Annotated in this window: 103 protein-coding genes, 1 pseudogene and 1 riboswitch (2 of these 105 running past the window's edge); of the genes and pseudogenes, 69 read left to right on the top strand and 35 right to left on the bottom strand. The window is 52.8% G+C overall.

Annotated elements, in window-relative coordinates; translation table 11 throughout:
* The 6 genes from QMG16_RS07660 to QMG16_RS07635 form a co-directional block, all read right to left on the bottom strand.
* A protein-coding gene (locus tag QMG16_RS07660) for an RluA family pseudouridine synthase (protein ID WP_281793385.1) crosses the window boundary here: on the bottom strand, window positions 1–777 show its 5' portion. Its footprint begins 129 nt before the window's first position; the window shows 777 of its 906 coding nt (coding positions 1–777); the start codon lies at window positions 775–777; the stop codon falls past the left edge of the window.
* A 27-nt stretch (window positions 778–804) separates the two neighbouring features.
* Entirely contained in the window at window positions 805–1,461 is a 657-nt protein-coding gene (locus QMG16_RS07655) for an HAD family hydrolase (protein WP_281793384.1), read from the bottom strand.
* An 89-nt stretch (window positions 1,462–1,550) separates the two neighbouring features.
* Window positions 1,551–2,399 carry an ankyrin repeat domain-containing protein gene (locus QMG16_RS07650; protein ID WP_281793383.1) on the bottom strand — a complete coding sequence of 283 codons (849 nt, stop codon included), beginning with the start codon at window positions 2,397–2,399 and terminating at the stop codon, window positions 1,551–1,553.
* A gap of 89 nt (window positions 2,400–2,488) precedes the next feature.
* Window positions 2,489–3,136 (bottom strand): heme-binding protein, encoded by a 648-nt coding sequence (locus QMG16_RS07645; RefSeq protein WP_281793382.1) that lies wholly within the window; start codon window positions 3,134–3,136, stop codon window positions 2,489–2,491.
* A gap of 426 nt (window positions 3,137–3,562) precedes the next feature.
* Complete coding sequence (locus QMG16_RS07640) at window positions 3,563–4,285, bottom strand: YidH family protein (RefSeq protein WP_281793381.1); 723 nt, start codon at window positions 4,283–4,285, stop codon at window positions 3,563–3,565.
* A 76-nt stretch (window positions 4,286–4,361) separates the two neighbouring features.
* On the bottom strand, window positions 4,362–5,189 hold the full coding sequence (locus tag QMG16_RS07635; RefSeq protein ID WP_281793380.1) for a cytidylate kinase family protein: 828 nt from the start codon (window positions 5,187–5,189) through the stop codon (window positions 4,362–4,364).
* A 632-nt stretch (window positions 5,190–5,821) separates the two neighbouring features.
* Between QMG16_RS07635 and QMG16_RS07630 the strand changes: the two genes are divergently transcribed.
* The 9 genes from QMG16_RS07630 (at window position 5,822) to QMG16_RS07590 (ending at window position 16,693) form a co-directional block, all read left to right on the top strand.
* The gene (locus QMG16_RS07630) at window positions 5,822–7,522 is read left to right on the top strand and encodes a GspE/PulE/PilB domain-containing protein (RefSeq protein ID WP_281793379.1); all 1,701 of its coding nucleotides are present in this window, start codon (window positions 5,822–5,824) and stop codon (window positions 7,520–7,522) included.
* On the top strand, window positions 7,509–8,723 hold the full coding sequence (locus tag QMG16_RS07625) for a GspE/PulE/PilB domain-containing protein (RefSeq protein WP_281793378.1): 1,215 nt from the start codon (window positions 7,509–7,511) through the stop codon (window positions 8,721–8,723). The genes QMG16_RS07630 and QMG16_RS07625 overlap by 14 nt, the downstream gene beginning before the upstream one ends.
* Before the next feature lie 10 nt (window positions 8,724–8,733).
* A complete protein-coding gene (locus QMG16_RS07620; RefSeq protein WP_281793377.1) occupies window positions 8,734–10,155 on the top strand; it encodes an ATP-binding protein in 1,422 nt (473 codons plus the stop codon).
* Window positions 10,142–10,507, top strand: coding sequence for a response regulator (locus tag QMG16_RS07615; RefSeq protein ID WP_281793376.1), 366 nt, complete (start codon window positions 10,142–10,144; stop codon window positions 10,505–10,507). The genes QMG16_RS07620 and QMG16_RS07615 overlap by 14 nt, the downstream gene beginning before the upstream one ends.
* 780 nt (window positions 10,508–11,287) lie before the next feature.
* Window positions 11,288–11,899 (top strand): NAD(P)H:quinone oxidoreductase, encoded by a 612-nt coding sequence (gene wrbA, locus QMG16_RS07610; RefSeq protein ID WP_281793375.1) that lies wholly within the window; start codon window positions 11,288–11,290, stop codon window positions 11,897–11,899.
* Window positions 11,900–12,152: 253 nt separating this feature from the next.
* Window positions 12,153–12,329 (top strand): hypothetical protein, encoded by a 177-nt coding sequence (locus QMG16_RS07605; protein WP_281793374.1) that lies wholly within the window; start codon window positions 12,153–12,155, stop codon window positions 12,327–12,329.
* Window positions 12,330–12,556: 227 nt separating this feature from the next.
* A complete protein-coding gene (locus tag QMG16_RS07600; RefSeq protein ID WP_281793373.1) occupies window positions 12,557–13,804 on the top strand; it encodes an IS701 family transposase in 1,248 nt (415 codons plus the stop codon).
* A gap of 297 nt (window positions 13,805–14,101) precedes the next feature.
* A complete protein-coding gene (locus QMG16_RS07595) occupies window positions 14,102–14,932 on the top strand; it encodes a nitroreductase family protein (protein ID WP_281793372.1) in 831 nt (276 codons plus the stop codon).
* Between the two features lie 363 nt (window positions 14,933–15,295).
* On the top strand, window positions 15,296–16,693 hold the full coding sequence (locus tag QMG16_RS07590; RefSeq protein ID WP_281792283.1) for a hypothetical protein: 1,398 nt from the start codon (window positions 15,296–15,298) through the stop codon (window positions 16,691–16,693).
* Between the two features lie 102 nt (window positions 16,694–16,795).
* On the opposite strand, the gene QMG16_RS07585 is transcribed toward QMG16_RS07590, so the two are convergent.
* Window positions 16,796–17,143, bottom strand: a complete 348-nt coding sequence (locus QMG16_RS07585) for a response regulator (RefSeq protein WP_281793371.1) — start codon at window positions 17,141–17,143, stop codon at window positions 16,796–16,798.
* Between the two features lie 333 nt (window positions 17,144–17,476).
* Between QMG16_RS07585 and QMG16_RS07580 the strand changes: the two genes are divergently transcribed.
* Window positions 17,477–18,574, top strand: a complete 1,098-nt coding sequence (locus QMG16_RS07580) for a M42 family metallopeptidase (RefSeq protein WP_281793370.1) — start codon at window positions 17,477–17,479, stop codon at window positions 18,572–18,574.
* Between the two features lie 50 nt (window positions 18,575–18,624).
* On the opposite strand, the gene QMG16_RS07575 is transcribed toward QMG16_RS07580, so the two are convergent.
* Genes QMG16_RS07575 through QMG16_RS07565 form a run of 3 tightly spaced genes read right to left on the bottom strand, consistent with a single transcriptional unit; the run spans window position 18,625 to window position 21,227 of the window.
* Entirely contained in the window at window positions 18,625–19,050 is a 426-nt protein-coding gene (locus QMG16_RS07575) for a hypothetical protein (protein ID WP_281793369.1), read from the bottom strand.
* A 52-nt stretch (window positions 19,051–19,102) separates the two neighbouring features.
* Window positions 19,103–20,383, bottom strand: coding sequence for a radical SAM family protein (locus QMG16_RS07570; RefSeq protein WP_281793368.1), 1,281 nt, complete (start codon window positions 20,381–20,383; stop codon window positions 19,103–19,105).
* Window positions 20,373–21,227, bottom strand: coding sequence for a polysaccharide deacetylase family protein (locus QMG16_RS07565; RefSeq protein ID WP_281793367.1), 855 nt, complete (start codon window positions 21,225–21,227; stop codon window positions 20,373–20,375). The genes QMG16_RS07570 and QMG16_RS07565 overlap by 11 nt, the downstream gene beginning before the upstream one ends.
* A gap of 425 nt (window positions 21,228–21,652) precedes the next feature.
* Here QMG16_RS07565 and QMG16_RS07560 point away from each other — a divergent pair, with 425 nt between their 5' ends.
* The gene (locus QMG16_RS07560) at window positions 21,653–22,897 is read left to right on the top strand and encodes a THUMP domain-containing class I SAM-dependent RNA methyltransferase (protein ID WP_281793366.1); all 1,245 of its coding nucleotides are present in this window, start codon (window positions 21,653–21,655) and stop codon (window positions 22,895–22,897) included.
* A gap of 184 nt (window positions 22,898–23,081) precedes the next feature.
* On the opposite strand, the gene QMG16_RS07555 is transcribed toward QMG16_RS07560, so the two are convergent.
* Window positions 23,082–24,062, bottom strand: coding sequence for an aldo/keto reductase (locus tag QMG16_RS07555; protein WP_281793365.1), 981 nt, complete (start codon window positions 24,060–24,062; stop codon window positions 23,082–23,084).
* 291 nt (window positions 24,063–24,353) lie between these two features.
* Between QMG16_RS07555 and QMG16_RS07550 the strand changes: the two genes are divergently transcribed.
* A complete protein-coding gene (locus QMG16_RS07550; protein WP_281793364.1) occupies window positions 24,354–25,019 on the top strand; it encodes a zinc-ribbon domain-containing protein in 666 nt (221 codons plus the stop codon).
* A gap of 23 nt (window positions 25,020–25,042) precedes the next feature.
* Window positions 25,043–25,339 (top strand): hypothetical protein, encoded by a 297-nt coding sequence (locus tag QMG16_RS07545; protein ID WP_281793363.1) that lies wholly within the window; start codon window positions 25,043–25,045, stop codon window positions 25,337–25,339.
* A 17-nt stretch (window positions 25,340–25,356) separates the two neighbouring features.
* Here QMG16_RS07545 and QMG16_RS07540 read toward each other — a convergent pair whose 3' ends face one another.
* Window positions 25,357–26,493, bottom strand: coding sequence for an IS630 family transposase (locus QMG16_RS07540; protein ID WP_281792982.1), 1,137 nt, complete (start codon window positions 26,491–26,493; stop codon window positions 25,357–25,359).
* A gap of 334 nt (window positions 26,494–26,827) precedes the next feature.
* Here QMG16_RS07540 and QMG16_RS07535 point away from each other — a divergent pair, with 334 nt between their 5' ends.
* The gene (locus QMG16_RS07535; RefSeq protein ID WP_281793362.1) at window positions 26,828–27,346 is read left to right on the top strand and encodes a cob(I)yrinic acid a,c-diamide adenosyltransferase; all 519 of its coding nucleotides are present in this window, start codon (window positions 26,828–26,830) and stop codon (window positions 27,344–27,346) included.
* 128 nt (window positions 27,347–27,474) lie between these two features.
* Here QMG16_RS07535 and QMG16_RS07530 read toward each other — a convergent pair whose 3' ends face one another.
* Window positions 27,475–27,822 (bottom strand): hypothetical protein, encoded by a 348-nt coding sequence (locus QMG16_RS07530; protein ID WP_281793361.1) that lies wholly within the window; start codon window positions 27,820–27,822, stop codon window positions 27,475–27,477.
* Between the two features lie 200 nt (window positions 27,823–28,022).
* On the opposite strand from QMG16_RS07530, the pseudogene rpoZ reads away from it, so the two are divergent.
* From rpoZ to thiE, 13 genes and pseudogenes are all read left to right on the top strand, one after another.
* Window positions 28,023–28,313 (top strand): annotated as a pseudogene (gene rpoZ / locus QMG16_RS07525) (DNA-directed RNA polymerase subunit omega); the annotation flags it as partial.
* A 241-nt stretch (window positions 28,314–28,554) separates the two neighbouring features.
* Window positions 28,555–28,800 (top strand): hypothetical protein, encoded by a 246-nt coding sequence (locus QMG16_RS07520; protein ID WP_281793359.1) that lies wholly within the window; start codon window positions 28,555–28,557, stop codon window positions 28,798–28,800.
* Window positions 28,801–29,203: 403 nt separating this feature from the next.
* On the top strand, window positions 29,204–30,364 hold the full coding sequence (gene dnaJ / locus QMG16_RS07515; RefSeq protein WP_281793358.1) for a molecular chaperone DnaJ: 1,161 nt from the start codon (window positions 29,204–29,206) through the stop codon (window positions 30,362–30,364).
* Between the two features lie 27 nt (window positions 30,365–30,391).
* Window positions 30,392–30,613, top strand: a complete 222-nt coding sequence (locus QMG16_RS07510; protein ID WP_281793357.1) for a hypothetical protein — start codon at window positions 30,392–30,394, stop codon at window positions 30,611–30,613.
* Between the two features lie 62 nt (window positions 30,614–30,675).
* A complete protein-coding gene (locus QMG16_RS07505) occupies window positions 30,676–31,626 on the top strand; it encodes an ABC transporter ATP-binding protein (RefSeq protein ID WP_281793356.1) in 951 nt (316 codons plus the stop codon).
* The gene (locus QMG16_RS07500; protein ID WP_281793355.1) at window positions 31,623–32,393 is read left to right on the top strand and encodes an ABC transporter permease subunit; all 771 of its coding nucleotides are present in this window, start codon (window positions 31,623–31,625) and stop codon (window positions 32,391–32,393) included. The genes QMG16_RS07505 and QMG16_RS07500 overlap by 4 nt, the downstream gene beginning before the upstream one ends.
* A 134-nt stretch (window positions 32,394–32,527) precedes the next feature.
* On the top strand, window positions 32,528–33,973 hold the full coding sequence (locus QMG16_RS07495) for a GldG family protein (protein WP_281793354.1): 1,446 nt from the start codon (window positions 32,528–32,530) through the stop codon (window positions 33,971–33,973).
* Complete coding sequence (locus QMG16_RS07490; RefSeq protein ID WP_281793353.1) at window positions 33,970–35,337, top strand: DUF4340 domain-containing protein; 1,368 nt, start codon at window positions 33,970–33,972, stop codon at window positions 35,335–35,337. Before QMG16_RS07495 ends, QMG16_RS07490 begins: the two co-directional genes overlap by 4 nt.
* A 554-nt stretch (window positions 35,338–35,891) precedes the next feature.
* A riboswitch (TPP riboswitch) is annotated at window positions 35,892–35,986 on the top strand.
* A gap of 59 nt (window positions 35,987–36,045) precedes the next feature.
* Window positions 36,046–36,858: a HesA/MoeB/ThiF family protein gene (locus QMG16_RS07485; RefSeq protein ID WP_281793352.1), complete on the top strand. Its 813-nt coding sequence runs from the start codon at window positions 36,046–36,048 to the stop codon at window positions 36,856–36,858.
* On the top strand, window positions 36,851–37,621 hold the full coding sequence (locus tag QMG16_RS07480; protein ID WP_373878725.1) for a thiazole synthase: 771 nt from the start codon (window positions 36,851–36,853) through the stop codon (window positions 37,619–37,621). Before QMG16_RS07485 ends, QMG16_RS07480 begins: the two co-directional genes overlap by 8 nt.
* Window positions 37,622–37,628: 7 nt before the next feature.
* Window positions 37,629–38,744, top strand: a complete 1,116-nt coding sequence (gene thiH / locus QMG16_RS07475; RefSeq protein WP_281793350.1) for a 2-iminoacetate synthase ThiH — start codon at window positions 37,629–37,631, stop codon at window positions 38,742–38,744.
* Between the two features lie 141 nt (window positions 38,745–38,885).
* Window positions 38,886–39,146 (top strand): sulfur carrier protein ThiS, encoded by a 261-nt coding sequence (thiS, locus tag QMG16_RS07470; RefSeq protein WP_281793349.1) that lies wholly within the window; start codon window positions 38,886–38,888, stop codon window positions 39,144–39,146.
* Window positions 39,147–39,797, top strand: coding sequence for a thiamine phosphate synthase (gene thiE, locus QMG16_RS07465; RefSeq protein WP_281793348.1), 651 nt, complete (start codon window positions 39,147–39,149; stop codon window positions 39,795–39,797).
* Between the two features lie 67 nt (window positions 39,798–39,864).
* On the opposite strand, the gene QMG16_RS07460 is transcribed toward thiE, so the two are convergent.
* The 3 genes from QMG16_RS07460 to QMG16_RS07450 are packed head-to-tail and all read right to left on the bottom strand — an operon-like array spanning window position 39,865 to window position 41,935.
* Window positions 39,865–40,659 (bottom strand): energy-coupling factor transporter transmembrane component T family protein, encoded by a 795-nt coding sequence (locus QMG16_RS07460; protein WP_281793347.1) that lies wholly within the window; start codon window positions 40,657–40,659, stop codon window positions 39,865–39,867.
* Window positions 40,644–41,390, bottom strand: a complete 747-nt coding sequence (locus QMG16_RS07455) for an energy-coupling factor ABC transporter ATP-binding protein (RefSeq protein WP_281793346.1) — start codon at window positions 41,388–41,390, stop codon at window positions 40,644–40,646. The genes QMG16_RS07460 and QMG16_RS07455 overlap by 16 nt, the downstream gene beginning before the upstream one ends.
* Window positions 41,387–41,935 (bottom strand): biotin transporter BioY, encoded by a 549-nt coding sequence (locus QMG16_RS07450; RefSeq protein WP_281793345.1) that lies wholly within the window; start codon window positions 41,933–41,935, stop codon window positions 41,387–41,389. The genes QMG16_RS07455 and QMG16_RS07450 overlap by 4 nt, the downstream gene beginning before the upstream one ends.
* Window positions 41,936–42,237: 302 nt before the next feature.
* On the opposite strand from QMG16_RS07450, the gene QMG16_RS07445 reads away from it, so the two are divergent.
* On the top strand, window positions 42,238–42,648 hold the full coding sequence (locus QMG16_RS07445; protein WP_281793344.1) for an SNARE domain-containing protein: 411 nt from the start codon (window positions 42,238–42,240) through the stop codon (window positions 42,646–42,648).
* A 132-nt stretch (window positions 42,649–42,780) separates the two neighbouring features.
* On the opposite strand, the gene QMG16_RS07440 is transcribed toward QMG16_RS07445, so the two are convergent.
* On the bottom strand, window positions 42,781–44,520 hold the full coding sequence (locus QMG16_RS07440; RefSeq protein ID WP_281793343.1) for an FG-GAP-like repeat-containing protein: 1,740 nt from the start codon (window positions 44,518–44,520) through the stop codon (window positions 42,781–42,783).
* Between the two features lie 505 nt (window positions 44,521–45,025).
* Here QMG16_RS07440 and QMG16_RS07435 point away from each other — a divergent pair.
* Entirely contained in the window at window positions 45,026–45,169 is a 144-nt protein-coding gene (locus tag QMG16_RS07435; protein ID WP_281793342.1) for a hypothetical protein, read from the top strand.
* Window positions 45,170–45,256: 87 nt separating this feature from the next.
* The gene (locus QMG16_RS07430; RefSeq protein ID WP_281793341.1) at window positions 45,257–46,642 is read left to right on the top strand and encodes an alginate export family protein; all 1,386 of its coding nucleotides are present in this window, start codon (window positions 45,257–45,259) and stop codon (window positions 46,640–46,642) included.
* A 168-nt stretch (window positions 46,643–46,810) separates the two neighbouring features.
* Here the strand turns inward: QMG16_RS07430 and QMG16_RS07425 are convergent, their stop codons facing one another.
* Window positions 46,811–48,112 (bottom strand): IS4 family transposase, encoded by a 1,302-nt coding sequence (locus QMG16_RS07425; RefSeq protein WP_281793340.1) that lies wholly within the window; start codon window positions 48,110–48,112, stop codon window positions 46,811–46,813.
* Between the two features lie 582 nt (window positions 48,113–48,694).
* Between QMG16_RS07425 and QMG16_RS07420 the strand changes: the two genes are divergently transcribed.
* On the top strand, window positions 48,695–49,705 hold the full coding sequence (locus QMG16_RS07420; RefSeq protein ID WP_281793339.1) for a hypothetical protein: 1,011 nt from the start codon (window positions 48,695–48,697) through the stop codon (window positions 49,703–49,705).
* 96 nt (window positions 49,706–49,801) lie between these two features.
* Here QMG16_RS07420 and meaB read toward each other — a convergent pair whose 3' ends face one another.
* The 3 genes from meaB to QMG16_RS07405 all read right to left on the bottom strand — a co-directional run bounded on the left by meaB (window position 49,802) and on the right by QMG16_RS07405 (window position 53,192).
* Window positions 49,802–50,758, bottom strand: a complete 957-nt coding sequence (gene meaB, locus QMG16_RS07415; protein ID WP_281793338.1) for a methylmalonyl Co-A mutase-associated GTPase MeaB — start codon at window positions 50,756–50,758, stop codon at window positions 49,802–49,804.
* 133 nt (window positions 50,759–50,891) lie between these two features.
* Window positions 50,892–51,311, bottom strand: coding sequence for a cobalamin B12-binding domain-containing protein (locus QMG16_RS07410; RefSeq protein ID WP_281793337.1), 420 nt, complete (start codon window positions 51,309–51,311; stop codon window positions 50,892–50,894).
* 192 nt (window positions 51,312–51,503) lie between these two features.
* Complete coding sequence (locus QMG16_RS07405; RefSeq protein WP_373878724.1) at window positions 51,504–53,192, bottom strand: acyl-CoA mutase large subunit family protein; 1,689 nt, start codon at window positions 53,190–53,192, stop codon at window positions 51,504–51,506.
* Window positions 53,193–53,959: 767 nt separating this feature from the next.
* On the opposite strand from QMG16_RS07405, the gene QMG16_RS07400 reads away from it, so the two are divergent.
* Window positions 53,960–55,303, top strand: coding sequence for a restriction endonuclease subunit S domain-containing protein (locus tag QMG16_RS07400; RefSeq protein ID WP_281793335.1), 1,344 nt, complete (start codon window positions 53,960–53,962; stop codon window positions 55,301–55,303).
* Between the two features lie 183 nt (window positions 55,304–55,486).
* Here the strand turns inward: QMG16_RS07400 and QMG16_RS07395 are convergent, their stop codons facing one another.
* Entirely contained in the window at window positions 55,487–56,671 is a 1,185-nt protein-coding gene (locus QMG16_RS07395; protein WP_281793334.1) for a radical SAM protein, read from the bottom strand.
* 446 nt (window positions 56,672–57,117) lie between these two features.
* Between QMG16_RS07395 and QMG16_RS07390 the strand changes: the two genes are divergently transcribed.
* A complete protein-coding gene (locus tag QMG16_RS07390) occupies window positions 57,118–57,441 on the top strand; it encodes a recombinase family protein (RefSeq protein WP_281793333.1) in 324 nt (107 codons plus the stop codon).
* Between the two features lie 80 nt (window positions 57,442–57,521).
* Here the strand turns inward: QMG16_RS07390 and QMG16_RS07385 are convergent, their stop codons facing one another.
* Window positions 57,522–57,923 (bottom strand): Hsp20/alpha crystallin family protein, encoded by a 402-nt coding sequence (locus tag QMG16_RS07385; protein ID WP_281793332.1) that lies wholly within the window; start codon window positions 57,921–57,923, stop codon window positions 57,522–57,524.
* Window positions 57,924–58,001: 78 nt separating this feature from the next.
* Window positions 58,002–58,460: an Hsp20/alpha crystallin family protein gene (locus QMG16_RS07380; RefSeq protein ID WP_281793331.1), complete on the bottom strand. Its 459-nt coding sequence runs from the start codon at window positions 58,458–58,460 to the stop codon at window positions 58,002–58,004.
* A gap of 325 nt (window positions 58,461–58,785) precedes the next feature.
* Between QMG16_RS07380 and QMG16_RS07375 the strand changes: the two genes are divergently transcribed.
* From QMG16_RS07375 to QMG16_RS07355, 5 genes are all read left to right on the top strand, one after another.
* The gene (locus tag QMG16_RS07375; protein ID WP_281793330.1) at window positions 58,786–62,427 is read left to right on the top strand and encodes a UvrD-helicase domain-containing protein; all 3,642 of its coding nucleotides are present in this window, start codon (window positions 58,786–58,788) and stop codon (window positions 62,425–62,427) included.
* Window positions 62,428–62,442: 15 nt separating this feature from the next.
* On the top strand, window positions 62,443–63,870 hold the full coding sequence (locus tag QMG16_RS07370) for a cobyrinic acid a,c-diamide synthase CobB (RefSeq protein WP_281793329.1): 1,428 nt from the start codon (window positions 62,443–62,445) through the stop codon (window positions 63,868–63,870).
* Window positions 63,863–65,410, top strand: a complete 1,548-nt coding sequence (locus QMG16_RS07365; protein ID WP_281793328.1) for a cobyric acid synthase — start codon at window positions 63,863–63,865, stop codon at window positions 65,408–65,410. Before QMG16_RS07370 ends, QMG16_RS07365 begins: the two co-directional genes overlap by 8 nt.
* A gap of 103 nt (window positions 65,411–65,513) precedes the next feature.
* Window positions 65,514–66,476, top strand: a complete 963-nt coding sequence (gene cbiB, locus QMG16_RS07360) for an adenosylcobinamide-phosphate synthase CbiB (RefSeq protein ID WP_281793327.1) — start codon at window positions 65,514–65,516, stop codon at window positions 66,474–66,476.
* Window positions 66,477–66,765: 289 nt separating this feature from the next.
* Window positions 66,766–67,857 (top strand): pyridoxal phosphate-dependent aminotransferase, encoded by a 1,092-nt coding sequence (locus QMG16_RS07355; protein ID WP_281793326.1) that lies wholly within the window; start codon window positions 66,766–66,768, stop codon window positions 67,855–67,857.
* Here QMG16_RS07355 and QMG16_RS07350 read toward each other — a convergent pair.
* From QMG16_RS07350 to QMG16_RS07335, 4 genes are all read right to left on the bottom strand, one after another.
* Window positions 67,845–68,123: a cytoplasmic protein gene (locus tag QMG16_RS07350; RefSeq protein WP_281793325.1), complete on the bottom strand. Its 279-nt coding sequence runs from the start codon at window positions 68,121–68,123 to the stop codon at window positions 67,845–67,847. The genes QMG16_RS07355 and QMG16_RS07350 overlap by 13 nt on opposite strands.
* Window positions 68,124–68,299: 176 nt before the next feature.
* A complete protein-coding gene (locus QMG16_RS07345; RefSeq protein WP_281793324.1) occupies window positions 68,300–69,658 on the bottom strand; it encodes an inositol-3-phosphate synthase in 1,359 nt (452 codons plus the stop codon).
* A 92-nt stretch (window positions 69,659–69,750) separates the two neighbouring features.
* Window positions 69,751–70,308, bottom strand: coding sequence for a methylated-DNA--[protein]-cysteine S-methyltransferase (locus QMG16_RS07340; RefSeq protein WP_281793323.1), 558 nt, complete (start codon window positions 70,306–70,308; stop codon window positions 69,751–69,753).
* Window positions 70,301–70,954 (bottom strand): MBL fold metallo-hydrolase, encoded by a 654-nt coding sequence (locus QMG16_RS07335; RefSeq protein WP_281793322.1) that lies wholly within the window; start codon window positions 70,952–70,954, stop codon window positions 70,301–70,303. Before QMG16_RS07335 ends, QMG16_RS07340 begins: the two co-directional genes overlap by 8 nt.
* Before the next feature lie 221 nt (window positions 70,955–71,175).
* Here QMG16_RS07335 and QMG16_RS07330 point away from each other — a divergent pair, with 221 nt between their 5' ends.
* Window positions 71,176–72,003 carry a 50S ribosomal protein L11 methyltransferase gene (locus QMG16_RS07330; RefSeq protein ID WP_281793321.1) on the top strand — a complete coding sequence of 276 codons (828 nt, stop codon included), beginning with the start codon at window positions 71,176–71,178 and terminating at the stop codon, window positions 72,001–72,003.
* A gap of 44 nt (window positions 72,004–72,047) precedes the next feature.
* On the opposite strand, the gene QMG16_RS07325 is transcribed toward QMG16_RS07330, so the two are convergent.
* On the bottom strand, window positions 72,048–73,823 hold the full coding sequence (locus QMG16_RS07325; protein WP_281793320.1) for an SLC13 family permease: 1,776 nt from the start codon (window positions 73,821–73,823) through the stop codon (window positions 72,048–72,050).
* A gap of 663 nt (window positions 73,824–74,486) precedes the next feature.
* Between QMG16_RS07325 and QMG16_RS07320 the strand changes: the two genes are divergently transcribed.
* The 4 genes from QMG16_RS07320 to QMG16_RS07305 all read left to right on the top strand — a co-directional run bounded on the left by QMG16_RS07320 (window position 74,487) and on the right by QMG16_RS07305 (window position 77,694).
* The gene (locus QMG16_RS07320; protein WP_281793319.1) at window positions 74,487–75,452 is read left to right on the top strand and encodes an ABC transporter substrate-binding protein; all 966 of its coding nucleotides are present in this window, start codon (window positions 74,487–74,489) and stop codon (window positions 75,450–75,452) included.
* 22 nt (window positions 75,453–75,474) lie between these two features.
* The gene (locus tag QMG16_RS07315) at window positions 75,475–76,368 is read left to right on the top strand and encodes an ABC transporter permease (protein WP_281793318.1); all 894 of its coding nucleotides are present in this window, start codon (window positions 75,475–75,477) and stop codon (window positions 76,366–76,368) included.
* 36 nt (window positions 76,369–76,404) lie between these two features.
* On the top strand, window positions 76,405–77,199 hold the full coding sequence (locus tag QMG16_RS07310) for an ABC transporter ATP-binding protein (protein WP_281793317.1): 795 nt from the start codon (window positions 76,405–76,407) through the stop codon (window positions 77,197–77,199).
* Between the two features lie 177 nt (window positions 77,200–77,376).
* The gene (locus tag QMG16_RS07305) at window positions 77,377–77,694 is read left to right on the top strand and encodes a hypothetical protein (protein ID WP_281793316.1); all 318 of its coding nucleotides are present in this window, start codon (window positions 77,377–77,379) and stop codon (window positions 77,692–77,694) included.
* Window positions 77,695–77,794: 100 nt separating this feature from the next.
* Here the strand turns inward: QMG16_RS07305 and pyrF are convergent, their stop codons facing one another.
* On the bottom strand, window positions 77,795–78,523 hold the full coding sequence (gene pyrF, locus QMG16_RS07300; protein WP_281793315.1) for an orotidine-5'-phosphate decarboxylase: 729 nt from the start codon (window positions 78,521–78,523) through the stop codon (window positions 77,795–77,797).
* A 38-nt stretch (window positions 78,524–78,561) separates the two neighbouring features.
* Complete coding sequence (locus QMG16_RS07295; RefSeq protein WP_281797060.1) at window positions 78,562–78,906, bottom strand: PilZ domain-containing protein; 345 nt, start codon at window positions 78,904–78,906, stop codon at window positions 78,562–78,564.
* Window positions 78,907–79,898: 992 nt separating this feature from the next.
* Here QMG16_RS07295 and QMG16_RS07290 point away from each other — a divergent pair.
* The 3 genes from QMG16_RS07290 (at window position 79,899) to QMG16_RS07280 (ending at window position 85,085) form a co-directional block, all read left to right on the top strand.
* Window positions 79,899–81,032 (top strand): class II glutamine amidotransferase, encoded by a 1,134-nt coding sequence (locus QMG16_RS07290; protein WP_281793314.1) that lies wholly within the window; start codon window positions 79,899–79,901, stop codon window positions 81,030–81,032.
* Complete coding sequence (locus QMG16_RS07285) at window positions 80,996–82,657, top strand: glutamate synthase-related protein (RefSeq protein ID WP_281793313.1); 1,662 nt, start codon at window positions 80,996–80,998, stop codon at window positions 82,655–82,657. The genes QMG16_RS07290 and QMG16_RS07285 overlap by 37 nt, the downstream gene beginning before the upstream one ends.
* Window positions 82,658–82,748: 91 nt before the next feature.
* Entirely contained in the window at window positions 82,749–85,085 is a 2,337-nt protein-coding gene (locus tag QMG16_RS07280; protein ID WP_281793312.1) for an FAD-dependent oxidoreductase, read from the top strand.
* A gap of 293 nt (window positions 85,086–85,378) precedes the next feature.
* Here QMG16_RS07280 and QMG16_RS07275 read toward each other — a convergent pair whose 3' ends face one another.
* Both QMG16_RS07275 and QMG16_RS07270 read right to left on the bottom strand, forming a co-directional pair.
* Window positions 85,379–87,088: a L,D-transpeptidase family protein gene (locus QMG16_RS07275; protein ID WP_281793311.1), complete on the bottom strand. Its 1,710-nt coding sequence runs from the start codon at window positions 87,086–87,088 to the stop codon at window positions 85,379–85,381.
* Between the two features lie 559 nt (window positions 87,089–87,647).
* On the bottom strand, window positions 87,648–89,357 hold the full coding sequence (locus QMG16_RS07270; RefSeq protein ID WP_281793310.1) for an SH3 domain-containing protein: 1,710 nt from the start codon (window positions 89,355–89,357) through the stop codon (window positions 87,648–87,650).
* 367 nt (window positions 89,358–89,724) lie between these two features.
* Here QMG16_RS07270 and QMG16_RS07265 point away from each other — a divergent pair, with 367 nt between their 5' ends.
* The 8 genes from QMG16_RS07265 (at window position 89,725) to QMG16_RS07230 (ending at window position 98,108) form a co-directional block, all read left to right on the top strand.
* Window positions 89,725–90,324 (top strand): TetR/AcrR family transcriptional regulator, encoded by a 600-nt coding sequence (locus tag QMG16_RS07265; RefSeq protein ID WP_281793309.1) that lies wholly within the window; start codon window positions 89,725–89,727, stop codon window positions 90,322–90,324.
* A 44-nt stretch (window positions 90,325–90,368) separates the two neighbouring features.
* On the top strand, window positions 90,369–91,532 hold the full coding sequence (locus tag QMG16_RS07260) for an HlyD family secretion protein (RefSeq protein WP_281793308.1): 1,164 nt from the start codon (window positions 90,369–90,371) through the stop codon (window positions 91,530–91,532).
* Window positions 91,532–92,476: an ABC transporter ATP-binding protein gene (locus tag QMG16_RS07255; protein ID WP_281793307.1), complete on the top strand. Its 945-nt coding sequence runs from the start codon at window positions 91,532–91,534 to the stop codon at window positions 92,474–92,476. Before QMG16_RS07260 ends, QMG16_RS07255 begins: the two co-directional genes overlap by 1 nt.
* Window positions 92,460–93,446, top strand: coding sequence for an ABC transporter ATP-binding protein (locus QMG16_RS07250; protein ID WP_281793306.1), 987 nt, complete (start codon window positions 92,460–92,462; stop codon window positions 93,444–93,446). Before QMG16_RS07255 ends, QMG16_RS07250 begins: the two co-directional genes overlap by 17 nt.
* A complete protein-coding gene (locus QMG16_RS07245; RefSeq protein WP_281793305.1) occupies window positions 93,443–94,576 on the top strand; it encodes an ABC transporter permease in 1,134 nt (377 codons plus the stop codon). The genes QMG16_RS07250 and QMG16_RS07245 overlap by 4 nt, the downstream gene beginning before the upstream one ends.
* Window positions 94,577–94,578: 2 nt before the next feature.
* Complete coding sequence (locus QMG16_RS07240) at window positions 94,579–95,709, top strand: ABC transporter permease (RefSeq protein ID WP_281797058.1); 1,131 nt, start codon at window positions 94,579–94,581, stop codon at window positions 95,707–95,709.
* A 26-nt stretch (window positions 95,710–95,735) separates the two neighbouring features.
* Window positions 95,736–97,196: a TolC family protein gene (locus tag QMG16_RS07235; protein ID WP_281793304.1), complete on the top strand. Its 1,461-nt coding sequence runs from the start codon at window positions 95,736–95,738 to the stop codon at window positions 97,194–97,196.
* A gap of 246 nt (window positions 97,197–97,442) precedes the next feature.
* A complete protein-coding gene (locus QMG16_RS07230) occupies window positions 97,443–98,108 on the top strand; it encodes an alpha/beta hydrolase (protein WP_281793303.1) in 666 nt (221 codons plus the stop codon).
* Here the strand turns inward: QMG16_RS07230 and QMG16_RS07225 are convergent.
* Window positions 98,041–98,871, bottom strand: coding sequence for an alpha/beta fold hydrolase (locus tag QMG16_RS07225; protein WP_281793302.1), 831 nt, complete (start codon window positions 98,869–98,871; stop codon window positions 98,041–98,043). The two genes, QMG16_RS07230 and QMG16_RS07225, sit on opposite strands and share 68 nt — an antisense overlap.
* A 107-nt stretch (window positions 98,872–98,978) precedes the next feature.
* Window positions 98,979–99,878 carry a YitT family protein gene (locus tag QMG16_RS07220; protein WP_281793301.1) on the bottom strand — a complete coding sequence of 300 codons (900 nt, stop codon included), beginning with the start codon at window positions 99,876–99,878 and terminating at the stop codon, window positions 98,979–98,981.
* 539 nt (window positions 99,879–100,417) lie between these two features.
* Here QMG16_RS07220 and QMG16_RS07215 point away from each other — a divergent pair.
* The 15 genes from QMG16_RS07215 to QMG16_RS07145 form a co-directional block, all read left to right on the top strand.
* The gene (locus QMG16_RS07215; protein ID WP_281793300.1) at window positions 100,418–100,807 is read left to right on the top strand and encodes an Lcl C-terminal domain-containing protein; all 390 of its coding nucleotides are present in this window, start codon (window positions 100,418–100,420) and stop codon (window positions 100,805–100,807) included.
* Between the two features lie 43 nt (window positions 100,808–100,850).
* Entirely contained in the window at window positions 100,851–101,348 is a 498-nt protein-coding gene (locus QMG16_RS07210) for a tRNA (cytidine(34)-2'-O)-methyltransferase (RefSeq protein ID WP_281793299.1), read from the top strand.
* A gap of 424 nt (window positions 101,349–101,772) precedes the next feature.
* Window positions 101,773–102,249: a hypothetical protein gene (locus tag QMG16_RS07205; protein ID WP_281793298.1), complete on the top strand. Its 477-nt coding sequence runs from the start codon at window positions 101,773–101,775 to the stop codon at window positions 102,247–102,249.
* Window positions 102,246–102,752, top strand: a complete 507-nt coding sequence (gene rfaE2, locus QMG16_RS07200; RefSeq protein WP_281793297.1) for a D-glycero-beta-D-manno-heptose 1-phosphate adenylyltransferase — start codon at window positions 102,246–102,248, stop codon at window positions 102,750–102,752. Before QMG16_RS07205 ends, rfaE2 begins: the two co-directional genes overlap by 4 nt.
* Before the next feature lie 114 nt (window positions 102,753–102,866).
* Window positions 102,867–103,613 carry a YfgM family protein gene (locus QMG16_RS07195; protein WP_281793296.1) on the top strand — a complete coding sequence of 249 codons (747 nt, stop codon included), beginning with the start codon at window positions 102,867–102,869 and terminating at the stop codon, window positions 103,611–103,613.
* Between the two features lie 385 nt (window positions 103,614–103,998).
* On the top strand, window positions 103,999–105,300 hold the full coding sequence (locus QMG16_RS07190) for a phenylacetate--CoA ligase family protein (RefSeq protein WP_281793295.1): 1,302 nt from the start codon (window positions 103,999–104,001) through the stop codon (window positions 105,298–105,300).
* A gap of 25 nt (window positions 105,301–105,325) precedes the next feature.
* Entirely contained in the window at window positions 105,326–105,757 is a 432-nt protein-coding gene (locus QMG16_RS07185; RefSeq protein ID WP_281793294.1) for an ACT domain-containing protein, read from the top strand.
* Between the two features lie 176 nt (window positions 105,758–105,933).
* Entirely contained in the window at window positions 105,934–107,094 is a 1,161-nt protein-coding gene (locus QMG16_RS07180) for an ABC transporter substrate-binding protein (protein ID WP_281793293.1), read from the top strand.
* 175 nt (window positions 107,095–107,269) lie between these two features.
* On the top strand, window positions 107,270–108,145 hold the full coding sequence (locus QMG16_RS07175) for a branched-chain amino acid ABC transporter permease (RefSeq protein ID WP_373878723.1): 876 nt from the start codon (window positions 107,270–107,272) through the stop codon (window positions 108,143–108,145).
* A gap of 170 nt (window positions 108,146–108,315) precedes the next feature.
* A complete protein-coding gene (locus QMG16_RS07170; protein WP_281793290.1) occupies window positions 108,316–109,272 on the top strand; it encodes a branched-chain amino acid ABC transporter permease in 957 nt (318 codons plus the stop codon).
* Complete coding sequence (locus tag QMG16_RS07165) at window positions 109,220–110,014, top strand: ABC transporter ATP-binding protein (RefSeq protein WP_281793289.1); 795 nt, start codon at window positions 109,220–109,222, stop codon at window positions 110,012–110,014. Before QMG16_RS07170 ends, QMG16_RS07165 begins: the two co-directional genes overlap by 53 nt.
* Before the next feature lie 88 nt (window positions 110,015–110,102).
* Window positions 110,103–110,846, top strand: coding sequence for an ABC transporter ATP-binding protein (locus QMG16_RS07160; protein ID WP_281793288.1), 744 nt, complete (start codon window positions 110,103–110,105; stop codon window positions 110,844–110,846).
* Between the two features lie 3 nt (window positions 110,847–110,849).
* Window positions 110,850–112,133, top strand: a complete 1,284-nt coding sequence (locus QMG16_RS07155) for a phenylacetate--CoA ligase family protein (RefSeq protein ID WP_281793287.1) — start codon at window positions 110,850–110,852, stop codon at window positions 112,131–112,133.
* Between the two features lie 205 nt (window positions 112,134–112,338).
* Complete coding sequence (locus QMG16_RS07150) at window positions 112,339–114,723, top strand: DEAD/DEAH box helicase (RefSeq protein WP_281793286.1); 2,385 nt, start codon at window positions 112,339–112,341, stop codon at window positions 114,721–114,723.
* Window positions 114,720–115,343, top strand: the 5' portion of a protein-coding gene (locus QMG16_RS07145; RefSeq protein WP_281793285.1) for a hypothetical protein. The gene runs 456 nt beyond the window's last position; only the first 624 of its 1,080 coding nucleotides appear in the window; the start codon lies at window positions 114,720–114,722; the stop codon falls past the right edge of the window. The genes QMG16_RS07150 and QMG16_RS07145 overlap by 4 nt, the downstream gene beginning before the upstream one ends.

Below are 115,343 nucleotides of genomic sequence, written 5' to 3'. Positions count from 1 at the left end.
GGTTTGCGCTTCTTTGAAGAGGCCGCCGGAGGCGTAGAGGGGATCACCCACCAGTGGATGGCCGGCGGCGGCAAGGTGGATGCGGATTTGGTGCGGCCTTCCCGTCTCTATTCTGACTTCCAGGAGGGAGGATTCCTCTCGTGGTTCCAAAAGCTTTACCCGGCTGACTGCCCGCTTTCCGCTCATGCTGGCGGCATGCAGTGTGCCGAGTTTGGGGTGGGGAACGGGACCGATGGGAATATCGATGGTAAAGGTAAACTTTTTGGGGATTCCGGAGGCCAGGGCGCGGTAGATTTTAACGGCGTTCCTGGTGCGCCATGCGGCGGCGAGAAGGGATCGGGCCCGGACGGTTCGCGAAAAGAGGACCACTCCGGAAGTTCCGCGTCCCAGGCGGTGGACGGGCGTGGCTTCGGGGTAATGTTTGCGCACCTGCATCAGGAGGGTATGTTCGAGAAAGCCTCCTGCCGGGGCGGTGGGGAGTCCGTTGGGTTTGGCCACTGCAAGCAGATCCCTGTCCTCGTGAAGAACGGCAAATGAAAGGGGAACATCCGGTTCATCCCAGGGAGGCCGTTGCCATGTGAGCCACTGGCCGGGCTTGAGCAGGGAATCCGGGTGGGCTCGCATGCCGTCGAGAAAGACCTGACCGGCCTGAATCCTTTCGAGCCATTCCGCTTCCGAGGAATGGCGGTACCGCCGCGAGAGGTACGCGAGCGCGGTGGAGCCCTGTCCTGTGTCGCCGATCTGCTCGCGATATTCAAACCCTGCATTCAGAGCCATCCGGTTCGCTTCTTCTTCCGCACGGGATCAGTCCAGAAGTTTTAGGAGACTCATGGGGGTTTCGATGAGTGTCTCGGCACCCGAAGCCAGGAGTTCGTCGGCGCCGCGGAAGCCCCACAGCACGCCAATGGCCTGCATATGGGCCGCGACAGCCGTTTGCATGTCCGTGTTGGTGTCGCCGAGGTAGAGAAAATCGCCTGCCGGAATTTTCAGGTGATTTGCGATCTCCAGGGCTCCCGAGGGATCGGGTTTTCTCGGCACGGGAGGCCTTTCGCCAAATACCGGATCGAAGGTCCAGTGGGGCAGCAATTCCGCAACCATTTTCCTGGTGAATTCATCCGGCTTGTTGGACAGCACGGCGATCTTGATCCCGCGTTTTACCAGAGCATCCAGAAGCTGCGGGATGCCTTCGTAAGGTCGGGTCCTTTCCTTCCACCGGTTCCCATATTCCCATCGCATGGCGGCAAGGCATTCGGCAACGGTTGCCTCATCGTGCCTCTTGCCCTCCGGCAGCGCACGCCGGACGAGGTTCTCCATGCCGTCTCCAACAAAATACTTGTACGCTTCCACCCTGTGCGGCAAAAAGCCGGAGCGATCGAGCACATCGTTCATGCAATTTGCCAGATCTTCAAGGGTATTGAGCAGGGTGCCGTCCAGATCGAATATTACTGCCCTGTATTTCATGCAACACATCTTTTATGAAAAAGGTTTATTATGGCTCATGGCTCGTGGCGCATGGTTTATAGCTCGTGGCTCATGATGACATTTTTCATTCAATATCGATAACCTCTTGCGGAACGGGACGCCCCGGCATGCGTCAGAAGACTGTGAATCCTGTCGTGACTCAATGCCGAAGCATACCTGATGGCAGTGAGGTCGTTGAAATCCTTGGCGTTAATGTTGGCGCCGCAATTCACGAGGGAGTTTACAACGCCTATGTTGTTGTGAATAGCGGCAATGATGAGAGGGGTTCTCCCGAACTGGTCCCTGATCTCCATGTTTGCACCATTGGCAAGCAGGAGTTTCGCAATTCGATCATACCCGCCTTTGGCAGCATAGGTCAAAGCTGTCTGTCCTTCTTCATCCTGCTGGTCCAGATCGGCTCCCCTGGACACCAAAAGTTGAGCCATATCGTAATCACCGGTCAGCGTTGCAGCCATGAGAGCCGTTATCCCCTTCTTCTTCAATTTGGGGATTTGTCCGGAACTTTTCTCATTGACGTTGGCACCATAGGATATCAAGGTTTCCGCGATATTCGTGTGGCCGGACCACGAAGCCTGCATCAATGCCGTGACCCCGAAGACATCCACCAGGTTCAGGTCCGCACCTTTATCGATCAGGTATTCCAACGTGTCCTCGTGTCCGTTGAGAGCGGCATGCATGAGTGGTGTCATGTTTTCAGCGTCCCGTGCATTGACATCCGCTCCTTTGCAAATCAGGGTACCGACCAGGGAAGTATCACCCAAAGAAGCCGCCTGGATCAAGCCGTTATTGAGCTGTTCTCGTTTGACGGAACTCTTTTTTCTGGGCTCATTCTGACTTTGCGCCATTGCCGGCGACGTGGAAAGAAAAACAAAGCAACACATGACAAAAGCACCCAACAATCTTTTCCCCTGCCTCATCTCTTTTGACTCCTTTGAACTGTCTTCATCATTATCAGGGTTCCTTGGATTGAAGGTCCGGGCCAATGGAGTGAAGACCCTTCAATGTCTCACGGAGTTTTCCCTGCGGAAGCCGAACCGGCGACTCTGCAATCGACTTCCTCAAACCATCCCGCATCTGTTTTGATTAATGGTGCGCCTCTTCCCTCGGTCATGAGAGGAACGTGTACTTCAAATCTTTTGAGAAAGCGGGGGACATAGGGTGCACTCCAGAATACGGCGTAAGCTTCACCGGTTGCTATGTATTCAGGGTGTTTTTTCATCCATTGCTGCAGTTCCAGCCTGGCCTTGGTGAAATTCTCCCGCGAGTACTCTCCCCGTTTTCCCAAGGCAATGACCGTTCGCTTGGGCAGTTCGACAAGTTTGATTTTGCCTCGATCCGGCAGAATCCTCTCCTGATAGCGTTTCCCAAGAAAAAAGACCATCCGCGCCGGTTTCATGTGGCCTTCAACGGGAACGGTCATTTTGATGTCGTGCTCCTTGATGTAGGCGAAAAGAGTCTTGAAAAGCCTGTCACGATTCTTGAAAAAATCGCCTTCGGCGTCGGTGGCGACCAACGCTCTGGTGGCGGGAAGCGTTTTGACTTCTATGGCGCCCACTGCGGTTTTTTCAAATGCTGTCTCGTAGGAAAACGCATCCTGCTGAAGCGCCAAGACAAAGATCACGATAACGATCAAAAGCAGATGGAAGTTTTTCATTGTAAATTTCCTCGTTTGAATGGGCATCGGGCCGGACCGGTCATGGAACTCGAATTGCCGCAAAAGCCCAATGGAGCGCACGCAGGAGAATGAGACACGGCAAAAAGGCGAAACGCGGGCCGAAGCTTAGTTTTTGTTGATTCCGGTGCGTTTTCATGGCGAGAGTATATGATAAATGCCGGCCCATATGTCGGCCTCAAAAGCATTTCGGACGTTCAGTTGAAAAACTTGACATTTTATATGAAAAAAGGCTCATAGCTCATGATAATATCGCTTCTCAAGAGCGCTTCCCGCCTTCCCTGTCGCCTTGCATCGCATTGCCTTTTTTCATTCTTCGTTATGACCGCCCCGTCATGGGGGGTAATATCATTTTATACTGCGAACGGCTGCAAATTGAGAGGGCTGAGAGCGTAATGTCCTCTTTCCTCATTTTACCGTCACTGCCTCTTGTTCTGTAGCCGCTTGGCTTTCCAGTATCTTGACTGAACGGCTCGACCTCCAGTAACCGACAAGTCCGACAGACACCATCATCAGACTGCCTAGTGCAAGGGCTCCATCAAAAAAGGACCACCAGGAAAGACCAAAGAAACGAAAAAACGCTATGGCCAATGATAAGAAAGCCAGTCCGGTTCGTATAAGAGCGAGATCGGTGCGTCCGCGAGCCAGTTCCGTGCGCATATTGGAGAAGATGGTGCGTTTGCCGGCCAATTCGGTGCGCTTTTCGGAAAGCCGGCTGCGAAAACCGGCCATATGGGTTCGCTGGTCCGCAAGGTTGGTCCTGTTACGGGAGAAATCGGTCCGCAACACTGCCAGATCGGTACGTTGGCCGGCCAGGGTGGTTCTCTCTCTGGCAAAGTCCGTGCGAATGGTTGCCAGCTCGGTAGACCTTGTAGAAAGACGTGTTTGTTCGCGGACAAGAGCTGTCCTCTCTTGCGCCATGCCGGTTCGTTGCTGAGCCAGAGCATTTTCAGTATTCGCGTGTTCAAGGAGATCTGAAGTGGCTTCTGTTCTTTGCTTCCCGAGCTGATGGATTTTCTTCTCGATCTCTTTGCTTTGCTCTTGGATGGTCACAGAGTGTTCCAGTAACGACTGAATAGCATCCACTGCGGCTGTTAGCTCGTCGCGGAATTTACGCTCCTCCTCATCCATAACTTTTTAGCTCCTTCAGTTTGAGCGGAAACAATGCGAATTAGAACCTTGCGGCTCTTCACGGTTTAACACTCCCTCATGATTTCCCGTGTAAGATGCCGAATGTGGCCGCATAGCCGGGAGCGTATCTGATCTTTTCAACACCGGCTATCCCTGCAACAATTTCCGTCACCGTTGCGAGTTGCCTGTCCGCAAGGTAAGGACCGGAGAGATATACATCGGCACCCTCAACTTTTGCCCCGATTTCAAGATCGTAGGTCCGTGGATCCGTTACCAGGGCTGCCTCGACGGATGCAGCGAGAAAAAGCCTTTCCACCTCGGCCCTCGTTTCGGGAAGGGTCTGGAATTCTTTTTCCGATATGGCTCGATCCAAAATTCCACAGATCGCATCCAGGCTCATGTGTCCCAAGTTGATGTGCAGGTCGTAATATTTGGGATCACGAACGTCCCGGTAGTACATGAATCGCGCCCACCGCACACGCTCGTCGTCAGCCCTGGTGATGTAATCTCGAGCGGCCTTTTCATCGCAATCAAGACGCTTCATGGTCATTTTCACTCGAAGATCGAGAGGAGCATCGATGCGAACCTTTATGGAATGCTGTAGCGTCGGCAACAGGAAATGAGCCGAGTAACCATGATAGACCATGTTGTCCGCGAGAACTTCCTCCAGCAGGGCCTGTCGCATCAGAACCCAGTAGGGCCATCGCAATCTGCTGAACTGATCGTATGCCGAGATGGCGCCATCGAGCTGCTGCATCACGCGAGTTGCCAACTCGCCATGCCGATTTACTATTTTTGTCAGATCTTCATGAGAAACCTCGCGGATTCCCGTACGTCCAACGAGGCATTTCACCAATTGATAGACTCCGGACATGGTGCCGCGTGAAATGAATAGAATCGACATAAGTCAGCGCCCTTCCTAGAATTCCACCGCCTTCGCTGGTTCAAGCCGCTCCAGACTCACCTTTTAGAGCCTATCCGAAAACCCCCTGTAGACTTTGCGACACCCCCCTTGGTCCCCCCTCGAGGGGGGAATTGAAGGGGGGTGTCCGCTGCCGAGGAATGTTTTCGGATAGGCTCTCAGTGCCCGTCCGGAAATCCCTCGCACCGGCTCTCTTCCCAAAGGGGCGAGGGAGGTTTTCGGATAGTTTTTTATGGGGTAATGAGGATGTTCTACGCCAAAGCTGCGCACATTTCAATCGCTGAGGTCTTCGTTCCATCCTCTCTGCAGGTCCTCTCCGTTGCATGGATATTGTCAATATCGATCGAGGACGATTGTGTTTCAATATGGAATGCGAGTGAGCCAAAGGAGGACATGCGATTTCAAACTGAAACACTTTCCATTCCCATTTCAATCATAATGATCATATCCTTTCAAAGAAATCATGCAATTAAGAGTAGTTATCAATTTGGCGCAATATTTGCCTCTGGAGCCGGGCGAGACAAAAAAATACATAAAAGCATATATCGGCCATCAGATTTTCGTTCGCATCGTGACAATCTTGCTTCGATTACGTTGATTCTCTAGGATTAACTATGGCTTATGGCAGAATAACAGAGGGTGAGTTGACGGGAAAGCTCCAGGTCTTTCGGGTTGAAGATTCCATGTTCCAGAGGCTTGTCGACAGGGGGGTGCTCACCGGGGTAGAATTGGAGGAAATCTCAAGAATATCGCGCAGCCCCGCAGAACAGGTCGAAAGACTCTTGCTGACGAAGGGAATCCCGAAACATCACATCCTGCACTGTCTTTCCAGCCACTATCGTCTTCCTTTTATCGAATATGATGAAAAACTTACGGTTCCCGAAAACCTTTCAGCCCAGGTCGATTTCAATGAACTGAAGAAAAGACTGTGGTGCCCTCTTGGCGTTCGTGCAGGTACGGCTAAAGTCGTTATCTTCAATCCTGCCGAAAAATCTCTGTTGGAAGCAATCAAAAGAATCCTTCGGGTAGATACCCTGAAGTTAGTCGTAGCCCTTCCATCGGATATAATCCGGATACTGGAAAACAGTGGGGACATCAACCCGGGCTTTCCCGATTCTGCGGGGAGGACGCGCCTTGCAAAACTCCGCACCTGGCTTGCAAATGAGAGGGTGTTGCTCGCTCAGTATCGGACTACCCTGAGCAAAGGCCGGACTGGTCTTGCCTTCATACGTACCGGAGTTGCTTTCATATCGATTGGGCTGGTGCTGTTGAGAATCTTTGGTATCGGTTTCCTTACCATCCTGGAGGCGTTGCTCATTGTCGGAGGAGTGATAATGGCAGTCGATGGCGTTTACTGGTACCTCCCCGCCAGGAAAATAAATAAGAACCGCATCGATTACACCGGCACGGAACCGACATTTGGAACCACGATACTTCAGCTCGGCTATTCTGGTGAGACCCCAACATTCCGTCGGACTCCTCCCGTCGAGGGGGCCGAAAAACTTCGATCTTTATGGAATAGACTCTCTCCGGTCATGAAGCGCAGGTTTCTTGCCATCGACAGGACCGACCTGGCCGAAGAGCGGACCATCCTGGCAAATTACAGAACAAGAATGGCAAGAGCGAGAACCGGTCTCGCTTTCACCCGGACCGGCGTCTCTTTTATCGGACTGGGAATCGGCTTGTTCAGGCAGTTCCATGCCGGTCCCTGGTCGCTCTTCGATGCACTTCTCATTCTTTCCGGTGCGCTCATGGTGCTGGAGGGTTTCCACTGGTATGTCCCCGGTCGAAAAGCGGGGGATGAAAGTTTCAAGGCCGTTCAAAACATGAGAAACAGGACTTCCATATGGGAGTTCATGTTTCCCCCGCTCCATAGACAGGTGAACTCCGATCATCCTTCACCGCCCCTATTCTTGAACAGAGACCATGCCCTCGGGATATGGGGCACCACCGGCCTGGCGCTGGAGCGAACGTTGATCGCCGACAGACGCAATGTCAAATCAAGGCTTCGGACGATAATGGCGCGTTCACGGACCGGCATGGCATTCATCCGGACCGGGAGCAGTATTTTTTCTGTAGGGATGGTTCTCCTCGTTTACTTTGGTTTGGGCAGTACCATTTGGACTCTCTGTAATCTGGTTCTGCTCGTCATCGGACTGGCGTTCATTGCTGATGGGCTTTACTGGCATATCCCTGCTGAGAGAATGAAAGAAGAGTTTTCCTACTGTCTTGGAGACATGGAGATTGTTTTTGTCGATTACGCGAAGCCTTCAACAACGTGGCGAAAGGTTGAATTCAGCCATGATGACCTGTAGACCTTTTGACTCGGAGATCGAGCGGTTTCATCTCCTGTTGGACTGGGGTCTGCTGGATAAAAAGGAACTCGAGTCCATAGAGGAGTCCGCGGCCTACCGGGATGCGGATATCGAACAGATTCTCCGCTACGACTATCTCATCCCTCGCCGCAGGCTTCTGGAGGCCCTCGGCGAATATTATCAGTGCGCGTGGGTTGAATACGATGAGAGGATCCCTGTGCCGCCGGAGCTTCTTGCGGGCTTGAACCCGGAAAAGCTCTGCATGCAGGGGTGGTTTCCCGTGGCCAGAGAGGGAGAAAGGGTAATCATTGCCGCCTCGGATCCCCGCGATGAGCTGCTCATGAGCGAAGTGAAGGAATCACTGCATGTCGAACATTGTGAATTCCGCGTGGCACTCAGAGAGGAAATCCTTTTCTTCATCCAGGATTTCCTGAACGCCGATCCGGAACATTTGATCGGGAATGAACGAACCGGGCTGGCATTCTGGCGGAATACCATGGCGCGGTGGAGAACGAGATTGGCTTGCTACCGGACGGATTTTGCCAGTGCAAGGACTCATCTGAGCTTTCTCCGTGGAGGGCTGGGATTGATTACGATCGGCCGGACTCTCCTGCTGATCCGCAAACAGAGCCCATTCCTTGCCCTTTACTGGATGATGATCATGGTGGGGGGGCTCTTTGTGCTGTTCGGGCTTTTCAGTTATTTCAAGATCAAGAAGTCCATCTTGAGCCCACCAAAACATGAGACCCTGGTGGAAGTGACTGCTGCAACCCTCTATTTCCTTGAAAATTACCAGTTTGTGGAACAAAGGCCTGCGGATTCTTTCCTGAAGAGTACCATGCTGTGCCGTTTGGCCGATCTTTTACCCAATTCATGCGTATACATCGAGGCGTCACTCGACAATAAGGTACGCTCGTACCTGGCTCATGAGAGGACGTCGCTTGCCGCTCAGCGCACCGTGTTTGCGTGCTTTCGCACCATCTATGCCAGAGCCAGGACGGGCCTCTCTTTCATACGTACCGGCATTTCATTTGCCGGTATCGGTCTTGGTCTTATCGGCTACTTCGGTTTGAGCCTTTTTACAATCCTGGATTCCACGGTCATTGCGGCAGGGATAGCCATGGCGGTTGACGGGATGGTCTGGTACTGGCCGGTCAGGAAGGAACATGGTGAAGCGACGAAATGCGGCTTCATCCCATAAGGAAAAACGAATGAAAATTGTTCACAAGCTCATTCTTGTCAATGTCTTCGACGTCCTCTTGATCGCAGTGACCGGCTTCTTCGCATTTCACAATCTCAATCTGGTTCTGACCAAGCTGCGTTTCATGGAAATTGCCGACGACCTCAATGCCTCATTCCTTGAAATGCGGCTCTCCGAGAAGAACTTCTTTCTGTACGAAGATAAATCCGCGCTCCCGGATATCCATAATAAACTGGATGAAAGCGGCGCTACAATCGACTTCGCAAAGGAGGATATCGTCCGCGCCATTGGTGAGAGCAATTTTGCACGGCTCGAGACGAGTTTTAAGGATTATGCGAGAGCCATCAAGAATGCGGAGGCGGAAAATCCCAAGAATGGGGAGGTACAGGCAAGGGTTCGCGAACTCGGCCAGAAGCTCAGAGAGTTTTCGAGCCGACTCACACGCCTGGAGAGGAGCAAGCTCAATGAAATCGTATCCGGCTCCAGGACAGGGCTGTTCTCATCCTTGTGTCTCATCCTCCTTTCAGCTTTCGGCGTCAGCCAGCTAATTTCCCGCAAGGTTTTGCATTCCCTGAAAGACATAGAGAAAGTGGCCCGCTTCATTTCCGAAGGAAATTTCAGCAAAGTTGAATCCGATATTCCTCCCGACGAATTGGGGTCGGTCATGAGAGCGATCAATTCGATGTCCGACGAACTGAAGAATCGGGAGGAGATGATTGTTCAGTCGAAGAAGCTTGCCTCCATCGGCATTCTGACAGCGGGCGTCGCCCATGAACTGGGTAACCCGCTCAATAACATCTCCATGCTCGCTCAGGCTTACGTGGAACTCTATGATAACCTAAGCAGGGAAGATCGCATTGATTTTATGAACAAGGTGGAGGAAGAGACGGAGAGAATTAAAGAAATAGTCAAAAACCTCCTGGACTTTGCAAAACCGAAGGAATTGCATCTCAAGGCGGTTGGGATTAACGATACGATCAAGAAGAGTCTCAAGCTCGTTCATAACATGATCTGCGTGTGTAACATCGAAGTACAACCACTGTTGCAGGATGGGTTGCCGCCAGTGATGATCGATGAACACCAGATTCTCGAGGTTCTCATCAACCTGATCACAAACGCTATTCAGGCCGGATCGCCGAGGGATACGGTCACCATTACTTCTTCCCTGTCGAACGATAGAGGTTCTGTTGAAATTGAAGTCAGGGATAGAGGAAAAGGCATTTCCTCGGAACTCCTCCCCTATGTTTTCGATCCCTTCTTTACGACCAAGGGAGCCGACGGGACGGGGCTCGGGCTTTTTGTGAGCTACGGGATCATTAAGAATCATGGCGGCAATTTGATGGTCAGCAGTGAACTGGGAAAGGGGACATGTTTCACCATTCAACTACCTGCACATAACGATATGAAAGGAAGCAAAGATGAGCAACCATAGAATCATGGTCATCGATGACGAAAATATTGTGGGCAAGATGGTCAAGGCGGTTTTGGAACAAGACGGATATCGGGTGGAGGCCTTCGTCAGTGCAACACCTGCTCTGGCTCGACTGAAAGAGGAGAAATTCGACATTGTGATTACCGATCTCAAGATGAAGGGCAAAGACGGCATGGAAGTCCTGCGGACGGTCAAGGGGGAATCTCCGGATACAAAGGTCATCATGATTACGGCCTTTGCAAACATGGATTCAGCGTTAGAGGCCATGAGAGGCAAGGTTGACGATTTTTTCCCGAAGCCTGTCAAAATGAAGGATCTCAAAGCCAGTATCGGGCGTTTGCTCAAAGGGTAAAGGGCAGTCATTGGCAGAAACTGTCGATGCGCGAGAAGTAAGGCATCAATCTTGATACCGAAAACTGTAAGAACCTATCCGAAAACCCCCTGTGGACTTTGCGACACCCCCCTTAGTCCCCCCTCGAGGGGGGACTAAGGGGGGTGTCCGCTGCCGAGGAATGTTTTCGGATAAGCCCTAAGTACGCGGCCGTTCCTACAAGGTCATCAAGAAGTCGGGATCTCATCCGCGCGGAGTATAGTTTTTTTACAGGCTCTTGGTCGCCAGGGATTCACAGTCCGGAAGATCGCTTTTATCTTTCATGGCAGGAGGCAAGCTGCATTTTCCTGATTTGACTCTTGGGATGGGAAGGGTAGTGCGGGTCACTACGACAATCCTGATGCTACAAACGCCGTCTCAAAGCCGTCTTTGGCGCAAGACAGCCTTCCGGTTCATTTGGCTCCGAAGATTGTCAGAATTATTTACAGGCGGCTGTCTGAAAATTCCCCCCTTGAGGGGGGAAGGGGGTGTCAAGATTTTGCGAACCAGAAAAACACCCCCCTTGGCCCCCCTTCAAGGGGGAATCGAAGCAGGTTCGGCTCCCAAGCAGAGGAATTTCTTAGAGCCTATCCGGAAGCCTCCTATGGACCTTGGAGCCCCCCTTCGTCATTCCCCCTTCGAGGGGGAGTGTCCGCTGTCGAGGATAGGTTTTCGGATAGACACTTACCAGTTCCAGGAGCGGATCTTCGGGGGTGGCGTTTATGGTATTGGATTTCTCAAGATTCTGGAAAGGATTCTGCTATGAAAATTTTAGTGGCTTACTATTCCATGTACGGTCACATACATCGTATGGCCGGGGCTGTTGCAGAAGGGGCAGGCCAGGTGGAAGGCGCAGGGGTCAAGGTGTGCAGAGTTCCCGAGACCCTGCCTGAAGAAGTGATTGAAAAAATGGGTGCGAAGGAGAGTCAAAAAGCCATGGCTCATGTTCCCGTCTGCACCGTGGAGGATCTTGTTGAAGCGGATGCCGTCATTTTTGGAACTCCGACGCGATTCGGGAACATGTGCGGGCAAATGCGACAGTTCCTCGATTCCACGGGGCAGCTCTGGGTAAAGGGCTCTCTTGTGGGCAAAGTGGGAAGCGTTTTTGTGAGTTCCAATACGCAACACGGCGGCCAGGAATCCACGATTCTCAGTTTTCATATCACCCTGCTCCATCACGGAATGGTCATTGTTGGTCTGCCCTATGCCTTTGAAGGTCAGATGCGCATGGACGAAATCACGGGAGGTTCTCCCTACGGCGCTTCCACCATTGCCGGAGCTCGGGGAGAACGCACGCCGAGCGAAAATGAACTCGCTGCCGCAAGGTATCAGGGACGGCATGTGGCGGAGATCGCCTCCAAGCTGGCAAAGTAACCGCGCTTCCGTTGTTTTTCTCTGGAGGTGTTTCCGGGAGACGGACATCTCGAACGAACTGCCGCTCGATCCGACAATTTTTCCCTGTCATTAAGGTGGCTTGCAATTTTTTTTATAGAGCCTCTTGATTCATGAAAACTCGATTCTTATTAAATTGTCCATGTAACTAAATAAATGGTTTCGTGAGGTTGTCAAAAAATTAAGAGTGATTCATAGAGTATTGGACCTTATTCATGGGTCAAAGGAGGGAAACATGGCAGAGGCATATTCCCCCAAAGGGAGAACACAGTTTGTTTGGGTGAAGGACAAAGCCGGCAACGAATTTGTGTGCCCACTTGATGCGCTGAAGGATCCATCGAAAGTGGATAAAGAAGAGTTAAAAAATTGCATTGATGACGCAAAAAGCCCACAGCCCTTCGCCGGAGGGTGATCTTAGACAGCAGGGTGACCGCCCCCGGTCACCCTGTTTTTTATTCGGACCAACCGTTTCACACGCATCCCGCCGATGCCGGAGGGTATCTCTTATACATAACCAATGTCTCACTGCCATTCCCCTTGAGACAAATTCCTCCCTTGATTAGTACTACAACCGCCATATGTAAAATGCCGCACTTCCGGATATATTATAAGGTAGAGAAACCTTCGGAGGTAACGGTCATGACGTTGAAAGAGTTGGATTATTGGGAAGATTCTTTTCGGTCCTTTCATGCTCGTTTTTCTCATCTATTCCCCCGGGCGCAATCTCGGGAACAGTCGGCAAAATACCTTCACTCCTTGCTTGCACCCGTTGAGCGCAAGAACGGCTGGCAGATGGCTGAGGCCATAGGAGATAAGAGACCGGATAAGATGGAAAGGCTGCTTTACCGAGTGAACTGGGATGCGGATGAGGCACGGGATATTTTGGAGCAGTTCGTGATCGAGAATTTTGCAGACCCGGAAGGAATTGGAGTCGTAGATGAGACGGGTTTTATCAAAAAAGGTGATAAGTCTGTCGGGGTGAAAAGACAATACACGGGTACGGCCGGGAAGGTGGAAAACTCTCAGGTGGGAACCTTCCTCACCTATTCCTCGGCCAAAGGACATGTGTTCCTGGACAGAAGACTCTTTCTTCCCGAGGACTGGGCCAATGACATGGTAAGACGCAAGGGGGCGAAGGTTCCTGATGAGGTGGTGTTTGAGACCAAGCCCGAACAGGCCTTCTCGATGCTCGATCATGCCTGGAAAATGGGTGTCCCGATACGCTGGGTCACAGGAGATGAGATCTACGGGGATTCTCCGAAACTTCGAGCAGCTATCCAGGAGAGTGGACACTGGTATGTCTTGGCAGTCTCTTGCAATACCCCCGTTTGGACCAGGCGACCGTTGCTCCAACAGCCCTTGCGCAAAGGGATGGGCAGGCCACCCACAAGGGTACGGTTGGCCAAGGATGCTCCGCATGCCGGGACGGTGGCTGAGGTGGTGATGGGATGGTCTCCTGATGTCTGGAAGCGGTTCAGTGTGGCAAAAGGAGAAAAGGGACCGAGAACTTATGACTGGGCAAGGGTTCGTGTGATCGAGAGCCGTGGCAAGCTCCCCGGACCTGAGGTCTGGCTTCTGGCCAGACGATCTGTAGCCAAACCCGAAGAAATGGCCTACTACCTTTGCTTTGCTCCCGAGAATGTTCCTCTCACTCGTCTTGCCCAGGTGGCATCGACCCGCTACACCATTGAGCAATGCTTTGAGGAAGGCAAAGGAGAAGCCGGGCTTGATCACTATGAAGTCAGGTACTGGCACAGCTGGCATCGTCACATTACCCTCTCTATGATGGCCCATACCTGGCTGAGCTCGATCCGGGCTTCGGAGGAGGGGAAAAAAAGACGCAGAGCTGGCCGAGCTGACAGTTCCAGAGGTGAGGCGACTGCTTGAAATCGTTCTGCCCTTGCCAGTACACTCTCCTGAATTTCGGTTGGCCTGGTCCCGCTGGAGACGAAAAAGAAGGCTTCAGGCCCGACAAAGTCACTATCGTTCTCGATTCTTGGGGTGCACATTGAAGGTATGCTCATTCTAATCATATGGCGGTTGTAGTATTAGTGAGTGGGCAGTTCTCGATCTTCTTGCCAGGATAAAAAATCTGACAAAAAGACCGATATTCCCTAAAATGGAGAAGAATGTTCAGGGCCGAGGAATTTGAAGATCAAAGAATAAGAAAGGACTGACAACGTTATGGGTTTGATTCGCGTGGATATGGAAAAGTGTGAAAGGGATGGTTTTTGCGTCGAGGTCTGTCCGCTCAATATTCTGATGCTGGATGCAAAGGAGGGTCCGAAGGTCCGTCCCATGATGGGGCGGTTTTGCATTGCATGCGGCCATTGCGTGGCGGTCTGTCCTCACGGGGCCCTCGACAATGTGAGAACTCCTCTTGCGGAGCAGGTCCCCATTCACAAATACCCCGTTTTAGACTCCGAAACGGCTTTCACTTTTCTCCGCTCGCGCCGCTCCGTGCGTTGTTACAAAGAAGAACCCGTATCTCGCGAAACGATGCTCCGGTTGCTCGAGGTAGCCAGGTATACGCCTTCCGGGCACAACTCCCAGGGGATTTCGTACCTGGTAGTGGAAGGGAAGGAAAATATCCACCATATCAGCGAACTGGTGGTGGACTGGATGCGAAAGAGGGTCGAAGCCGATCCCCGGGAGGCGAGCCGGCTCGGAATGCCCGGACTCATAAAGGCCTTCGACAAGGGGGAAGACAAAATTCTGAGAGATGCTCCGCAAATCATTGTCGCCATGGGCGCCAAAGAGTTGGGGGCCGCAGCACAGGCCACGACGTATCTTGCGTTGGAATACCTGGAACTCTACGCCACCACTCTCCATTTGGGAACATGTTGGGCCGGCTTTGCGCAGGCTGCGGCCAAAGAATACGAGCCACTGATCGCGTTCCTGAAGATTCCCGAAGACAAACAGGTCAAAGGGATACTCATGGTGGGCTATCCCAGGCACGTCTATTACCGCCTTCCAGAGCGAAATCCGTTGGAAGTGGCCTGGTTCGAAAAGTAGCCGCTTTTCCTTGAAACCCGCTTTTCATCGGAGTCGGCATGCAACGATCTTCGTTACCGTCGGATTCAACCGGTGGTCTCACTCGTTTTTCTGCAATGGACCGGCTGTAAAATCGATCCCTGGACTCAAATAGGTGTTGTTCGACATCACAGTATGGATAGCGGTGATTATTTCTTCAAATGAAGAATCCTTGAGAACATATCCGACCCCACCCGCTTCCAGCATCCTTTTCCAGCAATAACGATTGATTTTTCTTCGCACAGTAAATCGGGATAAAATCAAAAAACGAGAGGGCTTCCTCTCAAGAGAGAAAATAATTTCTTCACGCTCAACTGGAGTTCCCGTTGGGTGAAGGAGGCCGCATTGAAAAACAATCTCATTTTTGATTTCCGAACCATGAATCCTACCACGGACAGCGCTGAGCAGGAGCAGGAAGCTCTGATCGGAATTCTCATCAAGACGGTGGAGCATTTCTTCGGTGGTTTCCAGAAGATTTTTGGAGGCGCATCCGATCCGAGAGACCAGAGGAAGATCAACTACCCTCTTGCATCTCTTTGCTTTGCAGGAGTTCTCATGTTCTTGCTGAGACTCGGAGCCAGAAGACAGGTCACATACCAACTCCGAAAGAATGAGCCCTCCAGGGAAAAGTTCGAGATCCTTTTCGGTGTCGACTCCTTTCCCCATGGTGATACCCTTAATGATCTCTACCTCAGGCTCTCTCCGCAAGAGGCTCAAGAGGCCGTTACCGGGATGGCCGAAACCCTCATCAGAAAGAAGGTGCTCTCTCGCTGGAGACTTCGGGGCATCTACTATGTTGTGGCTGTCGATGGGACGGGGACCATTTCCTTCGACAAGAGACATTGCCCGTACTGTCTCACCCGGACTCACGGAACCAAGACGATCTACTACCACGAGGTGCTCGAGGCAAAGCTCGTGACCCCAAACGGATTCGCCTTCTCCCTTATGACGGAATTCATCGAGAACCCCGGGGAGAATCCCGGCAAACAGGACTGTGAGCTCAAGGCTTTCTACCGGCTTGCACAAAGGCTCAAAGAAAGATTCCCCCGGCTTCCCCTGTGCATCAGCCTCGATAGCCTCTTTGCCGGCGGCCCCACCTTTGACCTGTGCAACCGATACGGCTGGAAGTTCTTGATCGTTCACAAGGATAACCTCCCCTCCGTTGAGCAACAGTTCGAGGCCCTCCAGAGATTCCATCCTGAGTGTCACCTCGAGTACCGGACAGGCAAAGAAGCCAGAATTCACCAGCAATACCGGTGGGTAAACAATATTCCCTATATCGATACTGAAAACAGAGAGCACTCCCTTTGCGTTCTCCGGTGCCTTGAGACCAAACCGGATAAGACAGGGCAGATCAGGACCACTCGATTCCAGTGGGTTACCAATTTCAAAATCAGTCAGGCAAGCGCCATCGAAATAGCCAACGATGGAGGAAGGAGCAGATGGATCATTGAAAACGAGGGCTTCAATGTCCAAAAAAACGGGGGATTTGAACTGGAACATGTTTACAGCAACAATGATGTCGCCTGCAAGATCTTCTACCTTCTCTTGCAGATCGCCTGCACTCTTTTTCAGCTCATCCAAAGAGGCAGTCTCTTTCGGAGAGCTTTCCCCACGGGAGTGGGATCGGCCAAAAACATCGCGTTCAGACTTCTCGAAGCTTGGCGCAACCTCAGGCTCGCTCGGGACTTCCTCGATAGAGTCCGGGCACAGCCATTCCAAATACGATTTGACACTTCCTGAAGGATGTCCATGTTCCAGGCTCTGATCCCCCATACATCTATAAATCTTTATAAACAGCACCAGAATGAGTGCACATGGGATAGCTGTATCTTCAACCTGGGATCAACTGCATTGAACGCCATGGGAGCACTTTTGAGCTGTGGTTAGATCTACTGGATCTTCACTGCTGATCCTTTTCACATATTCGCTTCCGGAATGTATGGAGAATGCAATCACCTTGATTCCGGGGTTTTCCGTGATCATTTTACGGGTTGCAGTGATGCCGTCCATCTGTGGCATGCTGATGTCCATGAGCACGACATCCGGTTTATGGTGCATGGCCAGCTCCAATGCCTCCTGGCCATTTTCCGCTTCACCGACGACGCATATACCGGAACAGTCTTCCAGTATGACTCGCAAAAGGTTTCGCAGCATTTTGTGGTCATCGACCAAAAGGATCCTTGCATTCATGGCGCTTGCCTCGATTCACCCGCCTGGAAAAGCGGGAAAAATATGACGAGCCTTTTGGATTTGAGTTTATCCCTCCAAAGGGAGGCTTGATATGACGCCGGCACAATTCAATGTGATGGAGGTTCTTGGGACCTTAATCTGATTGAATTAAAACACATTAACATTTGATTGTGAAGAAAATATGAAGGAATTAAATGAGGATTTCAAGAGCGACTCACTCCCTAAGGCAAAGAGATACAAATCAATAGGGAAAGCGGGAAACGCTCTTGAAAAGCAATGTGATCACGAGCGATGAGCTACAAACCATGAGCCTTTTTTCATAAAGGAGGAGGAATGGAAGTTCAAAAAAGAAAGGCAACGGCTCTGCAGCTTTTGAAGAAACTGGGTGAGGCTCACGGCGCTCCCGGCTGTGAGAATGCAGTGCGCCGCATTTTCCGCCAGGAACTGGATGGATCGGTACGGACGGATAAGTCCGGCAATATCATCCAGGAAAAGGAGGGTCTCAAGGTAAATCCCCGCATCATGCTGACGGCGCACATGGATGAAGTCGGCTTTGCGGTTCAGAGCATCACCAAGGCTGGAATGATCAAGATGGTTCCCCTGGGAGGGTGGTGGACTCATACGCTTCTGGCTCAGCGTGTGCGTATTTTGACTCAGGAAGGGAGAGAAGTGCTCGGAGTCGTGGGGGCCAAACCTCCTCATTTTCTGAGCGAAGCCGAACGCGAGAAAGTGATGAAGCTGGATGACATGTTTGTGGATGTGGGAGCATTGAATGCCGAAGACGTTCGTGATCGCTTCGGCATTTCTCCCGGGGATGTCGTCGTCCCGGAAAGCCCTTTCACTCCCATGCACAATCCGGATTTTCTTTTGTGCAAGGCCTTCGACAACCGTGCGGGGATGGCGCTCACCATCCAGGCCATGCAAATGCTCAAAAAAATCGCTCACCCCAACACCATACTGGCGGTCGGTACGGTGCAGGAAGAGGTGGGGGTGCGGGGAGCCCGGACAGCCGCCTTTGGAGTGAATCCCGATGCAGCCATTGTGCTGGAAGGAACTCCAGCCGATGATTTGCCGGGGTTTTCCGATGAAGAGCGACAGGGCCAGCTGGGAAAAGGGGTGCAGATCCGGATCATGGATCCCTCTGCCATCATGAACCGCCGGTTTGTGCAATTTGCCGTCCAGGTTGCGGAAACCAACAAGGTGCGCTATCAATTGGCAGTGCGCAAGAGCGGCGGCACCGATGCCCGCGTCATTCATCTCAACGGGACCGGGGTTCCGACGATTGTTCTGGGAGTGCCGGCCCGCTACATTCACACTCATAACGCGGTCATTCACATGGAAGACTATTTGAGCGCCCTCGAACTGGTCCTGCAGCTTGCTGAGAGCCTCGATGCCGCCACAGTGGAGAGCTTCACCGCATTCAACGACTGAGGGGCATGGATTGCTGCGGTTTCTCACCGGTGGAAAAGGGGAAAATCCCCCTACTTGTAGTAAAGAGAACTGCTCAAGGCAAGTCCCGTTCCGACGGCTGCATAGATCACGGCGAGAAAGATGCGTGGCGTGTGCAAATGGCGCAGAGTGTAGCCGAAAGACATCATTATGATGACCAAGAGATAGCTTTTCCATGCCTGAAAGGCGAAAAAACAGACATTTTCGGATTTTTTCAAGATGCGGGCGATGTTTTTCTTTGCAATGCGGCTGAACCCGAAACGGTAAACGGCGATACCGCCCCCGAAACCGAGAAGCACACCGATTCCATTCAGGGGCCATTCAAGATGTGCCAGCCAGTAGCAGGCCATGATGCAAAGAACCATTCCGACTGCCGACCAGAAGAGGCCGGCGGTGAGCAAAAGCCAGTGACGGGAAACGGTTGGTTTGCATTTTTTCCAGAAAGCTGACTTGACCAAATGTCGTTTTCCTTTCCTCGCTCCTTCGCAAGCGGCGAAGAGGGATTGATCTCTATGTTTCGTTCAGGCAGGGGTTGAAGTATCCCAGGCGCAGCTCCGGGAAGCGATCTTTCAACCTCTTCATCAGTGGACGAATGCCCAAAGGTTCCTCGTCCCGGGGGATCTTCAGGTGTCGCAGGTACCATTCCGGGTCTATATTGAGATTGCGCATCTGTATGAGATCCAGGCGGGTTTCTTCGATGAAGCGGCACAGGGAATCGAATTCGGGCCGGCTGTCCGTAAACCCCGGGAGAACGAAATAGTTGATGGACGCAAAGCGTCCATAATCCTTAACCGTTTTCAGGGACTGCTTGATGTCCTCGAAGGTGTAGCCCCGGGGGTTGAAATAGGCCTGGTAGTATTGGGGTTGAGAGCTGTTCATGCTCACGCGGATGCTGTCCAGGCCGGCTTCGCATAGTTTTTCGACACGTTGAGGGAGACTTCCGTTGGTATTGAGATTGATCGTGCCTCGAGGAGTTTCCTGGCGCATCATGCGGACAGCCTGGGCGAGGGTTTCGGCCTGGAGCAGCGGTTCTCCCTCACACCCCTGCCCGAAGCTCACGACGGCCCTGGGGGCATCTTTCAAATGCGGAACGGCGACACCGCAGATTTCATCGGGAGTCGGCACAAAGGTGATGCGGTCCTGGTTGGCGCAGAGATCTTCCCGTTCCTGAAAGCTGATACACCCGAGGCACCTGGCGTTGCAGACGGGTGAAGTGGGGAGGGGAGCCTCCCAGCGGTCCATAAAAAGATTTCGCGCCGCGGGGCAGCCGTACGTTATAGCGCATTTCCCCAAGTGCTGAATGAGACGGTTGCGTTTTTCCCGGTTCATTCGGCGGCGCGCATTGCGTTCGATGGTTTTGGGATTGAAATTGCGCAGATCCTGGCGGGGGTCCGGGTCCACCCGAATTCCGGTCGCTACGAATCGCCCGTTCAGCCAACCCACGGCCGTGTAGGCAAAAAGGGGAAGCAAGGGGGCTCCCGGCAGGGTTTTGTAGGCAGCTGAATAAGTCTGGGTGTGGGCGGGAGCCATGAAAGCGGCTACGGCCTGCACCTTTTGGGAAGGGTTGACGGGGTCGTGGGACAGGATTTCAAACCGTTTTGTCTCGGGGTTGAAACCCACGGGAAGACGGGCTGGAAGAAGAAAAAGTTCGCTGCCGAGAGGGAGTGGAATCCAGTCGCCGGGTTGCAGACGCCGCCAGAGGTCTGCGCTTGCCCCCACCATTTCCAGATGGGGGCAATCGAGAATATTTCCCGCCTCATCCGCATAGAGTAACAATGGCCTATTCTTCATTCGGATTTGCTGCCAGCTCCTTGAAATCCAGAAAATGTGCTTTGCTATGATTCTTCAATAGATGGAGCAGCTCCTCCAAGAATTCAAAAGCAAAAGAAGTCATACGTTGGTGGTGAATCATGATCCCGATCCGCTCCCGTTTTCCCAAAAGGACGGTGATTTCTTCCAACAGCGTTTTGAAATCAGAGATACCGTCTTTAGCCTTTCTTGTATGGAGGTCGAGCTGAATCCTCAGATTCTTCAGGCCTTCCGTATTCTTGTATCCTCTTGGAAAGGGGCCGGTCATGGAAACCGCTTTGAAATTCAATTCATGAAGAATTTTGATGGTTGCATTGGAAAGCCTGTTCCATGGTGGAGTGAAAACTTCGGCCAGTCGGTCTCCGAAGATCTCCTGCATTTTCCGACACCCCTGCGAAATGTCGCGCATTTGTTTTTCGAAGGGGCGTTGTTCGCCAAATTCGGAATTCTTTCCCGAACGCTCCCAATTGACATGGCGCCAGCCGTGTTGGTGCCAACCCCAGAGCGGCTCATCCAGAGGGGCCGCATCGAAAAGCTGTTTTTTGCGGATACTGCTGATCCAGGCTGGAACGACCGCCATAGCCAGAGGGACTTCATAGCGGCGGAACAAACGACACAAGACTTCGAATGGCTGGCCTCCTGCGCCGATGTCATCAGCCCGGAAAAATATCTTGGGCATTTGATTCCCGCCCCCCTCTTGGATGGCTGCAGCCAGATGATCTCGCCAACCATGGGGAGGGTCCTGCCAAAGGGCGGCAAAATGGCGGGGACGGTAATTTTCGGGCAAACCAAGGCCGTTTGATTTCTTGCTTGGACCAGTGTTCAAAATATGGCGCTCCTTGGATTTTGACTATCCAGATCCATTCATCAGGAGGGATTCACTTTCGACCCTGTATGAAAACGACAAGAAGACAAGAAAAAGAACCATCGAAAATCTCGAGAATATAAAGATTATAAGAAGGCTCCATTTTCGTCAAGTGAGTCGATGGAAAATGACGGGCGAAGTGAATAGAATGGCCTTTCGAATCAACTCCCATGACCGGAACGGTCACAACGAAAAATGAAAAAGGCAAAGAGATGCAAGCCAATATGGAAAGCGGGAAACGCTCTTGAAAAGCGATGTTATCATGAGCCATGAGCTATGAACCATGAGCCTTTTTCATATAAAAGTGAAATGATCAATCACTGCGGGTATAAATATATTTTTTCCCATTCGATAAGACAAAAGGAATTTGAAGAAAGGAAAAGTGCGTGTCGGGTAAATCGGGTAAAATTGAAAAGGAACTTGAGGAAAGCAAGGCCTACCTACGTCATGTGAAGCGCTACGTCCAGGTCCCGGTGCATCGGTTCGCGGCGGTGACTCCCCCGGAACTTTCTCTTCTGTGCAAGGGGGAGCTCTCAGCCCTGGGAATGCCTGACCTGGCAATAACGGAAGCCGGCGTAGAGTTTTCAGGGGATCTCAGTGCTTGTTATCTCAGCAACTTATGGCTAAGGACGGCCAGTCGCATTCTTTGTCGTCTTCCTGCGTTTCGTGCGGGCGCCGCGGAAGAGTTGTTTCATAAGGTTTGCGGCGTACCCTGGGAGTTGTGGCTGAATAGGACTCTTCCCCTTCATGTTGAGGCTTTTGTGGAGCATTCACGCATTGAACATGAAGGGGTGGTGGCCGATACTGTAGTGGCAGCTGTGCGGAAGCGGTTCATGTTGCAAAAGATGGAGCCGCCGGGCCGATGGAAATCCGATCAAGATTCCACCGCCGAACCCGCATCTCTCGAGCCCCTTAAACAGAGAATGCTCATCCACCTGAAAAAGAATCAATGTCGAATCAGTCTCGATACGACGGGGGCCCATCTGCATCAGAGAGGCTATCGCAGGCGGCATATGGGAGCTCCTCTCCGTGAGACCCTTGCGGCGGGCATTATCATGCGTTCGGGGTGGCGTGGGGATTCGCCGTTGGTGGACGGAATGTGCGGATCCGGGACCTTCGCCATCGAAGCTGCTCTGATGGGAAGACATCTGCCTCCAGGGTTGTCACGGCCGTTTCTCTTTGAAAAATGGCCGGCATTTCAGGAAAAGACCTGGGGTTACCTTTGCCGTAAGGCGAGGGAAAACGCTCTTCCCCATTCCCCCGTTCCCATCGTGGGGATAGATCATGACTGTGAGGCCATTGCGGTTTCTCGGGAAAATGCTTTCGAAGCCGGGGTGGGAGAGGACATTCGATGGATAAACGAGGATTTTTTTCAATTCCACCCCCGCGATCTCGGGCTGAAGCCGGGCTTGCTGCTCCTCAACCCCCCCTATGGGTTGCGGTTGGAAGGGGGGGGCAAGGAACTCTATGCCCCTCTCGCCATCCACTTGCGCCGTGCTTTTGCCGGGTGGCACGTAGCGATACTGGTTCCCGACCGTTCCCTTGCAGTGATCATGGGACTGCCCTCCATGCGATTTTGGACGATCAAGCACGGAGGCCTTTCCGTCATGGTGGGCATGACCCGCTTATGAAAGTGATGCGGCCGAAGGATGGCGAGGGGGAATCGCACCCCTGGTCCGAAGGCCCGAAAGGGCCTTCCCTCAAAGCGCCGGCAAAAGACGTCCCATCCCCCATTTACCATCAGCTATGAGCTATGAGCTATGAGCTATGAGCTATCAGCTATGAGCTATCAGCTATGAGCCACGAACCATCCATTCAGCGCGGTGCCATGAATTGAGGACCCACGGGCGTTTTGATATGTTTCTCCAAAATTTCATCGACCTTGCGGATATCTTCCTCGGTGATCCTCCAGTCTGAGACCCCTGCGTTGTCTTCCACCTGCCGGGGAGTTCTTGCACCGGCTATGACCGTCGTGAGCCCCGGCTGTTGAATGGCCCACCGTAAGGCGAACTGGGCCACCGTTTTGTCATATTTGGCGGCGAGTTTCTTTAACGCATCGACGGCCTTCAGATATTGCTTGAAACGGTCAGGCTTGAATTTGGGATCGAAACGGCGCAGGTCCCCCTTGGCGAATTGTTCGTCACCCGTGAATTTGCCTGTGAGCAACCCGCGGCACAATCCCCCATAGCCCAGTGTGGCGATGCCGTTTTCCATACAGAAAGGAAGAAGCTCCTTTTCCGCCTCACGTTCGAAAATATTGTAGGGGGGTTGCAGGCTGTGCACCGGTCCCGCCTGCAGGCAGGCCGATATCTGTTCTTTGCTGAAGTTGCTGAGGCCGATGTAGCGGATCTTGCCTGATTCCTGAAGCTTTTGCAGTGCCTGCATCGTTGCTTCGAAAGGGGTTTGAGTGTCAGGCCAGTGGACCTGATAAAGGTCGATGCAGTCCACTCCCAGCCGTTTGAGGCTCTGGTCGACTTCATATTGAATCCTCTGAGGGCTGGAATTCCTTCGAACATTTTCTTTCTCATCCCATTCCAACCCGCATTTGGTGGCGATCACGATGTCACCGCGGTTTCCCCATTCCTTCAATGCCTGTCCGATGACTTTTTCGGATTTCCCAAAGCCGTAGACCGGCGCCGTATCGATAAAGTTGAACCCCAGCTCCAGAGCTCGATGGATGGTTTTGATGGATTCCTTATCATCAGCCCCTCCCCATAACCACCCCCCTGTAACCCAAGTACCCAAAACAACAATGGAAACCTCAAGATCGGTTTGTCCGAAACGAACCTTTTCCATTTTTGCAACACCTCCTCATTTCAATTGGGAAAGTCCTTGCCTCTTTTGATACCTCAGAAATGGGCGGGAAGACAAAAAAGGGACCAACGGCATGTAACGACTCTTTCCTCTCTTTCCGCCCGAGTTTGAAGTTTTCATGAATCTAGGAGGATTTCTTTAAACATACAAGGCAAAATGACCGAAGAGGGGAAAGGTTCTAAATTTTGAATTGTCAAAAGGCATTTATAGCCTGTATTGTAAAAAGATGAAGATTTTGCTTTTTGGACCTGTTTGGGTGGAGCGAGGTGAAAAGTGAGGTTTCAATGCCCAGGATGCCAGGCAGGGTTTTCGTTGCCCGATGAAAAAATCCCAGAGGGGAAGATGCTGAGGGTTTTGTGTCCCAGGTGCAAAACTCCCATTGAAATCAAAGAAAAGGGCGTAACTCAGACCGATGGGGAATCCTGTGGAAAAGCCGACCCCCCTTCCAGGCAAGGAAATGTGAATCCGGAGGCTGGTTCGGACAGTGTCCTCCACCTCGATATGGCGGAAGAAGGGGTGAATACTTGTCTTCTCTGCGTTTCTGAGCCTTCCAGGCTTGAAAAGCTGGAGGGCATCCTGCAAGAAATGGATTTCCGTGTATTTCGCGGTTCGAACGTCGCTTCTGCCGTCAGTAAGATCCATCATAATTCCTATACCTTGATTCTGCTCGATGAAAGCTTTGATGGAGGGACACCCGACCATAATCTCGTGCTCGGGCATCTCCAACTTTTGCCCATGGACATGCGAAGACAACTCTTTGTGTGTCTCCTCAGTGAGAACCACCCGACTTTGGATCAACTGGCGGCCTTCGGCATGGGTGTGGATATGATCCTGAACCCAAGAGAACTCGAAAAGGCGGGAATCATTCTGAACCGCTCTTTGAAAGAGCATTTTGCCCTGTATCGAATCTATAAGGAAGAACTCTACAAAAGGGGCTGACCCTGTTAAGGAAATATTTCGGTATGGTCCTTGGCCTCTCTCGACAAAAAAGGAAACCCAGGCATTTGCGATTGCGCGTGGAGAGTTGCGTCAATACGATTTTGGATTTGAATGAACGCCTGGGGGATGGGAAGATCAAGCGGGAGATTGTTGAACAATTCAAGACGCTTAAGGAATCCATTCGGGACATGACGGATGAGTCGGTGGACGAAAGGGACATCGACAGGATCGAAGAGGCGACCAATCGACTCCTTGAAGAGATTCGCATCTCCCATGGGGATGATTGGTCGGATTTTTCCCAGGAAGGTTTCACGCACTAAGTACCCCAACGCGCTAATTACGCGGCCATTTGCACGGATTTTGGAGCGAACTTGGCCACGAGCTTTGTTTTCGTATAGGTCCACTTTATGGGTTTTGGATGTCTGTTGAGCTCATCAAAGTAACCCATAAGCATTTGTGAAAGCTCCTTTTTGTCGTTGAAGTCGTTGGGAGTGAGTACATCCCTTGTAACCTTACTGAAGATGATCTCAACCTGATCGAGCCAACTGGCATATGTGGGAAGCCAGTAGATACGAACATTAAAAGAAAGGTTGAGAGAAGCAATCCATTTGCCCAGTTGTTTGGGTGCATGCGTAGAGCCATTGTCCAGAATGAGATCAATAACCTTGAATCCCTTGACAATGGCTGAAGAAAAGAAACTCAGAAGAAAGGTTTTGAACTCCGCGAAGCGCTTGCGAGCGAAGGTACGGGCGAAGGTGATTCCATTGGCGACGATAAGAGCACAAAACAGCTGTAATGCTCCCATCCGTTTGTATCGGGATGCCACGTGAACGGGGTGTTCGGCTATGGCGGGTTTGGTCTCGTGAAGAGGTCTTCTTGCTTGAATGGAGGTCTTCTCATCGATACAAACGGAAGCTTCACCCTGCTGGAACAACTGGGGAGCGTTCTCATAGAGATCCAGGACTGGAGACGCTTTCTCAACGAATTTTGGATCAGGAGATTTTTGCCATAGATGATATTGCCAGGGTTTGATCTTGTCCTGTTTCAGCCAAAGACGAATAGTGCTCGGGGCAATGTGGCTGACGATTCCTTTTTCTTTGGCGACTTGACAAAGCTTCTCTCCAGACCAGCGTTGCCATGGCTTGCCATGATCACACGGTTTCGAACAGGCCAACAAGGTGATCTGAGCCCTCACGGCAGAAGGATGCTTTCTTGGGGCTCCGGGTCGGGGGTGGTTTTTGAGGCTACCTTCATTGACCCATCTGTTGCGGAACTTCTTAACGGTGGATGGCCTGCATCCGACTTCATCAGCGATCTGCCGGATGCTCCATTCCGGGTGCTCATGCGATAGGAGGAGGATACGAGCCCTTACAACCTCCGCATAGGGTTTTGTGTAGCTCACTCTCAGATGTTTCAATACTTTCCGTTTCTCTGGAGGAATGTAGATGCAGTATTTGTGTTGAGGTCCAGGCATGGTTGTACTCCTCTCCTGTTTGTTGCCTTCTTATTTAATTTTAACATGCCTGGAGCCTCTTAGGGTTGAACAAATCTGGTTGCGTAATTATCGCGCTGGAGTACTAAGAACCTATCCGGAACCCCCCTGTGGACTTTGCGACACCCCCCTTCAATTCCCCCCTCGAGGGGGGACCAAGGGGGACCGCTGCCGAGGTAGGTTTTTGGATAGGCTCTTAGTTGGATCGGCAGCAGCTTTATCATCTGAGTTCCTTTCATTTCCTGGATGGTTTCTGAATAACCTTGGAAATGAATGTCAATGATGGCGAAATTCAAGAAGAGAAGGGAGCGAGAACTTGGGTATTTTCACTTTTTCTAAAAGGGGAGATGAGGGGGAAACGAGTCTGCTCACGGGTGTGAGGGTATCGAAAGCGAGCTTGCGCCCTGAAACCTACGGGACTCTGGATGAAGCCAGTTCCGCCCTGGGGCTGGCCAAGGTCTTCACGAAGAATGAAACCATCCAGTCCATGATTCTTGCCGTTCAGCAAGACCTGCTGCTCCTGGGAGCACAACTTTCCTGTGATGACGCGATGAAAAACGATTACAACATCGGGACGGAAGCCACTCAAAGATTGGAGGATTGGATTCAGAAACTGCAGGAAGAAGTCCCGTTGCCACGCAAGTTTATTTTTCCTGGAACCAACGCAGCGAGTGCTGCACTGGACCTGGCGCGAACCATTGTTCGGCGGTCGGAACGCCGCGCGGTGGAAATGAGGGAGGCTGGATTGCTGGACAGTCCTGAAGTCCATGCCTACTTGAACCGCCTGGCGGATTTTCTTTTCACTCTGGCGCGGTATGCTGAACAAAAAGGTTAGGAAGTCTAAGGCCTTCCAGCAATTCTCATTTTGAAAAACCTACACCTCCCTGTCCCCCTCTCGAGGGGGAAATTTTTAAGATAAAATCCTCCTTTGAATTAGATAGGGGGATGTCGGAAATGCCGATATCATGAGAGCCATCCAAAATGATAATTGGTCAGATTTTCAATTTGCCATTGCCATTGTATGTGAAGATGGTTTATAAAACCCAGTCCGATTCTCGAAGCCGGGAGCCATAACGGCGACCTTGTTTGAATTGAAGCAGATGGGATTTCCCATCTGTTTTTTTGCGATGGATATTCTGCACGGATAAGATTTTGATCGTCATGCAGGAGCAGCGTCCACACCGTGCCTGCAAAAGTGCAATTAACTCCCATGACCGGAACGGTCACAACGAAAAATGAAAAAGGCAAAGAGATGCAAGCCAATATGGAAAGCGGGAAACGCTCTTGGAAAGCGATGTGATCATGAGCCATGAGCTATGAGCCTTTTTTCATATAAACCGTTGTGAGCATATCCGAAGGGTGTTTGCCGGTCAAACACTGCAAAAAAATGATCCTATCGGGGATTGCTTTTGAAATGCCTTGTCGAGGGGGGTGCACATCTCTTTGCCAGGGCTTATTTTGTGAATGTGAAGGATTGATGGAAGGTTTCATTCGATAGAGGAGGAGCCGGAATGGCCCGAGTGACTGTTGAAGATTGTTTGAAAAATGTTGAAAGCCGCTTTCATTTGGTGCATCTGGCGGTGCGAAGAGTTTTGCAGTTGCGAAGCGGAAATGCTCCTCTGGTGAAGGCTCCAAAGAATAAGGAAGTAGTAGTGGCTTTGCGCGAGATTGCTGCGGGAAAAGTAACAGTGGAAAACATTCGCCAGTTTGAAGAAGTGAAGCCGCTTCCCGAGGCGCTTGCAGCGGAGAAAGAGGAAGTGACCCGCACGGAAGTGAAGGAGATCATGGACGCGCAGGCGGAGTTGGGTGCTTCTTTGGAATACGATGATTCTGCGGATTTTGAAGATCTCGATGAAACAGAACAGAGTGAAGATTGAGAGCTGCTTTGTGTTGAGCCGGCAGAAAAATTGATAAAAGGTTGGGACGGATTTAATGGCTGAGAGGGATATTTTAGGCTGTCTGGAGAAAAGGGATCTTTTAAACCAGAATGCTGTTTCTGTTGAAAATTTGTTGTTTTGGGGGAAACGGTATGAGGAAGCCGGGTTGCTGAGCGATGCGGTGGATTTTTATGAAAAGGCCAAGGCAACCGATGCTCTCAACCGGCTCTTGGAAAATGCAAAAGAGGAAGGGGATTTTTTCCTTTTCAACCGGCTCAGCCGTATTTTGAATTTTGAAGGCACTTCGGATGATTGGATGTATCTGGCGCGGCAGGCGGAAAAGGCCGGGAAGTTTACTTTTGCGGCTCAGGCTGCTCTCCGTGCAGATTCCAGGGATGCACCGGAAAAATAGAATCCTGCCACCTCAAGGGGGGTGGGAATAGTGGATGGGCCTTCATCTTGATGGTTGATGAGATTCTGAGTACCTGGCCAGAAATTATTCAACATTCCTGGTAGTTGAAGGTTACGTCGTTCCGGCAAGCTTTTAGCCGGAATCCAACCACACGGTACATTCTCCGCATACCGGCTTTCGCCGCTATGACGGTTTGAAAGTATTGATGAATTTCTGTCCAGATACTTGGTAAAAGGCCGCAGGGTTTGCTGGAAAGTCAAAAGGGTTAGAAGAACCATAGGCTCGCGATCATCCCTCCAGGCTTGACAATGCTCTGGTGCATGTTTATGAGTGGCCTGCCGGATGCTTTCTGTTTTTATCATTTTATAGATGCTGAGATAATGACAAGAGGGATGTAAGTGTAATGGGGAAAAGAGATTATTACGAAGTCTTAGGTGTGTCTCGACAAGCCGGCGAAGACGAGATCAAGAAATCTTACCGAAAGCTGGCACTCAAGTACCACCCTGACCGGAATCCCGGTGATAAAGAGGCCGAAGAAAAGTTCAAAGAGGCGGCTGAAGCCTATGAAGTGTTGAGGGACCAGCAAAAGAGGCAAATTTATGACGCTTATGGTCATGAAGGGCTTAGAGGTTCCGGGTTCAGTGGTTTCAGCGGTGGCTTTGAAGATATTTTCTCCAGCTTTGGAGATATCTTTCAAGATTTCTTTTCCTTCAACCTTGGGGGACAATCTCGCCCCCGCACGGCAGCCCGGCCGGGCGACGATCTCCTCTATGAACTGAAACTGACATTCGAAGAGGCGGTTTTCGGTACCGAAAAGGAAGTCCGCATCAATATTCTTGGGACTTGCGAAGCCTGCAATGGCACTGGAGCCGAACCGGGGACCAAGGAAGCGGTTTGCCCCATGTGCAAGGGAAGTGGCCAAGTTGTACAGAACCAGGGGTTTTTCCGCATCAGCACGGCTTGCGCCCGTTGCCAGGGTACCGGAAAAATTCTGACTTCTCCCTGCAAAGTGTGTGAGGGGCAAGGAAGGGTGAGGCGGGAAAAGCTGGTTCATGTAAAAGTCCCCGCCGGCGTGGATTCCGGGACCCGATTGCGTTTGCGAGGCGAAGGGGAGGGGGGCTACCGGGGAGGTGCTCCAGGGGATCTCTATGTGCGGCTCGAGGTGGAACCCCATGAATTTTATGAAAGGGATGGAGACAACCTTTTTGGAAAAGTCCCCATTTCTTTTGTGCAGGCAATTCTTGGAGATGAGATAACGGTTCCTGTCTTGGGAGGTGAAGAAAAAAACATCAAGATTGAAGCCGGTACTCAACCGGGAGCCGTATTGCGCTTCCCGGGAGAAGGGGTAAGGCGTTTGCGCGGCTACGGCAAAGGGGATCTGTACCTTGAAGTGGAGGTGAAGATTCCCACGGAAATCACACCGAGGCAGGAAGAATTGCTGAGGGAATTTGCGGACCTTGAGAAGGAAAAGGGAGAGAGCAAGGTTAAAAAGTGGTTGTGGCACGGCCGCAAGGAACGCAAGAAAAACACTGCGGCGGGCGCCACCCGTGAAGCGCATTCCTGAAATCATTTGAGATGAGAACGACAGGGGGTGAGTGAATTGTTGCGAACAGTGGCTTCCGGGCAGTATGGGGATTTCAAGGCTTCGGAACTTTACTGCCCTCACTGCAAGAGAGCTATGCCTGTAAGGAGTCGTCTTCTACTGGTTCTGCCCGATGGAGAACTGCATGAATATCTCTGTAGGCGGTGCGCGACTTCATTGGGCACCAAAACGGTTCGCGAGAACCGGCAGGTGACTCTTTATACCTCTTGATAAACCTCAAAGAAATACATCTGTAGCAAATCCAACAGAAAATAAATTCAAGGATGGGAAGTATGATTGAAGCGGAAGGACTGAGCAAGTTCTATGGTTCTCTGCCGGCCATACGTGATGTGAGCTTTCAGGTCAAACAGGGTGAAGTGGTCGGCTTTCTCGGGCCCAATGGAGCGGGTAAATCCACGACGATTCGTATTCTGACCTGTTTTATGCCGCCTACGGCGGGTGTGGCACGTATAGACGGTCTGGACTGCCTGGAGCAGTCTCTGGAGGTGCGAAGAAAGGTTGGGTATCTTCCGGAAAATGTACCTCTTTACCTGGATCTGTCCGTGAGGCGGTTTCTCAGGTTTGCGGCCGGAGCAAAAGGGGTCGAAGCGAAGAGGATGGAAAGTGAAATTCGGAGGGTGATCGGCATCTGCGGTCTGGAAAAGGTGGCCCACCGGATCATCGGCCATTTGTCCAAAGGCTACAAACAGAGGGTGGGATTGGCGCAAGCCCTCCTGAACAATCCATCGGTCTTGATTCTGGATGAACCGAGTATCGGCCTCGATCCGACTCAGATCATAGAAATCCGGCGCCTTATCCGTGAATTGCGGGAAGAGCACACCATTTTATTGAGCAGCCACATCCTTCCTGAAGTGGCGCAGATCTGTCAGCGGGTGTTGATCATCAATAAAGGACAGATCGTGGCGACCGACAGTCCCGCCGCTCTCACCAGTCAACTTCAGAAGTCTTCCCATGTCTCTTTAGAGATAAAAGGAGAACCCTCGGGGGTCATCGCTTCTTTGGAAGCGCTGGAAGGTGTGCAGAAGGTGAGCCGAGACAGCGTAAACGGCGGACGCCTTGTGGTGGAAACGGACCGCGCCAGAGATTTACGGCCCGAAATAGCCCGCGTTGTGGTGGACCAGGGGGCCGATCTGCTGGAGCTCAAGATGGTCGATCTCAGTCTGGAAGATATTTTCATGCAATTAGTGACTGAAGAGTCGTCACGGGAGGAAATGCAATCATGAAAGGTTTCGTGTCTGTTTATCGCAAGGAACTCTACAGTCTCTTTGCATCTCCCATTTTTTATGTCGTGGCATTCACGTTCCTGCTCATCAGCGGATATTTTTTTTATAGCAATGTCGCCTACTTCAACTTGCTCAGTTTTCAGGCGAGTCAGAATCCCATGATGGCAAGCCAGCTCAATCTGGCGGAGATGGTCCTGCGTCCCTTTTTCCTCAACGTGAGTGTCGTGCTGCTCCTGATTTCACCTCTTTTGACCATGCGCCTTTACGCAGAAGAGCGCAAAACGGGGACACTCGAACTCCTCTTCACCTACCCCGTTACCGACGGCTCCACAGTTCTGGCGAAATTTGCAGCGGTGACGACCGCCTTTGTCGCCATTCTGGCGGGAACACTCCCCGGAATAATGCTGCTCGGCTATATCTCCAATCCCAACTGGAAAGCTGTATTTAGCTGTTATATCGGCATATTCCTCTTGGGAGGCGCTTTTCTCGCCTTGGGGACCTTCACTTCCTCCCTCACTCAAAATCAGATCATTGCCGCCGTTCTTTCCTTCGGTGCTCTGCTCATGTTCTGGGTGATCGGTTGGATCAAGTCTCTTGTCAATCCATCGATGGCCGTAATCATCGAATACCTGTCCGTAACCAATCATTTCGACAGCTTCACCAAAGGCGTATTGGATTCGCGGGACTTCCTCTATTACCTGCTTTTTGTGCTGTTTTTTCTATTCCTCACCTTGAGGCAGATGGAATCCTATCGCTGGAGAGGGTAAAGAAAACAGGGGCTTGAGTGCAGGAGACACAGCGGGGAGCCTTGAAAGGGAGTGGTCCTCGAATTCCGGCCCCCCAGGAGGCGGCCGAGTCCCGCAAAACTCAACCCTTTTTGAATAGAGAGGTGAAATGAATCATGCCGGATAAGAAAAAACGAAACCGAATCTGGAGCTATGGTTCCAATTCGGTGGTTTCGACACTCTTCTTTTTGGGGATTCTGGTTTTTATTGCACTCATTGCGGAAGAGCATCCATGGCGCGTGGATCTTACGGAATCGGGGCGATACACCTTGGCGGAACAAACACGAAACATCCTGAAAACTCTGGATCAACCAGTTGAAATCAAGGCGTTTTTCCCAACATCATCGCCTCAGGAAATGCAGGCCAGAGAGCTTCTGGAGACCTACCGGTACTTCAATAAAAAAATCAGCTATGAGTTCATCGACCCGGACCGGCAGCCGGATGTAGCCCGGCGTTATGAAATTCGCAATTACGGAACACTGGTGCTGGAAGGGTACGGGAAAAAACAATCCATCCAGAACATCGACGAAGAGAACCTGACCAATGCTTTCCTCAAGCTGACCACGAAAGAGCAGAAAAAGATTTACTTCCTCACAGGCCATGGGGAACATTCTTCGCAGTTGGAAGACAAGAACGGCTATGCCCATGCCCGGTCTGCTCTTGAAAAAGACAATTATGTGGTGGCCGATCTGAATCTCATGCAAAAGAATGAAGTCCCCCGGGACGCAGCCATGGTCATTATCGGGGGACCGGAAAAACCTGTTTTCCCGGAAGAAGTGAAGCGTCTCAACACATACTTGAACGAGGGGGGAAAGGTTTTCGTGCTCCTGGATCCATACCGGGACGGGGGGCTGAGGGACTTTCTCAAAGCTCACGGAATCGAGCTGAAAGACGATATCATCGTCGATGAATCGGTGGGGATCTTCGGCGGCAACTACCTCATGCCGCTGGCTGCCAAGTATGGTCACCACAAAATCACGCAGAATTTCAATATCGCCACCTTTTATCCAGAGGCCCGTTCGGTGAGGATCATGAACCCGCTTCCCAAGGGGGTCGAGGTAGAGGCTCTGGCGTCAACATCGCAGGATGCCTGGGCGGAAACAAACCTGAAGCTTCTCGAGGAGCAGCACAAGGTCGGATTTGATGAGAAGGAAGATCTGTCCGGACCGGTGCCCCTGGCGGTGGCGGCTGAAATTGATCCTCGGGAATTCAATGCGGAGGGGGCCGGGGGATCTTCGGCTGGGGACCGGGAAGAAAAGAAGAATGATGATACAGGCAAGGGAGCTGCAAAGGGTTATCTGCTCGTAAGCGGCGATTCGGATTTTGTGGCCAACTCTTATTTCGGGCTTTCAGGCAATGCGGATCTTTTCTTGAATATGGTCAATTTTCTGGCCGGAGATGAAAACCTCATCACAATCGAGCGCAAGGAAAGCCAGGGGCGTCCTCTCCTGCTGACGCAGAATCAATTCTATCTGCTGGTATGGATGGTCCTTGTGGTTGTTCCGTTGATTGTCATCCTGTCCGGCCTGGTCGTTTACCGTGTTCGGAGGTCGCAGCGATGAGATGGCGTAAATCAATCATCTATCTTGTCGTTTTATTGTTGGTGGGCGGCTATTTCTATTATTTTGAAGTCGTCAAGAAGAAAGAAAAGGAGGCCGGGGAGAAAGAAGCCAGGAAAATTTTCCATATTCAGCCGGCTGATGTTCATTCCCTGGAGATCGACGCCAAAGGCCGTCCCAGTGTCAAATTGACCAAAGAAGGGCAATGGAAGATCCTGGAGCCTGTCCAGACGGATGTGGATGGTCTGGCTGTGGAAAGCCTCCTGGAAACCATCGCCGGCCTCGAAAGGGAAAGGAAGGTCGCGGAGAAGCCCGAAGACCTGAAGCCCTATGGCCTGGAGGAACCTTTTCTCAAGGTACGTTTTAAAACCGGGGAGCATTGGTCGGAGATATGGCTTGGAGATAAGAATCCTTCCCAGGACGGCTATTATGCCAGGGTCGATGGACAGCCGGATCTGTTCCTCGTGAGCGAGCAAAACGGAGGGGAACTGAACAAAAGCGCCAATGATCTCAGGAAAAAGAACCTGTTTGCTTTCAAGCCGGAGGATGTGCTGAAGGTTCGGGTGACATGGAACGATGGGAATTCCATCTATGTGGAGCGGGAGTCGGACGGGAGGAGTTGGACCGATCCGGATCGGAAGGATCTCAGGATCAAGCCGGGCAAGGTTCAGAACATGCTGGACCAGATCAGTTGGCTGCGGGCTGAGGATTTTCTGGAAAATGAGCGCACTCGTTTGGAGAGCCACGGTCTGGAGCCCCCAAGGGTGAAGGTCGACCTGCAATTGAAGGAAGATAAACCGGTGGAGTTGCTCCTGAGTGATGTCTTGGAAAAGAATAAGGAATTCGTGGCTGCAGTGAGTTCTCAGCTCGCCGGCGTCGTGGAGGCTCCATCTTCGATTCTCGAAGAGCTTCCCAGGGATCTTCATGCATTGGAAGACCGTTCGCTTCTGGGGTTCCGAAGGGACGAAGTCACCCGCCTTCAATGGCAACTTGGGGAAGTCCGGGGGGATGTGGTTTCTGAGGAGAAGGACAAATGGGCTTTCAAGGAAGGTGACAACCGTCTGAAGACGCTCAAGGAGCCGTGGCGCGTTCAGGGCATCCTGTGGGAGTTGGCCGATGATGAGTACCTGGAAAAGGTCGAGCCCGTCCCCCCCCTGCCTGAAAAAACCTATGGAAAGGTTTCCTTATGGGACAAGGATACAAAAAGGGTCACTTTGAGCTGGCAGAAGATCGAAAAGGAGCATGCCGATTCCGTACTGGTTTGGGTTGAGAGGGATGGGACCCTTGAAGCGGTGAAAATGAAGTCTCCCAAAATATCCACGTTGGAAAAGGATCTTGAACAGCTTGCACCCAAGCCGGAGGGATAGCTCATGAAATGGGGCGGGAGGCTTCCCTTTTGATGGAATTCGCATTTTGAAAAATCTGTAACACCCCCCTGCCCCCCCCTCGACAATAATGTTGTTGACTTAAATACCTGGACAAAAATTTCTTAACATTTTTACATCGTCATACCGGCGAAAGCCGGTATCCAGAAAATGTGCCGTGTGGCTGGATTCCGGCTAAAAGCATGCCGGAATGACGTAATATAACCACCAAAAATGTCAAATAACTTCTGATCAGGTACTTAAGCTCCGATCGTCATTCCGGCGAAAGCATGAATTCAGGAAAATCAATACCTTATGGACTCAGGTTTTCACCGGGGTACATTAAGTCAACAACATTGCCCCCCTTGAGGGGGATGTCGGAAATGCCGATATCATAGATGCATCCAAAACGAGAATTGCTATTCCTTTGGAAAAGCGGGTTGAAAATCCCTCTGTCATGTGGCATAGTAATTTTAATCTCAAGAGAGATTCGAAGAGGAAATGAACTGAGGCTTTGGTTTCATCTTCTTCGATGAGTCTTTTATAAAGACAATTTAAGCAGCCGTTAGGGGTGCTCGGAATTCCGGGCTGAGAAAAACCCTTTAAACCTGATCTGGGTAATGCCAGCGTAGGGAAATGGTTGTGGGTAAGGAAGTTATTCTGAGCTCACTTTTTTGGACCGTTTCCCGTATGGGGAAACGGTCTTTTTTTATGTCGAAAGCAAAGAATGGATTGAGTGAGTCTCAAAGGGAGATGTACCGGCGAAATATCCTCCTGAAAGAGATTGGAGAAGCCGGGCAGCTCAAGCTCCTCCAGAGCCGGGTGCTGGTCATCGGGGCAGGGGGGCTGGGAAGTCCTGCCCTCTTTTATCTTGCAGCATGCGGTGTGGGCGAGATTGGAATTGTGGATGGCGACCGGGTGGAGCGGTCGAACCTCCAGAGGCAGATCCTGCACGGGCACGCAGATCTGGGGAAGGAAAAAACCCTGTCGGCCCTGGAGACTCTCAGCCGCCTGCGAGATGACCTGCGCATCGAACTCTACCCCTTTTGCATTTCCGAGGCGAACATCGACACAATCATTGCCCCCTACGACTTTGTCATTGAAGCTACAGACAACTTCGAATCCAAGTTTCTCATCAACGATGCCTGTGTGAATCAAGGGAAAGCATTTTCCCATGCTGGAATTCTGGAGACGTACGGACAGACCATGACCATCGTTCCCGGCGGCGGTCCCTGTTTTCGATGTGTTTTTGAAGACGTTCCACCGCCTGACGCCGTCAAGGCAGCTCATGAGGCCGGAGTATTGGGGAGCCTTCCAGGTGTGCTGGGTACGATCCAGGCGACGGAAGCCATCAAATACCTTTTGGGGCGCGGCCGTCTCCTGGTGGGCAGGATGCTCACCTGGGATGCGTTTTCCATGGTTTTTAGAGAAGTGAAACTTCCCGGGGATAAACGGTGCCGGGTATGTGAAATGGAACATCAGATGCGTAATTCAACTCAGAAAGGTGGTAAAAATGATGGATAAACCTTTGACCATCGCGGGCCGAACCTTCGGCTCACGACTTTTGATGGGAACAGGGAAGTTTTCCTCGCCCGAGGTCATGAAAAAAGCAATAGACGCTTCGGGTGCCGAAGTGGTGACGGTTGCCTTGAGGCGGGTGGAACTGGACAATCCGCAGGACAATATTTTGAGCGCCATCGATTCCAGCCGTTTCCTTCTCCTTCCCAACACCTCAGGGGCCAGGGATGCCGACGAGGCCGTGAGGTTGGCGCGACTTGCGCGGGCGGCGGGATGTGACCCCTGGATCAAACTGGAGGTAACCCCCGATCCCCATTATCTGCTTCCTGACCCGGTGGAAACCCTCAAGGCTGCAGAAATCCTGGTGAAGGAAGGTTTCGTCGTTCTTCCCTACATCAATGCCGATCCAATACTTGCCAAACGGCTGGAAGAGGTCGGGACGGCCACCATCATGCCTCTTGGTTCCCCCATCGGTTCCAACCGAGGGATCAGAACGAGGGATTCCATTGAGATCATTATAGAAAAGGCAACGGTTCCTGTTGTGGTGGATGCCGGTCTCGGAGCCCCATCTCACGTGGCGGAAGCCATGGAAATGGGGGCGGATGCCGTGCTCGTCAATACGGCTATAGCTGTGGCGAGGGATCCGGAAAGCATGGCGCGCGCTTTCAAAAAGGGAGTCGAGGCGGGGCGTGAAGCCTACCTTGCAGGTTTGGGACGATCCGGCAGGAAGGCCGAGGCCTCCAGTCCATTGACGGGTTTCTTGAGGTGAAACGGCCATGAGCTTTTATGATGAAATAAAAGAGTATGAGTGGGATACCATTCAAAAATCGATTCAGAACAGCACCCGGGAAGATGTGGAAAGGTCCCTTGCGGCCCGGACTCTGGGGCTTGAAGATCTGATCCACCTGCTTTCCCCTGCTGCGGAGTCCTTTCTGGAAGAGATCGCTCAGCGGTCTCACCGCCTGACGGAACAGAGGTTCGGAAAGGTGATCCACCTTTTCGCTCCTTTGTATGTGTCCAACTTCTGCACCAATCGCTGCGTTTACTGTGGGTTCAATGCCGGAAATTCCATTGAGCGCCTGGCTCTCACGGTGGATGAGGCGGTAGAGGAAGCCAGAGTGATCCGTGATCTGGGATTTCGCAATATTCTTCTCGTCTCCGGGGAAGCGCCTCAGATCGTACCCACCGAGTATTTCTCTCAGCTGGTGCAGCGGCTGAGGCCTTTGTTCCCATCTATTTCCATCGAAATATATCCCATGCCCACGGAGGACTACCAGGCCCTCATCGAAAGTGGAGTGGACGGCCTGGTTGTTTTTCAGGAGACCTACAATGAGAAGCTCTACGGCACATTTCATCCCTCCGGGAAGAAGAGCAATTACAGGTGGCGCCTGGAGACTCCGGACCGGGGAGGCGAGGCTGGTTTTCGGCGTATCGGGTTGGGCGCCCTTCTTGGATTGACCGACTGGCGCACGGAGACTTTTTTCCTGGCCCTGCATGGACGGTATCTCCTACGTCGATTCTGGAAATCACACGTCAGCATCTCCTTTCCGCGTCTTCGGCCGGCCGCCGGCGCCTTTGAACCCTCCTATCCCGTTTCCGATCTGGAAATGGTGCAAATGCTCACCGTCCTGCGCCTCTTCCTGCCCGATGCCGGCCTGGTTCTCTCCACCCGGGAAACGGCATTTTTCAGAGACAATCTGATTCCGCTGGGAGTTACGAGCATGAGTGCCGGTTCGCGCACGGAACCGGGTGGATATACACGTGCGGAGCAGGCGGAAGCGCAATTCAAAATCTCAGATGAGCGCCCGCCCGAGGTAGTGGTCGAGGTCATTCGGCAGAAGGGCTATGATCCCGTCTGGAAAGACTGGGATGCGGCTTTTCTGTCGTCTTGAAAAAAGGCGGCTGAATTTCATGGCTTAAAACCTGTCCGATAAACCTTCCTCGGCAGTGGACACCTTCTTTCCATTTCCCCCCTCGAGGGGGGGACTAAGGGGGTGTTTCGAAGTCCATAGAAGGTTTTCGAACAGGTTCTTATGAAAATATCCAAACAGGTCCTGAGAAAACACAAAGAGAAGGGAGAAGTGATCCATACGATGGAAATCTCTGTGAACGGAGAAAAGAAAAACTATCCGGGACCGATGACTGTCGCTGAACTGCTGTGCGAACTGGGGGTCAATCCTCGTGCGGTTGCTGTGGAAAGGAACCTCAACATCGTGGCCCGGGATGACTTTGATAAAGAAATCGTCGGAGAAGGAGACTCCATTGAAGTGATCAGAATGGTGGGAGGGGGCTGAGTGAATCTAAAAGAAAGAAAGGCCATGTTTGAGCAGGTGGACGTTTATCCCGTAACCTGTGAACGACTGTCGGCAGGCAGGTCGAATATTGCGGTGCTGGAAGGCGTGATTGCTGGGGGGGCTCGAATCATCCAGTTGAGAGAAAAGGAATATTCGGCCCGCGACCTCTATCAACTGGCTGTCAAGTTTCGGGAAATGACGCTGGAAGCCGGTCTTCTGCTCATTATCAACAACCATGTGGATATTGCCCTGGCGGTGGATGCGGACGGGGTCCACCTGGGGCAGGACGATCTGCCGCTGCCTGCAGCGAGAAAAATTGCTCCCGAACTCATTATCGGCGCATCGACTCATTCCGTTCAGGAGGCGCAACGGGCTGAACGGGAGGGGGCGGACTATATCAACATCGGCCCTGTCTTCCCGACGAAAACCAAGGAAGGGGTCGATTATTTCCTGGGGCCGGATGCCATTGCCGAAATCAGCTCGAAAGTGGAGGTTCCCTTCACCGTCATGGGGGGGATCAAGGCTTCCAATATGGAACAGGTGCTTCAAAAGGGGGCTCGCCGCATAGCGATGGTTACTGAAATCACGTTGGCGGATGACATTGCGGCTACCGTGAAATCCCTGAGAGAAAAGATTCGGAGTTATTGCTGAGAGCATATTTCAAAACCTCCCTTGCCCTTTTGAGAAGAAGATCGGAGTAGGGGGGCTGGATAGGGGCTTAGATCAGGGTCTTCACCATTTTCATAACATGTTCGGCAATTCCCTGTGAGCAGAGCAGGACTCCGAGAAGCAGCAGGAACAGGGCCATCAGATGCCCCTTGGGGATCCCGGGCAGGTGGACGGGAAGATCTTCCCTGTACCCTCGAGCAGCCAGGGCCAGGGCCAGTTCATCGGCGCGGATGAGGGAACGGCGAAAAAGAGGCAGGACAAAATACTTGGCGCGAAGGATGGGATTTTTCCTCTGATTGGAAAGTCGTGATCTGCCCGCCATGCCGACCTCTTCTGCCTGGTCCAGTATGAGGGGCAGAAAGCGCAAGGTGAGAGTCATCATGAATGCGATGCGCCTAGCCGGCACAAAGGGAAAAGGGTTCAGGAACCAGACGATGGCATCCTGGAGGTCTTTGGGCCGGGTGACGAAGGTGAAGACCGTTGCATAGCAGAGAATGAGAAGCAGCCTCCAGCAGGTGAGCACGGCCAGGTGCAATCCCTTGCTGCTCAGGGGTAGCCAGGAAAAGAGTGGAGGTTCGCTTCCTGGATAGAAAAAAGCCTGCAGGAGGAAAATGATTCCCAGGAAAAAAAGCCAGCCTGTGAGCTCCTTCAGAAGGGCGCGCCAGGGGAGCCCGCCGATCGTCAAAGCAACTGCAAAGAGCGCGGAAAAGAGGGTCAGCGCCAGGGTTCCCATATGAAGGAATCCGATGGTCAGGACCAGAAGGCCCAGGAATTTGCACCGGGCATCCCAACGGTGCAGGAGAGACCGGCCGGGAAAATAATGGAATGCTAATCGGCCAGCCAAGAAACCGCTCGCTTTCCCAGCAGGCTGAAACAGGGGGGACGCACCTTATAGGCGCTGAGTTGTGGAATGATGTCATCTGGGGGGCCGAGGGCTTTCAATTCCCCTTTATAGACGATGGCTATGCGATCCACATGGGCGATGACTTTTTCCACGTCATGAGTGGTCATAACGATGGTATGCCCTTCCTTGTGAAGTTGTACGATTTGTTGTAACACCTGCCGGGTGCCGCTGTAGTCCAGGTTGGCAAAGGGTTCGTCAAAAACGAGGATGTGCGGCTGCATGGCCAGGACTCCCGCGATGGCCACACGCCTTTTTTCGCCTCCTGAAAGAAGATGGCAAGGCTTTTCGGCAACGTGCTCCAGTCCAACCATTTCAAGGGCTGCGGCTACGCGCTGGTTCACCTCCGCTGGAGAGAGCCCCAGGTTTTCAGGACCGAATGCCACATCTTCCTTGACTGTTTCACCCACTATCTGGCTGTCCGCATCCTGAAAAACCATTCCCACCCGCTTGATGACCTCTTTGGGGGATTGTGCGACATGGAATCCGTCCACGTCAACGCTTCCCGAGAAGGGCTTGAGGAGACCGTTCAAATGACGGATGAGAGTCGTCTTGCCGCTGCCGTTGGGGCCGCAGATGAGCAAAAATTCGCCGTCGGGAATGGAGAGACTGATTCCCTTCAGGGCGGCTGTTCCGTCGGGGTAACGGTATTGCAGGTCTTGAATGCGGATCATGCGGAAACGGCTTCCAGTTGGCGATGGAGCACGGGACGAATGGCGCGAGCCAGAATAACGGCCAGAGCGGCTTTGAGGGCGTCTCCCATGAGAAAGGGGAGCATCCCTGCAACCACCGCCTTGTTCCAGCTCATGTCGGTTACGGCTTTGAGCCAGGGGACTCCACAGACATAGACCAGAAGAGAACCTGCGATGACAGCCAGAATGTCATAAGAGGTCCGGCCGGATGCCTTTTCTGAAATCCAGCCCGTGACAAAGGCGCAGAGGGCAAAACCGATGAGATAGCCGCCCGTTGGACCGATAAAATGGGCGACTCCCCCTTTCCCTCCTGTAAAAACCGGCATACCGACGGCTCCCACCAGAAGATAGATCCCGATGCTCGTAAATCCCCACCGGCCTCCCAGAAGAAGGCCTGCCAGCAGAACAAAAAGGTTTTGAAGAACGATGGGAACGGGACCGATGGGAATGGGAATGTAGGCCCCGACGGCGGTCAGAGCTGCAAGAAGTGAAGCGTAGACGATCCATTGTAATTGTTTTACAGGCATAAACAGGTCCTTCACGTTTGAATGGGAGTTTTTCCAACGTCCTATGTCGATTCCACTACAACTGTTAACCTTATGGATTTCTGGAGGTTAACCAAACAAAAGATCAGTGTCAAGAACGAAGGTGGAACAATCTTCCATGGCGATATCGAATGAGGCAAATCATTTTCCACTCGATGATTTTCTGGCATTTCCGCTCATAAGATTATATGATACACACATTTAGTCTGCCTGCTTCAAGCATGTGAACATCGTTCGATTGGTGAACCGCATCCACATTTGTCCTTAAAAAAGGAGGAGAAGGTATGAAGCGGAAAGCAATGTATCGTTTGATGGCTACCCGCAGGGAAATGCTCTATGTGCATGATGTGTTTGATCATGCGATGATGCTGGTAGAGACGGAGGGGGAACCCATCGAATATCAAGTGGGGGTGGCAGGTGAATTTGTTTCGCGGCGCAGTGTGACTTTCCATGACCGCATCCGCGGCACCGGAAAGGTGAGCGGCTATACTATCACGAACTTCCGTGAGGGGGCCATTTGCAGTTCTTTTGAAGGGCATCGGGACGGGACGACCAAGCTCACTACGGGAACCTGGAAGATCTATAAAGGAATGGGCAAGTTGGCCACCATTACGGGAAGCGGCACCTTCACCGTGAAGCAGGGAGAGAAGGAACGCGAGTATATTATGGATATAGATGGAGATTACGAACTCTAGAGGGCTGTTTAAAACTCCTCTGTTTGGAAACCGAACTTGCTTCGATTCCCCCCCCTCGAGGGGGGGAATTTGACTTTCAATTGAGCAATTTTATGCATAACCTGACGCCAATCCCCCCATGGGGGGAGGATGCTACTGCTTGGCGGGATTTTGCGGTGAGACGTTCAGGTCGTAGCTGAACAAAGTACTCTTGGATTCCCATAATTTCAGGAAGTCTTTGGCCAGAACCAGGCTGCCGACAAGTTCGGTGTTTCCGTCATGATTCATGTCCGCTATTCTGATGGCGGTCACCATTCCGCTGATATCCCTTGTTTTCCAGTTTTCCACCAATCCCAATTGGTCCCACGACAAAGAAACGATCTCGCTTTTATCGAAGTACTTCATGGAATTGGGAAGAAATTTGGCAAGTATGTCCCGACTCCGGTTCACGACGATTTCCGGAATGCCGTCTTTGTTGAGATCGGTAATCAGGATAGGTGAAGGGATGGCATACACATCGACGGAATTGTAACGGCGGTCTTCCACTTTTGCTTCAAAGTAGTTGGTGGTTGCGCCAAAGAGCCGGTCTCCCTTCCAGATCTGATCTCCCGAGGAATTGAGAATGAGCATTTCGTTGGAACTGTCGATCAGAATGGTTTCATCAGAATGGTCACCATTGATATCTGCACGCGCAAAATTGAATACGTTGCAGCGGCTTGGAAGATTGGCAGGAACCAGGGCCGCCAGATCACCGGCTCTCATCTGCATTTCATAGATATCACCCCTGAAAGGACCCTCGGTGACACTTCCCTTTGCCTGGCCCAGCAATACCTTGCCGCGCTTGGGCAGTTCCACACCATTCAGAAAATAGGGAGCATTCTTGAAGGAGGGTTGTAACTTTCCATCGATAAAAGTGAATCCGAAGGAAGCGAGTTCTTCTTTGGAATCGGCCCCATAGATATTTTCGGATCCGCCGGGACGGGTCTTGATGAATTTCCTGAGGTTGGTGACATAGATTTCGTCTTTTCCATCACGGTCGGTGTCCACCAGGGAAACCCACAGGAACCGGTCCACATTATCTCCGTTGAACCTGGCGATGGTCTTCATGCCCTGTGCCTGCCTGCGGTAGACGGTAAGCTCATTGGCCGTGACGGTAACGACTTCGACTACCCCATCGCCATCAAGATCCCCGATATCCATGCCTACTATGCCACCTTTAAAGGTCTGGCTCCTCCAGATGCCGGATTGCCGGAGGGAACTTTCAGGGGTAACCTCGATAAAATTCGGGTTCAAATAGGAAATCTTGTCACCGCTTTGCATGGTTCCTGGCACTAAGAGTTCCGGGTTCCGATTGGCCATGGATTCCTCCGTATCAGCCTCGGAAGCCTGGGGGGATTCCGTCGTTCTCGAGAAGACCTTCTGGTTGATCTGTTGGGCAAACTGGTTGATCTGGGGAACGACATCGTCAAGGGTTCTTGTCTGCGCGTAGAGAGGCAATGGTTCGCCTGTGCCGGAAACGGGCGCCATTTTTGCGTCTATGCTGACCGATTGGCCCACAGCGGTGATACTGCCGAAAAGGACGTAGTCCGCTTTCAAACTGCTGCCGATTTTTACAGCTTCACCCAGTGAGAGGTCTGCCTTGGAACCGTGAAGCGCCTGGGTTGTGGCTGCGCGGTCCACAACCTGGACTTTTCCCTGCCAGGCAAGTCGTGAGGCCAACATGTCCCGGATGCCATCCTGGAGGTAAGCCAGGTCACTGGGGGCGTGCATACTGAAAGGCAAAATAGCCACCTTGACCGGGGATTGCGAATCCTCGGCAGCACCCGCACCGGATGCGCCTGACAGCAATAGAGCCAAGATTATCCATTTGCAGAAAAATTTCCTATGCAACATCAATACATCTCCTTTAACTTTTAACTTTTAGCTTTTTAATCATGTTGAGCGAAATACCGGCTACCTGAACAAAACTTTTCTAACATTCTTACACCGTCATACCGGCGAAAGCCGGTATCCAGAGAATTTGCCATGTGGCTGGATTCCGGCTGAAAGCATGCCGGAATGATGTGATCAGTAGCTACCAAGAATGTTAGTTAACCCCGATCACTTACTTAGAACCTATCCAGAAACCACCTGTGGACTTTGCGACACCCCCCTTGAGGGGGGAATTTTCAGACAGCATCCTAAGGTTGCAAAAATCCAAACCATGGATTTTCCAACCGTTGAACTCAGGGAGCATACTAAATTCAACAGCCTTTTGGAATGGCAAAAATGGGAACTGCGGGGAGGAGGAAAATGGAATCCGGCTGTGCGAATATGGTTCAAACTGAGCAAGGACTCTTGAACGAGGGTAGAAGTGTTCTTTTCTAAGAATTTTCAAGTGCTAAAAAGCATGAGCTTTATGGAAAAAGAAGTCAAAAATATTCCTTTCTTTTATCTTGACATCCCGTTTGTTTTTGCTGTACATGGTGATGAAAATAGTAAAGGGGCGAGTTGTAAACTTTGTATGTCTTTAGACAAGATCAAAGAAAGGAGGGCAGGATAGCAGGTCTCGCGTTTGGCAATTAGAACCAATTACAAGTAGTTGGGAAAGAGCGAAGAGATAATTTCAGCTTTTTGAGGAGGAAATGAGATGAAAAAACATCTAATGATGCTCGTTGCATTGCTGGTGGCTCTGACCATCGCAATTCCGGCTTTCGCTGCTGTGGAGTTCAAATACGGCGGGCAGTACCGCACCCGTTGGATCTCCCAGGACAATTTCGATGGAACCGATGATGCCGCTGATAACAAGAACTTCATCGATCAGCGCTTGAGAATGTATTTCTACTTTGTTGCCAGCGAAAATCTGCGCGTGGTCACCAAGTTTGAAATTGGTGACTCCACCTGGGGTCAAGATACGAGCAGGATCGGACCGGGTACCGGCGGTGGAGTAGGTGCGGACGCTGTCAATGTTGAAACCAAGAATGCATACGTCGAGTTTGGAATCCCCACCACTCCCGTTAAGGCGTTGGTAGGTATCCAGGGCATTGCCCTTCTGAACTCCTGGATCGTCGATGACGATTTTTCCGCAGCGGTTCTCAAGGCAAACTTCGATCCCCTCATGGTTTCTCTGGGCTACATCGCAGCTCAAAATAATGATGTTACCTCCGAAAACGAGAACATCGACTCGGTATACCTGAGCTTGGATTATGCCGGTGCACAGGTTGGCCCCGGTGTTCTGAGCGGTTCATTGGTCGGCTTTTATCAGTATGGCCATAACACCGCCGTCAGTGCGGACCTTGGCACTTTGGCCACTCCCGTTAACTACTTTTCCAATGATCTTCTCCCCGATCCCTTCATCGATTCCAATGGCCTTTTTGACCTTGGCGTCAACGTTGCCTACAAGATGGATTGGATGAGCGCTTATGTGAGCTTCGTGAAGAACCTGGGTTCCGTTGATCTGATCAACGATGATTCCGTCGACTATACCGGCTGGATGATCGACGGTGGCGCCAGCTTCTTCTGCGGTCCCTGGACTGTCAACGTCGGCGGTTTCTACACCAGCGGTCAGGATCCTACGGACGACAGCAGCGACATCGATTTCTTCACCTATCCTCTGTCAACCAGCAAGTACTTCTCTGAAATCATCGGTGGCGGTATCTTCGATAGATTCTCCGTTGGTCACACCGATGAATTTGGCAACATCGACAATCAGTGGGCTGGTTACGGCACGCCGTCCAACCTCTGGACCGCCACCATTGGCGCTGCATGGCAGGCTCTCGAGAAGACCAAGCTGTCCGCTTCTTACTGGTACTTCGGGACCGCTGAAGATGTCGTTTCCGGCTACACCAGAGGAGGCCGTGAGCTCTATGACGATACGATCGGGCATGAATTCGATATGTACCTGACCCAGGGTATCGTTGATGGTCTGACTCTGGATCTGGTCGGCGCCTACCTGATTACCGAAGATGGTTATACTGCAGCAGCAAGCAAAGACGACGTTTACGAAGTCGGTGCACGCCTGCAATGGAATTTCTAATCGAACCTTTGATTAGATGCTGAGTTTTTAGCCCGGGCAGCGAAGCTGTCCGGGCTTTTTTGTCTTAGAGGATGTCTGAAAATTCCCCCTTGAGGGGGGGGTAGGGGGGTGTCAAGATTTCGCGAACCAGAAAAACACCCCCCTTGGCCCCCCTCAAGGGGATTGGCGTCAGGTTAAGAAATTAGAGAGTTTTTCATGGTAGTTTTTCCTTTCATGACGTGATTCATAGGCACAATGCCTGAGTAGCTGTTCAAGGAAAAGATTTGGCATCTGAGATGAGTGGAATAAAAGGATAAGAGCCCAGATATGTTCTTGGATAAACTGAGCAAATTTCAAAAGACTGAGATGTTTGCCCTCAGTGGCATAAGCATATGCGCTGAATTCTGCAAAGAAAGACTGAAAGAGAGTGATGAAGACAAGCCTTGAGTAGACAAGAAGCTCGATATAGCTCTTGCTCCCCTTCTGGGGCAAAGAGTTGAGGTGGAAGTGACTCTTCCATGCTTTAAAGAGAATCTCTATTCTCCAACGGATGCCATAGATTCTGCATGCAGTCAGGCTATCCCAGATATCCTCCCCAACATTGCTGAGGAATATATCCCATCCAAGGAGTTCGAGTTGCTCTTTCGTAGGATTGGACCTTCTGTCCTTCTTGAGGAGCTTTCTTCGCCTTATCTGGGCAATGTTTGCAGGCACAGGGGAGGCTACGAGTCTAACCGGCAGTCTCTCCGTAGCTCCTGCTACAATCATGGTATCCACAATAGGATGTTTTTTGAGAAGTTTAAGGAGATCGAGTCTTTCTCCATCTTCTGTATAATAATTAACATTATGCTGATAGGGAGTAAGGAAGTAGATTCCTTGACGGGTAAATAATCTAAATATGTTGAGAACGAAATAGCCAAGATCTCGGATGACAAGATCCCCTGGCCTGGCAAAGTTAAGAATATCGGCAGAGGCTTTCTGATCGTTTCTTCTAAAACCACTTAACCCAAAATGAAGGCAAGTCTGCGAGAGCAAATCATGGATGACTTGAATTTTCATGATTGCTTGCACCTTTCCCGTCTGATTACCTGAGCCGGGGAAGAAACGAACCAGACTCTCGGGCAGGTTAATGGTAGTGCTGTCCTGGAGGAGAACCCTCTTGAAACGACTGAATGCCCCTTTGGCTGTGAGAGGTTCCAGGCTGGATGCTCTAAACATGAGTGACATGAGCACTGAGCGCACAAAAGCAACACATTTGGGGGTTATCCTCTCCCAGAGGGATTGCTTTGAGATGCAAGAGCCTGCAACAAACCCCAGAATTGTGGCAAATACTTCAAGACTGACTGTGCTGTAGAGAGTCATAAGGCAGAGAGCCTTTATGAAATCGAATGGATTAAACTTTCTGATGCGCTTCATGAAGCCAGTTTCTTTGGCTTTGAGCAAAAGAGTTGCGTCATCGAGTTTAATGTCCATGTTTTCAACAGGAATCAATTGGCTGTCCTTCATTTGTTTTTCCTCCTTCTGAAGACCTCATTTAACTGATGGACACATTTAAATGTAAGTCTTCAGAATGGAAGGAAAACATTCTTAACCTGACGCCAATCCCCTCAAGGGGGGAATCGAAGCAGGTTCGGCTCCCAAGCAGAGGAATTTTCAGACAGCCTCTCATAGGCTTTAATTACCACCCCGCACCTGATCGGAAGTTTCTTGACTCAAAAACGCCGCCGTGGAAGGCGGCGCTACCGATCGGTTTGAACGCACCCTCCTGCATCGTTCCAAAAAGGCCACACTCAATTCTTTTTTTCACACAGAAACATTGCTCTCACTTTCCCTCGATTCAACCGTCGGCCATCCAGTAAGGTGGTCGTGAGGAATTGGTTTTCAAAAAAGCATATGTTATTTTTTATAGAGGGTTGAAGAATCGATAGAAAAACCTACACCCCCCTGCCCCCCTCGAGGGGGGAATTTTTTGGATAAAGTCCCCCTTTGAAGGGGGATCAAGGGGGATGTTGGAAATGCCAATATCATGAGAGACATCCAAAATGAGAATTGCTGAACAAGAGGAGGGTTGTCTTGTATTTAAGACTCGTGCGTGAAGGAAGCGGGTACCGTTATATATTGCGTGAAACTTATAGAGACAATGAATGTTGGAAGTTTCGCGATTTAATGGATTTGGGAAAAGATCCTGCCGAATATATCGAGTATCCCGGGGGGTGTGGTTTTTATTTCAAACCAGAGATCGAGGAGACTCTCCAGGAAAAAGGGGTAGATTACACATCCGAAGACCTTGAAAAGGCCTTTTTCCCATTCCTTGATCCCTACGTCCGGCAGATCCTGGAAAAATTCAGCAACCATCGAAGCATTCATAGTCCCTGGAAATCCTTTTCCAACGACGAACTATACGCACATCAACAAGACCTGCATTCATTTGACAGGCGCAGGATGCACTTTTTGAGGGTAGGTCGCGTGGATATTGGGGACCTCGAGGGAAGGCCATGGAAGTTCCTAAACATCCTGCTGGAAAAGAGCAGGGACGAAATCGAGCACACGATCGAGGAAATGGAAAAAATGCTGCGTCCTCACGAGGTGCGCCTTTACATTTACACCGCACTGCATCTTCAGTCGTATTTTCCTGCGCATCTTCTCAGGAATCATCCCATCGGACTCGACCCGGAAAGGGTGGATTCGTATTTCCTTGAGGAACTCTGCCGGTTGAATGCAGACCACCGCTTTTTCAAAGGAATGGACGTTCCGGAAGACGGTTCCCTGCATCCCTTTCTGGTGCGCTACGCCGTCATGTATTTCGATCATGAATTTTCCGGCGGTTCACTGGACAACTACATCAAGGAATTCTTTCGAAGAAGGGAATTCCATCATCGGAACAAGGTGACCAGGTCTATTCCTACGGTGGAAGCCTGCAAGGTATTCGGAATATCCGTTGAAACATTCAAGAGCATGACCCGGAAGGAGTTGATTCAGCTTTACCGTCAATGCGCCAAAAAAGCTCATCCTGACAAAGGAGGAGATCATGAAACCTTCGTCAGGATGACCGATGCATATGAGTGTCTTCTTGCCAAGAAGTAGGGGAAATCATTCAATAAACCATCAGCCATCAGCCATGAGCCATGAACCATGAGCCATCAGCCATCAGCCATGAGCCATCAGCAGCGAAGCACATGCCTACTTGAGTTCTTCTTGAAGCACCTCATGTACAAGGGAATAGGGGTCGGCTTCTTTGTCTTTCACTTTTTGGACCAGGCTTTCCAGTGACACACCTCGAGATTCGATACGCTGCAGGATTACCTTGAGAGCTTCATCGCGCAGGATTTCTATGAGCTGGTTCCGCGCCCGTTTTTGGAGAACAATGTCCAACTGGCCTTTGTCGTTTGCGAGGAGATATTCCCGGTGCTTTTCAATGGCTTGATACAGTTCCTCTATACCGCGCCCCTTGACCGCTTCCGTTTCCACAATCAGAGGTTCCCATCCGGAATCTTCTTTACGGCGCAGGCCGAGTTCAATGATATTGCGTAGTTCTCGTATTGTCTTGCGGGATCCCTCCCGGTCTGCCTTGTTTACCACGAAAATACTTCCGATTTCCATGATGCCCGCTTTTATCGCCTGTACCTCATCTCCCATGCCGGGGATCGTCACGAGAATCGTGGTATGGGCGCTGTTGGCGATCTCCACCTCGTCCTGGCCTACGCCGACGGTTTCCACGAGAATGATGTCCTTTCCCATGGCGTCGAGCACATTGATCATATCGTTGGTGGACCGGGTGAGACCTCCGAAGTGTCCGCGAGTTGCCAGGCTGCGGATGAAGACGCCGGGATCCAGGAAATGTCGTTGCATACGGATGCGATCCCCGAGTATCGCTCCTCCGGTGAAGGGGCTGGTGGGATCGACAGCGAGTATGCCGACAGTGAGGTTTTCCTTCCTGAAACGCATGGCGAGCTGGTCCACGAGGGTGCTTTTTCCGACACCCGGAGAACCGGTAAGACCGATGATGTATGCCTTTCCCGTGTGAGGGTAAAGGTCCTTGAGAATCGAGCGTGCCGACGACGCCTGATCATCGATATCCCGAAGCAGACGCGCTGTTGCCCGGACGTCTCCGGCTATAATTTGTTCAATAATACTCATGGATTGTGCCTTCTTTTCCTGACATTTGAGCTGAAGTTCAGAACGGCAGGGAAACTTTTTATGCATGGCGGGCAAAAGCGGAGCCTTGCCCACCATGGTGTTTAAACAGACAGGAGACCAGTGCTCGTTTACATTACGCCTGCAATGCCTGGCGCGGCTGCACGTTGGTCTTCACCCAGTTGGTTATATCTTCCAGCCTCGCTCCGGGTTCAAAAATTTCTTTTATGCCGACAGCCTTCAACTTCGGGATATCTTCAATGGGAAAAATTCCTCCCCCAATGACCGTGATGTCTTCCGCATTGTTTTCCTTGAGCAATTCCATAACGCGTGGAAAGGAATAAGTATGGGCGCCGGATAGAATGCTGAGACCTATGATGTCCACATCCTCCTGAAGGGCGGTGTGGACAATCTGTTCGGGGGTCTGATGGCATCCCGTGTACACGACTTCAAATCCTGCATCACGAAAAGCCCTCGCTATGATACGAGCTCCACGGTCATGGCCGTCAAGTCCCGGCTTGGCGATCAATATACGCAGTTTCCTGTCTCCGCTCATGGAAATGTTCCTCCTTAGAACCTTATCTGGAAACCACCTGTGGACTTTGCGACACCCCCCTTGGTCCCCCCTCGAGGGGGGAATTAAAGGGGGGTGTCCGCTGCCGAGGTAGGTTTTCGGATAGGCTCTTAATATGGTCTGAAATGAATAGAAGTGTTTGACAGGTCAAAACCCAAAAGGGTCTGTCTTCCGTCAAAATGATCCCGGGTCACTGTAGGTGCCGAAAACCTCGCGATAAAGATCGCAGCACTCCTGCTCTGTAGCTCCGGCCCGTACGGCGTCGATCAAGGCGGGCATCACATTGTTCTCCCAGCACGGAGGGCCTTCACAGCGACGGCGAAGTTCGTCCATGGCCTTCTGGAGTCCGACCTTGTCCCGCTTTTCCTTGAACTGCTGCGTCCTCTCGATTTGCCCTCTTTCAACGGATTCATCGATCTTGAGAATGAATTCGAGTTCGGGCCGGTCGGATGGGTACTTATTGACACCGATAATCACCTTCTCGCCCCGTTCGATCTGTTGCTGAAAGTGGTAAGCTGCATCGGAGATTTCCATTTGCGGATAGTCTCGTTCGATGGCGGCGACCATGCCTCCGAGTTCATCCAATTTGCGGATATAGGCATTGGCCTCTTCTTCCATTTTGTCCGTGAGAGCTTCTACGAAGTAGGAACCGGCGAGTGGATCGATGACGTTGGCGACGCCCGCTTCTTCAGCCAGAATCTGTTGGGTTCGCAGGGCAATGAGGACGGCTTCTTCACTGGGAATCATGTAGACTTCATCCAGGGAATTGGTATGCAGGGATTGTGTGCCGCCGAGTATTCCGGCCAGAGCTTCTGTCGTGGTGCGAATGATGTTGTTGTAGGGTTCCTGGGCGGTGAGCGAACACCCTGCCGTCTGCGTATGGAAACGCATCAGCATGGACCTGGGATTTTTTGCGTGGAACCGGTCTTTCATGATGCGGGCCCACATGCGGCGGCCTGCCCGCATTTTGGCTATTTCCTCAAAAAAGTCGATGTGGGAATTCCAGAAGAAGGAAAGCCTTCCGGCGAAGTCATCGACATTGAGGCCTCTTTTTATACCTTCTTCCACATAGGTGATTCCATCGTAGATGGTGAAAGCCAATTCCTGGACCGCAGTGGAACCGGCCTCGCGAATATGATATCCGCTGATGCTGATGGTGTTCCAGCGGGGAACTTCCCGTGTTCCAAACTCGACGGTATCTGTGACTAGACGCAGACTTGGTTCGGGGGGGAGCATGAGAGTCTTCTGTGCAATGAATTCCTTGAGGCAATCGTTCTGGATGGTTCCTCCGAGTTTCTTGCGATCGAATCCTTCATTTTCGGCATTGGCGATATACATTGCCCAGATGATGGAAGCCGGAGGATTGATGGTCATGGAGGTGGTTACCTCCTCCAGGTTGATGTTGGCGAAAAGCCTCTGCATATCCTCGATGGTGTCGATGGCGACGCCGCATTTGCCGCACTCGCCTCGAGCCAGGGGAGAATCCGTGTCGTAGCCCATGAGGGTAGGGAAGTCGAAGGCCGTGCTCAGCCCCGTTTCCCCGTGATCGATGAGATAGTGAAAGCGCTGATTGGTATCCTGAGCGGTGCCGAGTCCGGCAAACATGCGCATGGTCCACAGGCGGGCCCGGTACATGGTGCTCTGGACCCCGCGCGTGTAAGGATACATGCCGGGAAGGCCGATGTCTTCAAAATAATCTTTGTCCTTGAGATCCAGAGGCGTATAAAGAGGCTTGATTTCGAGGTCCGAGACCGTGGAGAACCGCCCGAGGCGTTCGGGCATTTTTTTCAGTGCCTTGTTGTATTCGGCCTGCCATTCTTTGTATTCTTTTTCCATGCGTTCCAAGTCAGCTTCCGACATCATTTTTCCCATTGTATGTTACCTCCTCAACTTTTCACCCAAAACTGTGCGTCGATCATCTTCGGCAGACGTAACGCAACGCAGCGTGGTCCTTTGCCCTTTTCGGTCCTTTTCAAGGGATGGAAGCGTCTGCTTTACAGCAAACCTGTGCTGTCAGAGGTACGGCGGGAGTGTTTTGCGATCAAGGGAGGGCTGAGCCCATACCTCTCTGCCTGATCAGACCGGCATTTGGAAAACGAAAACCACCCCGTCATGCGGACCGAAATGCATTGGAAACTCAACTTCAAAACGATGAATCTCTGCGGAGCAAAAAATGAACGGCAACGGCAGGAGTCACAGGATGTGGAAGATGGGTATCTTATCCCCGCAGGATCCTGCCAGTCCGGCTCGGGGATAAAGAGTCTGGTTCTCTTTAAGCACAGCTAACACTTAAATCAGAGAGTTATATATTGTCAAACAAATTTTTCTTGACCGAATCATGACTCATGCGGTACTAGGAAGTTGTCTGGGTTATACCGCCTTGCAACTAAATACTGATTCGCTGACGGATTGCGCTTTCTCCTGTTCTCTCACCCCATTCGTCTTCCTGCGGTATTCCGATTCCATTCCATCATTTCCTTTGAATCATTCTCAGCAATATTTATATGGAAAAAAAATACATAAATGGAGAAGGGGGGTGTAGGTATTCCTTAAGCGATCCTGATTCGGAGAAGTCTAACGGATGGAATGAGTAAACTTTATGGGTGAAATTGCGAACAGAGGAGCACATTATGGCGGGAGAACTTCGAGCACGATGGGGGCAACCCCTGACCGGGATCATTTCTCTGGTAGTATTTACGCTAGTTGCTTGGATTACTTGGTTTCTTTTTAGCGATCCGCGTGGGCCTGTGGGCTCATTTCCTTATCCCTTTGTCATGTACCTGGCAATGATGATTCTTGTGGGGCTCTGGCAGCACATGTTCCTGGGGGACTGGCCGTTTCAAAATTTACCTCAGCCCCTTCGAGGAATTATTGAAACCATTGTCAATTTGATAGTCGTTTGGTTCGTGATTCATGTCATCTTTTACCGTGTGCTTGGTTTGGGTTTTAATTTCCTCAGCCAAAGCAATCTCAATGCCTTGGCCGAAGCGGGGAAAGTGCTGTTGCCCATCCCGCCCGAAGCCATTCAAAAAGCCATTGCGGATTCGCTCGCTGCAGGGCAGGCCATATTGCCGGAAATGAAGACCATGGGCCTGGATGCCATGAAAGCGAAGCACTTTGCCGAGAGCGCCGTGGTCTGTTACGTACTCATAGGTTTTTTCAGCTATCCTTTCGTGACCATTCTTTTTGGCAAATGGCCTGTTCGTCCCAGCGATCTTCCCCAACCTCAGGCGGGGTTGGCTGAAATCGGATGGTGTTCCACTCTGACCCTCTTTTTCTACACGGTGCTGATCGTACCCTTCTGGGGTATGGTTTTCGGAAAGACCCTGGGAACATCTATCGGCCTGAATTTCCCCTGGTGGGGCGACATTAATGGGACTCCTCACGTCCATTGGGTTTTCGGTTGGTGGGAATGGATGATCATCGTGCTTTTCATGACCCCCAATGTCTGGAGAATGAAGCCCTGGTCCCTCATCAAACTTCCCCAGCCCTGGAAAGGACTCATCTCTTTTATCTTCAACGTGGCCCTGGGATATCTCATTGCCCTCACCTGCGTGAAAATTGCCGGTGCCTGGCTGCCGGCCGACATGGGGCAGGTGATCGAACACGCAAAAGACAACATGACCCGTTTCCTCTGGTACCATGCCGCAGAAATTGCGGGCTTTACCCTGATTCCGTTCCTTATCTGGCACCATTATTTTGACGACATGTGTCCCATGTCGGACATCGATTCCTGGGGCGCCTTCTGGTTCAGGACAATTGGTGTTCTCGTTCTTTGCGCTTTGAACTATTATTTCTTTTATTACATCAACTTCGGCCATTGGGGCTTGGGAAACCATCACATGGAACACGGTATTGCAGAAAGACTGCTCCATGGCGAATCCCTCATCTGGAACTTCTGGTGGATCATTCCGCTTCTCTGGAACGAGTGGTTCTTCCACAAATGGCCCTTTTACGTTCATGAGCATCACTAAGAGCCTATCCAAAAACCTACCTCGGCAGCGGACATCCCCCTTTAATTCCCCCCTCGAGGGGGGACCAAGGGGGGTGTCGCAAAGTCCACAGGTGGTTTCCGGATAGGTTCTGAATCGCTTGTCCGTTCATGCCGAGGTGTCGCAGCATGAACGGACAAGGTCCTTGAATTGTGAAGTTCACACTCAAATATATTGATCCCCCAGCTCCGTGATGATCTGTTCCAGATCCGCCCCGGATTCGGCTTCCAAATCGCGGCGCGCCTTTTCCAGGCGGGCTCGCAGGGATGGATCCCACAAATCATCAACGGATTGCAATGCTCCACCCCGACGGCCGAGGCGGTAAAGCAGTCTGTCTTCATAAGGCAGATCCAGGTAGCGGTCGATTACCGAGAGCATGCTCCCTTTGTCCTGGGGAAAGGTGCCTTGCACATCGCCCAATAAATTCATGATGTGATCCGATGTGAGTTTGCTCTGGATTCCCTCCAGCGATTCAATCAGGAGGCGGATCTCGCGGACCGTGTCATCGTCCGGGAGAGGGGTGAACCGACCTGCAACCTTGTCCTGGTACAGGGGCGTCCGGGGAGGGATCCGCAGACTTCTTAACCGAATAAAATGAGGATCGATGGCGTTGAGAACCCTTGCCGTCTCCAGTGCGTGATCCCTGGAGAGCTCCCGGCCGCCCAACCCGGGCATGATGTATTCGGAAAGCGTCATGCCGGCCTGGATGACCTTGCGCCCGGCTTCGATATGTTGTGCTGCGGTGGTGCCCTTCTTGACGAATTGGAGAACCCGGTCCGATCCGCTTTCCAGACCGATATGTATCCTGTCCAACCCCGCCTCGCGAATTTCCTGCAGTTCATCCAGGTTTTTTCGTGCGATGGTGCTGCTTCGGGCATAGGAAGTGATGCGCCTGACTCCGGGGACCTGCGCCTTGAGGTAAACCAATGCCTGTACCAGTTCCTCTGAAGGCAGCATGAGACTGTTGGCATCCTGAATGAAAACGGTTCCTTTGCCGGAAAAATACCATACCGCCACATGGCGGAAGATATTGCCGTAGCGGTTGCTGGTGAGGACCGCATTCAAGACCGGGCGGGTCAACCGGCCTCCCTCCCCCATGGAATGAGAAATGAGATGGAGTTTCTCGATAATCTTGTGAACGGTGTCGATATCCCTCCGGATTTCTCCCAAGGATCTCCGGCTGAATTTCTGCCCTTTGTACACGGGGCAAAAGGTGCATTTGTTCCAGGGGCAGTTTCTTGTGAAACGCAGCAGAAGGCTTCCCGCTTCACTGGGAGGCCGAATGGGTCCTTGTTCGAACCAGAATGTATCACTCATCTGTTTTGGATCATCGTATTTTCCACAATCCATGGCTTTCCCCGAATATGTTCAAAAAATCGTCATGTCCGTTTGTCGTTATCCATGAAGTCTCATGTCGATGTAATGCGATGGAGGATATGCCATCAGACTTTCTTCATCCATCAGTCATTTGAATCAGGTCTATAGATAATCCATAAACCATTTGCCATCAACCTCCGGCTCCCGTTCGATGGGAAATAATTCTCGTCCCTCCTCCCGGTCTCAGGGGCAATGCTGTTGAATGAAAAAATCTGTTCCCCCCCTCAAGGGGGCAGGGGGGTAGGTTTTTCAAAATGAAAACTGCGGCGGCTCTAAGCATCCGGTTGTTTTCAAGAGAAATATTGAGTATACTGCCACCGCATTTTTTATGGGCGCCAAAAGATAACTTTTTAATTTATATTAATGATATTAATATCTTAATAGATCACGGAATGGAATGAATAGGGAGTGCATGTAGGATGGCAGATAAAATTACGGCAATTTACCTGATGGTGCGTTATGAGGAATTGAAGCCTGAAGATCAGGGCAGCTATGAAGCTCCGCTCAAGAGGCAAAAGGAAGAGTGTTTGCGGTTTCTGGAACAGAAAACAGGGGAAAAAAAAGAGGAGAATGTTGAAGTTTATACAAAACGCAGCCAGCTTCTGAAGGATATTGAAAGGGATCGCGTCCAGCGACTGGTGGTCTACAGCGTGGACCGGCTGGGGTCCAATAAAGAGGAAATCGATGGGCTGCTTTATGAACTTCAATTACGCCAGGTTGAGCTGCTGAGCGTAACCGAATAAGCTTCGATAAGGATGGAAGATCTGCCGGTTGAATACATTGAGTCAACCGGCAGGGGACTGTTGGCTGAATGAAATCGGGATCAGCCTTCCTTGATGGTGATTTTGCGAGCCTTCATGGTTTCGGCCTTGGGCAGAGTGAGTGTCAGAACCCCATCTTTCATTCCTGCTTCAATCTTGGACTGATCGATGGTTCTCCCCAGACTGAATTCCCTGGAATAATCCCCCACTCCGTATTCCTGAATCAAAATACGCTCCTTGCCGGACTCTTCCAGTGAGACCGTCCCGCGAAGGATCAGCTGATTGTCATGAATGTCGATGGAGACATTCTCCGGCTTCACACCGGGCATGTCGGCCACAAGAATCAGTGCGTCTGCAGATTCATAAATATCGACTGCGGGAATATATACGGGAACATCGCGGGTGCTTTCACCCGCAGCCTTCACTTCCATTTTTTCACGGGCTTGCAGATCTTTTTCCGTCATGTGGGTCATCCTCCTCTTATTCCGGCCGTTTGGATTCGACTGGAAAAACAGAATAGAGCCTGAAATGGGTCACATGGATCAGTCGGTTTTTACCTGAATTTGCTTGGGAAGTACTTCGGGTGCCTTGGGAAGAACGATTTTGAGGACACCATCCTTCAGACTGGCATCTACAGCATTGGGATCGATCTTTGTGGGCAGAGTGAGAATGCGGCGAAAACGCCCTGCCTCGCGTTCACGGCGGTGATAATTGACTCCTTCGCCCGCTTCCTTGAGCTTTCTCTCGCCACGAAGGGTCAGAGTGTCTCCCTCCACAGAAATTTCCAGGTCTTCGGACTTCAAGCCGGGCAGTTCGGCGCGTACATAGATGTTTTGAGTGTCTTCACTCACATTGACTGCAGGATAGACTCCGACCTGAAAAGGTGACATGCTTCTCAATCCGAGATCCGAGAACAATCGATTCATTTCCTTGTGCAGGCGCTCTATTTCCCGCATGGGATTGGGAACTTCAGGATAGTCAGACCAACGAATGATTGCCATGGGTTATGTCTCCTTTCTTATTGTTTTAACTGGATTATTTCAAAAAGATCATGGAGTGCAAATTAATCATACCCCCTCCAAGTGTCAAGACGAATCCATCCGCTCGCCTGCCTTGTTTCCCGGTAGCCCTGTTGGTGGATTGACTTTTGGAAGGGGGGCGTCTAAAGATGAGCGGGTGCTTTTTTCGACTGAGGGTGTCCTTTAACTCTACAATGGGACTTTTGCCATATAATTCTCAATTCTATGTCGCAGGATGAATGAATGCTTCCTTGGCCCTCACGGCGGCCGAAGGAGTGCAGCGAAGTTCTGTGAGATACAAGGTTTTATGAGCAAACAAAAGGGTTCCTCAAATATTTCGACGACATGTGAGCCTCTGTTGGCGGATGCCGATCAGCGGCGCCGGGCCCTGGATCCAACGTCTAGTTTTCACCTCGAGGCGCCGGCGGGGTCAGGGAAGACATTTCTCCTCACGGCGCGATTCCTGCGCCTTTTGGGAATTGTGGAGCATCCTCAGCACATTCTGGCCCTCACCTTCACCAACAAGGCTGCGGGAGAAATGCGGGAACGGGTTGGGCGGTACCTGAGCCGCGCCGGGAAACTCGATGCAGCTTCCAACGAGCCGGATGCCGAACTGCTGGAAATGGCGGCAAAGGCCCTTGCCCGGCACAAACGCTACGAGGATCTTCTTCTGGGGGGGGAGCTCCTGCGCATCCAGACCTTTCATTCCTTCTGCTATTCCCTGGTGAGCCAGGCCCCCCTGGAAGCCGGCGTGGTTCCGGGGGCCGATCTTCTGGTGGAACCGGATCAGCTCTTTTTCTTGCGGGAAGTGATCGACGAAACCCTTCAGAACCTTTTAAATCGTCCCGTAGAGGATCCTGCGCGTCTTGCTGTGGAAAACCGGCTCCTCTACCTCAACAATTCCTGGCCCATGCTGGTTCAGGAACTGGAAGATCTCATGCAGCGGCGCGAGACCCTCGGAGATCTCATTCATATACTCGGTCGGAAAGAGGTGAATGAGTACGTCCTCCAGGGCATTCGGGAACTTGTGGAATCTGAACTCACCGGCTTGAAGTCCGTCTTCGAACGCTGCGATCTGGCTCGTATGTGGCTTCATTTCATGGACGATCTCTCAGCGCACAAGGCTGTTGCGGGATCGGAGTTTCCGGCCGAAGTCCCCGGAGCGTCCTGGGAATCGCTGCAATCCTGGCAACGTATGGCCGAAGGGTTTCTCACGAAAAACGGGCAGCCGCGAAAAAAGTTTGGACCCGCTACCGGTTATTATACGGGGTTTGCCAAAACGGAATGGGCCCGTTATATCCAGGATATGAACGAGGCCGTAGCGGAACGGCTCCATCAGGCCAGAGGGCTTCCTCTGCCCGAGTCCGCGCCGCCCGATACGGATGTCCTGCTGGACCTCGTTCTCATCCTGAACGAGCTCATCGGAACCTACGAAGAGCGATGCCGCAGGCAGCGGCTGCTCGATTTTTCAGCCCTGGAAATGGCCGCCATCCGCCTCTTCGACACTACCACCCCTTCAGACCTGCAGCTCTTGTTGGACCAGCAGATCCATCACGTGCTCATCGATGAGTTCCAGGATACGAACTATCAGCAGTGGAACCTCCTGCGGCGGCTCTGTTCCGGATGGACGCCGGGAGACGGCAGAACGCTCTTTGTGGTAGGTGACCCCAAGCAATCCATCTACGGTTTTCGCAAGGCGGAAGTACGGCTCTTTCAAGAGGCGAAAAAGGGCGTTCCGCTGGATTCCTATCAGACCCTGCCGCTGATTCCCCTCGTGCTCCACACAAATTTCAGGTCCCGTTCCCACCTCATCGAGTGGTGCAATGACCTCTTCAGTCGAACGGTCATGGCCGATCCCCTTCTGGAAAAGGACGAGGTGGAATTTGCCGAAGCCGCGCCTTCCCCCAAAACCCTTGAGGAAGAAAGAGGATGCAAAGGGGCAAATCCTGGAGAGGATCGGTGCGGCGCACCGACAGCAGGGGGTTCACCCCTTCAAAGTCCAGCGCTTCCCGCCTTTCCTCCGGAACTGGCCTTGTTTGCGGCGTGGCCTGAAGGCCTTTCCGCCCGTAAGCGTGAGGCCGGATGGATGGCTCATCGCATTCGGCAGCAGTTGGAGGAATCCGGTCCTGAACATCAGGTGGGCATTCTGCTCTTCGCCCGTACCCATTTGCCCATATACCTGGAGGCTCTGCAGCAGGGGGGAGTCGCCGTTCAAGTAGCGGAAGGCCTCAAGCTCATGGAACGGCCGGAAGTACAGTACCTCTGGCAGCTCTGCCGGGCGCTCGTCCTGCCGCAGGACCATCTGGCCTGGGCGTCCCAACTGCACAGCCCCTGGTTGACTCTGAATTATGGTGAAATTTACGCCATTTTTTGTGAGGAACCCGGAGTATGGGTGGAAAAAATCCGCGTTTTTGCCCAAAAAGATCAGCGTGTGGCGGATTTCTGGGAAAACCTTCGCGGCGCGAGGCAGCACCTGGGGCATGAACCTCTTGCGGATGTACTGGAAGCCGCCTGGATCGAACTCGAGGGGGTGAAACATGTCGCCCGGCGTTGGGGCAGCCGCGGGATCGCTTCCTGCCGCCAGTTCCTTGAAATCATGAGGGAGGCTGAAGTGCATGAACCGGTGCAGACCCTCATGCGGGCGGAACAGCTCCTGGAAAATGCATACGAACCCGTAGATCCCGACACGGCCCTCTCGCGCGTCTCCGTCATGACCGTGCACCGAGCCAAAGGGCTGGAATTCGATACGGTCTATCTTCCTTTTCTGGACTGGAATCCTGTGGCCCGGGAGAGAACCAATCAACCGCCTTATCTTCTGGAACGGGTGCCGGGGCGCAGCGACCGGCATCTTCTGGCGGTGCGACCCGACCGGAGGCGGTCAGATCCGGATCTCCTCTACCGGTTGCTTCTCGACACCCATGTGGGAAGGCGCTGGGGAGAGTCCAAGCGGCTTTTCTACGTGGCGCTGACTCGAGCTCGAAGCAGGCTGCTCCTGAGTGGTATCGTCCCCTTCAAAAATGACGGGGAACAGGTTGTTTTTCCTTCCAAAACGCCTTTGAACTGGCTGAATGAGCATTACGGTCTGCGGGAATGGCTTTCCTTCCCCGAGGTGAAGAACGGACAGTTCCCGCCGGGGGAATCGCCGGCCTCCGCCAAAAAACCGGCAGGCATCGAATCCGCGATCTCTCCCACGCTGGAAACGCCTTTCAGTAAAGAGATGCGATGGGAGAGTGAAGCAGGCAAATTTCAAATCGTCCTGGAACCGCAGATCCCACCGCTTGCCGCCGTCCCTTTTGACGGCAGCCCTGCGGTTGAGATCCATCCCGCCCCCTTTGAACGTGAAAAACCGCTCTTTAAAATCTTGAATCCCTCTTCCTTCGTGCGTGAAGATCCTGCGGAATTTCCCATCGACGGAACGGAAGAAGCGGGACCGGTTGACGCCCCCCGCATCCGGGGCATTCTGGTGCATCGTCTGCTGGAAGTTTACGGGAGGGAAAAGCGGCTGCCGCCTCCTGAAGGCGTCTGCAGCTATTTGAAACGGCAGGGTATAGCCGGGGAGGATGCCTGCAAAATGGGGGAATCCGCTCTGGCCGAAGTGCATGCATGCCTCGCCGACCCCTGGCTCCGGAGGTTTTATGACCTTCCCGAACAGGATCGCTGCGTGGAATATGCCCTGGAGGGGCTGCACACGTCACGGACACTGTATGTCGGGGTTGTGGACCTGGCGGCTTGTATTGAGGGAATCTGGTGGCTGGTGGACTTCAAGACATCGAAGCCCCATTCGACCGATGCTTCACCCGATGCTTTCTGCCGTGGTGAGCTTGAAAAATATCGCTCCCAACTCATGGCCTACCGGGAAATGTGGGCCAAATGCAGGCAACTGAAAATGGACGCCGTTCGAGCCGCCATCTACTGGACCGCCCTGCAACGCTGGGAGATTGTTGAATGAACAAGGAAAACGGAGATGAGTCGTAAACATGCTTTTGTCGTGGCCGGAACTCAGAGCGGGTGCGGCAAGACCACGCTCACGCTGGCGCTGCTTGCCGCCTACAAGGCCCGCGGACTGAAGGTGCAGCCTTTCAAGGTCGGACCTGATTTTATAGACCCAGGTTTTCACACCCGAATGGCGGGTTTGGAGTCTCGAAATCTGGACGGCTGGATGCTCACCCGTGACTACAACCTCACGCTCTTTCACGATTGCCTCTCCCGCGCGGATCTTGGGGTGGTGGAGGGTGTGATGGGCCTCTTTGACGGGTACGACGGCAAAACCGAATCGGGGAGTACGGCGGAGATGGCCAAATGGCTGGGGATTCCCGTGGTCCTGGTGGTAGATGCCCGGAGCATGGCGCGCAGCGCCGCCGCCCTCATCTACGGCTTCAGCCGTTTCGATCCGGATCTACAACTGGCGGGGGTCATTTTCAACCGGGTTGGGGGACCGGGGCACCTGGAATATCTCAGGGAAGCCATGAGCGCCAACCTGCCTGAAATTCCCGTGCTTGGAGGAATTCCGCGCGACGAGTTCATCCGCATGCCCGAGCGGCATTTGGGGCTCGTAACGGCCGATGAGTCTCCTCTTGACCCGCAGCACAAGGATAAACTGATCGACCTGGTGGAACGCTATGTCGATCTGGATCTCTTGCTGGAACGTGCCGAATGTTTTCATGAGCAGACACCGGGGCAGGGCGGAAGGGGGGATGCACCATGGAAAAAGGAGTCTTCTCGAATCGTTTCCCCTTCCCCCCTCATTGCGGTTGCCCGGGATGCGGCTTTTTGTTTTTATTACCCGGACAATTTTGAGTTACTGGAAAGGGCAGGTGCCGGACTCCATTTTTTTTCGCCCCTGGCCGGCGAGACTTTTCCGGAAGAGACTTCGGGACTTTACCTGGGGGGCGGGTACCCGGAGCTTTTCGCCGAGAACATCTCCGGCCAGAAGGTCTTCCTCGAGTCCGTTCGAAAACGGGCTGCACAAGGGATGCCCATTTACGCCGAATGCGGCGGCCTGATGGTCTTGGGGCGTTTCATTGTAACCCTTGAAGGGGATAAATACCCCATGGCGGGCATTCTTCCTTTCGGGACTCGAATGCTGAACCGCAGGAAGGCCCTGGGGTATACCGAAGTGGTCCTGCGCGAATCCTGCCTGCTGGGTGAAGCGGGATCGATTCTCAGGGGGCACGAATTCCATTATTCGGAGATCGTGGACGACGGAGTGGGATCGACAGCGGAACTTCACCGGGTCTACGATCTGCACCACCGCAAGTATGCAGAAGTCCGGCAGGAAGGGTACCGGGTCGGATCGATTCTGGCCAGTTACATTCATCTTCACTGGGGAAGCGCACCGGGGGCGCCTGCCGCCTTTGTAAAATATTGCAGGGAGTTTCAAACTGATGACTGACAAGGCAAAATCCCTGATGTTTTTGGGGACGGGTTCGGACGTGGGCAAGAGCGTGCTTGCTGCCGCTTTTTGCCGTATTCTGAAGCAGGACGGTTTTCGAGTGGCCCCTTTCAAGGCCCAGAACATGGCTCTCAATTCCTATATCACCCCTGAAGGCGGCGAAATGGGGCGGGCTCAAGTGGTTCAGGCGGAAGCCGCCGGAATCGAGCCCCATGTGGATATGAACCCGGTTCTCCTGAAACCCACTTCCCAAATGGGATCGCAGGTGATCGTGAAAGGAAAGTCCATAGGAAACCTTTCCGCAAGGGATTACTACGAATACAAGACGAACCTTGTTCCCATCGTTCGGGAATGTTTCGAGCGGCTCTCCAGCCAGTATGACGTGATCGTTTTGGAAGGGGCGGGGAGTGCCGTCGAACTGAACCTCAAGGAGCACGATCTGGTGAATCTTTCCATGGCGGAAATGGCCGACGCACGCTGCATCCTTGTGGGAGATATTGACCGGGGAGGCATTTTCGCCGCTTTGCTGGGAAGTTATATGCTCATGACCCCTCGGGAGCAGGAGCGGATCATGGGGTTCATGGTCAATAAGCTGAGGGGGGATCCGCAACTCTTCACCAGTGGAATCGAGATCCTGGAATCCCGTTCTTCGCGGCCTGTTCTGGGTGTCATTCCCCATTTCAACCATATCGCCCTTCAGGAGGAAGACAGCGTGGCCCTGCAGCGCCGCATGCAGCAGGCGGTCAAAAAGGTTTCTGAAAACGGTCTTGCCATCGGTGTGGTACGGCTGCCTTTTATTTCCAATTATACGGATTTCGACTGCTTTGAGCAGGAAGCGGGAGTGGACCTCATCTATTTTGACCGTCCCGCCGAGGTTTTTCATTTCGATGCGGTGATCCTTCCCGGAAGCAAGAATACTCTCGAGGACCTGGATTTCTTGAAAAAGAGCGGTCTTTCCGATGCGATCCTGGCCTTTTACAAGGGGGGCGGGACCGTAGTGGGGCTCTGCGGCGGCTACCAGATGATGGGGCTTTGCGTGCAGGACCCTCACGGTGTGGAAAGCGGTCTGCGTGAGGTGACCGGCTTGGGACTCCTGGAAATGGAAACGGAAATGTATCTCGAGAAAATCACATCCCAGATCGAAGCCCTGCCCGTAGCGACCGACTGCTGGATGGGATCTGCGCAGGGCCCCTTGAGCGGCTACGAGATTCACATGGGAAGGAGCGTTTCCAGGGGAGCCGCCCAGCCTCTTTTCCATATCACCCGCAGGGATGGCCGGGAGGCGGATTTCCTGGACGGCTTGACGCAACCCGACGGCAGAGTGTGGGGTACCTACATTCACGGTATTTTCGATAACGATGACTTCCGAAGGAAATTCATCGAGGAAGTGCGGCGCCGCTCCGGAAAGACCACTGTGGCCGTGTCCGCCAATTTTTCCTACAGGCGGTGGAAAGAAACTCAATACGACCTTCTTGCGGAGCACGTTCGAAAATACACGGACATAAATCGAATCTATCGCGAACTCGGGATCAGGGAGTAGGGGGGCTGACGACGAATAAAACCCCTTCTGATGATCTCATTTTTCATGTTCCCGCTACCTCTCCACAGGTTTTTTGTCGGGATATTCAATACAGGGAGAGAACATGGTATTTCTTCCTTGGCACTTTGCAGCGGCTTATATTCTGGATCTTCTCGTAGGAGATCCCAGGTGGTGGCCTCATCCCATTCGCTGGATCGGGCGTTTCATCACCGCGGTGGAACGTGTTTTCTACGACGAAAAGGCATCTCATGGACTGAAGGGTTTACAGGGTGCCGTGTTCTGGATGACGGTCGTTTTGGGAGTCATCAGCGGAACCATTGTTATTTTGGGGATTGCTTCGCATGTTCATCCCGTTTTTGAAACAGCGGTTCTGATCTGGCTCGCTTTTACGACGCTGGCCACACGGAACCTGCACCAGGAATCGGTCAAAGTGGCCAAAGCCCTGGGCGAGGGAAATATCGTCAAGGCCCGGGAAAAACTGGCCTGGATCGTGAGCCGGGATACCTCACAGCTCGAAGAACAGGACATCGTGAGGGCCCTCGTGGAAACGGTTTCCGAAAACATCAGCGATGGAATCGTTGCCCCCCTCTTCTATCTCTCATTGGGCGGACCCGTGGCGGCCATGGCCTACAAAGCCATGAACACCATGGATTCCATGGTGGGATATATGAACGATCGTTATCGGTATTTCGGCTGGTTTGCCGCCAGGGCGGACGACCTGTTCAACTGGATACCTGCACGCCTGAGCGGATTGCTTCTCGTGGGAGCCTCCGCCATCATGAGGCTTGATTGGCGTAAAGCCTGGAATGTCATGCGCCGCGATGCCCGCAAGATGAAAAGCCCCAACGCGGGTTATCCTGAAGCAGCCGCGGCTGGAGCTCTCAATGTCCAGTTGGGAGGGACCAACATCTATTTCGGCCGGCCGGTGGAAAAGCCCACTCTGGGCGATGCTGGTGAAACCCTGAGTCTCGATACCTATCGTGCCATGATCCGCCTCATGTACTTGACCTCTGCACTGGCGTTTTTTCTGGCTCTTGGAATACGCACTCTGTTCGTTCTCTATTAGTGCGACATTGTCACATGAACCACAGAGACACGGAATGCGCAGAGAAAGACTCTCAAATAAAATCTCCGTGTCTCCGTGGTTCAAATGAAATCTGACAATGTCAAGTTAAGCTCTGTACGCAAACTTAGTAGCTCCTTGGAATGATAGGCGTTACGTCATTCCGGCGAAAGCCGGAATCCAGATTCTATCAGGCTTTCTGGACCCCGGCTTTCGCCGGGGTGACGGTCATCATAGGAGTAAGGCGAGTTTGCGTACACGCCCTAGCCTCATTGGGAAGGAGAAGTTCCGCATGGCTATTGTTCACGGCGGCAATGTCTATGAAATCGCAGCGCGTTTGGGGTGCTCCCCCGACTCCCTGTTGGACTACAGCGCAAGCATCAATCCCCTTGGGCCGCCTCCCGGTCTCATGGAAGAGTTCACCACCTGCTTCCACCGCCTGCAGCACTATCCCGACATCGCCAATCGTTCCCTCATCGAAGCCCTGTCGCGCTTTCATGGCCTTCCAGAAAACCGGATTGTCGTCGGTAACGGTTCAACGGAGCTTATCTACTGGCTGCCGAGGGCCCTGGAGATGCGAAAGGGCGGGGTGGTGCTCCCGACCTTTGGGGAATACCGCAAGGCGTTTGAACTGCAGGGTGTGGAAATGCAGCGGGTGGTGACTGTGCCCGATACCCATTTCCAGCCCACGGTGGAACAACTGGATACCCTGTGCGACAAGGTTTCCCCCGAGGCCATCCTCTTCACACATCCGGGAAGCCCTTCAGGCACACTGCTCTCGCCGGCCGTACGGGAGTGGATTCGCGAAAAAAGCCGGCCGGGCGGCATTGTCTGTATCGTGGATGAAGTCTTCGTGGATTTTTGTGAAGAGGAATCGCTGAAGCGGACTCTCACGGAATCATGCAAGCTGGTCCTCATTCGATCCATGACGAAGTTCTACGGCATTCCGGGGTTGCGTCTGGGATACCTGCTGACTTCCGATGATATTGCGGCCCGCATGCGCCATTTCCTGCCCCCATGGTCCGTCAATACGCTGGCTCAGATAGCCGGTGCCTTCTGCCTCGGCCAGGACGCCTACCGGCGGGAGACTCTGAAGCTGGTGGAACATGAAAGGACGGAATTTGCGCGGCAGCTGGAAAAACTGGATGGCTTGAAGGTCTACCCGGGACGGGCCAATTATCTGCTTGTGGAACTGGGAAGGAAGCTTCCTCCAGCCGCTGTTTTGCAGGAGGAGCTGCTCCATTCCCGTGGAATTCTCATTCGTGACTGCAGTTCCTTCGAAGGGCTGAACGAACACTTCATTCGATTGGCCGTCCGGCTGCCCGAGCAGAATCGACGGGTATTGGACGGCATCACGGATTGGGTGCGGTCTCACTCTTCGTGAGAATGGTGGTGCGAATGTCCCTCCTCCTTGAGGAAGAGTTTGTGATATTCATTGTCGTCCAGATGCTTTCTCATGAGGTTGCTGATCATCACGAAGACATGTTCGATTTCTGCATCGCTCATCCGGGGCATTATGACCTTGAGGAGATCATCGTCGGAGAATTTTTGCAGGTAGTACATGAGTGACTTTTCGTCCACTTCACGCGAAAGTCCGAAAGCCACCAGTCCTTCATAATTTTCCACAAACGTGTGACTGTGTTCTGTCATATGGGTCATCCGTATTTTCAAAAAGTGAGTCTTTTAGCGCGGCAGTGTCACATTAACCACGGAGACACGGAGAGCACGGAGAAAGACCTTCAAATGAAATCTCCGTGCCCTCCGTGTCTCCGTGGTTGAGATGAAATCCGACAATGTAAAAAGTTAGAGGCTGCCTGAAAATCCCCCTATTTCTCCTCGTTCTCGTCGTCTTTCATATAATAATCGAGCCCGAAGTGGGTGATCTGGTCTTCACCCATGAGATAGCGCAAGGTGTTCTTGAGCTTCATGCTCTGAATGAAAAGATCGTGCTCGGGATAGAGGTTCTCTTTGTGCATGGGGCTCTTGAAGTAGAAAGAGAGCCATTCCTGAATGCCGCTCAAGCCCACCCGCTGGGCCAGGTCCATAAAGAGCACCAGGTCCAGGACCAGCGGAGCGGCCAGGATGCTGTCACGGCACTGGAAGTCGACTTTGATCTGCATGGGGTACCCCAGCCATCCGAAGATGTCGATGCAGTCCCAACCTTCCTTGTTGTCCCCGCGAGGCGGATAATAGTTGATGGTGACCTTGTGATAGTAGTTCTTGTAGAGGGATGGATAGAGCTGGGGCTGCAAAATGTATTCGAGGACGGAAAGCTTGCTTTCCTCTTTGGTCTTGAAGGAATCCTTGTCGTCCAGGACCAGTCCGTCGCGGTTGCCGAGAATGTTGGTGGAATACCACCCCTCGAGGCCCAGCATGCGGGATTTGAGGCCGGGAGCCAGGATGGTCTTCATGAGGGTCTGGCCGGTTTTGAAATCCTTGCCCGCGATGGGAAGATTGTTTTGTGAAGCCATTTCCACCATGGCCGGAACATCCACCGTGAGGTTGGGTGCGCCATTGATGAAGGGAATGCCGCTTTCCATGGCTGCGACGGCATAGAGCATACTGGGGGGAATCCGGGAATCGTTGGCATCGATGGCTTTCTGGAGTGCCTCGACGGATTGGTGGATTTCTTCGCATTGAAGGTAGACTTCCGTGCTTCCACACCAGATCATGATGCAGCGTTCGCACCCGTTTTGATCCTTGAACCGACGAATGTCTTCCTTCAAAGCTTCCACCTGGGCGCGGAGGTTGTTTTCCTCCTTGATGTATTTTCCATCGAGATTTTTAACGAAACGACGGTCGAAAACGGCTTTCATGGGGGTAATGCCGCGCAGGAAGTCCTTGATCGGTTCGATGTGTTCGCGTTTGAGAACGCGGGCGAACATAGCGGCCTCGTAACCATTGGCCTCATAGAGGTCCCAGCCCCCGAAAACCAGATCGTCGAGGGATGCCAAGGGAACGAAATCCTTGATCCTGGGAGATCTGCGTTCAAAACGTTTCCCGAGCCGAATGGTTCCCAGTTGAGTCAGGGAGCCGATGGGCGAAGCGAGCCCTTTGCGTACGAGTTCGACTCCAGCGATGAATGTTGTGCTCACGGCTCCACCGATGCCGGGGATCAGTACCCCCAGTTTTCCGGTTGGCGCTGTGATCTGCTCCTTCAGCTTCAGATTTTTTTCTTTCAACATTGTCCTCCGTTATTTCAGACCATATTGCAGACCATTTTGCATTACCCACAGAGATTCAGCGAAAATCAAAAAACTGTGCTCAAATGATCCGGTCACCTGTTTCCCGATCTTCCCAACCCGGCACCCCGCTCCAACTTCAATAATGCCTCCTTGATGTCCAATCCCCCGGTATATCCCCCAAGTTTTCCCCCCACGGCCAGTACGCGGTGGCAGGGAATGAGGATGGCGACGGGGTTGCTGCCGCAAGCCTGTCCCACGGCGCGAGAGGCTCGAGGTTGCCCGATGGCCTTGGAGATATCCAGGTAAGAGCGGGTCTCCCCATGAGGGATATCGCAGAGGGCTTTCCAAACTTTCCGGCGAAAGGGCGTGCCTTTGCTCACGTCGAGAGGCAGAGGGGGAAGGGGAGTGCCGTGAGTGAGATACTCCAGGACGGCTTTTTTTGTTTCCGAGAGCAAAGGGGGCGGAGCGTCCGGTTTGATTTTACATCCCGGGTATTCTCTGCCCATGATTTCCTGCTCTTGAGACTCCGATGGCTGGACCGGGCCGCAGAAGTGAAGGAGGCAGATGCCTTCGGGACCGGCTGCCGTGAGAATCCAGCCCAGAGGCGACGAAAATGTGATTGTGGAAAAAAGCCTTTGTCCGCTAGTCATTTTCCGTTATGAAGTCCGTAATGTAAGGGTTGGTTTTCATTTCATGGCCGACGGTAGAGTGCGGGCGATCACCGTAGTCGTGGCCCGGCCATACGATGGTTTCGGGAGGCAGGGTGATGATTTTGGTTTCGAGGGAGCGGAGCAGCTCATCGAAGGATGCTCCAGGGAGGTCGGTCCGGCCCACGGCACCCACAAAGAGAGTATCGCCCGTAAAGAGATTGCCGTCGATGAGAATGCAGCAGGCTCCGGGAGTATGGCCGGGAGTGTGAAGAAATCTCATGGTGAGGTTTCCGAAGGAAAGTTCGTCGCCGTCCTGAACCTGAATGTCCGCAGGGGAAGAGTTTTCAAAGCCCATCATCCTGGTAAAGGCTTTACTTTCCGGGCGCTGGAAAAAGACGTCGTCCAGGGCATGCATGACCACCTTGGCGCCCGTTGCCTCTCGCAACCGGTCATTGCCGCAGGTGTGGTCGGCGTGTCCGTGAGTGTTCACGATGTACTTGAGTTTCACTCCCTTTTCCTGCAGAATCTTGAGCAAACGGTCTGTATCTCCCGCAGGGTCGATGAGGATGCCTTCCATGGTTGTCTCATCGTAAACCAGATAACAAAACACTTCCATGTTGCCGACGGGTGTTTGTATAATCTGCATCTTTTTCTCTCCCCTGAATTCCGTGTGAGGATGTCATGAGTCCTTCTCTCTGCAGCCAACAAAATGGACCATCTGGATCAAAAAGTCAAAGGTCCCGTGTGTACTTGGGAAGCCCGGGTCCGGAAGATAAAATTCATACAATATCTTAAAATTATATGCAGAAGCAAAGCTCCGCTGGAATCATGTCGAGTGATGGAATCGCTGTACTTACGGGATACTCTATGGAAAATTCAAACAACCTCCCTCAACACCTATTTGTCTATGAATGCCGGGGACCTCGTTCTCCTGGAACGGAACCCGCCTTGCCGGGATTTCTGGGGCTCTGGCCTGAACCGCCTTTTTACTACCTCTTTTTTGATCGCGAATCGGAAAGTGCAGTGAAACATTGGATTCAGGACCAGTCCGGATGGATACTGAACGGGGCCTACAGCCTGGATTACGAGCAGTGGCAGCATGTGTCACTCTCTGACCAGCGGGTAGGACCATTTCTCATTCATACGGGAAAAGATGAAGAAGAACCGATTCATCCCGAGGGGGGCTATCTCATCCGCATGAATCCCGGCCTGGTATTTGGGTCGGGCCTTCATCCCACCACCAGGGGTTGTCTCTTGACGATGGCTGAGCTTTTCAAGGCGGTTCCGGTGAAAACGGTTGTGGACCTTGGCACGGGAACGGGAATCCTTGCCATCGCCGGTGCGCTGCTGGGAGCCACCCGTGTTGTGGGACTGGACTGCATCCCTCTCGCAGTGGCTGTTGCCCTGCAAAACGTCCGTGCGAATCATGTGGAAGAGAGAGTGAAACTGCTCGTGGCACGGGAACTGGAAGTGCTGCGGGAACCTTCCGACCTCCTTCTCATGAATATCGAATGGCCCTGCCTGCGCGAAGTGCTGAGGGGATCGGAATGGCGCAGGTATCCAAGGGTCATCATGAGCGGTTTTCTGGCTGCCCAATGGAAGGAGTTCGAGGCGATGCTTCCGTCCGGTCACCGGGTTGAACGGCGGACATCCATAGAAGACTGGATGACTGCGGTCATATCCGGGATGTTTTGACCTGCAGGTTCCAGTAGGATGAGAACATTTTCCGCCCGGAGGCATTAGAGGGGCCAGAACCACATGATCAGAGGGACGGCCACTCCTACGACCAGCACGGACAGAGGGAGTCCCAAACGCCAGTAGTCGCCGAACCTGTATCCGCCGGGAGCCATTACCAGCGCGTTCGATTGATGGCCGATCGGGGTCAAGAACGCGCAGGAAGAACCGATTGCCACCGCCATCAGGAGTGGGTCAGGGGAGGAGCCCATGCCGTGCGCCACACCAATTGCGATGGGGGCCATCAAGATCGCGGCGGCGGCATTGTTGACCACGTTCGAGAGCAGCATCGTTCCGACCATGAGAATTGCAAGAGTCTCCGCCGGAGAGGAAGAGCGAGCGACCCGCAGCAACTGATCGGCAATGAGTTGGGCTCCGCCGGTGCTTTCAAGCGCTTGCCCTACGGGGATCATGGCTGCCAGCAGCACGATGATGGGCCAATCGATGCTCTTATAGGCTTCCTTGAGAGTAAGAAGTCCGCTGAGCACCATGACAACCGCCGCTCCGACCAGGGCGACCTGGGCAGGCAGCAAATTGAACGCGACCAACGCCAGGGCCGCGACAAAGATAGCGGCTGCCAGGAAAACCTTTCGTGGTTTACCGATGCGCAATCCCCGCTCCGCAAGCGGCAGGCATCCCCAGGCAGACAGGGCTGCCTGCAACGAATCCGTGCGGCCCTGCAGCAGTAGGATATCCGCGATATTGAAACGGATCTTGCTCAGCCGCTCCCGCACCCGCTGCCCTTGACGCGCCACCGCGAGCACATTCACGCCATAACGTGCGCGCATATCGAGGTTGGCTGCCGTACGTCCAAGGAGCAGGGATTCAGGGGCGACGATGGCTTCAATGATGCTGACATCGTCGGCCCCGAGATCTCCCTTACCAATGTCGCCGCTTTCGGCCAGTTCAAGACCTGCGGCGTCAATCATGCCCTTCAGGCTTTCGGGATCGGTTTCGACCATAAGAATATCGCCCGCCTGAAGAACTGCATACATGGAAGGCGCCATGTGCCGCTGTTTACCGCGGAAAAGTCCGACAATGGTTACGTCCGATTCACTTTCCATCAGGGAAAGCAAATCATGGAGGGTTTGACCGAGGACCTTCGAATGCTCGGTAACGCGGACTTCGCTGATATAGTCACCGATTTGAAAAAGTTCCTCCGGTGTTCCCTGTTTTTCCCGCTTTGGCGTGAGTCGCCAGCCCACCAGGGAGATAAAGAGCACTCCAACCAAAGTGATCCCTATCCCCACGGGGAAGAATTCGAACATTCCGAAGGGGGGCGCTCCCGTTTGTGCTCGATATGCGGCAATGATGATGTTTGGTGGCGTTCCGATCAAAGTGATCGTACCGCCGAGCAATGAGCCGAAGGCTAAGGGCATGAGCAATAGGGAAGGAGGGCGACTGCTTTGGCGCGACATCCAGATGGCAACGGGCATGAGCAACGCCAAGGCGCCCACGTTGTTCATGAATCCGGAGCACAGCGCTACAACCCCTGTGAGTGTCGCCACCTGGATCATGGGCTGGTTTCCCACCCGTCCGAGGGATTGCGCGATAGTATCCACAACACCGGCATTGAGCAATCCGCGGCTGAGCACCAATACGGCCGCTACCGTCACGACAGCGGGGTGTCCGAAGCCCGCGAAGACCTGATCGGTCGGGGTCAGGCCGGCGACAGCCAGCAGGGCCCCCAACGCCACAAGGTCGTAGCGCCAGCGGTTCCAGACGAACAGGACCAGCGTTGCCGCGAGAATGCCAAACACTAACAATTGTTCGGTATTCATGCTGAGGGCTCCAATCCGTCAGAAAGTGAGAAACGGGCCACAGCCATTCCCTCGCCGTTGTCGCATAGGAACAATGCAGCATGTACCCCATGCTGCATTGCATGAGAAAATCAATATAAAATATTCATAACATACTTAATGTGACAATGTCGCATTAATTCCAATCCGTTACTGGGAAATTCGGAATTTGTCAACTGAAGACTCTTCCCTTGTTGGAAACCTCCCGATCCAAGGTTCTTGCACATGGGCGGTTCCCTGAAGGCCGATTCAGCCTCCCCTTCCTACGGCGTGCAAAATGTGCCCGCCCGCGGTTAATCTCTTGCTTTGTTTGGTCGGTTCAGTTATGGGGAAAATGTCTTGCCTTACGGAAGAGTTTATGATCAGTTTTTCGCAAGGGTGGGAGAACGTTTAGTTGTAATGTGCCACCCGGTTTTATTGTCTTGGATTTGCTGCTGCGGCGCTCATCCAAAAATTTCCCTCGGCTCGTTTCAGTCCATTGGGGTGAAGAGGGTTTGGATGGGTTCTTAGAGCCTATCTGAAAAACCGATCTTCGGCAGCGGACATCCCCCTTCAATTCTCTTCTCGAGGGGTGACTGAGGGGGACAAAGTCCATAGGAGGTTTCCGGATAGGCTTTTGTTTACCTTTCAATGGGGGAGATTGCCATGATGCGTTTCTGGAAGAGCTTTCTGACCTTAGTTTTGGTTTTGGGCATGGCAGGGATTGCTTCTGCGGATGAGAAGAAAATCACCATCGGGATTTCACAGATTGTGGAACACCCGGCGCTGGATGCCGCAAGGAAGGGCTTCATCGATGCTCTGAAGGACAACGGATACGTCGAAGGGCAGAATGTAACTTACGATATTCAGATTGCCCAGGGGAATATGGCTACGGCTAACAGCATCGCCAAATCCTTTGTGGGAAACAATGTAGATCTCATTTATACCATCGCGACCCCCACTTCTCAAGCGTGTGTCAACGCTACTAAAACCATTCCCATTGTGATTTCATCCGTTACGGACCCCGTGGGGGCAGGGCTCGTGAAGAGTCTCGAAGAGCCCGGCGCCAATGTTACGGGAACTACGGACCGGAGCCCTGTGGACCGGCAGATGGATCTCATTATCGAGATCGCCCCCAAAGTGAAACGGCTGGGTGTGATCTATAATTCCGGTGAAGACAATTCTCTGACCTCCCTCAAACAGATCAAGGAAGAAGTCGCCAAAAGGAATATGGAAGTCGTGGAGGCTCCCGTGAGCAATTCCAGCGGCGTGTTCCTGGCGGCCAAGAGCCTGGTGGGCAGAGTGGACGCCGTTCATATCCCGACCGACAATACGGTGGTTTCGGCATTTGATGCTGTTGTGAAGGTATGCACCGACAACCGGATTCCTCTTTTTGCCGCAGATATCGATTCCGTACCCCGCGGAGCCGTTGCGGCGGTTGCCATCGATTACTACCGCCTTGGGCGGCAGAGCGGGGAGATGGCCGTACGGATTCTGAAAGGCGAAAATCCCGGTACCATGCCTGTCGAGACCCTCAAGGATCTGAAGCTGGTCGTGAATAAACAGGCGGCCGAAAAAATGGGAGTGACCCTGCCCGAATCCGTTTTGAAACGTGCGGACCAGGTCCTTTAGCACAATGAGGTTGCTGTAGGATATGTCTCTTTACACTTTTGTAGGCTCCATCGAACAAGGTCTGGTTTATGCCGTCATGGTGTTGGGAGTTTATCTCACCTTCCGTGTGCTGGACTTTCCAGACCTCACGGTGGACGGGACCCTTCCCCTGGGAGCGGCTGTAACGGGAAGCTTCATGCTCCAGGGGTGGGACCCCTTTACCAGCCTTGGGCTGGCCATGGTGGCAGGAGCGCTTGCCGGGTGCGTTACGGCTCTTCTGGCCACGAAGCTTCGCATCATGAGCCTTCTGGCCAGCATCATCACTATGACCGCCCTTTATTCCATCAATATTCGCATCATGGGGCGGCCGAATCTGGCGCTTCTCCATCAGACGACCATTTTTGATGCGCTCGCTTTTCCGGGAATTCCGCGGTATCTTGTGGCGCCACTGATCTTTCTGGTTGTGGCGTTAGGCTGCAAAGTGGTCCTGGACATTTTCCTGCACACTCACCTGGGGCTCGCTCTGCGTGGAACAGGGGACAATCCTCAGATGATCCGCTCACAAGGGGTGAACACCGACAACATGATCCTCATCGGTGTGAGCCTTTCCAATGCCCTGGTGGCTTTGGCCGGCGGAATGGTGGCCCAAAGTCAGGGGTTTGCCGATGTGGGAATGGGGATCGGCACTATTGTAGCGGGCTTGGCCTCGGTCATTCTTGGGGAAAGTCTGGTGGGGAAACAGAGTGTTCTGCGACAGACACTGAGCGCCATTGTAGGGTCTCTCGTTTACCGCTTCGCCATTGTGGTGGCTCTTTCGTATCAGGTAGGTTTCCTGAGGCTGACGCCCAGTGATCTCAACTTGATCACGGCCATTCTGGTGGTGATCTGCCTCATGTTTCCCATGCTCAAGAAACGTGTGCGACGGATACACGCTTGAATGCCTATCGCATGGGTGGTGGCCAGGAGTTGAATTTTGCTCGAAATAAGAAATCTCAGGAAAGTCTTCAACGAGGGAAGCATCAATGAAGTGGTGGCAATCCGTTCCGTGAACTGCCTGGTCCAGAAGGGAGACTTCGTAACGGTGATCGGGAGCAACGGAGCGGGAAAGTCCACCCTCTTGAACCTCATTGCCGGGACTTTCCTTCCCAGTGGAGGCGATATATTCATTTCCGGAGAACGCGTGACCCAATGGCCCGAGCATCGCCGGGCAGCCTACATCGGCAGGGTTTTTCAAAATCCCCTGACGGGTACATGCGCTTCCATGACCGTTGAAGAAAACTTTGCCCTGGCCGGCCGGCGGGGGAAAAAGCCGGGACTGCGCTGGGGGGTGACCCGTCAGGACCACAAAGCCTTTCAGGAAAGAATCCGCCTTCTGGGACTGGGGTTGGAATATCGTTTGAAGGACAAAGTGGGGTTGCTTTCGGGGGGACAGCGCCAGTCTCTCACCCTCCTCATGGCCACTCTACAGAAACCGCGTTTGCTACTCCTCGATGAACATACGGCGGCGCTGGACCCTCCCACGGCCGAGCAGGTATTGAAACTGACCCGGGAGTTGATCCTGGAGATGGGACTTACTTCCATCATGGTGACTCACAACATGAGGCATGCGCTGGAATTGGGAAACCGACTCATCATGATGCACGAGGGGGGAATCATTTTGGATGTGGCGGGTGAGGAAAAAAAACGGCTGACGGTGCAGGACCTGTTGAACGAATTTGCCAAGCTCAAAGGCGATGCCGTAAGTGATGACAAGATGCTTCTGATTTGAATTTGAAGTGTTCATTTGTTCTGAGAGGAATCCTTTATTGTCTTTATTGGATAGCAATTGACGAATATTATGCGAGTACTTAAATTAATTAAGTAAAAAGTGGAGCTTCATATTCCGTGGAGGGGTGTGAAGCGTGGAGGTTTTCAATAGCACAACGCAGAAGAAAGGTGGAAAACGATGAAAGCGGGAATGATTTTTACTGGATCGGGCCCGATACTCGTTCTGACCGCCTGTGAGTCGTTGACCGCTCCCAAAGTGACAATGCAGTTGAGTGCAAAAGGGATCACCAGATATATTGCTTATGAAATTCCGCTGGACATGGTCAAGGAAAAATACGGAAAACATTTTTCTGTGGTGATGGGCGACTTGAAGCAGTCGAATGATTTACGGGTCGTCGATGAAGAAGGACGGCGGGTTTTTTATAATTTTCCACTTGAAAAGCTGGAAAATCCCGTGTGTTACGAGGAAACGACACAGATCCGGAAGGCCGCCTGATTTCAGTATCCGAAAGATGTGACGTTCTCCCGAGAAAAAATAAAATTTGCAGCGTGTTATGATGCGGGGTAAAGAATACCCCGCATTTTTTATGTAGCTATCATGAAATGATCTGTGATCGTTCTTCAAGAGCTTCCTGGATTTGAGCCTGCATTCCAGCTATGAGCCGGAGGGGGTCCGGAGCCTGCCGGATAGGGCGTCCGATAACGACATAATCGGCCCCGTTCAGGAAGGCCTCTTTCACATCCACTGTTCTCTTCTGGTCGTCCGTCCGGTTCAGTACCGGTCTCACTCCAGGTACAACGACCAAAAACTTCTCACCCAACTCTTTTCTGAGCTTGGGGGCTTCCAGGCCGGAGGAGACGATTCCGTCGCAGCCATGTTGCAGAGCCCTCCGGGCGCGGGAAAGAACGAGTTCTTCCGGTGAGCATTGAAAACCCAGGTCGTGAATATCCCCCTGATCCAGGCTGGTGAGAACCGTAACGGCCAATATTTTAACATCGTGCTTGGCTTTCGCGGCCGCTTCAAGGATGGCGTCGTTTCCGTGAACCGTTGCCAGGGAAATGCCCCGTCCCCTGAGTTGAGCGACGGCTGAGGCAACTGTCTGGGGAACATCGAAAAACTTGAGATCCACCATCACTTCCAGGCCGCGTTTCACAATCCATTCGATGATATCGAACCCGCCTGCCAGAAAAAGCTGCAGACCGACCTTAAAGAATTTCACACGCTCCTCCAACTTTATGACCCATTTTTTGGCTTCGTCGGAGGATTCAACGTCCAGGGCGAAAATGATGCGTTTGTCGATGTCGATGGCTTTTAAGGATGTCATGATTTGATCCATTCGCTGATAAACCCGTGAAAGAGCAGTTAGGGAAGGAGATAAAACGCCAGAGCTTTTGGGACATTTGGATCGCAAAATTCTCCACCCACCCGGGAAGCGGAGACGTGCTTCAATTCGACGGTTAAAACCAATGGTGTGTTATGAGCGTCGTCCAGAGCGAATTCGAGTCTAACGATATCCCCTTCCCGCAGATGATGGGTATCCTGAGTTCTGAACCTCAGGCCCGTGCGGGAAATGTCTTCGATCTCCATTCTTCCCGAATCCATGGGATATTCGAGTTTCGAATAAATACCGGAAAGAAAGACCGATTTCCGATAGTGTCTTCGTCTTTGAAAGGTAATGAGAAAGCTGAACCCGCAGTTGCATTTCACTCTAATGGGTTTGGACTGTCCCAAGAATTTTGAAGCATCGGTGATTTTTTCCTTACCACATCGGGAACACAAAATTACGGCTCGATTTTCATTGTTTACAAAAACTGCTTTTGGAACCAAATTTCCATGCCTCCCTGCGTATGTGTCTATTATTCTGGAATCATTCAATTTGTCCCCCCCATAATGAGGGACCCCCCCAGAACCGGAGCAATTGATGCCGGAATTGGATTGCCGCGAACATAAAAAAGCCCCAGAAGGCGATAACAAACCCTGTAAGAATTTGCAATGGTTTAATCCTGTGTGAGACCTGCGAAGGGGAAAACTTGCAGGATATCTGGAAAGGGTTTGAAAATTGAGTTATGTTTGATGGCTGTCTGATTTGAGGCACCCGAAGTATGAAATGGCTACGGTTTTCCAGTTTTTTCGTAGGGTTGAACTTCTTCCTTTTGGTTTTCAGGGAAATGCCGCTGGATCCATTCAAAAAATGCGGTTGGTCCGTTTCAAATGGACTGAGAGGCTCTAAATTTTTCATTGCAAACAACTCAATGAATTTGGTAGTTTACTAGATTCCTGCTATGAAATATAATTCTGACTAAAAACGAAATCCCATGCGGGAGGGAAAAAGTTGCCGGCAGCGTTTCGAATCGAGATGCACGGAAAATGATCCTTCCATTATTATTGGAAAATGTTAAAGATTCAACGTTTATGGATTCGTAAGAAGTCGTCATTTCGGTGGAAACCGGGGTCCAGGATTTTTGTAATTTGCTAAAAGCACCGGATTTCGGCTTTTGCCGGCATGACGAAATAACGGTTTTCTGGGATTTTTGCGAGGCCATCAACGTTTAGTGTCGCGCTGATGTGGGGGCATTGCTCGGCGGGAACCCAAGAGAAAGATCTACCGGGGAAACCTTGTGTCCGGTTCACAGTGCGGTTCGTTCAGCTCATTTGATTGGAATGAGCTTATTTGAGTTAGCAAAGGAGAAGTGAGTGCGATGTGTCGTTTATTCGCAGTGACGAGTGAAGAGCCTCAGTCTCCCATCATGGCGATTCGAGCTCTTGATGTGATGCGTGAGGGACATGATGGTTCAGGTGTAGGCCTGTTTTTAAGTGATTTGGGTGGTCCTTTCGAGGAACTCAAAGGGGCGCCCATTCTCTCGGGCATTTTCACCAATGAGGGCATGAAACGTCTGGATCAGTTCATGATCAACATTGGATTCATGACCAAGTACAAAATGTCCATTAAGGTTCCCAAAACTTCACCCCCACCGGGGGTCCCCAAGCGTGACAGGTATCTGATTCGGGCTTATGAATACCCGGAAAGCTGGGAGGGTCTGAGCCAGGAAGAAATTGACTACCGTTTGATGATGATCCGAATCCAGCTCCGCCAGATGGGCGATGAGAATCAGGACATGATCGTTTACAGCTTCTGGCCGGATGTGATCATGATCAAGGAACTGGGAGATCCCATGACGGTTGCCGAATACCTCCAGCTGGATCGCGAGGAGCTCCAGGCGCGCGTCATCATGGCCCAGGGAAGGCAGAATACCAACTACGCCATCAATCTCTATGCCTGCCATCCCTTCTTTATCCAGGGCATTTCCACCATGACCAATGGTGAGAACACAGCGTTCATTCCCATCAGGGAGTTTCTCTCATCGCGGGGCTTTCCCGGGTACATGGGCTATCAATCGGATTCGGAGGTTTTCACGCACATTCTCCACTACACCATGAATCGCCTGGGACTCGGCATCGAAGCCTACAAGCATATCATTACCCCCCTGCAGGACAAGGATTTGGAGCAGCATCCCAATGGCGGACTGTTGAAGGAATTGAAGCACTCCTGTCGGCGTCTGATCATCGACGGGCCGAACTGTGTGATCGGTGTCCTTCCGGACAAGTCGGTGTTTATGGTCCAGGACCGCAAGAAATTGCGCCCCGGCGTTGTGGGGGGCAGACCCGGGCTCTACGCCTTCTCTTCGGAAATTTGCGGTCTGGATGCCTCTATCCCCGATCGTGACAAAAGTAAAGACTTCCAGCCCATGCATCTGGATACTGCAATCGTACGGCCTGACCGTCAGGAGGTTAAAATATGCAATCAAATGGACTCATTACCCCTTCCACACTGAGCGTCAAAGACCTGCCGTGGCAGATTCACTGGCAAAAGGACAAGTGTACCTTGTGCGGGCGCTGCACGGCCGTCTGTCCTGTACACGCCATCGAGCTGGGGGTTCACAGGAAAAGATCCATTCAGGTACCCGCTCTCGCGGAGCTTGGGCTCAACAAGAAGGCCCCATCCAACGTTTACGAGGTGTACTACGGCATTCGCCAAAAGACGGATCCGGCTTACGCATGTGTGGGATGTGCCACCTGTTCCCTGGTTTGCCCCAACGACTGCATCATGCCGGTGCGTTCCGATGAAATGGACAAGTTCAGATTCCACCTCAACAGGGGAGGGCAGCCCCGGAGCCGCGGAGGCCGCAGGAATGTTCCCGATGCCATACAGGGTGGAGTCCTCGACCGCATCAAATTCACTCGAATTTCCATGCTGACCGACCCCGCTCTGGATGCGGGCCGTCACGAATTCGAGCTGCGGACTCTTCTGGGCAGGATCCTGCCTCCCGAAGAGAACCTCAAGCTCTACAACGAACAGGGTTGGATTCCTCCCGTACGGGAAATCTATCCCCTCATGATCGGAAGCATGTCCTTTGGGGCCCTTTCCCCCAACATGTGGGAAGGACTCCAGATGGGGGTCGCCTACCTCAACGAGGAAATGGGTATGCCCGTGCGTATGGCCACCGGTGAAGGCGGATGCCCGCCGAGGCTTCTGCGGTCCCGTTTCCTCAAATATGTCGTTTTGCAGATCGCAAGTGGCTACTTCGGTTGGGACGAAATCATTCATGCGCTCCCCGAAATGAAAGAAGATCCCTGCGCCATCGAAATCAAATACGGCCAGGGAGCCAAGCCCGGCGACGGCGGGTTGCTCATGTGGTACAAGGTCAACAAGCTGATCGCAGCCATCCGCGGTGTTCCCACGGGAGTGAGTCTGCCGAGTCCTCCGACGCATCAGACTCAGTATTCCATTGAGGAATCCGTGGCAAAAATGATCCAGTCCATGTACATGGCCTGGGGATTCAGAGTGCCCGTGTATCCTAAAATTTCAGCCAGTTCGACGTCTCTTGCCGTCTTGAACAACCTGACGCGCAATCCCTATGCGGCTGCCCTGGGCATCGATGGTGAAGATGGTGGAACAGGCGCCGCCTACACCGTTTCCATGGATCACATGGGGCATCCTATTGCCAGCAATATTCGCGACTGCTACCTGAACCTAGTCGGGCTGGGCAAACAGAACGAAATCCCACTCATTGCAGGTGGAGGCATCGGCAAGAACGGGAAACTGGCAGCCAATGCCGCGGCTCTCATCATGCTGGGAGCCAGTGTCGTGCAGACGGGCAAATACATCATGCAGGCGGCCGCCGGTTGCGTGGGTTCGGAAGCCGATCGCTGCAACATCTGCAATATCGGCCTCTGCCCCAAGGGCATTACGTCTCAGGACCCTCGCCTCTATCGTCGCCTGGATCCGGAGAAAGTGGCGGAACGAGTGGTGGATGTATTCCTCAGCTTTGACATGGAATTGAAGAAGATCATGGCGCCTCTTGGCCGCTCCACTTCACTTCCCATTGGAATGTCTGATGCTTTGGCGATCAACGATAAGGCGGCAGCCGATCGTCTTCAGATCAATTATGTGGTGTAGCAAGCAGCGCGTGAAGGACGGTTTTCGACGGAATTTCTCGGGATATGAACCGTTCGATCATGGGCTGTCCAGCTGATACGGAGAATTTGTTATGGACTATCAACAGGTTTGTCGGATTTCCGGTATGGAAAACGGCCATCGCATTGAATCGCGCATATTGGAGGAGCGCATTCAGAAGGCGGTGGCAGAGGGATACCGAAATCTGGAAGTGGAGGCCTACGGGCAACACGGCATCGGCGGGCGGCTGTGGAAGGCCGGCGAAGAGAAAGTTTATGTAAAAGTCAAAGGTTCTTCCGGACAGCGTGTCGGGTCGCTGGGGTTTCCCAATACGCTTATCGAGTTGGAAGGGCCTGGATCGGACGACGTGGGATGGTTGAATGCGGGAGCCGATATCATCGTCCACGGCAATGCCGGCAATGGAACATGCAATGGCATGGCCCAGGGAAAGGTCTATGTGGCGGGTAACATCGGTGCCCGTGGTATGACCATGACCAAGCGCAATCCCCGCTTCGATCCTCCCGAACTCTGGGTGCTGGGCTCGGTGGGGGATTACTTTGCCGAATTCATGGCCGGTGGCATCGCCGTCATCTGCGGCCACAACCCTCAGATGCCCGACAATGTCATCGGTTACCGTCCCTGCGTGGGAATGGTCGGCGGGAAAATTTACTTCAGAGGACCCTGCAAGGGGTACAGCCAGGCCGATGCCAAGCTGATCCCTCTTCCAGATGAAGATTGGGATTGGCTGGTAAAGAATCTTGAAATCTATCTGGAAGCGATCAGACAGAGTGACCTGCTGCCTCAACTTTCCCGGCGTGATGAATGGCAACTGCTGGCAGCCAGGACTCCGCAGGAAAAATTTGCCCGGCCGAGAAGTTCCATGAGTGCCTTCCGTGCGGAAGTCTGGGACAAGGAGTTGGGCAAGGGGGGATTGATCGGAGACTTGACAGATCTTGACCGGAGCCCGATTCCTGTCATTACCAGCGGAAATCTGCGCCGCTGGGTGCCGGTTTGGGAAAACCGCAAGTATGCGGCACCCTGTGAAGCCAGTTGTCCCACGGGCATTCCCGTTCATGAAAGATGGCGTCTCGTGCGCGAAGGCCGTACAGACGAGGCCGTCGACCTGGCCCTCAGTTATACCCCCTTTCCGGCCACCGTGTGCGGGTATCTTTGCCCCAACCTGTGCATGCAATCCTGTACGCGTCAGACGGTGAAAATGCCTTCCGTGGACATCACTCAACTGGGCAAGGCCAGCGTAAAAGCCAGACTGCCGGAGCTGCCGCCTCTTTCGGGAAAACGGATGGCCGTCATCGGTGGTGGGCCCGCGGGTATTTCCGTGGCCTGGCAACTGCGGCTGAAGGGACATGAGGCCGTTGTCTACGATATGAGCGAAAAGCTGGGCGGTAAAATTTCCGCGGCCATCCCCGGTTCGCGAATTCCCGAAGATGTGCTCAATGCAGAACTCGAACGCATGCGGAAAGTGCTGCCTCATGTTCACCTGCAGCAGCGTTTGACTCAACAGGACATCGACGCCCTCAAGGTCGACTACGACTTTATCGTGATTGCCGTGGGGGCCCAGAAGCCCCGTGTCATCCCCATGCCCGGCAAGGAACGGCTGATTCCGGCTCTCGATTTCCTGCGCCGGGCCAAGTCCGGCGAGGCTCAGGTGGGCAGGAAGGTGGTGATCATCGGTGCGGGGAACGTGGGCTGCGATGTGGCCACCGAGGCACACCGCCTTGGAGCTCAAGACATCACTCTCGTGGACATTCAACCGCCTCTTTCTTTCGGCAAGGAACGCATGGCCGCCGAGGCGATCGGCGCAAAGTTCCGCTACCCCTGCTTCAGCAAAGCCGTCACGGAAGAGGGACTGGAGCTCACTTCGGGTGAGGTGATTCCCGCGGATACGGTCATCATTTCTATCGGGGATGTGCCGGACTTGAGCTTCCTTCCTGAAAACGTTCGCGTGGAGCGCGGGTTCATCAAGGTCAACGACATCAACCAGACCACCGACCCGCAAATATTTGCCATCGGCGATGCAGTGAAACAGGGGCTCATTACCGATGCCATAGGAGCGGGCCGAAAGACGGCGCAATTCATTTCAGAGATCTTGGAGGGCAAACGCCCCAAGGGTGACGCGCGTCAGATGATTCCGTATTCGCGGGTCAAACTCGAGTATTTCGACCCCCGTTTGCTGGGTTTTGAGGGTGTAGAGAGCTGTGCATTCCAGTGTTCATCGTGCGGCGCCTGTAGAGACTGCGGGATTTGTGAATCCATTTGTCCTCAGACGGCCATTTCAAGAAAAGAAGTTCCAGGGAGCCGTGACGGCTTTGAAATGGTGGTGGATCCTGAACGGTGCATCGGCTGTGGTTTCTGCGCCGGGGCATGTCCCTGCGGGATCTGGGACCTGGTTGAAAACGATCCCATCGATTGATGGATGGGGTTTCATGAAGTGAAATCCTTCCCGGACTTTCCCGATCCGTTTTTTCGGATGGGGCGGTCCGGGAACCTTCCCCTGTCGCTAAGTACTGGTCTTCGTAATTACGCAGCCGTTTACCCATACGTTTTCGTAGGAGCGGCATCCTGCCGCGACAAAGAAGTAGCTGCGTATTTATGGTGATCCAGTATAAGAACCTATCCAGAAACCACCTGTGGACTTTGCGACACCCCCCTTGAGGGGGGAATTAAAGGGGGGTGTCGCTGCCGAGGTAGGTTTTTGGATAGGCTCTAAGCTTTCCTGCTTTTCGTTTCGTTCAAAGCCTGCCACAAAACCTGGTCCCGGTCGTAAATATCCTGCCCGAAATGGATCTGCCCGTCTTCGTCAACCCAGGCCGTCCAGTATTGAATGTGAACCATCCATGGGCGAGGAAGGGAGACGATACGTCTTTTTTTCGATGCGATGATGTTTTCGATGCGGTCCCGTGTCCACGCAGGGTCGTCTTGCAGCACCAGCAGTGCCAGATCCAGGGGTTTCTCCACCCGTATGCACCCATGGCTCAGGGCGCGGTGATGCCTTTTGAAAAGATAGCGGTTGGGCGTATCGTGCAGGTAGACTTGAAAAGAGTTGGGAAACATGAATTTGATATTTCCCAGGGCGTTCCAGGGACCGGGAGACTGGCGAATGCGATACGGGAAGCTTTGAGCCGACACGCTGCTCCAGTCGACAGCCCAGGGGTTTACAGCCTGGGGCGGGTTGCTCCATCCCGCCAGCAGTTCATAATGATTGCTTGCTAGATAGCCCGGGTTCCGCTTGATTTCGGGCAAAAATTCTTTCGTGGCGATGCTGCGCGGAACATTCCAGTAAGGGTTGATTTCGAGATAGGTCATCTGTTCGCTGAAAACGGGTGTTTTCTGATAATTCTTCCCCACGATCACCTTCATGGACAGGACCTTCCGTTGATCCTGCCACGCCTGCAAGGAAAAAGATGCCGTATTGACGATCACATCCCGTTCTTTCCACTGCCTCGGAAGCCAGCGCCATCTTTCCATGTTCAGATAAATCTGCTGGAGACGCTTTTCAGCCGGTACATTGAGTGCTGCAATAGTACCCGGCCCTACGATTGCGTCCGCTTCCAGGCCGTTGAGCGCCTGAAACTTCTTGACGGCAACAACGAGGCTGGGGTCAAAGGTATCAGGATCGCGAGGGTCTTCTGCCAGAAGATGCCCGCCGGCCCTCAGGCGTTCCCGCAGAAAGGGGATTCGAGCATCATGATCGCCCGGTCGAAGGGGTTTGCCTGGTGGGAACATGGGCCATCCGCCGGCGGAAACAGTTTTTTGCAGTTTCTTGCCCGCTTCCATGAGATCCCAGTATTCCTGATGGGGCGGGGCAAAGCGGCGAAGGGTCGCTTTCAGGTCTCTGTGTTTTACGAGGTCTTTCAAGCCTCCGATGACGTCGGCCTTGTTTTTTTCGGAGAGCCACTGGGGATAGAGACGATTGGGATCGACCTTACCGGAGGAAAGATGGGAGGCGTAGATCAAGAACGCGTCGGTCATGAGGATATCGAGGTCTGCGAGATCTCTTGCGGGGATAGGGTGATGGTTTTGTGTGATGGTCTGAAAATTCTTCACCATGGCCTGCATACAGGAGAAATGGTAGTCCTCGGGGTCGAGGCCGTGTTCGTTTGCTGCCTGCAGATAGGCGGGCAGAGCTCTTCCCAAATCGTTCAGCCTGTCGGCATCGACCCAGATGGGAGCGTAAGCCCTCTCTTTATAAAATTGTATCAAATCAGTGCCGGCGTGAATGGCCTGGCAGTCGAGCTCCATTGTGGCGGTTCCTTCAATTTTTCCAATCCTGCCACGCAGTTCTTCTGTAACTCTGCTTTCGGCCAGAGCCGCTGAAATCGATACGGGAAATGCGAAAAAAGTGATGAGGGTCAACAGAACGAAGAGCAAACCATTTTTCTTGAGTTCTTTGATTCTTTTCTTTGAGGATTTCATGTTTTTGCCATCATCTCCTGAAAGTTAGCGGGAAAAAGCCCATGAAGGCTGTTGTTGAGGATAAATGCCGCCTGAATACGTGAGAATGCAGGGCAGGGAAAACCCACCTGGCAATTCTTACAAAAGGAAGTCCGGGTGGATCAAGCACAAAGATGAAGTTTCGGAAACCCCGGAGCTGTTGCCGAGGGGCAAGAGGGGGCTTGGGGGAGGCTTGGTGTCTGCCATGGCAGACACCAGGTTCCTTATTGCGGCATTGTCACATTAACCCCCATGATCCGGTGGGGGCACAACGAAAAATAGGCAAAGAGATGCAAGGCAATAGGGAAAGTGGGAAACTCTCTTGAAAAGCGATGTTATCATGAACCATCAGCCATCAGCCATCAGCCATCAGCCATCAGCCATCAGCCATCAGCCATCAGCCATCAGCTATCAGCCATCAGCTATGAGCCTTTTTTTCATATAACCATGGAGGCACGGAGAAGCACAAAGATTTCATTAGAAAGTCTTTCTCTGTGTTCTCTGGGTCTCTGCGGTTCAGATAAAATCCGGCAATGTCAAGTTATGCATGAAGCCAGAAGGCGAACTCGGCGAATGTAACGTCCTTCCACCAGTCGCGTTTGCCGGTGCCGTATCGGAAATTCGTCGTTCCGGCCTGGCTCTGCAGGGGGGCAATCACCTCCCCATCGGCGCTACGGCGGGCGCTGTGGCTTTCGGTCTCGGGCACAACCGCGACGATGTGACCGGAGAGACCATCGTTCTTGCGGCGAGCGACTATGAGGCCTACGGCACCCTGGTTCACCTCCAGCTGCAGTTTGCTGAGCGTCCCTGTCTGCCGCCAGCCGAACCGCAGGCCGAAGTCCCGCAGCCAGCGGAAAAGATCGTTGGCACGTTGTTCATCGATGGTCTTTCCATAGAGCGGTTCGACGGCCTTTCCTTGAGCCAGCGCCTCGACTGCCGCAGACGTCCACCAGACGCGAGGCAGGTAGCACCCGGCAAGGAAGCAGTAGTCGTGCGCGTAGATGTTGCAGAACGTGAGACCTCTTTGAGGTTGGTATCGTTTGTGGGTGGGGTTGTCCACGGCCAGCCAGTCGATGATGGTGGCCAGTTCGGCACGGCGCATCTCGGCTGTGTCGCCTTTGCGGCCGGGTTGGCCGCTTTCGTTGAGCGAGTGGGCGCTGGCAGGCGCCGTGCGCTTCGTTACGCTGCCCGGCTTGCGGGGCATGTAGACGGCCGTGACGCCGGTGTCAGGCGAGATCGGCGCAGGAGCCGCGACCGGCACTTCAGCTGCGCCCGGTGCCGGTTTAAGGTACTCGGCGAAGACGTAGCCATGGATGAGAGCGCCATTCAGGCTTGTCTCCACCTCCAGGAAGCCGTTTTCCTTCTTGTTGGTGACTGTGCGGATGAGGTGGCCGTCGGGGAGCTTCGCGACCACATTGGCCGTGGTGTTGCTCGGAGGGATGACCGGTTCTCGACGCACATTCAGTAGCGTCTCGAGCACGTCCACCACATAGAGCTTCCCGGTGGCCGTTACCGGCGTGGGAGGCGGCACGGGGGCGGTGCCCGGCTCCGGGGCCGCGAAGGGAGCCGGGGAAACGGTATCCACCGTTACTGTTTTGGAGAGGCGAATGAAGTCGAACACCGATTCGCCGTAATACTTGTGTCCGTCGAAGTACCCCTGCTTCAGCCCCTTCGAGGGTGTGAAGCGGCCGGTATTGTACGCGATGGCAACGGCCGTCATCTCATAGTCCGTCAGGGTTGCCTTTCCCTGCCAGCCGAGCTTTTTTAACTTTGATTTCAGTTCCTCGATGGCCTTGGCCAGGCAGACACCGAAGTCGGCGTAGCGCTTTTGTAGAAAGTAATCGGGGTCCACCAGGAAGAACTGGAGGTCGTACTGGAATATGCCGAAGCCGTGGCAGAACTTGTTAGGGTTGGACGCGGCGCCCTGGAAGGCGGGGATATACTTTGCCAGATCCAGCAAGGCCTTGCGAGCGATGTCGAACATCTCCCGGCCGTTCGGCTTTGCGATCAGGTCGGCCTTGGTCCTGGGAAAAGCTCGTCGTCCCTTGTCGGCGTCCAGGGTGTCCCCCACGCACAACGCCAGCACCTCGGGGGGCTCGAGCTGTTTGCGGAGGATGTTCCAGATATAGCCGGTCTCCTGGCAGGCGATAGCAGTCAGCATGTCTAGCGTGAACGGAGTGTCTTGCACGGCAGCTTCTATCTTGCTTTGAAACTGACTCTTGAACCAACGGATGGCATCGGCGTTAGGCATGGCAAACCCTCCTGTTTTGTTGTGGTTGGTCGAAGTAAGGTTTCTCCTCCAAGGCCAGCCATTCTTCCTATTTAAGCTTGATGACGCTCTGGTTTGATGAGGTCGGGAAAAGTTGGATTTGTGCGCGTAGCGTCCTTGCACCTGACTTCCGCACCATTCCCTTTCATGGAGAAGATGTGCTCCTTTTGATGCTGATAATTATGCGGATTGCTCTTGGCAAGCGGTTTTCGATATTCTACTCGCGTCTTTTGCAGTGAGAGTTGGAGAAGTCCTATGTCAAGGGCTGACCCCCTGATACATTTCTTGCTTGACAAGAGAGAAATCTTATAACACCTTTGATGTGAATTTAAATTCACATGGAGTCTGTATGAGTCAGGAAAAGCTGGGTACCGAAGTTCGTCGCGAACAAATTGTTCAGGCTGCATTGAGCGTCATAGCCAGTGAGGGGATGCAGGGACTCAAGGTGAATGAGCTTTCCCGCCGTGTAGGGATCGTTCCTTCCGCCATATACCGTCACTTCAAAGGCAAAAGCGAAATCCTGGATGGTGTGCTGGACCTCATCGAAGAGAGGATTCTTGAAAACGTGAAAATCGTTTGCGCTGAAACGGACGACGCCTTTGAGAGGCTGAAAAGCCTCCTGCTACGGCATGTGCAGTTGATCCTGGATTATCAGGCTATTCCGCGCATCATCTTTTCCGAAGATGTCCTGGCTGGCCGAGCGGAGAGAAAATCGAAGCTTTGCCGCATCCTCGGAAAGTATCTCGACGAAGTGGCTTCCATTGTCCGCCGGGGACAAGAAGAGGGAGTGATCCGTCCGGACGTGTCGCCTGACACGGCCGCGCTCGTGTTCATCGGGTTGTTTCAGCCGGCCGCATTTTTCTGGCATTTGACCGATGGCAACTTTGACGTGAAGGGTCAGGCGGAAAATGCTTGGCGAATCTATGGCGACGGAATGCGTAAAGAGTAAAAGATGCAAACGTGATCTGAAAGAACATGCTTCAGCGAGGGGCGATGATGCAAGCCAGGAAAAAATGGATTGTTCTGCCGGCGATTCTCCTGATCGTGGTGGTACTTGCGTACTTTTTTAAATGGGAAAAGGCTGCTCACGACAAAAATGTTCTTCACGTTTCAGGAAATATCGAGGTGACCGACGCCGAGGTGAGCTTCAAAATTCCCGGGCGGGTTGAAAAACGTCTGGTTTCCGAGGGAGAAATCATCCGGGCGGGCCAACCGGTTGCCATACTCGACAGTACCGACCTGGTCCGGGAAGTGGCCCTGCGCAAAGCGGAAGTCGAGGCGGCCAAGGCCGCACTCGCTGAACTGGAAGCGGGTTCCCGTCCGCAGGAGATCGCCCAGGCTGAAGCGGCCGCTCACAAGGCTGAAGAGAAGCTCAAAGAGATGCTTGCAGGTTCCCGGCCGCAGGAAATCAGGGCTGCGGAAGCCTCCGTGAGCCAGGCCCGGGCGGATGTAGAGCGGCTGAAGTCCGACTACGAACGGCAGGTCCAGCTCTACAAGCGGGAAGTGATTTCCGCTCGGGAATTCGAGGTCACTCAAGGGGCTTACAAAGCGGCAAGTGCAAGACTGGCCGAGGCTTCGGAACATTTGAAGCTGGTTCGGGAGGGGCCGCGCAAGGAAGAGATCGAACAGGCTCGTGCCGCTCTGAGAGAAGCCAGGGAGCGGTTTGACTTGGTCAAAGCCGGGCCTCGCCAGGAAACCATCGATCAGTCCAGGGCCCGGCTGAAACAGGCCAGGGAAGCTCTCGCTCTCGCAGAAATACGCCTGGGTTACGCCAGGATTGTTTCACCCCTCTCGGGTGTCGTCCTTTCTGAAAATATCGAATCTGGGGAATATGTCTCCGCTGGGACTCCCATTGTAACGGTGGGAGACCTGGTGAACGTCTGGCTTCGAGCCTTCATCAACGAGACGGACCTCGGAAGGGTCAAGGTCGGGCAGCCGGTTCGCGTCACCACCGACACCTATCCGGGGAAAGCTTATGAAGGGTATGTTTCCTTCATTTCCTCGCAGGCGGAGTTCACTCCCAAGAATGTGCAGACAGAAAAAGAGCGTGTGAAGCTCGTCTATCGCATCAAGGTGGATATTCAAAACCCGGACATGGAATTGAAGCCCGGCATGCCTGCGGATGCGGACATTTCTCTCGACCGGGAAGTCAGGTGATGGATGCCGTAAGAGCCGAAGCGCTTACAAAGTCTTTTGCCGGTGTGAGGGCCGTGGAAAATCTCACTTTCTCGGTGGCGCAAGGTGAGGTTTTTGGCCTGGTAGGGCCGGACGGAGCAGGCAAGACCACCACGATGCGTCTTTTGGCGGCCATCATGGATCCCTCTTCGGGCGATGCCTGGGTCCTGGACCGGCATGTCGTGAAGGATGCGGAAGCCATCAAGGAAGAAATCGGGTACATGAGCCAGAAATTCGGCCTCTATCCCGATCTCACGGTCATGGAAAACATCAGCTTTTATGCGGATATCTATGGGATTCCCCGCAAGGGGCGGCAGGAAAAAGTGGATCGCCTTCTTGCCTTCAGCAATCTCACCCCTTTCAAAAAACGTCTGGCCGGAAACCTCTCCGGCGGCATGAAACAAAAGCTCGGCCTGGCATGCGCCCTCATCCATACGCCGAAGGTCCTCTTTCTCGACGAACCGACCAATGGGGTCGATCCTGTTTCCAGGCGGGATTTCTGGCGCATTCTCTATCAACTGGTCAAGGAAAAGGTCACGATCTTCGTTTCCACTGCCTATCTCGACGAAGCGGAACGCTGCAACCGCATCGGCCTCATCCACCAGGGAAGGCTCCACGCCATCGGGGCTCCCGAGGAAATCAAGAGTCTCATGGCAGGAACCATCCTGGAGATTCGTTCTTCGAACTCAAGAGCGGCTTCCCACTTGCTTCGGGAGCATTTCGGGCCCGGCTCTGTGGGGCTTTTCGGAGACCGCATCCATTTGGTCACTCAAGACCCTGAGGCATCCAGAAGAGAGGTGGAGAAGGTTTTTGCCCCGGCCCATCTGGAGATGATTGCCGTCCGTATCGTCGAGCCGAGCCTGGAGGACGTTTTCGTGTCCGTTCTCGCGGTCCGGAATGGAGTCCGGCATGACAAATCCCTCTGAGCTCCTTTTCTCCGGAAATGCAGTGGAAGTGAAAGATCTGGTGAAGCGGTTTGGAAGCTTTGTGGCCGTGAATCACATCAGTTTCGAAGTGGGGCGTGGCGAAGTGTTCGGTTTTCTGGGGCCAAACGGTGCGGGCAAGTCCACCACCATTCGCATGCTTTGCGGCATTCTGTCTCCTTCCGGGGGCATGGGGAGCGTGGCGGGGTTCGACCTCTTGACGCAAGCGGAGAAAATCAAACATCATATCGGCTACATGAGCCAGAAGTTTTCCCTCTACGATGATCTGACGGTGGAAGAGAATATCGACTTCTACAGCGGCATTTACCGAATCCCTGCCGGGAAAAAACAGGCCCGCAAGCAATGGGTTCTCGATATGGCCAATCTTACCGAACACCGGTCATCCAAGACATGCAACCTTTCGGGCGGGTGGAAACAGCGGCTGGCTTTGGGGTGCGCCATTTTGCACGAACCTCCTATTCTCTTTCTCGATGAACCGACTTCGGGAGTGGACCCCATGAGCCGCCGTCAGTTTTGGGACCTCATTTATGAGCTTTCCGCCGGCGGGGTTACCGTTTTCGTGACCACCCACTACATGGATGAAGCCGAATACTGCGATCGGCTCGGCCTGATCTACCGCGGAGAATTGATCGCTCTCGGAACTCCCCAGGAACTCAAGACGAATTTCATGCGCGAGGAGGTTCTCGAGGTCCTTTGCGAAAGGCCGCAGGACGCCATGAGCCGGGTGGAAGAGATCCCCGGAATCAAGGAAGTCGCTCTTTTCGGCAAGGGGCTCCATGTGGTGGTGGAAGAGGGGGATAAGGCGATAGGCTCCATTGAAAGCCTATTGAAAGAGATGGGATTCCGGTTTTCCCGCATAGAAAAAATCGTTCCCTCTCTCGAGGACGTGTTTGTTTCCCTCATCGAAGCGCGTGACCGCCTGGAACGGCCCCAGGAGGAGGTGAAACGATGAAGCCTCAGCGCGTTCGGGCCATTGCCCGCAAGGAATTCATTCATATCGTGCGTGATCCGAGAAGCCTCGGAATGGCCATAGCCATTCCCATGCTGTTGCTGCTCCTTTTCGGTTACGCCCTGACGCTCGATGTGGACAACGTGCCCCTGGTGGTCTGGGATCAGAGCGAGACCCCCGTGAGCCGGGAATTTATAAGCCGCTTCAGTGATTCGCGTTATTTTTCCATTCGCGGGTCGCTTCGAAACGATCAGGAGGTGGATTACGCCATCGATTCGGGTGAGGCCCTGATGGCTCTCACCATTCCCACGGATTTTGCCGAACGCATCGAATCGGGGCGTCCTGTTTCAGTGCAGTTGGTCGTGGATGGCAGCGATTCCAATACCGCAACCATCGCCATCGGTTATGCCGAAGTCCTGGTCCAGATTTATTCTCAGCAGGTTGCTCTGAAAGAGATCCGCCGCAGCGGGGGAAGGACGCTCGCTTTGCCCGTGGATATGCGGCCCAGGATCTGGTTCAATGCGGACATGGAGTCGAAAAATTACATCATTCCTGGACTCATCGCCGTCATCATGATGGTCATTGCATCCATCCTCACGTCCCTCACGGTTGCCCGCGAGTGGGAACGCGGGACCATGGAGCAGCTCATTTCGACACCGATCAAGGGGCATGAACTGGTGCTTGGAAAGCTTCTCCCTTACTTCATCATCGGGATGTTCGATGTTCTAGTGGCCGTCCTTATGGGGGAATTCCTGTTTCATGTTCCTCTCCGTGGGAGTGTGTTTCTGCTCTTTGCCATGGCGGCCATTTTTCTGACTGGGGCTCTTTCCCTCGGCATGCTCATCAGTATTGTCACCAAGAGCCAACTCATTGCCAGTCAACTGGCCATGGTGTTGACGCTGCTGCCCGCATTTCTCCTCTCGGGGTTCGCATATGCCATCAGCAACATGCCAAAGCCGATCCAGGTCATTACCCATGTGATTCCCGCCCGATATTTTGTAGCTCTCCTCAAGGGGATTTATCTGAAGGGGCTGGGACTCGATATTCTCGGAGCGGAAGCCGGGCTCCTGACGGTTTTCAGTGTGGTCATGGTTCTCCTTGCCAACATCAAATTCAGGAAAAAACTGGTGTAGTGATGTTTGAACGTGTCAGACAGATGCTCATCAAGGAATTCTTTCAGGTCCTGCGTGATCCGAAGTTGAGGATCATCATTTTTCTGATGCCGGTCATTCAGGGGCTGGTCTTCGGATATGCGGTCACTACGGATGTTCGCCACATTCAGACAGCGGTTTACGACCTGGATCACAGTGTGGCCGGTCGGGAGCTCATCTCCCGTTTCGGGAATTCCGGATATTTCGACATTGTGGAATATGCTGGAAATGCGGGTGAGTTTCAGGCACTGGTGGATACGGGGAAGGCCCAGGCTGTGCTGCACATCGACAGCGGCTACCAGGGGGACTTGGATGCGGGGCGACCTGCAGCGTTCCAGGTCATTGTGGATGGAACCGATTCCAATACGGCCGGCATTGTCCTCAATTACAGTTCCAAGATTGTCACGCAATATTCCCAGGATGTTTTGAAGGACCGCCTCGTTCGTCTCCAAGGTGTTATGCCTGAATTGGGATTGGTGGAATTGAAAACGCGAGCCTGGTTCAATGAAAACCTTGAGAGCCGCAATTATTATGTTCCGGGCGTTATCGCCATTCTGGTCACTCTCATCACTTTGATGCTCACGAGTATGGCCATTGTGCGTGAAAAAGAGATCGGGACCATGGAACAGATCCTGGTGACACCCATCACGCCGCTGGAGTTCATTCTCGGAAAAACGGTCCCTTTTGCCCTCATCGGGTTCATCGACGTCACGCTCATAACCGTTGTGGGCATATTCTGGTTCGATGTGCCCTTTCGGGGCAGCCTGCTTTTGCTCTTCTTTTCGACGGCCCTGTTTCTCATGACCACTCTGGGAGTGGGGCTTTTGATATCGACCGTCAGCGAAACCCAGCAGCAGGCCATGATGAGCACTTTTTTCTTTTATTTTCCGGCCATCCTTCTTTCAGGTTTCATGTTTCCCATTGCCAATATGCCGGTGGTGATTCAGTGGCTCACCTATTTCAATCCCCTCCGCTATTTTCTGGTGATCGTTCGCGGCATTTTCCTCAAGGGGATCGGGAGCGATATCCTATGGCCGCAGATGGTGGCGCTGGCGATTATAGGGGTTCTCACGCTGTGGCTGGCATCGCGCAGGTTCAAAAAGACGCTGGCTTGAATGGTGTTTCACTAAGGAGAGGTGTTGTGCGGCACGGAACATTCGGAACCGGAATGTACAAATGGCTATTGTTATGCTTTGTCGGAGGGGCGTTGACCGGTTGTGGAGCGTACTATCAGCCGGTCGTTCCGCCGGTGGAGAGTTATCTTCCCAGCCCTCCCCCCGAGCGGCTTCATTCTCCTTCGGACGAGGCGGAAATGGAAGCCGAAGAGGAGCCGCTTGAAGAGATTGGGGAGGGGAGAGCGGCCGTTTCACTCGAAACCTGTGTGCGCATCGCTCTTGACAAGAATCCGTCGATGCGTGCAGCCGAAGCAGGCGTTCGGGTAGCGAAGGAAGGGGTGGGTGAGGCTCGGGCGCCTTATTTTCCCGATGTGGGAATCTCTACCGGGTACCATCGTTTTCAAAGACACGCGTTTTTACCCAATGGGCTCACGGATATTCGATCGGGAATCCCGAGTGTCATTGGCCCGACGGATGATTGGAACGGAGCAGTGAACAGCCGCTTCATTCTTTTTGACAGCGGCGAGCGGCGTGCCCAGCTCAAATCCGCCATGGCCCGCCAGGGAGTAGCAGAAGAAGAGGCCGCGAGGATTCAGCAGGATCTCGCCTTCAATGTGCATCAGACCTATTACGGTTTAGTGGCCGCCATGGAAAATCGGGATGTAGCCAGGAAAAATCTCGAACTGGCGGAAAACCATCTTCACCTGGCTCAGGAGCGGAAAGCTGCCGGAGCGGTGCCCAAAGCGGATGTGCTTCGGGCGCAGGTGGAGGTGGCGGACAGACGCCTGGCGCTGGTGAGGGCGGAAAACCTGGTGCGGATCACTCAAGGGCAGTTGAGCACATCGATGGGGTTGCCCGTAGAGACGCATTTCGAGGTGGATGCGCGCCCGGAAGAAATGATATCCCCGCAGGCCATCGATCTCGATGCAGCCCTTGGCGAGGCTGTGCATCTCCGGCCCGAGATCAAGGCGGCCCTGCGGCGTGTGGCTTCCGCCGGTACCGCCGTGGAGAGTGCAAAGAGCGCCTTTGGCCCCAAAATAAAGGCGGAAGCCGGCTATGGCTGGCGGGATTCGGAGTTTCTGCCTCAAGATGAAGAATGGCTGGCGGGAGTTTTTGTAGAACTGCCGCTTTTCACGGGGTTCTCGAGGATTCATAAACTTGCCGGGAAAAAAGCGGAGCTCTCCAAAGAGGAAGCCACAGCCAGACAGGTCGTTTTGGATGTGCAACGGGAAGTGTGGACCGCTCATTCGGAATTCAAGGAAGCGTATGAAGCTGTCCAGGCATCCGAGGTTCTGGTGAAGGACGCGGAGGAAGGGATGCGCACCACGCAGGAGCGCTATGAAGTGGGTGCCGGCACCATCAATGACCTTCTGGACGCACAGACGGCTCTGGCCCGGGCGGAAACGAGCCGGGTGGAAGCCCGCTGGAATTATCATATCGCAAGGTCCGCTTTCGACCGTTCAATCGGGCGTATGGCGGTCGAATAAAAACTCCCGATTTTTCGAGAATGGAAAGAAGGCTACGAATGATCATTTTTCAGTCGATAATTCAGTCGATAATCAAGGGGAAAAGGATCTGTCCCCACTGTCATAAAAAACAGTCCGTTCCTGTGGGTAAAGAAGATGAATTCGTACGCTGTAAATTTTGCGGCGCCGAGATTCCACCTGAAAAGCCCTCGGGTTCGACAACGGATGCGGTTTAAAACATGCTCTTGAGGAGTCGGGAGGAAATGCATGTCAGAAAAGTTTGTGAAGATATCTGCCGGAAACATTTTGCTGGAAGCCTTCTATGACAGGGGAAGGGGCGAGGATGCAGCCGTATTGCACCATCCGCTTCCTCTTTATGGAGGCAGCATGGACAATAATGTGGTTCTGGCCCTTCAGAAGGTTCTGAGCGGATGGGGCTGGAGTACCTTGCGCTTCAATTTCAGGAGCGTCGGCCGAAGTGGTGGAAATTTCAACGAAAAAGAAGGGGATGTGGAGGATGCTCTGGCCGCCGCAGCCTACCTCCGCGGCCAGGGGCATGAGGCGGTTCATCTGGCCGGCTATTCTTACGGAGCCTGGATCGTTTTAAAAGCCATTCAAAAAGGGCTGGATGCGAGCTCCCTTGTTCTTGTCTCGCCTCCCCTGGATTTCCTCGATTTCAAGGGGCTTGAGCTGCCTTCAAAACCCTGCCTGATCACCCTGGGGGAGAACGATGACTTTTGCTCGGTGGCTTCCCTGGAAAAGTGGCTGAAAGATCAGCCCGGCGCTGCGAACTTTGTAAGCCGTTCCATCCTTCCCCAATGTGACCATTTCTATTGGGGAGTGGAAAGTCGGTTATCCCTCGAGGTTAAAGATTTTCTGCAGGCTCATTTTCATTCGAGTGCTTCCGAAAAAAGTCGTGAGCCAGGGAATTGATTTTGTCGCGGCATTCCACATGCAGTGCATGGGCGGCTCCCGGGATTTCAATCAGCTTGGCGTGAGGTATGCGCTGAGCCAGTATATGCGCATTTTCAGCAGGAATCAGAACATCCCTGTCACCCGTTACAATCATTGTGGGGGCTGAAACGGCAGAGAGGCGGTTGCAGCAGTCAAAATCCCGGATGGCTCCCAACTGGGCCTCGAAGGCGTTCTTGGGCTGAAGGGCACTCTTCAATTGTGCCTCGACGTATTTGTCAATGGATTCCGGGTGGTTTTCGAGATACTCCTTACTGAAAAAAAGAGGAAGATTCTTTCGAATGACCTGTTCGTGAGTCAGTCCTTTATTGTTCATGAGGGTTTTTAAGACCTCGGGGGAAGGTGAAACCCGCAGAGCGCCGCCGCAGTGAGTGCATCCCAGAAAAAGGGTCCGGATGCGCTGAGGGGCCATGAGGGCAAGCTCCTGGGCAATCATGCCGCCCATTGAGAGGCCCAGAATGTGTGCTTTTTCCACTCGGAGATGTTCGAGCAGGGAAAAAGCATCCCGTGCGAAATCTTTCATATGGTAGGGTCCTGGAGGGATCTCGGACCGGCCTGCTCCGCGATTGTCAAAAGTGATGGTCCGATAGTATTTCTCGAAGAAAGGAATTTGGCCGAACCAGGACCAGGTTCCTCCTCCCAGCCCGCTCAGGAGCAGAAGCGGCTGTCCCTTTCCATATATTTCATAGTATAGCGAAATGTCTTTCGTGGTGCAGTATGGCATGTCCTGTTCCCTGAAAATTGAGTTTATGCAGCCAATTCAAAATATCCAAAGGGAAAAAATATACGAAGTATTATCGCTGTGACCCTGTGGGATGTGTTCTCACGGCTTTAGAAGACCCTTCGGGTTCCATGTCTCTGGCCGAGAACCTCCAGTGTGTCGTTTACCACCATGAATGCATGAGGATCGATTCCATAGACCAGTTCTTTCACCTTGGCCAGCTCTGTGAGGGTGATGATACTGAAGATTACCTGTTTGCGCTTTCTCGTATAACCTCCCGTGCCATGAAGAAACGTGACGCCTCTGTTGAGCCGGGTGAGAATTTCTTTTGCGATGGCATCCGAATGATTTGAAACGATGAGCACCGATTTGCGTTGATTGAAGCCGGTGATCACCGCATCCATGATGCGGCCCGAAGCGTAAACGTAGATGAGAGAGTAAAGCGCCTTCTGAAAATCAAAGAAATAACCTCCCACAACGAGAACCGAAGAACTGAGGGCAAAGACCGTCATTCCGACTCTGAGGCCGAGCTTCTTATTGAGGTAGACGCCAAGGATGTCCAATCCACCTGCGGAACCCTGAGAACGAAGAATGATGCCCGCCCCTGTGCCGCAGATGACTCCCGCCAAAATGGCCCCCAGTATCGGGTCTTCCACGGGGGGGAGATACGGATTGACCCAGGCTGCAGAGAGGGAAAAAACAGCCATTCCATAAGCGGTATAGAGCATGAAGGTTCGGCTGACGCTGAACCAGCCTAGCAGAATCAAAGGAATATTGAGAAGAAAATAGAAGAGACCCGTGTTGAATTTGGGCAAAAAGTAATGAAAGATAAGAGCGATACCGACGACTCCTCCACTCAGGAATTGCTGAGGGATGAGCACGCTGTTCAAACCTACGGAGAAAACACAGCTGCCGGTGGTGATCAAAAAGAGATTCCAGAAAAGAGAGGGCCAGGAAATGCTCGAACGTTGCAGGGTGATCGGATCCTTCACCGATGGTGTCAGTGACATTTGAAGAAAACTTCCTCTTGATGTAATAGCGGTGTGTTACTGAAAACATATGGCTGAATGAAATACCGTGCCGCCGGTTCGATCTGTTTGGCCTTGGCGGTTCATGTCTTTAAAAGCCGTTCATTGGATGAACCGGTCAGCGTGGGATTATCGTAAAAAAAGGGGGTAGAGAGGTCAAGGTGTAAGATATTCATTTGACCATTCTTGTTTTGAAAAGCAAACACTCCCCGTGCCCTCCTCAAGGGAGGAATTCCTGAGGTAAAGTACCCCTTTGAAGGAGGGTTGAAGGGGATGTCGGAAGTGACAGCATCAAGGGGATCATCCAAAATGAGAATTTCCATAGTTCTTGAAATGGAAAGAATTTCCGGGTGGCAAGGGCCAATTGAGGGTATGTGAAACTTTAATGTTCGTGTTGGAAGATTTTTGTGCTAAAAGAAAATGCTTTGATGAGTATGGAAGAAGGGCACAGTTATATGAATTTACGACTGAATACCATTAACGCTGTGTAAACTCATTTTCCTCGACCAAAGGGAGGCATCATGAAAGACCGTTTTGAACTGCAGGGTGATTTATTGGTTTTGGATCATGAAACAGGCCTGATATGGCAGCGCGGCGGTTCACCGGAGCCAATGGTCTGGAAAGACGGCCATGCCTATGTTGATCAGCTCAATAAGGATCGATTTGCAGGACACGACGATTGGCGTCTTCCGACCAAGGAGGAGCTTGGCACACTCATTTTGCCCGAGGAAAATCGCAATACGGGGCTATACGCCGATCCTCTTTTTGGTACGCAGAGAAACTGTTGGTCTTCGACGGAAGCAGGGCACCACAGGGCCTGTTACGTGGATTTCTATTACGGCGATATTTACATTATCGAAGACAATTATGCCAACTATTACGTTCGCGCCGTCCGCGGACAGCAAAAGTGAACAAGGCGATCGAGAGATTCGAGGGAAAGGGAATCTGGAAGACATGTTGAGCGGCAGGCCGCCTCTTCAGGTGGTCCTCTATCAACCGGAGATTCCCCAGAATACTGGCAATATTGCAAGGACCTGTGCCGCGACTCACACCCCTCTTCATCTCGTCGAGCCCTTGGGGTTCCGCCTGACGGACCGCTACTTGAAAAGGGCCGGATTGGATTACTGGCCCTATGTCAATCTCAGGGTTCATCCCGACCTTGAGACATTGCGCGAAGCGCTGTTCCCCAACAGATGGGTCTACTTTTCGGCTCATGCTCGCCGCCCTTATTATGAATTTCAATTTTTACCCGGAGACTGTCTCGTGTTTGGTGCCGAAGCCAAGGGCTTGCCCTGTGAATTGCTGGAATCGGACCCGGACCGGGTGTTGAAGATCCCTTTGGATCGAACACGGGTTCGAAGTCTGAATCTGGCGACCACGGTGGGTGTCGCTTTGTTTGAAGCCCTGCGTCAATTGGCTGTCCATGACGGGAATCCTGTTTCTTCGTTTTAGATTCGGGCAGAAGAGAACCCCGTTGCCTGAGGGAGTATGTAGAGTCGGAGTTTGCAGAGGCACTTACCTTTAAGACCCGGGGAAAGCCAAATGCATAACGAGGAAAAAGAAAGAGTACGGACGAGACTTTTTGAGCTTTGTCCGGAAATTGAGCATCTGGGTATCTATCCTATTGTTCTCGGCAAAGGGCATCGCTACTGAGTGATTTTTTTCGAGAGCAGGGACTGCTCAAAAAAAAGTGCTCCTTTGAGCTCTTTTAAAATTAGTCGTAATGACCTTGAAAAGGATTTCCTTTCCGCCATACCGTCTTGGGAACGGGACCTCAACCGGGCGCTGTTGGAAGCCAAGAAGAAAATGGATTTCAGCGCGAAGAGAAAAATGCATTCAGGGCCTGGTAACCAGTGCAAAATCGGAGGTGGAGCAAGTGGCGGAGATCGAATGGAAAGGCGTCATATGGAGAGCCGCATATGGCAGTCTTTCCGTAAAAGAGCTGTTGACCATCCTTAAGGGCTTTGGCCCCATGGAAATTCTGGAGTTTGAAAAACCCGGATGTTTTCGTGGTCAAATGAGCCTGTCTCTTTCGAAGGAAGACGTCAAGGAAATCACCCTGTATTATTTGGAAGTGCTGAGTGGTGAGAGGGAAGGGCAGGGGCGGGCGGCTCTCCAGTGGCTGAAGAAAACGTTCAAGGGGCCGCTTTTTGTGGAAGATCCCGGCGCAATTCAAATAAAAAATTCTGCCCGTGAGACTCAACTGTTCTGGTTGAAGATGTATCGGGAGGGACTGGTGGATGCCATAAACGGAGAGTCGAACTCTCTTGATCTTTGCGGGGGAGGGATGAAAGCGCGCGATGTTGAAGGAGCTCCGGTAAGTGGTTCAAGGGTTTTAGAAACCGAGAAATGACAGCAAGGGATAAAATCAGGAAAACGGAGGATCTGGCTGATCTCTGCGAGTCTCTCCATGGCCGGGGACGGCGAATCGTTTTCACCAATGGCTGTTTCGATTTGCTTCATGTGGGACACCTGCGTTATCTGGAAGCAGCCCGTGAGCTGGGAGATCATCTTGTCGTGGGCGTCAATAGCGATGCTTCCGTCCAACAGATCAAAGGATCTCTGCGTCCCATCACGGTGGAAAGTGAGCGTGTGGAAATGGTTGCTGCTTTGCACTGTGTCGATTATGTCACACTTTTTGCCACCCCGGATCCTTTGCCTCTCATAAAGCTTTTGAAGCCGGACGTCCTGGTCAAGGGGGCGGACTGGGCCATCGATCGGATCGTAGGGGCTTCGGAGGTGCTCTCATGGGGAGGGGAAATCGCAAGGATTCCCCTGGTTCCCGAATCATCGACTACCCGGATCATAGATAGAATTTTGAAGCGTTTTGGTGAGAAGGGTGTCATTTCCGAATAGTCTATCGAACCACAAAGACGCGGAGAATACAGAGATTTCATTTGAAAGTCTTTGCGTCCTCCGTGTCTCCGTGGTTTATATGACAATGTCGCATTAGAAACAGGAGAAGGTATTTTGAGTGCTAAGAAATTAAAGGGTGTGAGTACGTTCGCTCCGCTGTCCTCGGAACCCGCCGGCTTTGTGGAGCGCGTAAAAGCCTGGGCTGAAACCCATACTCATCATATCGCAGTGGCTGTAATCGTTGTACTTGTGATCCTCCTCGGCCTGTGGGGGACGGAAGCTTATCGGAACAGCAAGGAAAAGAACGCTCGTGCAGCCTACGCGCAGCTCTCTCAGGGATGGCCGAAGCAGGAGAACTTCGATCCTAAAATATGGGAAAAAATGATTCCGGAGCTGGAGAAATACATCGGAGAGCACCAGGGTACAGCGCCCGCTCTCGATGCTCAGATGGACCTGGCGAGTGCCTATTTCCACACGCAGCGTTATGAAGACGCCCTCAAATGGGAGAAGAAAATTCTTGAAAATGTACCGTCGGACGATGGTCTGAGATTTTTGGCAACTTATCGGATGGCATTGACTTACGAGGCCCTGGGCAGGACTGACGAAGCCATCGCCCAGTGGACGGCGCTTAAAACCGAAGGGAGCTCCGGGTTCAGCCGGGAAATGTACTGGCACCTGGGCAGACTCTATGCCAAGAAAAACGATCATGCCAGGGCCATTGAACAATATGAGGAGGCATTGCAGTCGACGGGTGCATATCCCGATAGTGCTCTGCTCCAGGACGAGCTTTCCTCGCTGAAGCTGAAAGCCGGAACTGGACACGAAAGCTCCCGGGCGGAAGCTCCCAAGGAAAAGCCGTAGGCTTGGAATGCTCGAAAGCGGGCTCCGGTTTTTTTAGGTTCGGTGGCTCTGCAAAAGTTTCAGACTTCGGATTTTTTCTTGACAGGCTTTATCAAATTAGCTATCCAGGATTCACACTGCATATATTTTTGAGAGGTAAAAGAGATGTTTGACTGGTTTTTCCGCTTTAGCCGCTCTCAATTTTTTGGGGGCTTCTTTTTTGGGAGGCCTGCCTGTGGGGGGGCAAAGTAGGCTGAACCAGACCTATCATTGACCAAAACCATGGGTGGGCGCAAGAATGCGGGACCCATGGGTTTTTTGTTTTTGAGGCCGTGGATTCCGGGATCCATCGGCCTTTTTTTATGGATAAGCCGTCAGTGCAACCGTTGAAGGAGGAAAACCGAGTATGATTTATAATATCGAATTTGAGACGTTACCTCGAGAAGCTCTCGAAGCGATTCAATTGCGCCGCCTGCAGGCAACGATAGAACGGGTCTACGCCACCGTTCCCTTCTACAGAAAGAAGTTTCAGGAAGCGGGAGTGACCCCCTCGGACATCAAGACCCTGAATGATCTCCAACGCCTCCCGTTCACCTACAAACAGGATTTGAGAGACAACTATCCATTTGGAATGTTTGCCGTGCCCATGGATAATGTCGTCCGTATCCACGCATCTTCAGGCACTACGGGCAAGCCGACGGTAGTGGGATATACAGCACGGGATATCAGCACCTGGTCTGAACTGATGGCGCGGGCTCTTGCCGCCGCCGGCGCTTCGCGCGGAGATATCATTCACAATGCCTATGGATATGGACTTTTCACGGGGGGGCTTGGCGTTCATTATGGGGCGGAACGGCTGGGAGCTTCGGTCATTCCCATTTCAGGAGGAAATACCAAGCGGCAGATCCTCATCATGAAGGATTTCGGCCCGACCATTCTCACCTGCACGCCTTCCTACGCCCTGCATCTGGCTGAAGTCGCCGGTGAAGTGGGGGTGGATTTCAAAGATCTCAGGTTCAAGGCGGGAATCTTTGGCGCCGAACCCTGGTCGGAAGAAATGCGCCAGGAAATAGAGCGTAAACTTCACCTCAGTGCAGTGGATATCTATGGACTGAGCGAGGTGCTCGGCCCTGGAGTTGCCGTGGAATGTGCCGAAGCCAAGAAGGGGCTTCATATTGCGGAAGATCATTTCATTGCTGAAGTGATCCATCCGGAGACGGGCGAAACCCTCCCGTACGGCGAGAAAGGAGAGCTCGTTTTCACTTCCATCACCAAAGAAGCTTTCCCCGTCATTCGGTATCGGACACGCGATATCAGTTCTCTCAATCCCGAACCCTGCATTTGCGGCAGATCCCATGTTCGAATGAACCGCGTGACGGGCCGGACCGATGATATGCTCATCATTCGCGGCGTCAATGTGTTCCCCTCCCAGATCGAGAGCGTACTCATGGAAATTGAGGGCGTCGAACCCCATTATCAGTTGGTCGTGGACCGTGAAGACAATCTGGATCTCCTCACGGTGATGGTGGAAGTGGGGGAAGATGCCTTCTCCGATGAAGTTCGTGTCTTGCAGGTCCTGGAAAAGAAAATTTCCAAAAATATCAAGGAATATCTCGGAGTTTCCGCCAAAGTGAAGCTTGTGGAACCGAAGAGTATTGCTCGAAGCGAGGGGAAAGCCCAACGTGTCATAGACAATCGCAAGATTTAGGACGACAAAAAGAGGAGGCTGAAAGATGCGAGTGGAACAAATTTCTGTGTTTTTGGAGAACAAAGCGGGACGACTCTCAGAGGTCACCCGAATTCTGGCGGAAGCACAAATCAACATCAGAGCCCTGTCGCTTGCCGACACATCCGATTTTGGCATCCTGCGTTTGATCGTCAATAACAATGACAAGGCGAAAGAGGCTCTGAAACAGCACGGATTCACCGTTGGCAAAACGGATGTGGTGGCCGTCGAAGTCGGGGACCATCCGGGCGGATTGCACAGGATTCTGGAGGTCCTGCACAAGGCCAACGTCAATGTGGAGTACATGTATGCCTTTGTTCAACAGAGCGGCAACAACGCTGTCATCATCTTCCGGTTCGACAACCTTGACGAGGCTGTAAAGGTTTTGACGGAAAACGGAATCAAGGTGATCGAGGGAAAGACCCTGTACGGCATGTAATAAGAACCTATCCGGAAACCCCCTGTTGACTTTGCGACACCCCCCTTCAATTCCCCCCTTGAGGAGGGACCAAGGGGGGTGTCCGCTGCCGACGTAGGTTTTCGGGTAGGCTCTAAATAGCGTCGAGGGGCGGTATATTCGCCGAGATTTTTGAAAACCGAGATAAGGAGATGGTCATGGAACGTAAGGGATCCGTTTTGAAGAAGACCTTGGCAATCGGAATGCTCATCTTGTTGGGACTTTACCCTGCAGTGGGCTGGTCCAAAGACGTTTATAAGATCGGTGGGATTTTTTCGATCACGGGTCCAAGCTCCTTTCTCGGTGATCCGGAGAAGAAAAGCCTTGAAATGGTCGTCGATAAAATCAATGCCGAAGGGGGCATCGATGGCCATATGCTGGAAGCGGTCATCTACGACACAGAAGGGGATCCGGGCAAAGCGGTGCTCGCTGTAAACAAGCTCATCAGCAAAGATAATGTTCTGGCAATCATCGGTCCGAGTCTCACACCCACCACTCTGGCCGTCGTTCCCATCGTCGAAAAATCCCAGGTGCCCCTCATCAGCTGTGCTGCAGGAATCAAGATCACCGAACCCGTGAAACCCTGGGTGTTCAAGACGGCTCAAAGTGACGTTTTGGCTGTGGCCGCCATCTATGAACACATGAAAAAACACGGTATCAAGAAAGTAGGAATCATTACCGTGGAAAACGCGTTCGGTGAAAGCGGCAAGGAACAGTTGCTCGCTCAGGCCCCCAAGTTTGGGCTTGAGATCGTTCAGCAGGAAAGCTTCGGGGCCAAAGATACGGACATGACCCCTCAGTTGACCAAGCTGCGCAGCGCGCAGCCTGATGCCGTCATCTGCTGGGGGACCAATCCCGGCCCTGCCGTTGTGGCCAAGAATGCCAGGCAGATGAACCTCAACATGCCCCTTTATCAGAGTCATGGTGTGGCTTCCCCGAAATTCATAGAACTGGCCGGTGATGCCGCAGACGGAATTTTGCTTCCGACAGGTAAGATCCTTGTAGCGCAGCAGCTCCCTGAAACGGACCCTCAAAAAGCGGTTCTTTTGGATTACATCAATACCTTTGAAAAGCGTTTTGAAATGCCTGTCTCCGGTTTTGGGGGGTATGCTTATGATGCGATGCATTTGCTGGCCGATGCTCTCAAGGGTACCGAAGGAGACAAACAGAAGATTCGCGATGCGCTGGAAAAAATCACCGGAAAAATCGGTGTGACAGGCGTCTTTAATTTTACGGCTCAAGACCACAATGGACTGGGAAGCGATGCTTTTGTGATGGTCAAGATCGAGAAGGGTACCTGGAAACTTTTGAATGAGTAGCGGGCAATTCTCATTTTGAAAGGTATCCCCCCTTTGCCCCCCCTCAAGGGGGGATTTCCTGAGATGGAGGTATCTTTATAAACGATAAACGTCCAAAGTAAGAAGTGCCGGCGAGCAGGCGGTTCGCCGGACCGATTTCGAAATCATTTCATAACGTCTGATTGAAACTCGAATGATGCAGGAACTTCTTCAGTATTTTTTTTCGGGCATAACGAACGGGGCCATCTATGCCATCATCGCCCTGGGATTTTCCATGCTCTTCAACACCACCGGTCTGATCAACTTCGCCCACGGCGAGTTTGTCATGCTGGGAGCGTTGAGCATGATTACCCTCTGGAAAGGATTGGAGCTTCCCCTGATGGCCGCCTTCATGGTCACGGTTGTGGGTGTTTCTGCCGTGGGGCTGCTCCTGGAACGGCTGGCCATCCGCAGTGTGCGCAAACCTCATCCCATCGTGCTGGTGATCATCACCATCGGGGCATCCATTTTCCTTCGGGGAGTGGGGATGCTGGGATGGGGAAAGGATGCTCACAGCGCGCCTTCCTTTACGGATCATGCCCCCTTTGAATTGGCGGGCGCCACGCTTTTGCCTCAGACTCTCTGGATTCTGGGGATCGTTCTGATCATCGTGGCGGGGCTGCAGCTCTTTTATCGGCGGACTCTTACGGGGAAAGCCATGATCGCGTGCGCCATAAGCAAGAAAGCTGCATGGATACTCGGCATACCCAGCGAACGGATGGTCCTGCTGGCTTTTGCCATGAGCGCCGCATTGGGAGGGATCGGCGGCCTCCTCATCACCCCCATCACCATGAGCAGCTACGATATGGGCACCATGCTGGGACTCAAAGGCTTTTGTGCCGCCATGCTCGGGGGGCTCGGAAGTTCCTGGGGGGCGGTGCTGGGAGGGGTTCTGCTGGGAGTCATGGAGGCCTTGGGCGTGGGGTTTTTTTCATCCGGCCTGAAAGATGTCATCGCATTCGTTTTGTTGCTTCTCATCCTTTATGTGAGGCCGAGTGGAATCCTCGGGACCAAAGCCGTTCAAAGATTCTAACGGGCGGGGATCTGGATCATCGGAGTGTTCCGTATCTCTACTTCTGTGCGACGAAGTATTCGTGTGCCTGATTTGAGTTTCCGGTTTCAAAGTGAAACGTCTCGATCAACGGCGAACCGGGTGGCGACGGCTTATTTTCGTTTCCTCGACCGATCCTGTGAAAGAATCCAATGATCAAAAACGCATTGTTTGTTTCCGTAATTGTCCTAACGGGGTTTTGCATCTCCAATCCCTATCATCTGCAGCTTCTCACCTTTATCGGCATCCACACCCTGCTTGCCCTTGGGCTCAACATGCTCATGGGGTATGCCGGACAGATTTCATTGGGGCACGCAGCCTTTTATGGGCTCGGCGCTTACTGTTCAGCGATTCTCACGGCCCACTGGAACTGGCCGCCTTGGCTGGCTCTGCCGGCCGTGCTTTTGATGACGGCATTGGTGGCTTTTCTGATCGCTCTGCCCATGTTGAAGCTTTCCGGGTACTATCTTGGGATGGGCACCATGGGCTTTGGAATGATCGTTTACATTCTCTTTCGTAAATGGAGCCAGGTGACCGGAGGCGATTCCGGATTCGTTGGGATTCCGCCCCTTACCCTCGGGCCATTTTCCTTCATGTCGGGAAGCGCATATTTTTTTCTCGTTTGGGGAGTGGTCTTTTTGTGCTTCATTCTTTGTGAACGCATCGTGGATTCACGCGTGGGAAGAGCGCTTCGAGCCATACACGACAGCGAGCATGCCGCGGCCGCCATGGGAATCGACACGAGTCGCATCAAGATTTGGGTGTTTGTATTGAGCGCCGTCTTTGCCGGGTTGGCCGGTTTTCTGTACGCACATCTGGTGAGTTTTATCAGTCCGGGCTCCTTCGACTTTTTGGTTTCCGTCCGCATGGTGACCATGGTAGTGATTGGTGGAATGGCAAGCATTTGGGGTTCCCTGCTGGGGGCATCCCTCCTGACGCTTCTTCCCGAATGGCTTCACGTCTTTACGGACTATGAAATGGTTGTCTACGGGCTCATTCTGATGGTGATCATGATTTTTTTACCCCAGGGTTTGACACGAGGAATACTGGATTCTTATGAGCGGTCACGAGACAGGTATCGCCAATCTTCATCCTCTGCTCAGAGTTGACGGGCTAGGAAAGGCTTTCGGGGGGATTCAAGCTCTGCATAATGTCTCTTTCGAAGTCTTCCCCGAAACCATCCATGCAGTGATCGGCCCCAACGGTGCCGGCAAGACCACGCTTTTTAACAGCATCACAGGAGCGTATTCTCCGGAGGAGGGCCGCATCCTTTACGGCGAGAAAGAAATTCAGGGCAGAAAAGTGCATGAACTGGTAGCCGCCGGGATAGCACGCACCTTTCAGAATGTAGAGCTGTTTGGAAGCATGACGGTTTTGGAAAATGTGCTGGTAGGGCAGCATGTGAGGACCCGGTGTGGATTTTGGGGAGCCATGTGCCGGTGGCCGTCCGTGCTGAGAGAGGAAAAGGCTGCACGGAAGCGGGCGATGGAATTGCTGGAGTTTGTCGGCCTGGAAAAGGTTGCCGACCAGCGGAGTCTGGATTTGCCCTTCGGCTGGCAGCGCTTTTTGGAAATTGGGCGCGCTTTGGCTGCCGAACCGCGACTCATGCTTTTAGACGAACCCGCTTCAGGTCTGAACCCCGTGGAGACTCATCAATTGGGAGACCTTCTGCAGGAGATAAAAAAGCGTGGGGTGACACTTCTTCTGGTGGAACACGACATGGGACTCACCATGGGTATTTCGGACTATATCCTTGTGCTTCATCAAGGCAAAAAACTGGCGGAAGGGACTCCCAGGGAGATTCAGGCCAACGAGGAGGTCATCAAGGCGTATCTGGGTGGGGCCGAATGATGCGGTTCTTGCACGATATGGAGGCAATACCGTTGAGTCGATCAATTGATTTTCCCGACAGAACAGCTAGCCATAGAAGGTTGATCACATGCTTCGTATCCGCAATCTGAAATGCTATTACGGACGGATTCGCGCTATCAACGGTGTCAGTCTGTCGGTGCGTTCCGGGGAACTCATCGCTCTGATCGGGGCCAACGGCGCCGGCAAGAGTACCCTTCTGCAGACCATCTGTGGGTTGCTTCCCCGCTGGGAAGGGGAAATCGAATTCGAAAAAGAACCGCTTCAAGGGTTGAAGCCGCCCGCAATGGTACAGCGGGGAATCAGCCTGGTTCCTGAAGGGCGAATGCTCTTTCCTCCTCTCAGTGTCATCGACAATTTGAAACTGGGGGCATATCTGCGTTACCGCAAACGGGAACATCAGGGTATTTTTGAAGACCTGGAACGGGTCTTGGACCTGTTTCCCGTTTTGAGAGAGCGGTCCAGGCAGGCTGCGGGGACACTCTCCGGCGGCGAACAGCAGATGTTGGCCATCGGACGGGCGCTCATGGCGCGTCCGCGGCTCATCCTTCTGGATGAACCCTCCATGGGGTTGGCGCCCTTCCTTGTCCGGCTCATCCTGGACACTCTCCTGCAGCTCAAAGAGGAAGGGATAACGATTCTGCTCGTGGAACAAAACGCTCAGGCGGCCCTGCGGATTGCCGATCGCGGTTATGTATTGGAAAATGGACGCATCGTTTTGGAGGGGAACGCCGTGGACCTGCTGGCCGATCAGGATGTCAAGCGTGCCTATCTGGGGAAAGACTACCGTGAATTTTGTGAGGGGAGGGCCTAGGAAATGCCCATTTGGAATCCAGAGGAAGAATGTCTCCATGTGGAGGAACGGGGACAGCAGCAATTGGAACGGCTCCAGAGCACACTCAACCGGGCTTTCAAAAATGTGCCTTTCTATCGGAATCGTTTTGAAAAGCAGGGAATAGGGCCGGCGGATGTGGAGGATCTTCGGGATCTTTGTCGCATCCCTTTCATCCAGCGCGAGCATTTCAGTGATAATTATCCATATGGCCTTTTTGCCGTGCCCCTGCGTGATGTGGTGCGCATTCACACGGCGAGGGGAACCGGTCTGAAGCCGACGGTGAGCGGCTACACCAGGCAGGATCTCCTGGTATGGAGGGAAATCCTGGCTCGAGCCCTCACTGCCGCCGGGGTGACATCCTCCGATATCCTTCAAATCGATCTGGATTCGGGTCTGGCCAATTGGGGTCGGGATTACAAGGACGGAGCGGAAGCCATCGGGGCCAGCGTGATTCCTCTCACCATTCTTCCCCCTGAAAAGCAATTGATGGTCATGCGGGATTACAGGACCTCGGTGCTTCTCACAAGCGCTTCCGGCGCAACTCAATGGATTCATCATCTGTTCAAGGCCAATCTCAATCCCAATGCCCTGGCCCTGAAAACGCTCCTCCTCGTGGGGGACGCGCCCGATTCCGATCTGCAGGTTCGGCTTGAAGAGCAGCTTCACGTGAAAACATGGGTGCACTACGGGCTGAGCGAGGTGCCAGGGCCCGCTTTGGCCTTTGAGTGCGAAGAGCGTCAGGGGCTTCACGTGAATGAAGATCATTTTCTGGCGGAAGTGATCGATCCCGGGACGGGAAATGTCCTTCCGGACGGTGAAGTGGGAGAACTGGTTCTCACCACATTGACCACCCGGGCCTTTCCCTTGATAAGGTTCCGAACGGGGGACATGGTGCGCCTGACCCCCGGTGCGTGTCCCTGTGGAAGGACCCTCAAGAAAATGGAATGGTTCGCTCCGCAGTCGGAAGAGGTGATTCTGGTGCGTGGAGTGAAGATTTATCGGCAGCAGATTTTGAGACTGCTGGAGCGTGCATTGGGTTTCATTCCAGGTGCGTACCGTTTCATCAGAAGCCATCAGGATCGGAGGGACTCCCTGGAGGTCTGGCTCATGGTGGATGAGAGAGTCTTTTCCGATGAAATCAAGGAGATGGAAAAGCTTGCCTTCCATCTGGGAATGGAATTGGCGCAGGAACTGGGAGTTCCCGTGAGGATACGGTTCAAGGAAAGAGAGACTTTTGGAAAACATGAGCAGGTTGACGGATCTTGAATTCGACAGCCCGGCTTAAAGGTTCCAGACAGTCGCCCTCCACCGGTGAAAACTGTAGGCGAGGCAAGGAAAGGAAAAACGGGCTCGTTTCATGGTTTTCGTGCCTTTCATGGGTTAATATATGAACAATATGGGAAAACAACCAATGAACAGAGGATTTCAGGTAGAGGCGGTGTTGGGATGCCCGGATGCAGGGTGAATTTGTATGGCCATTGATCGTCAATTGAAGAGAAAAAAAGATCGCGAGGAAAGGGAGAAAGCCAGAAGGGAAGCGGTCGAAGAGGCGGCTCGAAAGGAAAAAACGGCCGAGTATCGTTCTCTCATGAACAAAGCCTACGAGGCGAAGGACTATGGAGCCACTCTCAAGTGGAGCCTCAAGATCCTCGAAATCCAGCCTGCCGACGACGATACAAGACACATGGCGATCTATTGCGCGTACCAGCTCAAGGATATGGACGCATTTCACAGGATCCTGGAAGAGGGTTGGAATGCCGGCGTGCTGACCCGCAAGGATCATCTGATGCTGCTGGGAGAGTATTATGTGAGCGAGGAGAATTACCCGAAGGCGGTGGAAGTTCTCAGACCCCTCATGCAAAAATCGCCGGGGCTGACCGGCAGCCTGCCGCACCAAAAGGCCGATGAGGTCACGAAACTCTATCAGCATGCTGTCATTCAAATGATGCTGAGCAGCAGGGAGATGTACAAAAAAACCCGGGCCAAAGAGTCGAAAGCGCGCAAAACTCCTCCTGCAACAACAGGGAAAGTCCCGCATCGAGAGTCTGCAGCCACATCCGCAAAATCTTCCGCTCCCCCTCCTCAGGAGCAAAAGGCGGCCCCGGAAGCGAAAACGCCGGTCCCCGAAAGTCTCCCCAGGCTCAGGGTTGTCTTCGATACGCACCAGGAACCGGTGTTGGAGGCCATCGAAGCCCGCCAAAGGAGTGATCCTGCAGCGCTCGAACTTGCCCTGAGGGCCTACAGGTTTTCCTTTCGCACCTCCTATGATCAGCTCATCTGCCTGCCCACTCTTCGAAACATCCAGTCGTTCTGGTACCAGGAGGAGACGGCGCGGAAGGTCATGAAGAACTTCCGGGGCCGGGCCATCCTGGCCGACGAGGTGGGGCTCGGGAAGACCATCGAGGCGGGGCTCATCCTCAAAGAGTACATGATGCGGGGCCTGGTGCGTTCGGCCCTGATCCTTACTCCCAGCTCCCTGGTGCACCAGTGGCAGGGGGAGCTCGGGGACAAGTTCGACATCCCCTTTGTTTCCACAAACGATCCACTCTTCAAGCAAGACCCAGACCGGTTCTGGAAGGAGCCCTTCATTCTGGCCTCCATCCAGACGGCCAAAACCAGGCGCCACTTCGAGACGGTGACGGCGCGCACCTACGACATGGTGATCGTCGACGAAGCCCATCACGTCAAGAATCGCACCACTCTCAACTGGAAACTGGTGAACGCCATCCAGAAGACGTTTCTCCTCATGCTCACGGCAACACCGGTCCAGAACAGTCTCGAGGAGCTCTACAACCTGGTCACCCTCCTCCGTCCGGGACATCTCAAGACGCAGAAGGCCTTCAAGGAGGAGTTCGTCACGAAGGGCAACCCCACGGACCCGCGCAACCGGGAAAAGCTGCGCGGCCTTCTCAAGGAAGTCATGGTGCGAAACACCCGCTCCGTCACGCAGCTCCACCTGCCCCCGCGCTTTGCCACAACGGTGCGCATCGCCCCGAGCCGTGCGGAGGAGGAGTTCTATCAGGCCGTCAGCGGGTTTGTGAGCGAGCAGGCGTCGGGGAGTTCTTCCGGGTCCTCGAAGCTCACTTTGCGAAAGCTCCTGGAAGCGGCGGGATCTTCTCATGCTGCGGCCCTGCGTATGTTGGAGAGGATGGAGCAGAAGGGGGAGGCACCGGAACGGGTGGCAGAACTCCTGGCCATGGGAAGGCGGATCTCCATGGGAGCCAAGGCGGCGAATGTCGTGGAGCTTCTCAATGCATCGCCCGACCAGAAGATCATCTTCGTCAACTATACCGCCACACTGGAGCATCTCGAACAAATCCTGCGTGCCCGGAAGATCCCCTATGTGGTCTTCCAGGGCAGTCTCACCGCAGCTCAGAAGCAGGAAGCCATAGAGGCTTTTCGAGGGGGCCGCAAGGTCCTTTTGGCAACCGGAACGGGAGGCGAAGGGCACAACCTGCAGTTCTGCCACGTGATGCTCAACTACGATCTTCCCTGGAACCCCATGGAAATCGAGCAGCGTATCGGCCGCATCCATCGCATCGGGCAGGAAAAGGAGGTACAGGTTTACAACTTCTGTGCGTCCGGAAGTATCGAGGACCATATCCTCGATGTGCTCGACCGCAAGATCAACATGTTCGAGCTCGTGGTGGGGGAAATGGATATGATTCTCGGGCGGTTGCAGGGAGAGGAGGAATTCAGCGACCTGGTCTACGAGATCTGGGTGAAGCATCCCGATGAGGCCGAGCGCAAAAAGGCCTTCGATGCCCTGGCTGTAAGGCTCAAACGGGCCAGGTCCGCCTACGAGAAGAGCAGGGAACTCGATGAGAAGCTCTTTCAGGAGGACTTCGGCGTATGAGCGATACAGGTGCGAACAACGAGACCGTTACAGGCATTGCCGGTACGGCGGACCCGGAGCTGCTCTCTTTTGCGGCGGACGTTCTGGAAAAGAGCGGCGGGGTCATCGAACAGGAGGGAGAACGGCTTCTTGTCCTCCTGCCGGCTCATCTGGCCCAAGCTCTGGATGTTCCGGAAGAAGTGCGGCTGGGAGACGAAAAGATGCCCCTGCTCTACGGAAGTCCTCTCCTGGATCGGCTCATCGCTCTCGCCACACGGGACATCCCGGTGGTCTACGGGCAGATCGAGCTGCCTTATCTCAAGAAGGCGGGTTTCGATCAGCTTATCGAAACCGACCTCACCTGGGTCAATGCGGCGGTGCGTGTGAGTAGCCGGGCGGAGGCCAGAGCCACTTATATGGTGCTCGTGTGCCATTACGTGGCGTTGAGCGACGAGCGAAAGGAAGGGCTTGTGCAGGTGGGGATCCATGAGGGGAGCGGGGCGGCGGTGGAAGGACTGGAAGAGCAATGGAAGGATTTTCATCCCGTCTATTTTCCAGCAGGGAGGGTTCCTCCGCATTTTCCGGTGCACCTGGATCAGGCTTTGTCCCGTGCCATGATCCATGCAAGGGAAGCCACCCAG

Source organism: Desulforhabdus amnigena (assembly GCF_027925305.1).
GTDB lineage: Bacteria > Desulfobacterota > Syntrophobacteria > Syntrophobacterales > Syntrophobacteraceae > Desulforhabdus > Desulforhabdus amnigena.
Note: the sequence above shows the minus strand (reverse complement) of the source record. Positions and strands in the feature narration are given on the sequence as shown.

Coding starts and splice junctions, on each gene's coding strand:
- QMG16_RS07655 (WP_281793384.1), bottom strand. CDS start 1,461: ATGAAATACAGGGCAGTAATATTCGATCTGGACGGCACCCTGCTCAAT.
- QMG16_RS07650 (WP_281793383.1), bottom strand. CDS start 2,399: ATGAGGCAGGGGAAAAGATTGTTGGGTGCTTTTGTCATGTGTTGCTTT.
- QMG16_RS07645 (WP_281793382.1), bottom strand. CDS start 3,136: ATGAAAAACTTCCATCTGCTTTTGATCGTTATCGTGATCTTTGTCTTG.
- QMG16_RS07640 (WP_281793381.1), bottom strand. CDS start 4,285: ATGGATGAGGAGGAGCGTAAATTCCGCGACGAGCTAACAGCCGCAGTG.
- QMG16_RS07635 (WP_281793380.1), bottom strand. CDS start 5,189: ATGTCGATTCTATTCATTTCACGCGGCACCATGTCCGGAGTCTATCAA.
- QMG16_RS07630 (WP_281793379.1), top strand. CDS start 5,822: ATGGCTTATGGCAGAATAACAGAGGGTGAGTTGACGGGAAAGCTCCAG.
- QMG16_RS07625 (WP_281793378.1), top strand. CDS start 7,509: ATGATGACCTGTAGACCTTTTGACTCGGAGATCGAGCGGTTTCATCTC.
- QMG16_RS07620 (WP_281793377.1), top strand. CDS start 8,734: ATGAAAATTGTTCACAAGCTCATTCTTGTCAATGTCTTCGACGTCCTC.
- QMG16_RS07615 (WP_281793376.1), top strand. CDS start 10,142: ATGAGCAACCATAGAATCATGGTCATCGATGACGAAAATATTGTGGGC.
- wrbA (WP_281793375.1), top strand. CDS start 11,288: ATGAAAATTTTAGTGGCTTACTATTCCATGTACGGTCACATACATCGT.
- QMG16_RS07605 (WP_281793374.1), top strand. CDS start 12,153: ATGGCAGAGGCATATTCCCCCAAAGGGAGAACACAGTTTGTTTGGGTG.
- QMG16_RS07600 (WP_281793373.1), top strand. CDS start 12,557: ATGACGTTGAAAGAGTTGGATTATTGGGAAGATTCTTTTCGGTCCTTT.
- QMG16_RS07595 (WP_281793372.1), top strand. CDS start 14,102: ATGGGTTTGATTCGCGTGGATATGGAAAAGTGTGAAAGGGATGGTTTT.
- QMG16_RS07585 (WP_281793371.1), bottom strand. CDS start 17,143: ATGAATGCAAGGATCCTTTTGGTCGATGACCACAAAATGCTGCGAAAC.
- QMG16_RS07580 (WP_281793370.1), top strand. CDS start 17,477: ATGGAAGTTCAAAAAAGAAAGGCAACGGCTCTGCAGCTTTTGAAGAAA.
- QMG16_RS07570 (WP_281793368.1), bottom strand. CDS start 20,383: ATGAAGAATAGGCCATTGTTACTCTATGCGGATGAGGCGGGAAATATT.
- QMG16_RS07555 (WP_281793365.1), bottom strand. CDS start 24,062: ATGGAAAAGGTTCGTTTCGGACAAACCGATCTTGAGGTTTCCATTGTT.
- QMG16_RS07545 (WP_281793363.1), top strand. CDS start 25,043: ATGGTCCTTGGCCTCTCTCGACAAAAAAGGAAACCCAGGCATTTGCGA.
- QMG16_RS07540 (WP_281792982.1), bottom strand. CDS start 26,493: ATGCCTGGACCTCAACACAAATACTGCATCTACATTCCTCCAGAGAAA.
- QMG16_RS07530 (WP_281793361.1), bottom strand. CDS start 27,822: ATGGCTCATGATCACATCGCTTTCCAAGAGCGTTTCCCGCTTTCCATA.
- dnaJ (WP_281793358.1), top strand. CDS start 29,204: ATGGGGAAAAGAGATTATTACGAAGTCTTAGGTGTGTCTCGACAAGCC.
- QMG16_RS07505 (WP_281793356.1), top strand. CDS start 30,676: ATGATTGAAGCGGAAGGACTGAGCAAGTTCTATGGTTCTCTGCCGGCC.
- QMG16_RS07500 (WP_281793355.1), top strand. CDS start 31,623: ATGAAAGGTTTCGTGTCTGTTTATCGCAAGGAACTCTACAGTCTCTTT.
- QMG16_RS07495 (WP_281793354.1), top strand. CDS start 32,528: ATGCCGGATAAGAAAAAACGAAACCGAATCTGGAGCTATGGTTCCAAT.
- QMG16_RS07490 (WP_281793353.1), top strand. CDS start 33,970: ATGAGATGGCGTAAATCAATCATCTATCTTGTCGTTTTATTGTTGGTG.
- QMG16_RS07485 (WP_281793352.1), top strand. CDS start 36,046: ATGTCGAAAGCAAAGAATGGATTGAGTGAGTCTCAAAGGGAGATGTAC.
- QMG16_RS07480 (WP_373878725.1), top strand. CDS start 36,851: ATGGATAAACCTTTGACCATCGCGGGCCGAACCTTCGGCTCACGACTT.
- thiH (WP_281793350.1), top strand. CDS start 37,629: ATGAGCTTTTATGATGAAATAAAAGAGTATGAGTGGGATACCATTCAA.
- thiS (WP_281793349.1), top strand. CDS start 38,886: ATGAAAATATCCAAACAGGTCCTGAGAAAACACAAAGAGAAGGGAGAA.
- QMG16_RS07455 (WP_281793346.1), bottom strand. CDS start 41,390: ATGATCCGCATTCAAGACCTGCAATACCGTTACCCCGACGGAACAGCC.
- QMG16_RS07450 (WP_281793345.1), bottom strand. CDS start 41,935: ATGCCTGTAAAACAATTACAATGGATCGTCTACGCTTCACTTCTTGCA.
- QMG16_RS07445 (WP_281793344.1), top strand. CDS start 42,238: ATGAAGCGGAAAGCAATGTATCGTTTGATGGCTACCCGCAGGGAAATG.
- QMG16_RS07440 (WP_281793343.1), bottom strand. CDS start 44,520: ATGTTGCATAGGAAATTTTTCTGCAAATGGATAATCTTGGCTCTATTG.
- QMG16_RS07435 (WP_281793342.1), top strand. CDS start 45,026: ATGGAAAAAGAAGTCAAAAATATTCCTTTCTTTTATCTTGACATCCCG.
- QMG16_RS07430 (WP_281793341.1), top strand. CDS start 45,257: ATGAAAAAACATCTAATGATGCTCGTTGCATTGCTGGTGGCTCTGACC.
- meaB (WP_281793338.1), bottom strand. CDS start 50,758: ATGAGTATTATTGAACAAATTATAGCCGGAGACGTCCGGGCAACAGCG.
- QMG16_RS07410 (WP_281793337.1), bottom strand. CDS start 51,311: ATGAGCGGAGACAGGAAACTGCGTATATTGATCGCCAAGCCGGGACTT.
- QMG16_RS07405 (WP_373878724.1), bottom strand. CDS start 53,192: ATGATGTCGGAAGCTGACTTGGAACGCATGGAAAAAGAATACAAAGAA.
- QMG16_RS07400 (WP_281793335.1), top strand. CDS start 53,960: ATGGCGGGAGAACTTCGAGCACGATGGGGGCAACCCCTGACCGGGATC.
- QMG16_RS07395 (WP_281793334.1), bottom strand. CDS start 56,671: ATGGATTGTGGAAAATACGATGATCCAAAACAGATGAGTGATACATTC.
- QMG16_RS07390 (WP_281793333.1), top strand. CDS start 57,118: ATGGCAGATAAAATTACGGCAATTTACCTGATGGTGCGTTATGAGGAA.
- QMG16_RS07385 (WP_281793332.1), bottom strand. CDS start 57,923: ATGACGGAAAAAGATCTGCAAGCCCGTGAAAAAATGGAAGTGAAGGCT.
- QMG16_RS07380 (WP_281793331.1), bottom strand. CDS start 58,460: ATGGCAATCATTCGTTGGTCTGACTATCCTGAAGTTCCCAATCCCATG.
- QMG16_RS07375 (WP_281793330.1), top strand. CDS start 58,786: ATGAGCAAACAAAAGGGTTCCTCAAATATTTCGACGACATGTGAGCCT.
- QMG16_RS07370 (WP_281793329.1), top strand. CDS start 62,443: ATGAGTCGTAAACATGCTTTTGTCGTGGCCGGAACTCAGAGCGGGTGC.
- QMG16_RS07365 (WP_281793328.1), top strand. CDS start 63,863: ATGACTGACAAGGCAAAATCCCTGATGTTTTTGGGGACGGGTTCGGAC.
- cbiB (WP_281793327.1), top strand. CDS start 65,514: ATGGTATTTCTTCCTTGGCACTTTGCAGCGGCTTATATTCTGGATCTT.
- QMG16_RS07355 (WP_281793326.1), top strand. CDS start 66,766: ATGGCTATTGTTCACGGCGGCAATGTCTATGAAATCGCAGCGCGTTTG.
- QMG16_RS07350 (WP_281793325.1), bottom strand. CDS start 68,123: ATGACAGAACACAGTCACACGTTTGTGGAAAATTATGAAGGACTGGTG.
- QMG16_RS07345 (WP_281793324.1), bottom strand. CDS start 69,658: ATGTTGAAAGAAAAAAATCTGAAGCTGAAGGAGCAGATCACAGCGCCA.
- QMG16_RS07340 (WP_281793323.1), bottom strand. CDS start 70,308: ATGACTAGCGGACAAAGGCTTTTTTCCACAATCACATTTTCGTCGCCT.
- QMG16_RS07335 (WP_281793322.1), bottom strand. CDS start 70,954: ATGCAGATTATACAAACACCCGTCGGCAACATGGAAGTGTTTTGTTAT.
- QMG16_RS07330 (WP_281793321.1), top strand. CDS start 71,176: ATGGAAAATTCAAACAACCTCCCTCAACACCTATTTGTCTATGAATGC.
- QMG16_RS07325 (WP_281793320.1), bottom strand. CDS start 73,823: ATGAATACCGAACAATTGTTAGTGTTTGGCATTCTCGCGGCAACGCTG.
- QMG16_RS07320 (WP_281793319.1), top strand. CDS start 74,487: ATGATGCGTTTCTGGAAGAGCTTTCTGACCTTAGTTTTGGTTTTGGGC.
- QMG16_RS07315 (WP_281793318.1), top strand. CDS start 75,475: ATGTCTCTTTACACTTTTGTAGGCTCCATCGAACAAGGTCTGGTTTAT.
- QMG16_RS07305 (WP_281793316.1), top strand. CDS start 77,377: ATGAAAGCGGGAATGATTTTTACTGGATCGGGCCCGATACTCGTTCTG.
- pyrF (WP_281793315.1), bottom strand. CDS start 78,523: ATGACATCCTTAAAAGCCATCGACATCGACAAACGCATCATTTTCGCC.
- QMG16_RS07290 (WP_281793314.1), top strand. CDS start 79,899: ATGTGTCGTTTATTCGCAGTGACGAGTGAAGAGCCTCAGTCTCCCATC.
- QMG16_RS07285 (WP_281793313.1), top strand. CDS start 80,996: ATGCAATCAAATGGACTCATTACCCCTTCCACACTGAGCGTCAAAGAC.
- QMG16_RS07280 (WP_281793312.1), top strand. CDS start 82,749: ATGGACTATCAACAGGTTTGTCGGATTTCCGGTATGGAAAACGGCCAT.
- QMG16_RS07275 (WP_281793311.1), bottom strand. CDS start 87,088: ATGAAATCCTCAAAGAAAAGAATCAAAGAACTCAAGAAAAATGGTTTG.
- QMG16_RS07270 (WP_281793310.1), bottom strand. CDS start 89,357: ATGCCTAACGCCGATGCCATCCGTTGGTTCAAGAGTCAGTTTCAAAGC.
- QMG16_RS07265 (WP_281793309.1), top strand. CDS start 89,725: ATGAGTCAGGAAAAGCTGGGTACCGAAGTTCGTCGCGAACAAATTGTT.
- QMG16_RS07260 (WP_281793308.1), top strand. CDS start 90,369: ATGATGCAAGCCAGGAAAAAATGGATTGTTCTGCCGGCGATTCTCCTG.
- QMG16_RS07255 (WP_281793307.1), top strand. CDS start 91,532: ATGGATGCCGTAAGAGCCGAAGCGCTTACAAAGTCTTTTGCCGGTGTG.
- QMG16_RS07250 (WP_281793306.1), top strand. CDS start 92,460: ATGACAAATCCCTCTGAGCTCCTTTTCTCCGGAAATGCAGTGGAAGTG.
- QMG16_RS07245 (WP_281793305.1), top strand. CDS start 93,443: ATGAAGCCTCAGCGCGTTCGGGCCATTGCCCGCAAGGAATTCATTCAT.
- QMG16_RS07240 (WP_281797058.1), top strand. CDS start 94,579: ATGTTTGAACGTGTCAGACAGATGCTCATCAAGGAATTCTTTCAGGTC.
- QMG16_RS07230 (WP_281793303.1), top strand. CDS start 97,443: ATGTCAGAAAAGTTTGTGAAGATATCTGCCGGAAACATTTTGCTGGAA.
- QMG16_RS07225 (WP_281793302.1), bottom strand. CDS start 98,871: ATGCCATACTGCACCACGAAAGACATTTCGCTATACTATGAAATATAT.
- QMG16_RS07220 (WP_281793301.1), bottom strand. CDS start 99,878: ATGTCACTGACACCATCGGTGAAGGATCCGATCACCCTGCAACGTTCG.
- QMG16_RS07215 (WP_281793300.1), top strand. CDS start 100,418: ATGAAAGACCGTTTTGAACTGCAGGGTGATTTATTGGTTTTGGATCAT.
- QMG16_RS07210 (WP_281793299.1), top strand. CDS start 100,851: ATGTTGAGCGGCAGGCCGCCTCTTCAGGTGGTCCTCTATCAACCGGAG.
- rfaE2 (WP_281793297.1), top strand. CDS start 102,246: ATGACAGCAAGGGATAAAATCAGGAAAACGGAGGATCTGGCTGATCTC.
- QMG16_RS07190 (WP_281793295.1), top strand. CDS start 103,999: ATGATTTATAATATCGAATTTGAGACGTTACCTCGAGAAGCTCTCGAA.
- QMG16_RS07185 (WP_281793294.1), top strand. CDS start 105,326: ATGCGAGTGGAACAAATTTCTGTGTTTTTGGAGAACAAAGCGGGACGA.
- QMG16_RS07180 (WP_281793293.1), top strand. CDS start 105,934: ATGGAACGTAAGGGATCCGTTTTGAAGAAGACCTTGGCAATCGGAATG.
- QMG16_RS07175 (WP_373878723.1), top strand. CDS start 107,270: ATGCAGGAACTTCTTCAGTATTTTTTTTCGGGCATAACGAACGGGGCC.
- QMG16_RS07170 (WP_281793290.1), top strand. CDS start 108,316: ATGATCAAAAACGCATTGTTTGTTTCCGTAATTGTCCTAACGGGGTTT.
- QMG16_RS07165 (WP_281793289.1), top strand. CDS start 109,220: ATGAGCGGTCACGAGACAGGTATCGCCAATCTTCATCCTCTGCTCAGA.
- QMG16_RS07160 (WP_281793288.1), top strand. CDS start 110,103: ATGCTTCGTATCCGCAATCTGAAATGCTATTACGGACGGATTCGCGCT.
- QMG16_RS07155 (WP_281793287.1), top strand. CDS start 110,850: ATGCCCATTTGGAATCCAGAGGAAGAATGTCTCCATGTGGAGGAACGG.
- QMG16_RS07150 (WP_281793286.1), top strand. CDS start 112,339: ATGGCCATTGATCGTCAATTGAAGAGAAAAAAAGATCGCGAGGAAAGG.